This window comes from Geobacillus sp. C56-T2 (assembly GCF_007829715.1).
Taxonomy (GTDB): domain Bacteria; phylum Bacillota; class Bacilli; order Bacillales; family Anoxybacillaceae; genus Geobacillus; species Geobacillus icigianus.
The window spans coordinates 2,535,651-2,650,993 of the sequence record NZ_VJWB01000001.1 but is presented as its reverse complement, the minus strand read 5'-3'; the positions used below and the strand labels follow the sequence as shown (position 1 = coordinate 2,650,993).

Genomic DNA, 115,343 nt, shown 5'->3' with positions numbered 1-115,343 from the left:
GGCAGTGATTGTTTTTGTGCTCACTCCATTGATGTAAAAAAGGCTAATGCAGCTGATCAACGTGGATGCAATCAATGTTAAGATGATCGGATCAGCTTTTGGAATCAGCATAATCAGGATAGTGAGTATGAGCATGCCAAAGTTGAAGAATATGGCCAAGAAAGATCGTGCCCCTTTTTTCCCGCCAACAAGGACCATCAGAATGAATAAAATGGTTCCTAACCAGAACAATGTATTCATGCTCTTGCCCTCTTTCTCTTAATGAAAAAAATAGTCGTGTATAACCCTATTGGGATTGTCATTACGATTCCAATCCCCCCAGCTAAAGCTCTAGCCAATTCCAGCGAAAGGTTCATCGAAAGGGTGAACATGAAGGGGGAGGCATTTTTTAAATACAAAATAAGCATAGGGATGGAGCCGCTTATATAGGCAAAAAACAAAATATTTGTCATCGTTCCCATAATATCCTTCCCGATCTCCATTCCCGAAGCTTTCAGTGCTTTGATCGATATGTTGTTATTCTTTTCATACAATCCAAAGATGGAAGAGGACATTGTAATTGCCACATCCATTACAGCTCCTAAAGATCCGATAAATACTCCGGCCATAAACACGACTTTATAAGGACGAGTTACAAATTGCATTTCCTCATATCGAAGGCCTTGTTCTGACGTGAATTGCATGACAAGATAAGTGATCAACAGCGACATAAACGTTCCCAGTAAGGTGGCAACAATAGCGGCATATGTTTTTTCATTAAACCCGTTAACGAGCAACAAAGAAATGGTAGTAAACAAAATGATACTAATGCCGCATATGATTAAGAGACTGATGCCGGATGTATGGAGATAAACATCCAATGCATAGGATAACAAAATGGAGTTGACGGCTAAACTTATAATCGACAACAATCCTTGCTTTTTCCCGATGAGAAGCAAAGTCAAGATGAAAACCCATGCCGCCATCAATACGTATTTGTCACGCTTTACACCTTGGATCGTTCCAGTTAAATGTGCGTTTTCGTTTCTATTTGCATCAATTGAAACAAACAATTCATCTCCAACACGATATTGTTGATCATAAGCTTTCGATGAGGAATACTGGTTGGTTAAGTGAATAAGCTGTCCTTTTTGGTCGCCATTTTTCAATTGAGCAATGATGCGTTGGGTGAATAGACGATCTTCATTTTCATGCATATCAGTTACTTTCGTTGTATCTGTCAGTTCTGTTTTGATCACTTTGGCAATGGGACGATCATAGAAGGGATGATTGTAGTGAACAAAAAGAACGGAGGCGGCCAAACAAATTCCGATGAGCGCGTACAACAAAATTTGTTTGTGAGACATTTTTTTTAATTTGTCTTTCCATACCATTCGCAAAAACCCCCAAATGTAGGAATGAATTCAGCCGGCTTTTGTATGATTGGCCATGAATTGAGTAAAAAGTTTGTTAAAAGGAATTATTGCGGTAGGCAATGGCAGCTTTCCCTCGCAGGGGCTCAAACGAACCATTACAGTAATATCAATGGCCTTAGAATAACAAGGAAGTTTTCAAGGAGTCAAGGCAAGTTCTCTTCCCGTCCGCAAAACGTGTTCTCTAGAAGGCCGGTGAAAAATCGCTGTCACACACGAATCGGCGGCATTTTCATTCAGAAAAGAAACTTGATTTTACAAGGTTTCTCTAATTGAGAAACGGATGGAATCAGTAGTATTTTGCACGAAATCACCAACCTTCTAGAAGGCCGGTGAAAAAGTACACGCCAAGGCAGGGATGTAGGGGGCTTATGTCGAAAAAGGAAGAAGAATCTTTGAATGGAGCGTGAGCAGATCATGAAAGCCCCCAAACATCCTTCGACTCAGCCTCGTCTGTTTCAAGTCATCGACATGGAGGAACTGGTTCCCCCACATCATATCCTGCGCCAAATCAACGAAGCAGTTGACTTTTCCGTCATTCACGATTGGGTGGCTCCCCTGTACACGGAAAAAACGGGTCGTCCGGCGGCGGATCCGGAACGGCTGCTTCGCCTGATGCTGCTATCGTATTTGTTCGACCACTCCGAGCGGGAGTTGTATGAGATCCTCCCCATGCATGCCGGATACTTGTGGTTTTGCGGTCTCGACTTTGAATCCGTGCTCCATCCGGATCCTCATCACCCCACACTGCCGGATCGAACGACGCTCGTCAAAACACGGAAGCGCTGGCGCCAACACGGAATCTTTGATCGGCTGATGACCTACGTGGTGGATCAGTGCATCGCGGCAGGGCTGGTCTCGCCGGATGTGCATGCGGCGGCCGATGGCACTCAAGTGCGGGCGAATGCTTCGATCCACAGCTTGCGGGAAGTCAAGCTCGCTCCGGTGGAACCGTTGGAGGACTACCTCGCCCGCACCGCCCGGGAAGATGAACAGGCCGAGTCCCCGGAGGCGGACCGGGATCCCGATGACGACCCGCCTTCTCCGTCTCCCCCATCAGGGGAACGCGTCCATGCCGGAGAACGAGGAAACTTCCGTGGAACTACGTTTTCCAACCAAACCCATCGAAGCGTGACGGATCCGGATGCCCGGTTGTACAAGAAAGGCAAAGGACAGGAAGCGTATCCTCGGTATCTGGTGCACGACGTCATCGACGTCCAGTCGCGCGTGATTTTGTCCAGACGAGCCAGCCTCGCCACCGGAACGGCGGAGCGGGAGACGAGTTTGGAGCAGCTGGCTTCCATTCGGTTTCGCCACCCGTCGATCACGATTCGAACCTTGTCCGCAGACAAAGCGTATGGCACCACGGAGTATTTGAAAGAGCTCTTCGTCCAAGGCATCACGCCGCTCGTGTCGCTGCGCCGCAAGGAGATGGAAGAAATTCCAACCTGGAAGCGCCGGGCGAAGGATCCCGCTCAGGAAGCACAACGCCAGGCGAAAGTCCGGGAAGTTCAGATTCGCAACCAAGCGAGGCTCATTCAGCAACAGGGCGGTTATCGATCCATTCAAGCCCTTCGCACGCGTTGTGAGCATGTGTTTGCCGAAGGGAAGGAATGTCATGGGCTGGACCGGGCCCGAAGCCGAGGCCTTTACGCCATGGAAGAACAGGCGCTGTTGACCGCCGTCGTGCAAAATCTGAAGCGATTGTGCCGGTTTCGAAAAAAACGAGGGGAGACCGGCTCTTTGGCGTGCGCAAAAATGGAAGTTGGAGCAGGAAGTCCTGCTCGTCCTCCCGTCCTTTGGCGCCAAATGGCGGGGAGAATGGTCTCCAAAATTCGACATGAGGGAAGTCTATGCCCCATTAATTCACCGGCCTTCTAGAAGGGGAGTGAAAATCAATGCCTCTTACAAATGGCAGTTTTGGCGAGGACACGATGATGCGAAAAAACGATTGATTTTTCCTTTTATCCTTGTTACGTTAATAGTGGTAATGGTTCAATAATTGAACTAAATGGACAAATCGAGTGGGCTAATTGAGCGGGCTGACAGATGGTTCAACTCGTGAAGGATCGGAGGTGAGCAGATGGTAGAAAGAAACATTGACGAGTGGATCGACCGTTATTTGTCCGTCTCGTTTCTCGTGATGAAGCGCGGGTCGGCGCTTGTCAAAGACAGTCTTTGCGAAGAGATGACGCACGACCAATATTATTTGCTTCGCTACATTCGCCGGCGGGGGACGTGCACGTCGACGGAGCTGGCGGCGATGTTCGGCGTAAACAAAAGCGCGGTGACGGCGATGACGAACCGCCTCGTCGACAAAGGCTGGCTGCGCCGCGAGCGTGACGGGAACGACCGCCGCGTCATCGTCTTATCGCTGACAGAACAAGGGGAAGCATGGATTGCGGAAATGGACCGAAACGTCTATCGGCTCGTGGAAGAAGTGATCGCCCGCTTCCCGGAAGAAGAAATTGAAACGTTCATCCGCACGTATGAGAAACTGGCCCGCGTGCTGCAGGAGGTGGAAGAAGCGAAATGAGAGCGATCATCAAAGGGAAATGGTTTGTGCTCGCAGGCTGGATCATCATCGCGGCGGTGCTTATGATGACCGCACCGAACATGGGCGAGCTCGTTCGGGAGAAAGGGCAGCTGAGCGTGCCGGACGGCTATTCGTCGTCATTGGCGGCGAAATGGATCAAAGAAGCGAACGAACAGGAAAGCAAAGAACATGAGCGCTCCGCCGTGCTCGTTTTTTATCAGAAAGACGGATTGACGGCACAAGACAAACGGGAAATCGAACAGGCGGTTCAAGCGCTGGAAAAGAAAAAAAGCGAGCTGCATATTACCGAAATCGTTTCGCCGCTGTCCAATAAGGAGCTGGAAAAAAAGCTGGTGTCCAAAGACGGGACAACGATGCTCATTTCGATCAGCATCGACCCAGCTGGGCGGACGGCGAAACAGTTGACGGACGCGCTCTATCAGGCTGTGGACGGCGTCAAGGTCGAGCATTATTTTACCGGCGGGTGGATGATCGATGAAGATGTGGTGACCAGCTCGCTTGAAGGCGTGAAGAAGACGGAAGGAATTACCGTTGTCTTTATTTTGATCGTGCTGTTGGCCGTATTCCGTTCGCCGGTCGCGTCGTTGATTCCGTTGTTGACGGTCGGAGCGACGTACGTCGTTTCTCAGTCGATCGTCGCGTTTTTGGTCGATGAGGTCAACTTTCCGCTATCGACGTTTACGCAGACATTTTTGGTGGCCGTGTTGTTCGGAATCGGAACGGATTACTGCATTTTGCTTTTAAGCCGGTTTAAGGAAGAACTAGTGAAACACGGTGACCGCACGGAAGCGGTCATCGCCACGTACCGGACGGCGGGAAAAACGGTGTTGGCGAGCGGATTGGCGGTGATGATCGGGTTTGCGGCGATCGGACTGTCGACATTTCAGTTGTACCAATCGGCAGCAGCCGTCGCCGTCGGGGTGGCGGTGCTGCTTGTGGCGCTTGTGACGCTCGTGCCGTTTTTCATGGCAGTGCTTGGCGAGAAGCTGTTTTGGCCGGTTCGCGGAAAGCTTGAGCACGGACAAAGCCGGCTTTGGCTGGCGGCTGGACGGTTTGCATTCGCCCGTCCGCTGCTCGCGCTCGCCATCGTCGCAGCGGTAACGGTGCCGGTGCTCGTGACGTACGATGGCAAACTGTCGTTTGATTCAATGGAAGAAATCGGCGACCATTATCGCTCGGTTAAAGCGTTTGACATTATTGCCGACCACTTCAATCCGGGGGATGCGATGCCGACGCAAATCGTGGTAAAAGGCAAGCAGCCGCTCGATTCTGAAGAAGGGTTGGCGCTCATCGAAAAAATCAGCCGCGAGGTTGAGAACGTCGACGGCGTGGCAAGCGTCCGCTCGGCAACGCGCCCGACCGGCGAGCCGATCAAAGAGCTGTTTGTCACCGAGCAGGCCAAACAACTGAAAGACGGCCTTGGCGCCGGCAAAGACGGCATCGAAAAAATCGGTGCTGGGCTTGAAACGGCAAGCGATCAGCTCTCCGCTTCCGCGCCGCAGCTGAAGCAAGCGTCATCCGGCATCGGCCAGCTCGTCTCGGGAACGGAGCAGTTAAAAAACGGCATCGTCAAGCTGCAAAACGGCCTTCGTCAAATCGAACGAGGCGTACGCCAAGGAGCGATGGGCGCCGGCGAGCTGAAAAACGGTTTGGCGACCTTGCGCGACAATGCGAAAAAACTGCAAGACGGTGCCACGCAGCTACTTAGCGGCTACAACCAAGCCGAACAAGGCTTGGCGACGATCAGCAGCCAATACCGGCAAATCGAAACGGGCCTCAAGGCGGTCGCCGATCAGCTCGCCGCCGTGCAAACGCTGCTTGCGCAAGTCGAGCAGTCGCATCCGGAGCTCGGCCAAGACGCGCAATATCAACAAGCGAAAATGACCGTCGCCGCCTTGGCCGCCCGGACGAACGACATGGCCAACGGCTTGGCGCAGTTGAACGGGGTGCTTGACCAAACGCGCACCGGCCTAGCGAAAGCGAATGAGTCGTTTGCCCAACTGGCGACCGGGCAAGCCGCGATTAACAGCGGTTTGGATCGAATCATCGCCGGGCTTGGCGAGCTTGAAGCCGGCTTGACGAAAGCGGCCGATGGCCAACAACAAGCCGTTGATCAACTGCCGCGCTTCGCGTCCGGCCTCGAGCAAGTCAACGGCGGCCAGCGGCAGCTGCTTGAGCACTTCTCGGCCCTTGGCGGCCAGCTCGGCCAGCTTGTCAACGGCTTGGACCAAAGCGCGTCCGGTTTGCAGAAGGTGGCTAGCGGTCTGGGAACGGCGGAAACGTATTTGGCCGATTTGTCATCGGCGCCGGCGAAGGACATGGCTGGCTGGCATATGCCGAAAGCGGCGCTTGAAAGCAAAGAATTTGCGCAGGCGAAAGACGCGTATATGTCGAAAGACCGGCGCATTGTCACGTTCGATGTCATTTTAGATGAAAATCCGTATTCCATATCGGCGCTCGGCCGCATCGATGACATTCGCGCCGCTGCCGAACGGGCGGTGAAAGAAGCAAAACTGGACGGGGTGCGCATCGCCGTCGGCGGCGTCACAAGCACGTATGCCGATTTGCGAGCGATTTCGAACGCCGACTATCGGCATACAGCGGTGCTTATGCTTATTGGCATCGCCATCGTGTTGGCGGTGCTGCTCCGTTCGCTCATTATGCCGCTGTATTTGATGCTGTCGCTTGTATTAACCTATTACACGTCGATGGCCGTCACCGAACTGATTTTCGTCAACGGCCTCGGCTATGCCGGCTTGAACTGGGCGGTGTCGTTTTTCGCCTTCGTCCTGCTTATGGCGCTCGGCATCGACTACAGCATCTTCCTGATGGACCGGTTCAACGAATACCGTGACCGGCCGGTGAGAGAAGCGATGCTGTCGGCGATGGGACATATGGGGACGGTCATCATCTCGGCTGCCGTCATTTTGGGCGGGACGTTTGCTGCGATGTATCCGTCCGGCGTTCTGTCGCTCTTGCAAATCGCGACGATTGTATTGACAGGGCTTTTGCTTTACGCTCTTGTCGTTCTGCCGCTGTTTGTCCCGGTCATGGTCCGCACGTTCGGCCGCGCCAACTGGTGGCCGTTTGGGCAGCCGGTGAGCGAGGCGGATGGGCTTGAACAGCAGAAAATTAGTTAAAATGACCGGCTGCTGCCGCTCCCAAATGATTCGGGGAGCGGCTTTCTTTTTTCGCGGGCGGAACAGCAGCGGTTTTTCCTCGCCGTGAGCGAACGAGCGAAACGGCACGGTTTTTCGATTGGATACAGGATGCGGTGAAACGGCATGTTCCTTGCCATCGCTGCGCTCTTAGGCATGGTTTGCGCCATCATAGTGACATTTCCGTTTCATAAGCATATTTTTTTCGTTTTCGCTCAATGTAAAGTATGATGAGAAGCAGAGAACATTCCAGACTGGAAAGGAGGAAGGCGGGCATGACGAAACGAGTGCTCATGGTCGTCACGAACCATACGACGATCACCGACGATCACAAAACTGGGCTTTGGCTTGAAGAGTTTGCCGTGCCGTATTTGGTGTTTAAAGAAAAAGGGTATGACGTGAAAGTGGCGAGCATCAAAGGCGGCGACGTGCCGTTGGATCCGCGCAGCATCAATGAGAAAGACCCGTCTTGGGCCGAGGCGGAAGCGGCGCTGAAAAACACGGCACGTTTAAGCAAAGATGACGCGAACGGATTTGACGCCATTTTTCTCCCCGGGGGACACGGGACGATGTTTGATTTCCCGGACAACGAAACGCTGCAATACGTGTTGCAGCAATTCGCCGAAGACGGCCGGATCATCGCCGCTGTCTGCCATGGGCCGTCAGGGTTGGTGAACGCGACATACAAAGACGGGACGCCGATCGTGAAAGGGAAAACGGTCACGTCGTTTACCGATGAGGAAGAACGCGAGGTCGAACTTGATGTGCATATGCCGTTTTTGCTTGAGTCGACCTTGCGCCTGCGCGGGGCGAATTTCGTCCGCGGCGAGAAATGGACCGATTTCTCGGTGCGCGACGGCAACTTGATCACCGGGCAAAACCCGCAATCGAGCCGGAGCACGGCGGAAAAAGTCGTCGCGGCGCTCGAAGAACGGGCATGAGGAAGCGAATGACAGACAGTTGAACGAGCAAGGACGGCCGTCCATGGAAAGCCACTGCCTCTCTTTATGTGCCGCATCCGGTCGTTGGTCATCGGTCACCTAGCGGAAAAGGCTGTCCGAAACAACCGGTTCGCCGGATTGGATCGGACAGCCTTTTTCGCTGGTTGCGTGCTGAAAATACTTGCAAAAACGAAGACACGCGGGAAAGAGGGAAAACCGCGTCGTTCAGTCGCGGCGGGCCGGCCGTTGCAGCGACGCTAACGTTTCCCATGGGCGCGGATCGAAACGATTACCGGCGCTTGGCGATGGCAAGCGCCTTTTTTGTGTTGGCGAAATGAAGCTTGGCGCACGTCTCGAGCATCTCTTCTCCTCGCAGGCGGATGATTCGGGCCGCGGCTTCATCGACGACAGCACCGGCCCCTTTCGGAAGCGGGAGGCCGATGGTGCGGGATAATCGCGCCATCTCTTCTAAAAACACATAGCGGGCGATGATCGAAGCCGCGGCGACTGATACGTGCACGCTTTCCGCTTTCGGCAGGCAATGCACCCGCTCGCGGACGATGCGCGTTTCATCCGCGAGGTAGCGGAAATACGAGTCGCGTTCTAAAAATTGGTCGATGATGATCGCTTCCGGTTCGATCGGCGCGATGACGTCAACGAGTTTCGCGAGCGTCCGGTTGTGAAGGAGCGCCTTCATTTTCGTCTGCGGCATGCCCGTTTGCTGCCAGCGGTTGTATTCGGCGTTGTCGAGCACGGTGACGGCATGCGGCGTTGTTTTCATAATGGCGGGGGCGATCCGTTTGATCGCCTCGTCGCTCAGCTGCTTCGAATCTTTGACGCCAAGCGCCGCGATGTTGGCGATATGCGGCCGATCAACGTAGGCGGCGGCGACGACGATCGGGCCGAAATAGTCCCCGGTGCCGACTTCATCCGAACCGATGGCCGAAAGCTTCGCGAGCCTATGTTCCGATGGGGGCGAGGTGCTCTCTCTCTCCTGTCGTTTGGCTAGGTCAGCTCCTTGCTTCCCCATCCATTTCGCCGCTTCTTGTTCCGCCGCTTTCCCTTGAAACAGCACTTTCCCCGAGCGGTAGGCGGTGATCGCGACATCTGCGCGCTTGACGGCGAACAACGCTCCGGGCGGAAGCCGGTCGGACAAGGCGTCTTGGTAGTGGGCGCGCAAGGCGGCAAGCAGCTGTTGGTCGGCTTGAATCACATAGTTTGACAACGTTCGCTCTCTCCTTTATCCTCTTCTGGGTCCCTTTGTGTCGCATCTTTCCATTATACCAGCGTTCGTGATATGATAAACAGTAGGATTTGGCGAAATGGGGGAGAAAGCTTGACAGAACAGCCAAAAACGCGGGTGAGCGTCCGTATTTACGGTCAAAACTACACGATCGTCGGCACGGAAAGTCCGGCCCATATCCGGCTTGTGGCGGCGCTCGTTGACGATAAAATGCAAGAGTTCAGTGAGAAACATCCGATGCTTGATGTGCCGAAACTGGCCGTGTTGACAGCTGTCAACATCGCCAGCGAATATTTGAAGCTGAAGGAAGAGTATCAGCGACTTGTCGAAAAGATGAACATGGAAAAGGGCGGGAAGCCGGATGATTGATGTCATCGTGCTGTTTGTCCTGTTGCTCGGAGCGATGATTGGCTTAAAGCGCGGCTTTATTCTCCAATTCATTCATATGGCCGGGTTTTTCATCGCTTTTTTCGTCGCCTACCGCTATTATGAGCGATTTGTGCCGACCTTGCGCCTTTGGATTCCGTATCCGACGTTTGGCGACCCGGAGACGGTGAAGCTGTTGTTTCAGAGCGCGCATTTGGATGATGCGTATTATCGGGCGATTTCTTTTGCACTTTTATTTTTTGTGGTGAAAATTGTTCTTCAGATCATCGGCTCGATGCTCGATTTCGTCGCTCAGCTGCCGCTGTTGCGCAGCGTCAACCGCTTGGCCGGGGCGGCGCTCGGATTTGCGGAAGTGTATTTGCTTGTCTTTTTGCTTTTGTATATCGGCGCGCTTGTGCCGATTGACAGCGTCCAAGAGCAGCTGCAGCGTTCGCTCATGGCAACCGCGATTGTGAAACATACGCCGGTGTTGTCGGAGATGCTTGACCATTGGTGGATTCATGGCGGCGTCTGATCGAGCGCGGCCGCGGTGTTTTGGGAAAGGGAGGGACGGGGATGAGCGTCCATAAAAAAGAGGTCATCCGTCTGCTCGAAACGATCGCATTGTATATGGAGATTAAAGGGGAAAACCCGTTTAAGGTGACGGCGTTTCGCAAAGCGGCGAACGCCTTGGAAACGGACGAGCGAAGCCTGACGGAAATCGGCGATTTCACCGCCATTCCCGGCATCGGCAAAAGCACGGCGGCGATCATCACCGAGTTTGTCGAAACCGGTTCATCGTCGGTGCTCGAAGAATTGAAGCGCGATATTCCGGAAACGCTGCTCGCCTTGCTTACAATCCCGGGGCTTGGCGGTAAAAAAATCGCCAAGCTGCATCAAGAGTTGGGTATTGTCGATATGGGCGGATTGAAGGAAGCGTGCCTAGCGGGAAAAGTGCGGGCGCTTCCCGGTTTCGGCGCGAAAACAGAGGAAAAGCTGCTGATGGCCATCGAAGAGGCGGGCAAGCGCCCCGAGCGGCTGCCGCTTGCCCGGGTGTTGCCGATTTCGGCCGATATCGAGCGCCGGCTTGCCGAAATGGATGGGGTGATCCGTTTTTCACGGGCCGGCAGTTTGCGGCGCTGGAACGAAACGGTGAAAGATTTGGACTATGTCATTGCCACCGCCCGCCCAATGGAGGTGCGCGAGGCGCTGCTTCGGCTGCCGCACATCCGTGAGGTGATCGCCGCTGGGGAGACGAAAGTGTCGCTTCTGTTTCAGTATGAGGATGAGATCGCCGCGGACTTTCGGCTGGTCAGCGAAGCGCAATTTGCGACCGCGCTTCACCATTTCACCGGATCGAAGGACCATAATGTGCGGATGCGCCAGCTCGCCAAAGAACGCGGGGAAAAAATCAGCGAATACGGCGTCGAAGACCAAGCGACAGGCAAGGTGGAAACGTTCCCGAGTGAAGCGGCGTTTTACGCCCATTTTGGGCTGCCGTATATTCCGCCTGAACTGCGTGAAGACGGCACGGAGGTGGAGCGGTTTTCCGCTGATTGGCCGCTTGTGCGCCTTGAAGACGTGCAAGGCGATTTGCATATGCATTCGGCATGGAGCGACGGCGCGTGTTCGCTCGAGGAGCTGGCCGAGGCGTGCCGCCGCCGCGGCTACCGGTATATCGCCATTACCGACCATTCGCGCTATTTGAAAGTCGCCAACGGCTTGACGCCGGAGCGGCTGCGGCGCCAGCGCGAGGAAATTGAGCGGCTGAACGCGCGCTATTCGGATTTGACGATTTTGGCCGGCGTCGAAATGGATATTTTGCCGGATGGAACGCTCGATTATGATGATGATGTGCTCGAGGAGCTTGATTTTGTCATCGCCGCCATTCATTCCGGGTTCAAACAGCCGCGCGAGACGATCATGAAGCGGTTGGAAGCGGCGCTTTTCCACCCGTATGTCGATGTCATCGCTCACCCGACCGGCAGGCTGATCGGCCAGCGCGCCGGCTATGATGTCGATATCGAGCGGCTGATCGAGCTGGCGGCGGAAACAAAGACGATCCTTGAGCTGAACGCCAATCCAAACCGGCTTGATTTGTCGGCGGCTTACGTGAAAAAAGCGGAGGAAGCAGGGGCGTACATCGCTATCAGCACGGATGCCCACCATTTGGACATGCTTGACGATATGGCGGTCGGGGTGGCAACGGCCCGGAAAGGCTGGATCAAGAAAGACACGGTCGTCAACACATGGCCGCTTGAGAAGCTGCAACAGTTTTTGCGCGCCAAACGAAAGAAATGAATCAGCTGGGGGTTAGATACGTGCAACAAAAAGTGCTTCACACCCTAGAATTCGATAAAGTGAAAGCGCAGTTGGCCGAGCATGCGTCCTCGCCGCTCGGTTTGGAAAAAATCGATGCGCTCATACCGTCATCTGACTGGAAGGAAGTGTCCGCTTGGCTCGAGGAAACGGATGAAGCCGCGGTGGTCTTGCGGCTGGCCGGCTATGCGCCGCTCGATGGGGTGGTCGACGTTCGTCCGCATTTGAAGCGGGCGGCGATCGGAGGCACGCTCAGCCCACAAGAGCTGCTGGAAGTGGCGGCGACAGCGGCCGCAAGCCGGCAAATGAAGCGGCTGATCACCGATCTGCAAGAGGAGCACGGCGGCCTGGAGCGCTTGGCTTCGTATGCCGCTGAGCTTGCCGAAGCGCCGGAACTCGAGCATGACGTTCGCCGCTCGATCGACGATCATGGCGAAGTATTGGATGCGGCGAGCGACCGCCTGCGCTCGCTGCGCGGGCAAATTCGGTCAGCGGAAGCGCGCATCCGTGAGAAACTCGAGAGCATCATCCGCTCGCCAGCGGCGCAAAAACAGCTGTCGGACGCCATTGTTACGATCCGCAACGACCGGTACGTCATCCCGGTGAAACAAGAGTATCGGAGCGCTTACGGCGGCATCGTCCATGACCAGTCGGCGTCCGGGGCGACGTTGTTTATCGAGCCGCAGGCGGTTGTCGAGTTAAACAACGCGCTGCGCGAGGCGCGGATGAAAGAAAAGCAGGAAATCGAGCGCATTTTGCGCGAACTTTCGGCCAAAGTCGCCGCACAGGCCGAGCCGCTTGCGCGGGCGGTCGAAGCGCTCGCGGCGCTTGATTTTGCGTTCGCCAAGGCGAAGTACGCCCGCCGCATTCAGGCGACCAAACCAGCCGTCAACAACCGCGGCTACCTTCGCTTTTTGCAGGCGCGCCATCCGCTGCTTGATCAAGAGAAGGCGGTGCCAAACGACATTGAGCTGGGCGGCGATTATACGACGATCGTCATCACCGGACCGAACACCGGCGGGAAGACGGTGACGTTAAAAACGATCGGTTTGTTGACAGTCATGGCGCAAGCGGGGCTGTTCATCCCGGCGGCCGACGGATCGGAAGCGGCGGTGTTCCGTTCGGTTTTCGCTGATATTGGCGATGAGCAGTCGATTGAACAAAGCTTGAGCACGTTCTCGTCCCATATGGTCAATATTGTCGACATTTTGCGCCATGTCGATGGCGAAAGCCTCGTGTTGTTTGACGAGCTTGGGGCGGGCACCGACCCGCAGGAAGGAGCGGCGCTGGCGATCGCCATTTTGGATGAAGTGCACGGCCGCGGGGCGCGGACGGTGGCGACGACGCATTATCCCGAGTTGAAAGCGTACGGCTACAACCGCGCCGGCGTGGTCAACGCGAGCGTCGAATTTGACACCGAAACGCTCCGCCCGACGTATAAACTGTTGATCGGCATTCCCGGACGCAGCAACGCCTTTGACATTTCACGCCGCTTAGGGTTGGATGAGCGGGTGATCGAGCGGGCGAAAGCCCAAGTGAGCGCGGAAAGCCATAGCGTGGAAAGCATGATCGCCTCGCTGGAGAGAAGCAAAAAGCAAGCCGAGGAAGACGAAGCGCGGGCGCGCGCGGCGCTTAAGGAAGCCGAGCGGATGCGCGCCGAGTGGGAGCAAACGCTCGCGGCGCTGGAAGAGGAAAAAGAAGAGCGGCTTGCGGAAGCGGCGAAGCAGGCAACTGACATCATCCGCGCCGCCGAGCGTGAGGCCGAGCGGATCATCCACGAACTGCGCCGCTTGCAAAAAGAAAAGCGGGCGGAAGTAAACGAGCAGGAGCTCGCCGCGGCGAAACAGCGGCTCGCTGCTGCGGTGCCAAAAGTGGAGAAGCGGAAAAAGGCGAAAAAGGCCGTCTCACGCCGTGTGTTCCAGCCGGGCGATGAAGTGAGAGTCACGAGCCTCAACCAAAAAGGTTATTTGATCGAAAAAGTGTCGGACGACGAATGGCAAGTGCAGCTTGGCATTTTGAAAATGAAAATTCATGAGCGCGATTTGGAGTATATCGGCAGCGCGCCGGCGAACGAAGTGACACCGATCGCGACGGTGAAAGGCAAGGACGCCCATGTGAGCCTCGAGCTTGACTTGCGCGGCGAACGGTACGAAGACGCTCTCATTCGGCTTGAGAAATACTTGGATGATGCCGTGCTCGCCGGCTACCCGCGCGTGTCGATCATCCACGGCAAAGGGACGGGCGCTCTCCGGCAAGGAGTGCAGCAGTTTTTAAAACAGCACCGAGCGGTGAAACACTTCCGGTTCGGAGAGGCGAATGAAGGCGGCACCGGAGTGACGATCGTGGAACTGAAATGATGGGGGCGATGGCAATGGCGTCGTTTTGGGAGCACGACATGGTGAAAACGGCGGCCAATTTCAGCGTCGCCGTGTTGTGCCTCGTCATCTTTTTAGCGGTGTTTGAATTGGTCACGAAATATAAAAATTGGGAAGAAATCCGCAAAGGCAATGTGGCGGTGGCGATGGCGACGGGCGGAAAAATCTTTGGCATCGCCAACATTTTTCGCTATGCCCTTGAGCGCCACGAATCGCTGTTGTCGATGATCGGCTGGGGAATGTATGGGTTTTTGCTTTTGCTGGCTGCGTATTTTATTTACGAGTTTTTGACGCCAAAGTTTAACATCGATGAGGAGATCGCCAATGACAATCGGGCGGTTGGCCTGATTTCGATGATCATTTCGATCGGGTTGTCGTTTGTGATCGGCGAAGGCATTCAGTAAAGGGGAACGACGCGATGGAGGAAGCCGTGAAAGGACTGTTGATTGCGGTCGGGCTGCTGCTGGTCGCCGGCATTGTATATATGGCGGTCCGCAACCGCTCGATCGATGTGTTGGCGAAAATGTTGTTTGTCGTTTGCGCTTGTTTTTTGCTGATGGGATTGGCGTATTGGTTTTGGTGACACCGGATTTGATTCCGGTGTTCTTTTTTTGGCTCTTCACCAAAAGTTGTCCTTGACTTTTTCATCACGCACCTGACTTATGCAACCAAGAAAGAACAGGAAACCAATCATGTTTTGCATGCACTTGTTCAGAGAAGTGTATCGTCTGTTAAGTCCATGTTGTGGTGATGAGTCTCTTTTTTTTGATGAAAAATTACGAATCGAACGATAAAATAGAAATAAGGGGGGATGATGATGGAAAAACGATGGCTTGCGCATTATCCGCCGGAAATCCCGCACACATTGGAATATCCGGCGAAAACGCTTCCGGATTATTTGCGCGAGACCGCAGAACAGTTTGGTGATTGCAGGGCGATCGATTTTTTAGGAAAGGCGATGACGTTCCGCGAATTGTGGAAACGCGTTCAAGCGTTTGCCCATTCGCTGCAGTCGCTCGGGGTGAAAAAAGGGGATCGCGTCGCCATCATGTTACCAAACTGCCCGCAGGCGGTCATCAGCTACTACGGAGCGCTCTTGGCGGGGGGCATCGTCGTGCAGACGAATCCGCTTTACACCGAGCATGAGCTCGAGTACCAGCTGAACGACAGCGGCGCTTCTGTGCTCGTGACGCTCGACTTGCTTTATCCAAAGGCGGAAGCGCTGCGAGGGAAAACGCCGGTGAAGCACTGGATCGTCACGAAGATACAAGACTATTTGCCGACGGTCAAAAAATGGCTGTATCCGCTCGTGCAACGGAAACAGAAGATGCCGTCCGTTCAGATTGAGGAGAACGATGCGGTTCATTGGTTCCGTTCGCTTGTCGGGCAGAACGAGGGAGCGCCGTTTCCAGTTGCCATCGATCCTCAGGAAGACATCGCTTTGTTGCAATACACCGGGGGAACGACGGGACGCCCGAAAGCGGCGATGCTCACACATCGCAACTTGATTGCCAATACGCTGATGTGCGCCCATTGGGTGTACAAATGTGAAAAAGGAAAAGAGACTGTGCTTGGCGTGCTGCCGTTTTTCCACGTATACGGCATGACGACGGTCATGAATTTGTCCGTGATGATGGCAAGCAAAATGGTGTTGCTCCCGCGCTTTGACGTGAAACAAACGCTGAAAACGATCGAGCGCACCCGGCCGACGATGTTTCCAGGCGCGCCGACGATGTATATCGCGCTGCTGAATGATCCGGATTTGCCGAAGTATGACTTGTCTTCCATCAATGTGTGCATCAGCGGCTCGGCTCCATTGCCGGTCGAGGTGCAGGAGCAGTTTGAGCGGGCGACCGGTGGGAAGCTTATTGAAGGCTACGGTCTCACGGAAGCCTCGCCTGTCACCCACAGCAACTTCCTTTGGGACGGGGAGCGGGTGAAAGGAAGCATCGGCGTTCCTTGGCCGGATACCGAAGCGAAAATCATTTCCTTGGAAACGGGCGAGGAAGTGCCGCCGGGAGAGATTGGCGAGCTGGTCGTGCGCGGGCCACAAGTGATGAAAGGCTATTGGAATCAGCCGGAAGAAACCGCGCAAGTGCTGCGCGATGGGTGGCTGTATACGGGCGACATCGGCTATATGGATGAGCGCGGTTATTTTTACATCGTCGACCGGAAAAAAGACATCATCATCGCAAGCGGCTACAACATTTACCCGCGCGAAGTCGAAGAGGTACTGTATGAACATCCGAAAGTGCAGGAAGCGGCGGTGATCGGTGTGCCTGATCCGTACCGGGGCGAGACGGTGAAAGCGTTTGTCGTCTTCAAAGCGGGAGAGACGTGCAGCGAACAAGAACTTGATGCGTTTATGCGCGAGCGGCTCGCCGCTTACAAAGTGCCGCGTTTGTATGAGTTCCGCAGCGAGCTGCCGAAAACAGCGGTCGGGAAAATTTTGCGCCGGGCGCTCGTGGAAGAAGAGAAAAAGAAGCTTGACAAATCGTCAGAACGATCCGTAAAATAAAAACATGAATGATCATTCATTCATTTGATGACTGGCGATCAAGAAAAGGAGAATCTAGGGTTGCGCAGAGAAAAACCGAAATTTAAACAGATCATTGATGCGGCCGTCGTCGTCATCGCCGAGCACGGCTACCATCAGGCGCAAGTGTCGAAAATCGCCAAGCAGGCCGGTGTCGCCGACGGCACGATCTATCTGTATTTTAAAAACAAAGAAGACATCTTAATTTCACTTTTCCAGGAAAAGATGGGGGCGTTCATCGAGAAAATCGAACAGGAGACAGAAGGAATTTCAAGTCCGTTAGAGAAATTGTATGTATTGGTGAAGACCCACTTTTCCGCTCTTGCCGCCGATCCGCACATGGCGGTCGTGACGCAGCTTGAGCTGCGGCAGTCAAACAAAGAGCTGCGCCATCGCATCAACGAGGTGCTGAAAGGCTATTTGCGGCTCATTGATCGAATCATCGTCGAAGGAATGGAAAAAGGGGAATTTCGCCGCGACTTGGACGTCCGTCTCACCCGGCAAATGATTTTCGGCACCCTTGACGAGACGGTGACGACGTGGGTGATGAACGAACAAAAATACGATTTGGCGGCGCTCGCCGACCCGGTATATGAGCTGCTCATCAAAGGGTGCGCTGCCGGGCGCTGACGGAGACGCAGAAAGGGGAGAGGCTTCATGGACTCGTTTCGTTTGACGAAAGAGGGGTTCGTTGCGGTCGTGACGTTTTCGCGTCCGCCGGCGAACGCCCTTTCATCCGCTGTCTTGAAAGAGCTTTCAGCCTTGCTCGATGAACTCGAGACCGACCAAGAGGTCAGGGTCGTCCTGTTGCATGGCGAGGGGCGGTTTTTCTCGGCTGGCGCCGACATTAAAGAGTTTACGGCGATCGCTTCCGCCGAGCAGGCGTCGGCGTTGTCTCGCGACGGCCAGCTGGTGATGGAGCGGATCGAACGCTTCCCGAAACCGGTGATCGCGGCGATTCATGGGGCGGCGTTAGGCGGGGGACTGGAGCTGGCGATGAGCTGCCATATTCGCCTTGTCGCCGAAAACGCCAAGCTCGGTTTGCCGGAGCTGCAGCTCGGACTCATTCCCGGATTTGCCGGCACACAGCGGCTCGTGCGCTTCGTTGGCTTCGGCAAGGCAACGGAAATGATGTGGACGAGCGAGCCGATCACCGGGAGCGAAGCGGTCGAATGGGGGCTGGCCAACAAGGCGGTGCCGGAAGAGCGGCTTCTTGACGAGGCAAAAGCGTTGGCAAAAAAGATCGCCGAAAAAAGCCCGATTTCCGTCCGCGCGGTCATTGAATTGCTCAACGCCGCGAAGGAAAAGCCGTTCGCTGAAGCGGTGCGCGATGAGGCGGAATGGTTTGGCCGCGTGTTTGTATCCGAGGATGCGAAAGAAGGCGTGCAGGCGTTTTTGGAAAAACGGCCGCCCGTCTTTCAAGGTAAATAATCGCCATCGATGTCTGAATGTTGGAAACTGAAACAATGTTGGATCAAACTGAGGAGGGAAAACGACATGAACATTTTTGTCCTCATGAAACGCACCTTTGACACAGAGGAAAAAATCTCGATCGCTAACGGCAAGATCAATGAGGAAGGCGCTGAGTTCATCATCAACCCGTACGATGAGTACGCCATCGAAGAGGCCATTCAAGTGCGCGACCAACACGGCGGAGAAGTAACGGTTGTCACGGTCGGCAATGAAGAGGCGGAAAAAGAGCTGCGCACGGCGCTCGCCATGGGCTGCGATAAAGCGGTGCTCATCAACATTGACGATGATGTGGAGGAACAAGACCAACACACGGTCGCGAAAGTGCTTGCCGAATATTTGAAGGACAAAAACCCCGACCTTATTTTGGCCGGCAACGTCGCCATTGACGGCGGTTCGGGGCAAGTCGGGCCGCGCGTCGCGGAATTGCTCGGCATTCCGTATGTAACGACGATTACAAAGTTGGAGATTGCCGACGGCGGCAAAGTGACCGTTGTGCGTGACGTCGAAGGGGATGAGGAAATCATCGAAACGTCGCTGCCGCTCCTTGTCACGGCGCAACAAGGGCTGAACGAACCGCGCTATCCGTCGCTGCCGGGGATTATGAAGGCGAAGAAAAAGCCGCTTGACGAGCTGGAGCTTGATGATTTGGATCTTGACGAAGACGACGTCGAAGCGAAAACGAAAACGATCGAAGTGTTCTTGCCGCCGAAGCGCGAGGCAGGGAAAATTTTGCAAGGTGAACTGGCCGACCAAGTAAAAGAGCTTGTCCACTTGCTTCGTTCCGAAGCAAAAGTCGTGTAAGAACGGCCGGATGGTTCCTAGCGGCGAAGCGCGAGGCGAGGAGAAATTTTGTCAAGCGCAATCGCCGATCAAGGGAAGGAACTCGTTCAGCTGCTCCGTTCTGAAGCGAAAGCGGTATAAGCGAGAACTGCTGCCGGCGTTTGGCTGAAAAACAACGGGGAATCAAAGAATAGGGGGACTGAAAGAATGGCACGCAAAGTGTTGACATTGGCGGAAGTACGCGACGGATCGCTGCGGAACGTTTCGTTTGAAGCGATCGCAGCAGCCAAAACGATCGCCGAAGGTGGGGAAGTCGTCTCGGTGCTCATCGGCGATCAAGTCGCAGCGCATGCGAACGAACTCATTTACCGCGGTGCGGATCGCGTCGTTGTCGTTGAGCATCCGAATTTGAAATTTTATACATCCGACGGGTATTCGCAGGCAGTAAAAGCCGTGATTGACAAAGAACAGCCGGAAGGCATCGTCTTCGGCCATACGGCGCTCGGCAAAGACTTATCGCCGAAATTGGCCATCAAGCTCGACGCCGGCCTCGTTTCCGACGTCATTGCGGTCGAAGAAGCGGGCGGCAACATTGTGTTTACGCGCCCGATCTACTCCGGCAAAGCGTTTGAAAAGAAAATCGTCACAAGCGGCATCATTTTTGCGACGGTGCGCCCGAACAACATCGCGCCGCTCGAGCGCGATGAGTCGCGCACAGGCAGCGTGGAAACGCTCGCCGTTGAGATCAAAGACTTACGCGCGATCGTCAAAGAAGTCGTCCGCAAAACGGCGGAAGGCGTCGACTTGACGGAAGCGAAAGTGATCGTCGCCGGCGGCCGCGGGGTGAAAAGCGCTGAAGGCTTCCAGCCGCTCAAAGAGCTGGCCGAAGTGCTGGGCGGCGCGGTTGGCGCATCGCGCGGAGCGTGCGATGCCGGCTATTGCGACTATTCGCTGCAGATCGGGCAAACAGGGAAAGTCGTCACGCCGGATCTGTACATCGCTTGCGGCATTTCCGGAGCCATCCAACACTTGGCGGGCATGTCGAACTCAAAAGTGATCGTGGCGATTAACAAAGACCCGGAAGCGAACATTTTCAAAGTCGCCGATTACGGCATTGTCGGCGATTTGTTCGAAGTCGTTCCGCTTCTCACGGAAGAATTCAAAAAACTGAAAGTGCATTCGTAATCGCTGAAACGGGTGGCGCGCGCCGCCCGTTTTTCTTGGATAAATTCCGGTGCGGAGCGAATATTAGAAACGAAAGCAAAACATTCGCACCGCTGTCGATTTCCATGGTATACTTTGCTTGCAGCATTTTCGAACAGGGAGGGAAATCCGCATGGCCATTGTCAATGCGACAGATCAAACGTTCGCCGTCGAAACGAAAGACGGCGTCACGCTCGTCGACTTCTGGGCGCCATGGTGCGGTCCGTGCCGCATGATCGCCCCGGTGCTTGAGGAGCTCGACCAAGAAATGGGCGACAAAGTGAAAATCGTCAAAGTCAATGTCGACGAAAATCAAGAAACAGCCGCAAAATTCGGCGTCATGAGCATTCCGACGCTGCTTGTGTTCAAAAACGGCGAGCTCGTCGATAAAGCGATCGGCTATCAACCGAAAGAGGCATTAGCAGAGCTTGTTGGCCAATATGTCTAAATCTAGGAAAGAGGGTGTCCCAAAGGCGTTCGTATAATGTTCGCTTTTGGGACGTTTTTTTTGAAAAAATCGGTATCGTTCAAAACCTGTCAATGGTCTGAAAGATAACCATTTGGAAACGGAGCGAGCAGCATTGTTTTAGCATCAGCGGAAAAGATAACATATTTATTGAACAATCTATTGACATTGAAAATCATTGTCTATTATAATCTTTATTGTCAATGATAATCATTATCAAAATAATAGTAGGGGGATAAACAATGTCTTGGAAATGGAAATGGATGGCCGTATTCGCCGTAGCGGCGTTGGCGCTCGGAGCATGCGGCCAAAGTGAACAGACGGCGGGGACAGAAAAAGAAAACAAAACAGCCGCCGAGAAACAAGAAAAGTCGAACACGGAGACGAAAGCAGAGGAGGAAAACGAACAGGCGGAAGTGGATTACGCCGGTGCGTTCAGCGCAGCGTTGGCCGAGCTTGAGAAAGCGAAGCAAGGCGGGGCGGTTGACTTCGGCAAGGTGGAGAGCATCTACAAAGAAACGCTGCAGCCGCTTGTGCAAAAACGTGACGCCGAATTCGAGGATGCGGTCGACGACCATATTACCACCGCCCTAGCCGCCGGCAAGGACGGGTCGCTTCAGCCGTTGGTCGTCAAGCAAATTTTTGACAAGTTGATGCAAAAAACGTTTTACACGACGATCAAACACGAGTTTATCGAGGCTGAGGAGCATTGGGCTGATAAAGAAAAAGTGAAAGAAGAAATCGAGGAAGCAAAAACGTTTTATGCGATTTTGCAGCCGACCGTGGAAAAACGCGATGCGGCGTATGGAACGAAGCTCGCTGACGCCATCAACGGCGCATTTGCGCAAATGGAGCAAGCCGTCCAAAACGATGATGTGCTCTCATTTGCCCTCGGCAAGCAAGTGGTGGACAAAACGTTGATGAAAACATTCTACTTAGCGAGCGGAGCGCTGCCACACGGCTATGCGGCGAAGGCGGCTGCGGCCAAGGAAAACGTTGAGGAAGCCAAAGTGAAGCAGGCGGAAGGCTGGGCGTTTTACCAGTCCGTCTACCCGTACATGAAACGGCATGCGGCCGAGGAAGCCGATTTTATTTTGAAACAGTTCGATTTGCAGACGGACGTCAAAACGCTCGACCCGAAAGCGGTAAACCACGCGTTCGTGCGCGGCTGGGCGAAAGTGGCGCTTCACGAATATGAAGAAAGCAAAGAAAATTGGGGGCAGGACAAATCGGTGATTACCGCTTTGGAAGGCGCGCTCTTTATTCACATGATCGAGCAGGATATCAAAACGCTGCTCGGCGACAAGGCGTACGCTGATTTGAACGATCAAGCGACACGCTACTTAGAAGCGGCGAAGGCGAAAAACAAGGCGGAGGCCGACAAATGGCTGCCTCCAATCGAGGCTGCGCTTCAGCAAGTGATCCAGAAAGCGAACTGAACGATCAGCAAGCTTCGGTTTTCTCCTGTTTCCCAAACGCGAACAAACTGATCGGCAAGGGTGTCCGGCGCGGCGCCCTTTTTTTGCACGCGTCCATCCGGGGCGAAGGCCGCGCTGGTTAAACTGCTGATTCACCGCGCCAAAGGTGAAATGGTTTTGAGGATGGTGTCATGGCGAATGGGGAAACGCTCAAGCCAAGGCGGGAAATGAAAACATTTGGTTTTTGCCGGTTCGCCACGACGTTCCCCGGCAGTTTATGGTAAGATGCTAGTGGACAATGGAAGATGATGAGGTGAAGGCGATGAAAGTAGTGGTGACCGGGGGTGCAGGGTTTATTGGCAGCCATTTGGCCGCTCGTCTGCATGAACAAGGTTATGAAGTGGCGGCGATCGATTGTTTTCATCCGTACTATCCTGCTGAACGGAAGGAGCGGCAGTTTCACGCGCTCACCGGCGGCCGGGTGCCGCTAGCTCGCTTCGACTTGCTTGATGGGGAAGCGACGAAGCGCTGGTTCAGCCAGTTTCGTCCCGATGTCGTCTTTCATTTGGCGGCGCTGCCGGGCGTGCCGTATTCGTTGGCGCATCCGCTTGCTTACATCGATTATGACATTAAGGCGACGGTGAACGTTTTGACGGCGGCGGGAGAGGCGGGGGCGGGCCATGTGTTGTTCGCCTCGTCGTCATCGGTGTACGGCGACCGCGGCAATGTCCCGCTCAAGGAAGAAATGGCGGACGGCCGCGTCGTCTCGCCGTATGCAGCCGCGAAATACGGGGCGGAGTCGTTTTGTCACGCGTACGCGCATTTGTACGGATACCGAATGACAATGTTCCGCTATTTTACGGTGTATGGCCCGTGGGGGCGGCCTGATATGGCGATCGGCACGTTTTTGCGCCGGTTGTTGGCAGGCGAAGAGATTGTCGTATATGGACAAGGGACGGCGCGCGATTATACGTACATCGATGATATCGTCGCCGGCATGATCGCGGCGCTTCAGCGCGGCGGCGGACGAAGCGAAGTGTTCAACTTGGGGGCGGGGGCGCCCGTTACGATGGAGCAGCTGCTCGCTGAGCTGCGGAAGCATTTTCCCGATCTGAAAATCGTGCAGGCGCCGGAGCGGAAAGGGGATGTGAAAGCGACGTGGGCCGACATTACGAAGGCGAAGCAGGCGTTTGGCTATGAGCCAAACGTACCGTTTGCCGAAGGGTTGGCGCGGACGGTGGCGTGGGCGCGCGAACATGAACGGTAAGCGGGCGGCCCGTTTGGCGCGCACCATGGTTGGCGCGGCGCTCATCGTGCTGTTCGCCTGGCTGACGCATCGCTATTTTGACAGCCGCCTCTTGCTTGCCCCTCTCGTTGAACTGGCTCGCCAGCCCGTTCGCTTCGCCGCTGTGCTGGTTGTGTATGGCGCTTCGTTTTGGCTGCGGGCGTGGGCGTGGAAGCAATATGTCGGGAAGCCGCTTCGGCTGTCGGTCTATGGGCGCGCCGTGCTCCTCAGTTTGTTTGTCAATCATGTCGCCCCGGTGAAAATCGGCGATGCCGCCCGTGTCGCCGGGCTGGCTCGCCAGCCCGGCGTTTCGCTCGGCGAGGCGGTGGAATCGGTGGCGGTGATGCGGTTCCTTGATATGGCGATGCTGGGCGGATGGACGGTCATTGGGACGTATGCGTATTACCATCACATTCCCCGGGTTCCGCTCTTGGCAGCGGCCGTTGCCGCCGCGGTCGCGCTGACCGCGGTCGTGCTTCGCCGCCCGCTCCGCCTCGAGCGGTTATGGCGGCGCTGGCGGACGGCGTTTCAAGGCCGCCGCGGAGTGGCGATCGTCGCGGCGGTGGCGGCGAGCTGGCTGTGCGAGGCGGCGGTCATTGGCGCGGTCGCTGAGACGGTGGGCCTTTCGCTTTCCTTTTGGCAGGCGGTATGGGTCAACAGCGCGACCGTTTCCGGCCAAATCGTCCAAGTGGCTCCCGGCGGGCTCGGAACGTATGAGGCGGTGATGGCGTTTGCGCTGACGACGTTGGGGGCCTCAGGAGAACGCGCCTATGCGGCGGCCGTCGTCACCCATGCGGTGAAATTTCTATTTTCCTACGCGGCTGGGGCCGTTGTGCTCGCGTTTTGGCGGTCCGACTGGCAGGTGGTGCAGGGCGTGTGGAAAAAGGGAAGGGAGAAGCGATGAAAGAAGCATCACGATTCGAAAAAATTGCGGCGCGCTGCTGGAATTTGTTGAATGAAGGCAAGCCGTTCACGCCGATTTTCGCTGTCGGGGTGATGGTCATCAGTCATGCCGCTGACCTCATTCATGGGCACGCTTTGGCTTGGCTGCTCGGCTTGGCGGCGGCGCTGCCGCTGTTTATGGTCTACTACGTTTACGATTATCCGCTGTTTTTGCGCAATTATTTATGGATTCCGTATATCGTCTTTCTCATCGTGTGGTCGTTTGCCGATGTGGCCTTATTGCTGCTTTCGGCCGGTCTCTATTTTTTCTTTACCGTCTTTTTTTGGGGGACGCTGTATTACCATTTGCGTATCGGCACGTCATGGTGGAATTTCACCCGCTTTTGGAAACTGGTGCTGAAAAACAGCGATTCGACGAGCGGCAACGCCCAAGAGCAGCTGCCGAAATTGTTCCTTTTGCTGTCGGTGTGGGAATATGCGGCGTCTGAGGCGGAGCGCGGTGCCGATTGGCTGCCGCTGTGCGGGCCGTTTTGGCTGTTTGCCGCTGCGGTGTGGCTGTTTTCATCGATTTTGCACCGTCATTTGTTTGACTGGCAGCCGGAGATCATTCCGACTTACACGAGCAACGTGCCGAGTCCCACCGCGCCGGTCAGTGACAAAGTGTACGTCATCGTGATTGACGGGATGCGCAAAGACCGGTTTGAAGCGGCGAACGCCCCGTTTTTGAAACGGCTGCGCGCGCAAGGAACGGAATTTGCGCAAATGGAAACCGTTTATCCGGCGCGCACCGTCGTCTGCTTCACCTCGATGCTGACGGGGACGTATCCGTTTGAGCACGGCATTCGGTCCAATATGGTATGGAAGCTTGGGGCGAAAGTGGAGACGATTTTCGATTCGCTTCGGAAAATCGGAAAAACAGGACGCTTGCTCGGCATCGCCCATTTGGTCGATTCGTTCGGCGACGATGTCGAAACGGTGACGGCCGTCATGCCGAACGACCTGGCCGATCGTTATATTATCGAGCGGGCGAAGCGCATCGTCGAGGAACAAAACCCGGACTTGCTCGTCGTGCAATTGATCGCCACCGATCAGACCGGCCATAGCCGCGGAGTCTTGTATGATGAGTATATCGAAAAAATTGAAGAAGCGGACGCCTTGATCGCTGAGTTTGTCAGCTGGCTTGCGGAACGGGGCGAGCTCGAGCGCGCGACATTGATCGTCTGCGCCGACCATGGCCAAGCGGATGGCATCGGCGGCCACGGCCACCTCGATGAAGGGGAGCGGTATGTGCCGTTTTTTCTATACGGTCCGGCGATTGAGCGAGGAAAACGAATCGATGAGAAAAAAAGCCTCGTTTCGCTGGCGCCGACGATCGCCTATTTGCTTGGCGCGCCGTATCCGAGCCATAGCCGCGGCCCGGTGTTAATTGAGGCGATTCGAAAGGAGGAGCGCGATGAAGAAGCAGCGCGTCATCGTCTTTTTGCCGGCGCACAATGAAGAAAAAGCGATTGGCGACGTCATCCGCCGCATTCCGCGTCATTTTCATCCCGATATAGAGGTCATCGTCTTGGTCATGGATGATGGATCGACGGACCGAACGGCCGAAGTAGCGAAAGAAGCGGGGGCCGATATCATTTGCCGCCTGCCGGAAAACCGCGGCCTCGGTGCGGCGGTGCGGCGGGGGCTTGAAGAGTGTGTCCGTCTCGGCGCCGATATCGGCGTGATGATCGACGCGGACAACGAATATCCGCCGGAACAAATCCCCGACCTGTTGGCGCCGATTGTTGCCGGCGAGGCCGATTATACGATCGGCTCGCGCTTCCTTGGCACGATTCGCGGCATGAAATGGCATCGCCGCCTCGGGAATTATTTGTTCACTTGGCTGCAGTCGCTGCTGCTCGGACAGCGGCTCTATGACGGACAGTCGGGGATGCGCGCCTTTTCGCGCCAGGCGATGGAGGAGGCGGAAATCATCCACGATTACAACTATGCCCAAGTGCTGACGCTCAACTTGGTGCGCAAAGGATTTCGCTTGCAAGAAGTGCCGATCCGCTATCAAGTGCGGACGACGGGCCGTTCGTTCATTAAGTTCACCGCCTATATGACCGCGGTCATCCCGGCCATATGGAAGGAAATGCGCCGCCCGGTCGCCAAAGTCGCCGTCGACCGCGAGGCGCACGATCGCTCCCCGGAGCGGGCCCGGCATTGTTCATAAGAGGAATTCCCTTAGCTGTAAATCGTATTGACGGAGATTATGATAATCATTATCATTAAAATTGACAGAAGGGAGAGGAAAAAATGAGAATGTTCCGCCTCTTTTTTTACATAGCAATGATTGTTATGATCCATCTCATTCCGATAAAAGCGCTTGCCTACTCCTACGGAAATCCGAATGAAGAAGCGATCGCCGAAGTTTACAAGCAGATGAAGGAAAAGCTGAATGAGGAGCCGCCGAATTTTGCCGCGGCTAAAGAAATTTTTGAAACGGTAAAAGAAGAAATCGACATGCATATGGGGCCCGAGCCGGCAAAAGCGGTGCTTGAAGCCCTCGAAGCCAAAGACCGTCAAGCGGTGACTGAAAATATGGAAAAAATTTTAGTGCTCAATATCGCCCGCCGCTTAGAAAATATTGAGAAAAACTTTGACCAGTATGATACGAGCAAGCGGCTGTTGGCGAAGGCGTTTGCGACGTATGAGGCGCTGTCGCCGATCATTCAAGGAAAAGACGCGGCGCTTGACAAAAAGCTGCGCACCGAGTTTGACAACGCATTGCAGTCGCTTGGCAACCCGGGACTGTTCGGCGTCGGTGAGAAAAAATCGAACTTCAATGCGTTTAAACAAAGCAAAGAGACGATTTTAACGGCGTTGCAGAAGCAATTCGGTTTGAAAAGCTTAGAAGTTGGCCATTTTTCGGAAAGCGCTACGGAAAAACCGGATGAAGTGAGAAAAAAGGAATGGACCGACTTGTCGGAATTGAAAAACTGGATTCCTCTCATTGTCATCGTTGCGATCATCATTGGCGCTGTTTGGATTTACGTACGACGGCGGAAACGGACTTAGTCTACTTGTGAAGGGGAGGCGGGGGGCATGGAAGTTCAAGCGCTGCTCATTACGTTTCGTGAAACGCTCGAGGCATTGCTTATTATCGGGATTATTACATCGTATTTGAAGCGGGTGAACCATCGCGAGTATACGAAATACGTATGGCTTGGCGCCGCCTTGGCGGTGGCTGCCAGCGTCGGTGTCGCTATTTTGTTTCAAGTCGTGTTGACCGGCTTCGCTGCGATGGCAAGTGAAATCTACTTGAAAATCGGGATTATGCTCGTCTCGACGCTGCTGTTGACGCAAATGGTATTTTGGATGGCTGAACATAGCCAAGACATAAAAAAAAGCGTCGAAGGGAAACTGGATCAGTTCATCACCGCCGGCAATATCGTTGGCATGGTCATCCACTCGTTTTTAGTCGTCTTGCGCGAGGGGGTGGAAACCGTCTTTTTCTTCGCCGCCATCACGCACGGCAACATCGGCGCGGCGCTGCAAGGCTGGGGAGCGGTAACAGGCATGGCCATCGCCGCGTTGGTCAGCTACTTCTTCTTTAAGGGGACGATGCGCATCCCGCTCAAGACATTCTTTAAAGTGACCGGCGCTTTTATCGTCCTCATCGCCGCTGGCCTGCTCGTGCAAGCCATTTCCATGATGCAAGACATCGGTCTGATCGGCAGTGTCATGCCGCACGTGTACGATTTGACTTGGTTGCTTCCGGAACACCCGATCGATTATGAACATTATTTGCGCGACCATGGTGTGGCCCCCATCTTCTCTGGTGAAGTCGGCGTCTTTTTCAAGGCGCTGTTCGGCTACTCGTCGATGCCGTCGCTTGAGGAAATGATCGCCTATATCGGCTACTTTGTCGTCATTTACTTGCTCGTGACGAGCCGCCAAGGCCAAAAGAACAGCAAACAGCACCCGTCGGCCGCGGCGCCTCAAGAAAAGACGAAAGGCATTCTGTAAAGGTACAAGGCGCTGCGCCTTGTATTTTTTCTTTGGAGGGAAGCTCGTGAAACGAATGTTGCCCGACCGGCTTTGGATTTGTTTCAGTATCGGACTGGCCGCCGTTTTGGCCGGCGCCGGGCTGTATTGGGCCAGCCCGTATGCGGCCACATGGGATGAAGTCGATTTTGCGCTGGCGCTTCAGCGCTATGACTTGTTGGCCATGCAGCCGCATTTTCCCGGCTATCCGTATTTCATTTTAGGCGGCATGGCCGTTCACGCGGTCGTCGCCAATCCGGCTAAGGCGCTTTCCGTGTTGAATGTTCTTGTTCTCTTGTCCGCCGTTTTTCCGCTCGTTTGGCTGCTGCGCCGGCAGATGGCGCTGCCGGCGGCGCTGCTCGCCGCTTTGGCCGTGCTCTCTTCAAGCTATGCGCTCCTTGCCGCCGCCCGGCCGATGTCCGACGGTGCGGCGCTCGGCGTGCTCTGGTGGTACATGTGGGCGGTGGAGTGGGCGCACCGACAGACGACATGGAAGGGGCAGCTGTTGCCGGCCGCCTTGTTCAGCGTGCTGATGGGAGTGCGCCTGTCGTATGCCCCATTCGGTGCCGCGCTGTTGTTCCTTTGGTATGAGGACTGGAACACGCACCGCCGCTTGGGCCGGGTGGCGGCTTCCGTTTTGGCAGCCGCGTTGTTTCAGTTGATTTGGGTGGCGGCGGTGGCGCGCACGGAAGGCGGCCTTTTCCCGTTTTTCAAGCTCGGCTGGGCGTTTGTCCACGGCCATTTCAGCGAGTGGGGCGGAACGGCGGCGGTGAGCCCGCTTCCGTTTTCCGAGCGGGTGCGCCGCTTTTTGCTCGATAACTTTCTTTGGACCGGCATCGGCTGCCAAAACGCTTGGCTGCTCGCCGCCTATGCGGCAATCGGCGCCATCGCCTGGCGCGCCGGGCGGTTTCGACCGCCGCGCGCGCTCGTCGTTTCCGCCTTGCTGTACGCCGTTTGGGCGCTATTGGCGCAAAACATTGAAAAGCCGCGCCACCTTCTTCCGTTGATTCATTTTGCCCTGTTGTATGTGTGGGGCCGCTTGTTGGCCGCGCCGCGGAGAAGGGGATTAGCGCTGGCGGCCGCGGTCGTGCTGTTGCAGGCGGCCGTCGGCATCGGGCAGCTGCGCGAGCAAGTGGCGACGCCGCCGGCTGTATACCAGTTGGCGGACGAGTTGCGTGACAAACGGCAACCGTTTGTGGTATATACGTGGGAAGAAACGCGCGTGTTCGACTATTTGCGCGTGCCGTTTCCGCATCAAAAGGTGCTCCATTTTTCCTTCTTTTTGCAAGACAAAGAAAACTATCGCCATGCTACAATTTATATGACCAATCATGTTGTTGACGGGTTTCGCGCCCAAGGCGTCGATGTTTCCCGCCATGTGCGCCAAGTGAAAACGTATCGTTCCAGTCCGCTTGCCGATCCGGTGTACGGAACGATTACGCTGTACGAATGGATGGAGCAGTGAGGTGGTGGCCATGAACGAGCGGCTGAAAGAAAAACTGGCGGTGCTGCCGGAGCAGCCGGGCTGCTATTTAATGAAAGACAAATACGGAACGGTCATTTACGTCGGCAAGGCGAAGTCGCTGAAAGCGCGCGTCCGCTCGTATTTTACTGGGACGCACGACGGCAAAACGCAGCGGCTCGTCGAGGACATCGCCGATTTTGAATACATCGTCACCTCGTCAAACGCCGAGGCGCTCATTTTGGAAATGAACTTGATCAAAAAGCATGATCCGAAATACAACGTCATGCTGAAAGATGATAAAAGCTATCCGTTTATTAAAATTACCGCGGAAACACATCCGCGCCTCTTGATCACCCGTAAAGTGAAAAAAGACGGCGGCAAATATTTCGGCCCGTACCCGAACGTGCAGGCGGCGAACGAGACGAAAAAGCTGCTCGATCGTTTGTATCCGCTCCGCAAATGTTCGACGCTCCCTGCGCGCCCGTGTTTGTATTACCATATGGGGCAATGTCTCGCCCCGTGCGTCCATCCGGTGTCAGACGAGCAAAACAAGGCGATCGTCGAGCGAATCGTCCGCTTTTTAAACGGCGGCCATGAAGAAGTGAAGCTGGAGCTGAGCCAGAAAATGCACGAGGCGGCGGAGGCGCTCGAGTTTGAGCGGGCGAAAGAATACCGCGACCAAATCGCGGCGATTGAGATGACGATGGAAAAGCAAAAAATGATGTTCAATGATTTCATTGACCGCGATGTGTTCGGCTATGCCTATGACAAAGGCTGGATGTGCGTGCAAGTGTTTTTCCTCCGCCAAGGGAAGCTGATCGAGCGCGATGTGTCGATCTTTCCGCTCTATCAGGATCCGGATGAGGAGATGCTGACGTTTTTAGGCCAGTTTTACGCGAAGGCGCACCATTTGAAGCCAAAGGAAGTCGTCTTGCCGGCCGACATCGACGGCGAACTCGCCCGCGAGCTGCTTGGCGTCCATGTCGTCCAGCCGAAAAAAGGAAAGAAAAAAGAGCTTGTCGAGCTGGCAAGCAAAAACGCGGCCATTGCGCTGAAAGAAAAATTTTATTTCATCGAGCGGGACGAAGAACGGACGATCAAAGCCATCGAGCGTCTCGGCGAGCGGCTCGGCATTCCGGCGCCGCGCCGCATCGAGGCGTTCGATAACTCAAACATCTACGGGGCCGATCCGGTCTCGGCGCTCGTTGTCTTCCTGGACGGCAAACCGGCGAAAAAAGAGTACCGAAAATATAAGGTGAAAACGGTCGCGGGGCCGAACGACTACGAGTCGATGCGCGAAGTCGTGCGCCGCCGCTATACGCGCGTGCTGAAAGAGGGGCTGCCGCTTCCCGATTTGATCATTATCGACGGCGGCAAAGGCCATTTGTCGGCGGTGCGCGATGTGCTCGAAAACGAGCTCGGGCTCGATGTGCCGCTCGCCGGGCTGGCGAAGGACGACAAACATCGCACATCGGAGCTTTGGGCCGGCGACCCGCCAGCTGTTGTGCCGCTTGACCGGCAAAGCCAAGAGTTTTATTTGCTGCAGCGCATTCAAGATGAAGTGCACCGGTTTGCGATCACCTTCCACCGAAAGACGCGGCAGAAGACGATGTTCCATTCGGTGCTCGATGACATCCCCGGTGTCGGCGCCAAACGGAAAAAAGCGTTATTAAACTATTTTGGCTCGGTGAAAAAGATGAAAGAAGCGTCGATTGAAGAGTTGCAGCAGGCGAACATTCCGCGGGCGGTGGCGGAGAAAATTTACGAGAAGCTGCATGAATAGCCGAAAACGTTTGAAGGGGAAGACGAGTGAAGCGGGGAGAAACGGGAATAGACGAAAAGGGAATGACCCAAAAGGCGATCTTCCCTTAGGAAAAACACATCATATAGTGTGCAGGGAGCGGTTAGTGCCTATATATAGCGATAAGAGAGGGTGTCCCAGTCGTTTTGGGACACCCTCTTTTTGCCTTTATTCGTCCCCCTTCGCTTGCGCTTCTTGTTCATCGATTCGCTGCTTTCGGTCCCATTTGACGAAAATGCGCGCCTTGCCGTCCCGTTTTGGCGGCAATTCGATCGCTTCGGTGACCAATCGCGTTTGCCGCTCGATCTGCTGGGCGAGAAATCCGGCTTCGAGCTGGCACGCGCAGCGCTCATAAACGGAAAAGCGGGCGGCGATGATGGCGCCGGACAGCTCGACGGACAGACCATCGTTTTGTTCTTTGACGATCGATAGTGTTCCCCACCCAGCCCGTTCAAAAAACGTTTTGACATCATCGAGCGTGTCGAGCGGGTAGCGCCGCGCCAGCTGTTTGCCGGCCCAATACAGCAGCGAGTCGACGTCCTTGCCAAGCAGCTCAGGAAGAAGCGCATGGCGGAGCAGCTCAGCGCCAAACGCGGAATCGGAAATCGATCCAAATGTTTCATACAGCTTCTCTAATGACGGCAGTTTCATTGCAGCCCCCTCTTTCTATCCATTTCCCCATTATAGCGGAATTGCCGCCGATGTGCATCATCTTTCCGGGAGAGCGCAACTATGAGAATGTTTGAACATTTTGTGGCGGTGTTTTCTTGACGCTCGTACGTTGTGGGAGTACAATGAATGTGACAAAGCGAATGAGGGAATGGAAGCTGTTTCCGTTTCCGCGCTGCGAGCGAGAAGGGCATATTTTTCATCAACTGAAGGGGGTTTCCATATGGCAGGGAATCGGGAGTTTTACTACCGCCGGCTCCATTCGTTGCTCGGGGTCATTCCCGTTGGCGTCTTTTTAGTGCAGCACTTGGTCGTCAACCATTTTGCAACGCGTGGGCCGGAAGCGTTTAACCGGGCGGCGGCGTTTATGGAAAACTTGCCGTTCCGTTATTTTCTTGAAATTTTCGTCATTTTCCTTCCGCTGCTGTTCCATTCGGTATACGGCATTTACATCGCGTTTACGGCCAAGTTCAATACGAGCCAGTACGGCTATTTCCGCAACTGGATGTTCATGCTTCAGCGGATCACCGGCATCATTACATTGATTTTTGTCGTCTGGCATGTGTATGAAACGCGCGTACAAGCCGCGTTTGGCGCCGAAGTGAATTACGAGATGATGGCGAATATTGTCGATAATCCGTTCATGCTTTGGTTTTATATTATCGGAATTTTATCAACCGTGTTTCATTTCGCCAACGGCTTATGGTCGTTCTGCGTCAGCTGGGGTTTGACGGTCTCCCCTCGTTCGCAGCAAGTGTTCACGTACATTACGATGCTCATTTTTGTCGCCCTTTCGATTGTCGGCATTCGCGCCATTTTGGCGTTCGCGTAAAACGCGTAAAAACAGCTTGGCTGGATGGGAAAAGCGGATTTGACGCGGACATTTTCGTTAGGAATCGCTGCGTGGGCTCGTGACAGATCGCGCCCTCGCCGTTCGCCGAACGATCGCTTGGTCGATGGCGGGACGGCAAGGCCAAACGCGCGGCATAGAAGCAGAAGCAGCAATCTATTAGGGAGTGAGTAGCTATGAAAAAAGGGAAAATCATCGTTGTCGGCGGCGGATTGGCCGGTTTGATGGCCACGATTAAAATCGCCGAAGCAGGGGTGCCTGTCGAGTTGTTTTCGCTCGTTCCGGTGAAGCGTTCTCACTCCGTCTGTGCCCAAGGCGGCATTAACGGAGCGGTCAACACAAAAGGGGAAGGCGACTCGCCGTGGGAGCATTTTGACGATACCGTCTACGGCGGTGACTTTTTGGCCAACCAACCTCCGGTCAAAGCGATGTGCGAGGCGGCGCCGGGGATCATTTACATGCTCGACCGGATGGGCGTCATGTTCAACCGGACGCCGGAAGGATTGCTAGATTTCCGCCGCTTTGGGGGAACACAGCATCACCGCACCGCTTACGCCGGCGCGACGACCGGCCAGCAAATTTTGTACGCGCTTGATGAGCAAGTGCGCCGTCATGAAGTGGCCGGGCTTGTCACGAAGTACGAGCACTGGGAGTTTTTAGGCGTCGTTTTGGATGAGGAGCAAATTTGCCGCGGCATCGTCGCTCAAGACTTGCGATCGATGGAAATTAAAGCGTTTCCTGCCGATGCTGTCATTTTGGCGACCGGCGGCCCGGGGATCATTTTCGGGAAATCGACGAACTCGGTCATCAACACCGGTTCCGCGGCCTCGATCGCCTATCAGCAAGGCGTTTACTACGCGAACGGCGAGTTTATTCAAATCCATCCGACCGCCATTCCAGGCGATGATAAGCTTCGCCTCATGAGCGAATCGGCGCGCGGGGAAGGCGGCCGCGTCTGGACGTACAAGGACGGCAAACCGTGGTATTTTCTTGAAGAAAAATACCCGGCTTACGGAAACTTGGTGCCGCGTGACATCGCTGCCCGGGAAATTTTCCATGTGTGCGTCGACTTGAAGCTCGGCATCAACGGCGAGAACATGGTGTATTTGGATTTGTCGCACAAGGACCCGAAAGAGCTGGATATTAAGCTCGGCGGCATTATCGAAATTTACGAGAAGTTCATGGGTGAAGACCCGCGCAAAGTGCCGATGAAAGTGTTCCCGGCCGTTCACTATTCGATGGGCGGCTTATGGGTCGATTATGATCAAATGACGAACATCAAAGGGCTGTTTGCCGCCGGCGAGTGCGACTACTCCATTCACGGCGCCAACCGCCTCGGGGCGAACTCGCTCTTATCGGCCATCTACGGCGGAATGGTCGCCGGTCCGAACGCGGTTCGCTACATCCGCGGCCTTGAGAAATCGGCGGATGCCATGCCGTCGACGCTGTACGACAGCTATGTGAAACGGGAGCAAGAAAAGTGGGAAGCCATTTTGGCGATGGACGGCACGGAAAACGCCTACGTGCTGCATAAAGAGCTCGGCGAGTGGATGACGGCGAACGTGACGATCGTCCGCTACAACGACCGGCTGCTGAAGACGGATGAGAAAATTCAAGAGCTGATGGAGCGTTACAAAAACATCAGCGTCACCGACACGTCAAGATGGAGCAACCAAGGGGCGACGTTTATCCGTCAGCTGTACAACATGCTGCAGCTCGCCCGCGTCATTACGCTTGGCGCTTACCACCGGAACGAAAGCCGCGGCGCGCATTACAAACCGGAGTTTCCGGAGCGCAATGACGAAGAGTGGCTGAAAACGACGATGGCTCGCTACACGCCAGACGGTCCGGCGTTCCACTACGAAGATGTCGACGTCTCGTTGATTAAACCGCGCAAGCGCGACTATAGCAAAAAGAAAGAGGAAGTGAAGTAAGATGAGCGAGAACAAAACAGTTCGATTCATCATCACGCGCCAAGATCGTCCGGATTCCGCGCCGTATGAAGAAGAATTCGTCATTCCGTACCGCCCGAACATGAACGTCATTTCCGCGCTCATGGAAATTCGGCGCAACCCGGTCAACGCCAAAGGGGAAAAAACGACGCCGGTCGCCTGGGAAATGAACTGTTTGGAAGAGGTGTGCGGAGCCTGTTCGATGGTGATTAACGGCAAGCCGCGCCAAGCGTGCGCCGCGCTCGTTGACAAGCTCGAGCAGCCGATCCGCCTCGAGCCGATGCGCACGTTTCCGGTCATTCGCGATTTGGTCATCGACCGGAGCCGGATGTTTGACGCCTTAAAACGGGTCAAAGCGTGGATTCCGATCGACGGAACGTATGACCTTGGCCCGGGGCCGCGCATGCCGGAGCGGAAGCGGCAATGGGCGTACGAGCTGTCGAAATGCATGACGTGCGGCGTCTGCCTCGAAGCGTGCCCGAACGTCAACAGCAAGTCGAACTTTATCGGCCCGGCCCCACTGTCGCAAGTGCGGCTGTTTAACGCCCATCCGACCGGGGCGATGCATAAGGCGGAGCGATTGCGGGCGATCATGGGCGACGGCGGGCTGGCGAACTGCGGCAACTCGCAAAACTGCGTGCAGTCGTGCCCGAAAGGCATTCCGCTGACCACGTCGATCGCCGCCTTAAACCGGGACACAACGATTCAAATGTTCCGCGACTTCTTTGGCAGCGACGAAGTCTAACCGCACGACATCCCCTTCTTGTTTGGTAGGAAGGGGATGTCGTATTTTTTTCCTATTTTTCTATTAGATAAACAAATTTTCGTCACCGCCGTTCTTGTTCTCACATACGATATGGCGAGGAAATACCCATCCGGCAGTTCGGGCCCATTGAGAGCAAGGAGGGTTACCAGCGTTGAAGGACAAATCGTTTCAAGCGAAGCCGCTCTTGACAAAAAGAGAAAAAGAAGTGTTTGAATTGCTCGTGCAAGACAAGACGACCAAGGAAATCGCCCAAGAGCTGTTTATCAGCGAGAAAACGGTTCGCAACCATATTTCGAACGCGATGCAAAAGCTTGGGGTCAAGGGGCGCTCACAAGCGGTCATCGAATTGCTTCGAATGGGCGAACTTGAATTATAAACGATGCCGGCTTTCCATGACGGACAGCCGGCTGTTATGTTCGATTGCGGCCGGACGAGGCTCGATGCCAAGCCGGCCTTTCTGTGCGGCGATGGCCGCATTTTTCTATTTGCTTCTATGATGCCGTGGTGTAAAATAAAAAACAAAGGAGAGCCGTTGGCGCAAGCCGCCGTTTGGGGCTGGGCCGCGAAAATGATCAAGGGGAGATTGTATGCCGTCAGCGATGAATGAAAAAACGGTTGCCGAGTTGGAGAAATTGCTTCGCTATATCGCCGCCAATTTAAAGCAGCGCGGCCGCGAAATTTTAACGAACTACCCGATTACCCCACCGCAGTTTGTCGCCCTCCAGTGGCTGCTTGAAGAAGGGGACTTGACGGTTGGCGAGTTATCGAACAAAATGTATTTGGCGTGCAGCACGACGACGGATTTGATTGATCGCATGGAGCGAAACGGCCTTGTCGCCCGGGTTCGCGATGAACACGACCGCCGCGTCGTCCGCATTCATCTGTTGGAAAAAGGAGAGCGGATCATCGAAGAGGTGATTGAAAAACGCCAGCGCGATTTGGCGCGAGTGCTAGAACGTTTTTCAGACGACGAAATAACTATGTTTGAACACTGTTTGCGCAAATTGCATCAAGAAATGACGAAAGAATGAGGCGATCACTTGGAACGAGCAATTGGTGTCATCGATTCAGGAGTCGGCGGCTTGACGGTCGCCAAAGAAATTATGCGGCAGCTGCCAAAAGAGCAAATTATCTATCTTGGCGATACCGCCCGTTGTCCGTACGGACCGCGCCCGGTGGAAGACATCCGGCGGTTTACGTGGCAAATGATCGATTACTTGCAGCAATATCCGTTGAAAATGCTGGTTATCGCCTGCAACACGGCGACGGCGGTCGCGCTTGACGAAGTGCGGATGAAGCTTGATATCCCGGTGCTTGGCGTCGTTCATCCCGGAGCCCGCGCCGCTTTGAAGGCGACCAAAAGCGGGCATATCGGCGTGATCGGCACGGTCGCCACCATTCGCAGCCGGGCGTACGAGACGGCGCTTCAGTCGATCAACCCGCGCGTCCACGTCGAGAGTTTGGCCTGTCCAAAGTTTGTTCCGCTTGTCGAAAGCGGCGATTTTGAAGGGGAGGAGGCGATGGCAATCGTCGCTAAATCGCTTGCTCCGCTCCGCCCGCTGCCGATGGATGTGCTCATTTTAGGATGCACTCATTATCCGTTGCTTGCTCCGCTCATTCGCGCGTATATGGGGAAAAAGGTAAAGCTTATCTGCTCGGGCGGCGAAACGGCCCGCGAGGTGAGCGCGCTTTTGCACCATAGCCATCTCCTCTATACCGGCGAGCGTGAACCGGAGCATTTGTTTTTCACGACGGGGTCGAAAGAGCTGTTCGAAAAAATTTCCGGCAAATGGTTTGGAAAACCGATCGGCACTGTCGAGGCGATCCGGCTTTAGCGAAGAAAAATCCTTCAGCGTGTTGCGCTGGAGGATTTTTTTATTCTATTTTGCCAAACGGCTCGTATACATAGTAGTACAAACTACGAGTAGGAGGGAACGTCAATGAAACGGACGACTCACATATGGGCGGCGCCGATGCTTGCTTCCGTGTTATTGCTCGGCGGCTGCGGGTTGTTCGGCAAGGATGGGGCGGTGAAGGAAATCGATCCGCCGCAAAACACAAGCTATGTCAAAGACGGCCAGGCGCTGCAAGAAGCGGGCAAAACCAAGTCCAACGAACAAGCGAAAGCAACGGAGACGGTGAAGCGAGAGCTGTATCTCATTGACAAAAACGGCTTCGTTGTGCCGCAAACGGTCGAGCTGCCGAAAACGCAGGCTGTCGCCAAGCAGGTGCTTGAATACTTGGTTGAAGACGGTCCGGTCTCGCAAGTGCTGCCAAACGGCTTTCGCGCGGTCATTCCGGCCGGCACCACCGTGCTTGGGACAAAATTAGAGAAAGATGGAACATTGATCGCCGACTTTTCGCCGGAATTCAAAAACTATAAACCGGAAGATGAAAAGCGGATTTTGCAAGCCATTACGTGGACGTTGACGCAATTCGACAACATTAAGCGCGTCAAAATTCGCATCAACGGGTATGACCAAGAAGTGATGCCGGTCAATAAAACGCCGATCCAAGGCGGTGTGAGCCGGGCCGATGGCATCAATATCCAAGCCAACGGCGTGCCGGATATTACAAACACGCATCCCGTCACCGTTTATTTTGTCGCCCAACAAGGGGACAACACGTACTACGTGCCGGTGACGAGACGCGTATCGAATCGGGAAAAAGACGACATTGCCGCCGCTGTCAACGAGCTCATTCAAGGACCGGACGAAGGGAGCGGACTGGTCGGCGTCTTCCAGCCGGACGCCAAGTTAGTTGACGCTCCGAAGTATGAAGACGGCAAAGTGACGCTTAACTTTAACGAGGCGATTTATGGAAGCAACAAGAAAAACGTCATTTCCGATGTCGTCTTGAATTCGCTCGTGTTATCACTCACCGAGCAAAAAGGGATCGAAAGCGTCGCCATTACGGTCAACGGCAAGGCGAATCTCGTCACCGAAGACGGCAAACCGCTGACCAAGCCGGTGGCTCGGCCGCAAACCGTCAATACGGCTGCCTTTTAGTCGCGCTGGAGCGGCAGGTTGGAAAGGAATGGGCGATTATGGTATAACAAAGAGGGGGAACGGATTCCGCCTCTTTCTTTTTTTGCCGGAAAAACGTTGCGGCTTGGCGCCGCCATGGAACGGAAAAAGGAGGTCGCGCCGATGAGAATCGATGGACGAAGCAGCCGTGAGCTGCGGCCGGTGCATATACATCCACACTATTTGAAACACGCCGAAGGGTCTGTGCTGATCGAAGTGGGCGATACGAAAGTCATTTGTACGGCGACGCTGGAGGAAAAGGTGCCGCCGTTCATGCGCGGCGGCGGAAAAGGATGGATTACGGCCGAATATGGCATGCTGCCGCGGGCGACGGAACAGCGGAACGCGAGGGAAGCGAGCAAAGGGAAAGTGGCGGGGCGGACGATGGAAATTCAGCGCCTGATCGGCCGGGCGCTCCGCTCCGTCGTCGATTTGCAACAGCTCGGCGAGCGAACCGTCTGGATCGATTGCGACGTCATTCAGGCGGACGGCGGAACGCGGACCGCGTCGATTACCGGCGCCTACGTCGCGCTTGTGTTGGCGTTGGCCCGGCTGGTCGAAGACGGGAAGATGGAATCGCTTCCTGTTCGCGATTTTCTTGCGGCGACGTCCGTGGGCATTGATCCCGAACTTGGGGTCATTCTTGACTTGAATTACAGCGAGGATGCCCGCGCGAAAGTCGATATGAACGTCGTGATGACGGGAGCTGGCCAATTTGTCGAAATTCAAGGCACGGGAGAGGAAGCGGCGTTTTCGCGCGCCGAGCTCGATGAACTGCTGGAAACGGCGCAGGCCGGCATCGAACGGCTGATCGCCGTTCAGCGGCAGGCGTTGGGCGAGTGGGCGGCACGCGTCGGGGAGAAACGAATAACGGAACAGGAGGGGGCGGAATGACCGAAATCGTCATCGCCACGAAAAATGCCGGTAAAGTACGGGAGTTTGCCGCCTTGTTCGAAAAGCGGGGCATCGAAGTGAAATCGCTCCTTGATTTCCCTGATGTTCCCGATGTCGAAGAAACGGGAAGCACGTTTGCTGAGAACGCCAAAATCAAGGCGGAAGCGGCCGCGGATCGCTTGCAGCGGCCGGTGATCGCCGACGATTCGGGACTGGCGGTCGATGCGCTCGGCGGTCGGCCGGGCGTCTATTCGGCCCGCTACGCGGGGGAAGAGAAAAACGACGCTCGCAATATCGCCAAATTGCTCAGTGAACTCGAAGGGGTGCCGATGGAAAAGCGCACCGCCCGCTTTCATTGCGCGCTCGCCGTCGCGATCCCCGGGCGGCCGACCGCTGTTGTTGAGGCGACGTGCGACGGCTATATCACCGAGGCGCCGCGCGGGGAAGGCGGCTTTGGCTACGATCCGGTGTTTTACGTGCCTGAACGGGGGAAAACAATGGCGGAACTCGCGCCGGAAGAAAAAAACGTGATTAGCCACCGGGCGAAAGCGCTGGCCAAGCTGGAAGAGCAGTGGGACGACATTATCGGGGAGAAGGGGGGAAGCGAATGAAGGCGATCATTGTCAGTGACAGTCATGGACTGACGGACGAACTGGCGCAAATCGCCGCCCGCCATCGCCATGAAGCGGATTTGTTCATCCATTGCGGCGATTCCGAACTAGCGGCCGAAGCGGAAGAAATTGCCCCATTTGCCGTCGTGCGCGGCAATTGCGACTGGGCAGCGTTTCCGAATGAGCGCATGGTGGAGGCGGCCGGCATCCGTTTTTTGATCACCCACGGCCATTTATACGGCGTGAAAACATCGTTGTCGCGCTTAAGCGATCGGGCCGAGGAAGCAGGGGCGGACGTCATCTGCTTCGGGCATTCGCATCTCGCCGGGGTGGAGAAGATGGGCGGCCGCCTGTTCATCAATCCCGGCAGCATTGCGCTGCCGCGGGGAAGAACGGAAAAGACATATGCGGTGCTTTCGATCGACGGTGGACGGGCTCACGTGCAGTTTTATGATGTCAGCGGGCGGCCGATCGCGGAAATGGAACGAACCGTTTCGCTTGAACGGACATGACGCGACCGCTATTCGAAAAATGTCGTTTGAAGAAGCTTTGCGAACAGACGTGACGGAGCTGTCTAGTCTGCTTTTCACCGCTATTTTCGCAAGCGGTTAAAGCCGGCCGCCCGCTCCTTCGTCGCTATTTTTCCAAGTGGTTAAAGCCGTCTGGTCTGCTTTTCGCCGCTATTTTTGCAGGCGCTGAAAGCCGTCTGTTTCGTTCATGACCGGCTTTTTTGCGGCGTAAGCAGAGCGGGGTTTTTCGAAACACACGGAGCTTGCAAGATCGCGCGTTTCCATTGGGAGGTTTCGCAACACGGGATGAGGAGCGGCGCTGAACACAACGCCGTTCCGCGGGGAAAGAGAGGTTCGAGTGGCGGACCTCTCTTTTTTTTGCACGCCGAGCGCGGTTGGGCAGTGAAGGAGAAAAAATTTTTTTAATCGACAAACCCTTGATTCTATCACAATGTAAGCGCATACAAATAGTTTGACCAATCAAAATTTTCAAAAAACGTTATTGACGGCCGCGAGGTTTGGCATTATTATAATTTTCAAACAAGGGAAACGACACCATAGGACGATCGGACCGTTGCGAGCGAACGGCGGACTGATCAAGGAAGAGGGGAACCGAAGTGGGAGAACAATGGATCTTTTTAAACGGCGAATTTGTCACAAAAGAAAACGCCAAAATTTCGGTCTATGATCATGGGTTTTTGTACGGCGACGGGGTGTTTGAAGGCATCCGCGTCTACAGCGGCAACGTCTTTCGCCTCGAAGAGCATATCGATCGGCTGTACCATTCGGCGAAATCGATTTTGCTTGACATTCCATATACAAAGGACGAAATGATTGGCCACGTGCTCGAAACGATCCGCCGCAACGGCTATCAAGATGCGTACATTCGCTTAGTCGTCTCGCGTGGGGTCGGCGACTTAGGCTTGGATCCGTACAAGTGCAAAACGCCGCAAGTCGTCATTATCGTCGAGCCGCTCGCGCTCTTCCCGAAGCATTTATATGAAACGGGAATCGAAGTGGTGACGGTGGCAACGCGCCGCAACCGCTCCGATGTGCTGAGCCCGAAAGTCAAATCGCTCAACTATTTAAACAACGTGCTAGTCAAAATTGAGGCTCATCTGGCGAATGTGAGCGAAGCGCTCATTTTAAACGATCAAGGCTATGTCGCCGAAGGTTCGGGGGACAACGTATTCATCATCAAAAACGGCGTCATTTATACGCCGCCTGGGTATGTTGGGGCGCTTGAAGGCATCACGCGCCAAGCGATCATCGAAATCGCCGCGGATCTCGGCTATACGGTGAAAGAGGAGCCGTTTACCCGCCATGATGTGTATGTCGCGGATGAAGTGTTTTTAACCGGAACGGCGGCCGAAGTCATTTCCGTCATTAAAGTCGACGGCCGGACGATCGGCGATGGCACGCCGGGGCCGCACACCAAGCGGCTGCTGGAAGAATTCCGCCGCCGCGTTGTTGTCGAAGGAATTAAAGTGTATCCGACCAACGCCAACGTCGGCTGAGATGACAATTGCATAGGAAAAAGCGTTGACGAGGACAAGTAATCAGCGGGGTCAACATCCACAGAGAGCCGGGGGAGCTGGGAACCGGTGATGTTGCCGCTTGATGAACTCACCTCTGAGCGCCAGCCTGAACGCCGGACGGTGAGTAGGGCTGGACGAGTGGAGACGCGCGCTTCACTCGTTACCAAAATGAGCGGCCGGTTTTGACTGGCCGCTCCTGAGGCGGCCATCATGGCCGTGAAGAAGGGTGGTACCGCGGAAAGGAAACCTTTTCGCCCCTTTGGCTGGCTGAAGTCAGCCTTGGTGGGTGAAAAGGTTTTTTCTTATGGAGGACAAACGATGGGGGGAGGAACGAGAATGACAAGAATGAACGTCGAGGAACAGGAAAAAGCGAAGACGAAAATGAAGCTGAACGGGTCATTGATGTTGATTGAGGCGCTGAAAGCGGAGGGAGTCGAAGTCATTTTCGGCTATCCGGGCGGGGCGGTGCTCCCGCTCTATGATGAGCTGTATAAGGCCGGCGTGTTTCACGTGTTGACCCGTCATGAACAAGGGGCGATTCATGCGGCGGAAGGATACGCGCGCATTTCTGGGAAACCGGGGGTCGTCATCGCCACTTCCGGACCGGGGGCGACCAACCTTGTCACCGGACTGACCGACGCGATGATGGATTCGTTGCCGCTCGTCGTCTTTACCGGGCAAGTGGCGACGAGCGTCATCGGCTCGGACGCGTTTCAAGAGGCGGACGTTGTCGGCATCACGATGCCAATCACCAAGCACAACTACCAAGTGCGCGACATCAGCGAGCTGCCTAGGATCATCAAAGAGGCGTTTCACATTGCGACGACCGGGCGGCCGGGACCGGTGCTGATCGATATCCCGAAGGACATTACGATCGCGGAAGGGGAGTTTGATTATGATCAAGACGTTCATTTGCCTGGCTACCAGCCGACGACACAGCCGAACCATTGGCAAATTCGCCGGCTCGTCGAGGCGGTCAGCCAATCAAAGCGGCCGGTCATTTTAGCCGGCGCCGGCGTCTTGCACGCCAACGCGGCCGATGAGCTGCGTCAGTATGCAGAACAGCAGCGGATTCCGGTCGTTCATACGCTTCTTGGCCTTGGCGGCTTCCCGGCCGATCATCCGCTTTTCCTCGGCATGGCCGGCATGCATGGGACGTATACGGCGAATATGGCGCTGTACGAATGCGATTTGCTCATCAACATCGGCGCCCGCTTCGATGACCGCGTTACCGGTAATTTAAAGGATTTTGCGCCAAAGGCGACAGTCGCCCATATTGATATCGACCCGGCGGAGATCGGCAAAAACGTGCCGACGAAAATTCCGATCGTCAGCGATGCGAAAGCCGCCTTGCAAGAGCTGATCGCCCAGCAAGGCAAGCCGGCGGACACGGCGGCGTGGCTTGCCCAGCTTGATGAATGGAAGCGGCGCTTTCCGCTTTATTACGAACCGGAAGCCGGGACGATCAAACCGCAAAAACTGATTGAGATGATCTATGAAATGACAAACGGCGAGGCGATCGTGACAACAGACGTCGGCCAGCATCAAATGTGGGCGGCCCAATATTACAAATTCAACCGGCCGCATCGGTGGGTGACGTCCGGGGGGCTCGGCACGATGGGGTTCGGCCTTCCGGCGGCGATCGGCGCCCAGCTTGCCGACCGGAGCGCCACGGTCGTGTCGATCGTCGGCGACGGCGGCTTCCAAATGACGTTCCAAGAGCTGTCGGTCATTCAAGAGTTGCAGCTGCCGATCAAAATCGTCATCGTCAACAACCAGGCGCTCGGCATGGTGCGGCAATGGCAGGAGCTGTTTTATGACAAACGGTACTCCCATTCGCTCATTCCGAACCAGCCGGATTTCGTCAAGCTTGCTGAAGCGTACGGCATGCTGGGGCTGCGGGCGAAGACCGAGGCGGAAGCGGCCGACGTGTTAAAACAGGCGTTTGCCATCAACGGTCCGGTGCTGCTTGACTTCCATGTCCGCGCCGACGAGAACGTCTATCCGATGGTCGCGCCCGGCAAAGGGCTTCATCAAATGGTGGGGGTGAAAGCATGCGAAGAATCATCACAATGACCGTCAACAATCGCCCCGGCGTCTTAAACCGCATCACCGGGCTATTTACGAAGCGGCATTATAACATCGAGAGCATCACGGTCGGCCATACGGAAATCGAGGGGATTTCGCGGATGACATTTGTCGTCAATGTCGACGACGAACGGACCGCGGAACAAATCATCAAGCAGCTGAACAAGCAGATCGACGTGTTGAAAGTCAACGACATCACCGACCAAGCGATCGTCGCCCGCGAGCTGGCGCTCATTAAAGTGTCGGCTCCGCCTTCGGTCCGCCAAGAAATTTACACGCTCATCGAGCCGTTTCGCGCCTCGATCGTCGACGTCAGCAAAGACAGCCTCGTCATTCAAGTGACCGGCGAGCCGGATAAAGTCGAGGCGTTGATTGAACTGCTGCGCCCCTATGGCATCAAAGAAGTGGCGCGCACGGGAACGACCGCGTTCACCCGCGGGGCGCAAAAAACGGCGGCGCATCAGAAAACGGCGTTCATTATTTAAATCTTGTTCGCCAACGCCAGCGCTTGTTCTTTCAACGCGCAGCCAAAAACGGTGTTCATGATTTAACAGCTATCATAAAAAACCGTGCGGATCGCTTCACGGAACCGCCAAACCAGCGGCGGTCAAGCGTAGGGAGTCAAACTACAAAACAAAGGAGAGGGTAATCATGGCAAAAGTCTACTATAACGGAGATGCAAACGAACAATACCTGCAAGGGAAAACAGTCGCGATCATCGGTTATGGCTCGCAAGGCCACGCGCATGCGCAAAACTTGCGCGACAGCGGCGTCCGCGTCATCGTCGGACTGCGGAAAGGAAAATCATGGGAGCAGGCAGAGCAAGACGGATTTGAGGTGTATTCAGTCCGCGAAGCGGCGAAACAGGCGGATCTCGTCATGGTGCTGCTGCCGGATGAGAAGCAACCGGCCGTGTACAAAGAGGAAATTGAGCCGGCGCTCGAGCCGGGCAACGCGCTTGTCTTCGCGCACGGCTTTAACATCCATTTCAGCCAAATCGTCCCGCCGAATCATGTTGACGTCTTCTTGGTTGCGCCGAAAGGCCCAGGCCATCTCGTGCGGCGCACGTATGCCGAAGGAGCGGGCGTGCCGGCGCTCATCGCCGTCTATCAAGATGTGACCGGACACGCCAAAGAAACGGCGCTCGCCTACGCGAAAGCGATTGGCGCCGCTCGGGCGGGAGTGCTGGAGACGACGTTCAAAGAAGAAACGGAAACGGACTTGTTCGGGGAACAGGCGGTGCTTTGCGGCGGGCTGACCGCGCTCATTAAAGCGGGGTTTGAGACGCTTGTGGAAGCCGGGTATCAACCGGAAGTCGCGTATTTTGAATGTTTGCACGAAATGAAGCTGATCGTTGACCTCTTGTATGAGGGTGGGCTGTCGTGGATGCGGTATTCGATTTCCGATACGGCGCAATGGGGGGATTTCATCACGGGACCGCGCATTATTAATGATGCGGTGAAAGCGGAAATGAAAAAAGTGCTCGATGACATTCAAACCGGCAAATTCGCGAAGAGCTGGATTTTGGAAAACCAAGCGAACCGTCCGGAGTTCAACGCCATCAACCGGCGCGAAAACGAGCATTTGATCGAAATCGTCGGACGCGAACTGCGAAGCATGATGCCGTTTGTGAAAGCAAAACAAGTGGAGGCGGTGGGGTCAGGTGCGAAACATTAAGTTTTTTGACACCACATTGCGTGACGGGGAACAATCGGCTGGCGTGAATTTAAATTTGCAAGAAAAATTGGAAATTGCCCGCCAGCTTGAACGGCTGCGGGTGGACATCATCGAGGCGGGCTTTCCCGCCTCATCGAAAGGCGATTTTGCGGCGGTCAAACAAATCGCGGAAACGGTGAGAACATGCTCGGTCACCGGGCTGTCGCGCTCGGTCCGAAGCGACATCGATGCGGCGTGGGAGGCGTTAAAAGGCGGCGCCGAACCGCGGCTCCATCTATTCATCGCCACCTCGCCGATCCATATGGTGCATAAATTGCGGATGACGCCGGAACAAGTGATCGAGGCGGCGGTGGAAGCGGTGAAATACGCCAAACGCTTTTTCCCGATCGTCCAATGGTCGGCGGAAGACGCGTGCCGAAGCGAACGGCCGTTTTTAGCGAAAATCGTCGCCGAGGTCATTAAAGCGGGCGCCTCGGTCATCAACATTCCCGATACGGTCGGCTATATTACGCCGAAAGAATACGGGGAGATTTTCCTCTATTTACAAAACAATGTTCCGAATATTGAAAAAGTGTCGCTCTCCGCTCATTGCCACGATGACTTGGGCATGGCGGTCGTGAATTCGTTGGCGGCCATTGAACACGGGGCGACGCAAGTCGAGTGTACGATCAACGGCATCGGCGAACGGGCCGGCAATGCGGCGCTCGAGGAAATTGCCGTCGCTCTTCACATCCGCAAAGACTACTATCAGGTGGAAACGCGCCTCAACTTGCAGGAAATTAAGCGCACAAGCAATCTTGTCAGCAAGCTGACCGGCGTGGTCGTTCCGCCGAACAAAGCGGTCGTCGGCAAAAACGCGTTTGCGCATGAATCGGGCATCCATCAAGACGGCGTCTTAAAAGAAAAAACGACGTACGAAATCATTTCGCCGGAGCTCGTCGGCGTGCCGTCGAACTCGATGGTGCTCGGCAAACATTCCGGCCGCCATGCGCTCCGCAACCGCGTCGAGGAGCTCGGCTACACGTTGTCCGAAGAGGAAATCAATCAGTTGTTTGTTCGCTTTAAAGAGCTCGCTGACAAAAAGAAAGACATTACCGATGACGATTTGGTCGCCCTCATTTTCGAGGAAAAGTTCGACCACTTCAATGAATTTTATCAATTGTCTTCCATTCAAGTGCAATACGGAACGAATCAGATTCCGACAGCGGTCGTTGTGCTGAAAGACGGGAAAGGAAACGAAATCCAAGAGGCGGCGACCGGCGCCGGCAGCGTCGAGGCGCTGTACAACACGTTGGAGCGCTGTTTCCAAACGGCGGTGACGCTGCTAGATTACCGGATCGAATCGGTTGGCGGCGGCCGCGACGCGTTGGCGCAAGTGTTCGTCAAAGTGCGCGTCAACGACGTGGAAACAAGCGGGCGCGGCACCGCGCAAGACGTGCTGGAAGCTTCGGCGAAAGCGTACATTCACGCGATGAACCGCGCGGTGATGATCGAAGCGATGCGAGGAGAAAACGAGAAAGTCGCCACGACGTGAAACAGGAGGGGTTCATAATGGGAAACTATCGGATTGCCGTCTTGCCGGGCGATGGCATCGGCCAAGAAGTGACGGCCGGGGCGGTTGAAGTGTTGAAAGCGGTCGGAGTTCGCTTTGGCCATGAATTTACGTTCGAATATGGATGGATCGGCGGAGCGGCGATCGATGAAGCAGGGACGCCGCTCCCTGAGGAGACGCTTCGCCTTTGCCGGGAAAGCGACGCGGTGCTGCTTGGGGCGGTCGGCGGTCCGAAATGGGATGGCAACCCTCCGCATCTGCGCCCGGAAAAAGGATTGCTCGCCATTCGCAAGCAGCTCGACTTGTATGCCAACTTGCGGCCGGTCGTTTGTTATGATTGCTTGGCTTCCGCTTCGCCGTTAAAACCCGACCTCGTCCAAGGAGTCGATTTCGTCATCGTTCGCGAGCTGACCGGCGGCATCTACTTCGGCCAACCGAGCGGCCGCGTCGTCGAAAACGGCGAAGAAAAAGCGGTTGACACGCTCTTATATAAAAAGGAAGAGATCGAACGGATCGTGCGCATGGCGTTTACGCTAGCGCGCGGCCGGAAGAAAAAAGTGACGTCGGTCGACAAGGCGAACGTCCTGTCCTCAAGCCGGTTATGGCGGGAAGTGGCCGAGGAGGTGGCCAAACAATTCCCGGACGTTGAGCTTGAGCATATGTTGGTCGACAATGCGGCGATGCAGATCATCCGCGCGCCGAAGCAGTTTGATGTGATCGTCACGGAAAACATGTTTGGCGATATTTTAAGCGACGAGGCTTCGATGCTGTCCGGTTCGCTCGGCATGTTGCCGTCCGCCAGCTTATCCGCTTCCGGGCCGAGCTTGTATGAACCGGTGCACGGTTCAGCGCCGGATATCGCTGGCATGAACAAAGCCAATCCGATCGCCGCGATTTTGTCCGCTGCGATGATGCTGCGCTTGTCGTTCGGGCTGGCCATCGAGGCGGAAGCGATCGAACAGGCGGTCCATCAGGCGCTCGAGGCGGGCTTGCGCACCGCCGACTTGGCGCCAAGCGGCGGCCGTGTCGTAGCGACAGACGAAATGGTCGAGGAGATCAAAACAGCGGTACTCGACTATACCGCGATCGCGCAAATTATGACCGTTTACGCCTAAGACGTGCGAGGTGAAAGCCAATGAAGCCGAAAACGATCATTGATAAAATTTGGGAAGCCCACGTCGTCTATCGTGAGGAAGGCAAACCGGATTTATTGTACATTGATTTGCATTTAGTCCATGAAGTGACCTCGCCGCAAGCGTTTGAAGGGTTGCGGCAAAAAGGGCGGACGGTGCGGCGGCCGGACTTGACGTTTGCGACGATGGACCATAACGTGCCGACCGTGAATCGATTTGTGATCACCGACGAAGTGGCGCGCAACCAAATTGCCGCCTTGGAGCGCAACTGCCGCGAATTCGGGATTCCGCTCGCCGATTTGCACAGCGAAGAACAAGGGATCGTTCACGTCATCGGCCCCGAGCTCGGCTTGACTCAGCCGGGAAAAACGATCGTCTGCGGCGACAGCCACACCTCGACGCATGGGGCGTTTGGCGCCTTGGCGTTTGGCATCGGCACGAGCGAAGTCGAACACGTGCTGGCGACGCAAACGCTTTGGCAGCATAAGCCGAAAACGCTGCAAATCCGCATCAACGGTCGCCTTGGCAAAGGGGTGACGGCGAAAGACGTCATTTTGGCCATCATCGGCCGCTATGGCGTCGGCGTCGGCACCGGCTATATTATCGAATTCACCGGCGAAGCGATCCGACGCATGTCGATGGAGGAGCGGATGACGATTTGCAACATGTCGATCGAAGCCGGGGCCCGGGCTGGACTCATCAGCCCGGATGAAACGACGTTTGCCTATTTGCGCGGGCGCAAATATGCGCCAAAAGGCGAGGAGTTTGACAAGGCCGTGGAGCGATGGCGGGCGCTGGCCACCGATGAAGGGGCGGAATACGACCGAACGATTGACATCGATGCCTCGACGATCGCCCCGATGGTGACGTGGGGCACGAACCCGGCGATGAGCACAGCGGTCGACGGTGTCGTGCCGCATCCCGAGCAGTTTGAAAGCCAAACAGAGCAAAACGCGGTGCGGCGGGCGCTGGAGTATATGGGGCTCAAACCGGGCACGCCGATTACGGATATTCCGGTGCAGCACGTCTTCATCGGTTCATGTACGAACTCGCGCCTTAGCGATTTGCGTGCGGCGGCGAGCATCGTCAAAGGCAAAAAAGTAGCCCCAGGCGTACGGGCGCTCGTGGTGCCCGGATCGCAGCAAGTAAAAAAACAAGCTGAAGCGGAAGGGTTGGCGCAAATTTTCCTTGACGCCGGTTTTGAATGGCGCGACTCCGGCTGCAGCGCCTGTTTGGGCATGAACCCGGACATCATCCCGGAAGGCGAACATTGCGCGTCCACGTCAAACCGCAACTTTGAAGGGCGGCAAGGAAAAGGAGCGCGCACGCATCTCGTCAGCCCGGCGATGGCCGCTGCCGCCGCCATCTACGGACATTTTGTCGATGTGCGCCAGCTAGAGGCCGAACCGGTCCGATGACCGTTCGCTGGCGGGGAGCGAACGAGGGACGATGGCCGACGGCTCGGTTGGGGGTGACTTGACAGTTGGTCCGCCGCCCTGGTGTTCGCTCGTCCTTCGCCGCCAAAGAGGCGGCGGTTGAACGCGAACATGAGCGGATAGGACCGATCTCGCTGTCTTGCCGGGAAACCGGCGCGCGCCATCTGCTGAAAGCGAACGTCAGCGGACGAGACCGATAGGGACGAACAGGAGGGAAGAAGCGATGAAGCCGTTTACGATCCACCGCGGAAAATTGGCCGGCATCGACCGGGCGAACATCGACACGGACCAAATCATTCCAAAACAATTTTTAAAACGAATTGAGCGCACCGGATTTGGCCAGTTTTTATTTTACGACTGGCGCTATTTGAGCGACGGCACGCCCAATCCAGCGTTTGAGCTCAACCGGCCGGAAAACGCGGGGGCGACGATTCTTGTGGCCGGGGAAAACTTCGGCTGCGGCTCGTCGCGCGAACATGCCCCGTGGGCGCTGCAAGACTACGGATTTCGCGTCATCATTGCCCCATCGTTTGCCGATATTTTTTACAACAATTGCTTGAAAAACGGATTGCTGCCGATCCGCCTCGCTCCGGAAGATGTTCGCTACTTGTTGAAACAAAGCGAGCGCGCTGATTACGAATTGACCGTGTCGCTTGAGGAGCAGCGAGTGGTTGACGACGAAGGGTTTGCGCGCTCGTTTGCCATCGATCCGTACCGAAAACAGCTGCTTCTAAAAGGGTGGGACGAAATTGACTTAACGTTTCTGTATGAGTCGTATATTGCCGCTTACGAAGAAACGCACCATCCGCGGCCATGAGCGCCTAGCGCCCAACTCGGCGGGAACCGCTCCCACCGGGTTGGGCGTTTTTCCCGTTGTTCGTCATGCCGCTCGCTTTGCCATCAGCCTCCGCGGCGGCAGCTGCGCTTGTGCCGCCGCGGGAAACTTGCTACACTGATAGTAAATGTCAGTGAGGAGCGGGCGAAGATGGACAAACCGAAAGGAAAAATCATTTTGTTTCCACAGACGAAAGAACGGCTCGTGGAAAAGGCGTTTGCCGCCCTGGAGGCCAAGCGGTACAACGAGGCGCTCCGCTTTTTGCGCGCTGCCGAAGAGCTTGGCGATGCGAGCGTTCCTGTTCGGCTCGCCTTGGCGGTTTGTTGCTATGAGCTCGGGGAGTACGATGAGGCGCAATGGCGCTTGGCTGCGTTGCTTGATGAACAGCCGGGCAACAGTGAGCTGCTGCAAATGTATGTGGCGGTTTTGCTGCAGACGAACCGATACCGCGAGGCGGAGGACGCGATCCGCACCGCCTTGCGCCGCTTTCCGCTTTCCGCACCGGTGCGCGAACAGCTTCACCACCTGCTTCGGTTTAGCGAAAAAATGAACGCTCGTGCGCTTCCGTCCGCAGAATGGAAACAGGTGACACGGCTGCTCGAGTCCGGCGACATTGCCGAACAGCTGCACATCATCAAGCAGCTGGAAAAAGAAGATATCACCCCGGTTCTTCCGCTGCTCAAGCAATATTTGGGCGCGGCCGAGAAAAGCCCGATGGCCAAAACGATGCTCCTTCGCTTGTTGACAGAAAAGCGAATTCATGAACCGGTGACAGTGGAAAAATTAGGCCGCCGCCTGGAGGTCGTTCCCGCCGCATTGGACGAACAGACGGAGACGGCGTTCGCGTCCGCGCTGCTCAGCCGGCTTGAACAACAGCTCGCTCCGGAAAGTCCGAGCTTGTATGAGACAGCGGCGGAAATTTGGCTTCGCTACGCGTACATCCTCTATCCGTTTCCTCCGGAGCCGGAAGACGCCGACCTGTGGCTCGCCGCCCTTCATTTTCTGGCGCGCCGGTTTCAAGGCTTTGATGCCGATGCGGCGGCGTTGGCCGCTCGCTATGGCGTCGAAGCGGAAGAAATGGCGAAGCTTTGCAGACAACTGCACGAAATAGAGAAACTTTCCTTTCTGTAACGGTCGGTTCAATGTTGAAACATGGCGTTCGTATGTTATAATATAATGGCTGTGCTATGTATCTGTTTTCGCATAACAAGGCTACATACGGTGACAACATAAGAGGATAATGGGCAACCGAATTGCACCATGATCCCAAGCAACGATTTGAGGTGGAGGGAACAGTATGTCTGTCAAATGGGAAAAGCTTGAAGGCCATGAAGGGGTGCTGACCGTCGAGGTCGATGCCGAGCAAGTAAACAAAGGCTTAGACGCCGCGTTTAAAAAAGTGGTGAAAAATATTACGCTTCCGGGCTTCCGCAAAGGAAAAGTGCCGCGCGTTCTGTTCGAAAAGCGGTTTGGCGTCGAGGCGCTTTACCAAGACGCGCTCGACATTTTGCTTCCGGAAGCGTATGCGAAAGCGGTCGAAGAAGCGGGCATTGAACCGGTATCCTTGCCGGAAATCGACATCGAGCAAATGGAAAAAGGCAAAAGTTTGATTTTTAAAGCGAAAGTGACCGTCAAACCGGAAGTGAAGCTCGGTCAATACAAAGGGCTTGAAATCGAAACCATCGATGCAACGGTCACGGATGAAGATGTCGACAATGAGCTGAAACGTCTGCAAGAAAACTATGCCGAACTGGTCGTCAAAGAAGATGGGACCGTGGAAAACGGCGATACAGTTGTGATCGACTTTGAAGGATTTGTCGATGGCGAGCCGTTTGAAGGCGGCAAGGCGGAAAACTATTCCTTAGAAATCGGCTCAGGCACGTTCATTCCTGGATTTGAAGAGCAGCTCATCGGCATGAAAGCAGGCGAGGAAAAAGAAATTCAAGTGACGTTCCCGGAAGAGTATCATGCGGAACAGCTGGCCGGCAAACCGGCGACGTTCAAAGTGAACGTGCACGAAGTGAAAGCGAAACAGCTGCCGGCGTTGGATGATGAGTTCGCTAAAGACGTCGATGACGAAGTGGAAACGCTCGACGAACTGAAGGCGAAAATCCGCGCCCGGCTCGAAGAAGCGAAAAAGAATGAAGCGGAAACCGCGCTGCGCAACGCGGTCGTCGAAAAAGCGGCGGCCAATGCCGAAATCGATGTTCCCGAAGTCATGATCAAAAACGAAACGGACCGAATGCTTCGCGAATTTGATCAGCGCCTGCAAATGCAAGGGCTGAACTTGCAGCTGTATTATCAATTCTCCGGCCAAGACGAGGCGGCGCTGCGGGAACAAATGAAAGAAGACGCTGAAAAACGGGTGCGCGCGGCGCTGACGCTTGAGGCGATCGCCAAGGCGGAAAACATCGACGTGACCGACGAAGAGGTGAACGAGGAGCTCAACAAAATGGCGGAAGCGTACAACTTAAGCGTTGACAAGTTAAAAGAGCTGCTCGGTAGTCTCGATGGCGTCAAAGAAGACTTAAAATGGCGGAAAACGGTCGATTTTCTTGTGGAGCACAGCAAGGTTGCGGCATAATAATAGTGGTAAGCAAAGAACAAGGCGCGAGACGTTCGTGCCTTGTTCTTTATCTCCTGCATAGCGTCTGAATGGCAATTTTCAAACTTTTCTAACGGATTGCAGTTTTTTCATTCGCTTTTTCGCAAACACTTATGGTAAAATAGCGGATACATACGCTTTGGACATCAAAGAGCAGCGGAAATAGATACATACGCAGGCGCGATTTCGTTAGCAAGGGGTGAATCACATGTTTAAATTTAATGATGAAAAAGGGCAGTTAAAATGCTCGTTTTGCGGCAAAACGCAAGACCAAGTGCGCAAGCTGGTCGCCGGTCCGGGCGTTTACATTTGCGATGAGTGCATCGAGCTATGCACGGAAATCGTCGAAGAGGAGCTCGGCAACGAGGAAGAATTTGAGTTTAAAGATGTGCCAAAACCGCTGGAAATCCGGGAAATTTTAGATGAATACGTCATCGGGCAAGACGAAGCGAAAAAATCGCTCGCCGTCGCCGTCTACAACCATTACAAACGCATCAATTCCGGCAGCAAAATCGACGATGTCGAGCTGTCGAAAAGCAACATTTTGATGATCGGGCCGACCGGGAGCGGGAAAACGCTGTTGGCACAAACGTTGGCGCGCATTTTGAACGTGCCGTTTGCCATCGCTGACGCGACGTCGCTCACGGAAGCGGGCTACGTTGGCGAGGACGTCGAAAACATTTTGTTAAAACTCATCCAAGCGGCTGACTACGACGTCGAACGGGCCGAAAAAGGCATTATTTACATCGACGAAATCGATAAAATCGCCCGCAAATCAGAAAACCCTTCCATCACTCGCGACGTTTCGGGCGAAGGGGTGCAGCAGGCGCTGTTGAAAATTTTAGAAGGCACGATCGCCAGCGTTCCGCCGCAGGGCGGCCGGAAACATCCGCATCAAGAGTTCATCCAAATCGACACGACGAACATTTTGTTCATTTGCGGCGGAGCGTTTGACGGCATCGAGCCGATCATCAAGCGCCGCCTCGGCAAAAAAGTGATCGGGTTTGGCGCGGAAATGAACCAGGCTGACGTCGATGAGAAAAACTTGTTGTCGAAAGTGCTGCCGGAAGACTTGCTCAAGTTTGGGCTCATTCCGGAGTTCATCGGCCGCCTGCCGGTCATTACGACGCTCGAGCCGCTCGATGAACAAGCGCTGATTGACATTTTGACGAAACCGAAAAACGCCATTGTCAAGCAATACCAAAAAATGCTGGAACTTGATGGCGTAGAGCTCGAGTTTGAGGAAGCGGCGCTCCGCGAAATCGCGAAAAAAGCGATTGAGCGGAAAACGGGGGCGCGCGGTCTGCGCTCGATCATCGAAGGGATTATGCTCGATGTGATGTTTGAGTTGCCGTCGCGCGAAGACGTGCAAAAATGCATCATCACCGTTGACACGGTGCGCGGCACGAAACCGCCGACGCTCATCCGCCATGACGGCACCGTCATCGAGCAAGAACGAAAAACATCCGCTTGATGGAGAAACCGCCTTTTTCCGGCGGTTTCTTTTTTTGCCCCCATGCCCTGGGCGCCGGCCGGCGCTTTTTTGTTTATTCCCGTCCGTTCCCGGAGATACTATCATACGACATACTATTAGAGGCAGGAGGATATCGGGGCATGGACTGGACGAACATCGTGCTTCTTATTCAGCTGTTTTTCGGGGTCATCATCGGCCTTTATTTTTGGAATTTGCTCAAAGGACAGCGTGTGCAAAAAGTTTCGATTGACAAAGAGTCGCGCAAAGAGATGGAACAGCTCCGCAAGCTGCGTTCGATTTCGCTCACCGAGCCGCTGGCAGAAAAAGTGCGGCCGAAACGTTTTGATGACATCGTCGGCCAAGAAGATGGCATCAAGGCGTTAAAGGCGGCTTTATGCGGGCCAAACCCGCAGCATGTCATCATTTACGGTCCCCCTGGCGTCGGCAAGACAGCGGCGGCTCGTCTTGTGCTTGAGGAAGCGAAAAAAAATCCGCTCTCCCCGTTTAAGAAAAATGCGGTGTTCGTGGAGCTTGACGCGACGACGGCGCGCTTTGACGAGCGCGGCATCGCTGACCCGCTCATCGGCTCGGTGCACGACCCGATCTATCAAGGGGCCGGGGCGATGGGGCAAGCCGGCATCCCCCAGCCAAAGCAAGGGGCGGTGACGAACGCCCACGGCGGCGTATTGTTCATCGACGAGATCGGCGAGCTTCATCCGATTCAAATGAACAAGCTACTCAAAGTGCTGGAAGACCGGAAAGTGTTTTTTGAGAGCGCCTATTACAGCAAAGAAAATCCGCAAATCCCAAGCCACATTCACGACATTTTTCAAAATGGGCTGCCGGCCGACTTCCGCCTCGTCGGGGCGACGACGCGCACGCCGAACGAAATTCCTCCGGCCATTCGCTCCCGCTGTTTGGAAGTGTTTTTCCGCGAACTCGATCAAGACGAGATCGCTCTGATCGCGAAAAAAGCGGCAGAAAAAATTCGCTTGAACGTGTCGGAAAGCGGCATTCGTCTTTTAGCCGCCTACGCCCGCAACGGCCGGGAAGCCGTCAACATGATGCAAATTGCCGCCGGGCTAGCGATCACCGAGAACCGCGACCACATTGTAGACAAAGACATTGAATGGGTGATCCAAGCGAGCCAAATGGCGCCGCGCTACGAAAAGAAAATTGCGTCCGCTCCGGCCGTCGGTGTGGTGAACGGCTTGGCGGTGTATGGCCCAAACACCGGCGCGCTTCTCGAGATTGAAGTGACCGCCTTGCCGGCAAAAGGAAAAGGATCGGTCAACGTCACCGGCATTGTCGAGGAAGAAAGCATCGGCAGCGCGGAAAAATCGGTGCGCCGCAAAAGTATGGCGCGCGGTTCGGCGGAAAACGTGATCACCGTGCTGCGGGCGATGGGCGTGCCGGCGGATCGTTACGACATTCACGTCAATTTTCCGGGCGGCGTGCCGGTTGACGGCCCTTCGGCCGGATTGGCGATCGCCGTTGGTATATATTCTGCCATTTACCAATTGCCGGTCGATCATACCGTCGCCATGACCGGAGAAATCAGCATTCGCGGCTTTGTGAAGCCGGTGGGCGGCGTCTTTGCCAAAGTGAAAGCGGCGAAACAGGCAGGAGCGAAGAAAGTGATCATTCCCCTAGAAAACCGGCAATCGTTGTTAGCGGAAATCGACGGCATCCACCTCATTGCCGTTCGCCGCTTGGAGGAAGCGCTCGTCCACGTTTTCGGCGAAGAGGCGCTGCGCCGCGGACCGGCGTTGCTGCCGGCGGCGCTCGACCGATCCGAGAAAAAGCTCGTTTGATGTCGCGAGGCGAAGGAAACGGACCGCGGGCGCGAAGGAAAGCGGGCCAGCGGCGGAAGGCCTGCTTCGCTCTTTCCTCCTGCCCGGCTTCGGCGCGAGCGGATCGCGGCCGAAGTCGGCTTTTCTTTGCCGGCAAAACGTTCATCAAATTTTACAAACCCGGTGTATATAGCTGACCTCGAAAACAAACCGAAGGAGCAAAACGTTCATCAAATTTTACAAACCCGGCCGTCGTACTATACAATAAACGAATAGAAGTGAGATGTGGAGGTGTTCGGCGTGAACGGAAAGAAAAAGGAGGCGGCCATCCCGCTTTTGCCGTTGCGGGGGTTGCTTGTGTTTCCGACGATGGTTCTTCATCTGGACGTTGGGCGCGAGAAGTCGGTGAAAGCGCTCGAGCAAGCGATGGTCGAAGACCATATGATTTTGCTGGCGTCGCAAAAAGACGTGGCCGTCGACGAACCGGACATGGATGATTTATATAAAATGGGGACGATCGCCCGCGTCAAGCAGCTGTTGAAACTGCCGAACGGCACGTTTCGCGTGCTTGTCGAAGGCGTCGCCCGGGCGCTGATCACTGAGGTGGTGAGCGAAGAGCCGTACTTTTCCGTCAAAGTCGAAAAGTTTGCCGATCGGGCGGCGAAAGATTTGGAGGATGAGGCGCTCAAACGGACGATGCTCGAGTATTTTGAGCAATACATAAACTTGTCCAAGCGGCTGTCGGTCGACATTTACGCCTCGATCGCCGACATCGATGAACCGGGGCGGATGGCCGATATCATCGCTTCGCATTTGCCGCTGAAACTGGAGGAAAAACAGCGCATTTTGGAAACGATCGATGTCAAAGAGCGCCTCAATCGAATCATTCAAATTTTACACAATGAAAAAGAAGTGCTTCAGCTTGAGAAAAAAATCAGCGCCCGCGTCAAACAATCGATGGAGCGGACACAAAAAGAATATTATTTGCGCGAACAAATGAAGGCGATTCAAAAAGAGCTCGGGGAAAAAGAAGGGAAGACAGGCGAGGTCGAGGAGCTGAAAGAAAAAATCGAGGCGGCCGGCATGCCGGAGCATGTGAAAGAAACCGCGCTCAAAGAGCTGGACCGCTACGAAAAAATTCCGACGACTTCGGCAGAGAGCGCGGTCATCCGCAACTATCTCGACTGGCTCATCGCCTTGCCGTGGTCGAAAGAGACCGAAGACATTCATGACATCAAACGAGCCGAGGCCATCTTGCATGAAGAGCACTACGGGCTCGAGCAAGTGAAAGAGCGGGTGCTCGAATTTTTATCGGTCAAACAGCTCACCCAGTCGCTCAAAGGCCCGATCCTTTGCCTCGCCGGGCCGCCGGGGGTCGGGAAAACATCGCTCGCCCGTTCGATCGCCAAAGCGCTCGGCCGCCGTTTTGTGCGCGTTTCGCTTGGCGGCGTCCGCGACGAATCGGAAATTCGCGGCCATCGCCGCACCTACGTCGGGGCGATGCCGGGCCGCATCATTCAAGGAATGAAAAAAGCCGGCACGATCAATCCGGTCTTTTTGCTTGATGAAATCGACAAAATGTCAAGCGATTTTCGCGGTGATCCGTCAGCCGCCATGTTGGAAGTGCTTGATCCGGAGCAAAACCATACGTTCAGCGATCATTACATTGAAGAACCGTACGATCTATCGAAAGTCATGTTTATCGCCACCGCCAACCATTTGGCCACCATTCCGCAGCCGCTGTTGGACCGGATGGAAGTCATCCACATTCCTGGTTATACGGAAGTGGAAAAGCTGCACATCGCCAAGCGGCATTTGTTGCCGAAGCAGCTCGCTGCGCACGGCTTGAAAAAGGCGGCGCTCCAAATTCGTGACGAGGCCATGCTGACGATCATTCGTCATTACACGCGCGAAGCCGGCGTGCGGGAGCTGGAGCGGCAGCTGGCCGCCATTTGCCGGAAAGCGGCCCGTCTGATCGTTTCCGGGGCGAAAAAGCGGGTTGTGATCACGGAAACCAATATCGAGGAGTTTTTAGGGAAACGGAAATACCGCTACGGCCAGGCCGAAGCGAAAGACCAAGTCGGCGTGGCGACCGGGCTCGCCTACACGGCGTTTGGTGGCGATACGCTCGCGATCGAAGTGTCGCTGGCCAAAGGAAGCGGCAAGCTCGTGTTAACCGGGAAGCTCGGCGATGTGATGAAAGAGTCGGCGCAGGCGGCGTTCAGCTATGTGCGTTCGCGCGCCGAGGAGCTCGGCATTGATCCGACGTTTCACGAAACGCACGATATCCATATCCATGTTCCGGAAGGCGCGGTGCCAAAAGACGGCCCGTCCGCCGGCATCACGATCGCGACGGCGCTCATTTCTGCCTTGACCGGCAAACCGGTGAACCGCTTCGTCGGCATGACCGGGGAAATTACGCTGCGCGGCCGCGTGCTTCCGATCGGCGGCCTGAAAGAGAAAACGTTAAGCGCCCATCGCGCCGGGCTGAAAACGGTCATTTTGCCGAAGGACAATGAAAAAGATTTAGCCGATATTCCCGACACCGTGAAGCGCGATCTCCATTTTGTGCTCGTCTCTCATCTTGATGAAGTGCTGCCGCACGCATTGGTGGGATGGAAGCCATGAACGTCACGAAAGCGGAACTCATCATCAGCGCGGTCAGACCGGAGCAATATCCGGACGGCGGGCGGCCGGAAGTGGCGCTCGCCGGCCGCTCAAACGTCGGCAAATCGTCGTTTATCAACAAAATGATCAACCGGAAAAACTTGGCGCGAACGTCCTCCAAGCCGGGAAAAACGCAAACGTTGAACTTTTACTTGATTAATGACTCGTTTTATTTTGTCGATGTCCCTGGCTACGGCTTTGCCCGCGTCTCGAAGCAGGAGCGGCAAAAATGGGGGAAAATGATGGAGACGTACTTTACGAAGCGCAAGGAGCTCCGGGCCGCCGTCCTTCTTGTCGATTTGCGCCATCCGCCGACGAAAGACGATATCATGATGTACGAGTTTTTGAAGCATTACGGGATCCCGGTGATCGTCGTCGCGACGAAAGCGGATAAAGTGCCGCGCGGCAAACAGCAAAAACACGCGAACATCGCGCGCGAGACGTTGCGGATGGCTGACGGCGACCCGCTTCTTTTGTTTTCCGCCGAGACCGGCCAAGGGAAAGAGGAGGCGTGGGCGGCGCTTTTGCCGTTTGTTTCCGGTTAGGCCTCGCCGCCCCGCTATTTTCGCCTTGCCCACAACAAATACACGCCGACGGCGACCAGCCCGAGCGGCCAAAACGATAAGAAGGAAGACAAGCCGGCTTGGACAAGGGAAAACAGCGGCTGGCCGCGCCCGGAAAACGTCGCTATGGCGAAAAGAAGCAAAAACAGCGCGCCGAAGCCAGCCCCGCTTTTTTGTTTGCGGCCGCTGGCGAAAAAAGCGATGGCCATGATCAAAAAAAAGACGTTGACGCCGCGGGGCCACGATGGAAACGCGGCGGCGAGCATTAATTCGAGGCCGAAGCCTAGTAACAGGAAACCGGGAAAAATAAACTGATGCTCGCGCGCCGAATACGCTTGGCCGAGCAACGATGCGCCGCAAATGGCAAGCAATGCTGGCCAGCCTTGAAACAACCGCAACACTGGCACCTCGAGCTGCCCGGCGAGAAAATACAGCCCGAGGCCGATGAACAAGATGCCGGAAAATGCTGTTTTGTTTTTCATCGCTGCGCCCCCGTTTCTTCTTTTTTGCACCTGCTGAGAGCAGAAGAACTGTTTACAGTTTAGCATAGCTTGGCCGCCATGTTCACAATTTTTGCGAAAGCGGTCGATTCCATTATGGATCAAATCCGCTAGCTTGGCTACCATGTTCACAATTTTTTCAAACGGAACGATGGACAGTTGTGGTATAATGATGAAAGGAACGCATCTGTAAGGGGAGATGGCATCGTGCAAATTTTGGCTGTTAGCGTCAACTACAAGACCGCCCCTGTAGAAATTCGCGAAACGTTGGCGTTTAGCGAGGCAGAGCTCGGCGAAGCGATGGCGCAGCTCGCCAACCAAAAGAGCGTGCTTGAAAACGTCATCGTTTCGACGTGCAACCGGACGGAAATTTACGCGGTCGTTGATCAACTGCATACCGGCCGCTACTATATAAAATCGTTTTTAGCCGACTGGTTCGACATCGAAGTGGCGGCGATCGCCCCGTATTTGCGCACGTTGGAAGGGGAAGCGGCGATCCGGCATTTATTTCGCGTCGCCGCCGGACTCGATTCGATGGTGCTTGGGGAGACGCAAATTTTAGGACAAGTGAAGACGAGCTATTTGCTGGCTCAAGAGCGGGGCACGACCGGAACGATTTTCAACCACTTGTTTAAGCAGGCGGTGACGTTTGCCAAACGCGCTCATTCGGAAACCGGCATCGGCGCCCATGCTGTGTCGGTTAGCTATGCGGCGGTCGAGCTGGCCAAGAAAATTTTTGGCCGCCTTGCCCATCAGCATGTGCTCATTATCGGCGCTGGCAAAATGGGGACGTTGGCGGCGCAAAACTTGCACGGCAGCGGCGTCGGCAAAGTGACGGTCGTCAATCGGACGTTGGAAAAAGCGAAGCAGCTCGCCGAACAATTGGCCGGCGAGGCGAAGCCGCTCGGCGAACTGTCGTGTGCGCTCCTTGAAGCCGATATTGTCATCAGCTCCACAGGGGCCAAAGGCTATCTGTTGACCAAAGAGATGATGGCGCCGCTCGAGAAAATGCGCAAAGGCCGGCCGCTCTTGATGATCGACATCGCCGTGCCTCGCGATTTGGATCCGGCATTGGCCGAGCTTGAGACGGTCTTTTTGTACGACATCGACGATTTGCAAGACGTCGTCGCGGCGAACGTGGCGGAGCGGCAGAAAGCGGCCGCCCGCATCGAAACGATGATCGAAGCGGAACTCGCGGCGTTTGGCCAATGGATGCAAACGCTTGGCGTCGTGCCCGTGATTGCCGCTTTGCGCGAGAAAGCGCTCGCCATTCAGGCAGAAACGATGAAAAGTTTAGAGCGGAAGCTGCCGCATTTGTCGGAGCGCGACTGGAAAGTGTTGAACAAGCATACGAAAAGCATCGTCAATCAGTTGTTGCGCGACCCGATTTTGCAGGCGAAGGAACTCGCCGCTGGACCGAACGCCGACGAAGCGCTCCAGCTGTTTGCGAAAATTTTTAACATCGAGGACATGGTGAACGCCGAGCGTCATCACATGCAGCAGGCGAACGCCGAACGGCGCGATGAGCAGGATGCCGATGCGGCCCGCGCCGCCCGTCCGTCATGGCAGCTGTAAGGTGGGATTCATCGTGCCGCTTGTCTATGAATTGTCCATTTTGCTTTATATTGTATCGATTCTTCTATACTTCATCGATTTTTTGCAGCAAAACCGGAAGGCGAACGAAACCGCCTTCTGGTTGCTTTCTGTTGTATGGTTTTTGCAAACCTTGACGTTTGCCTTCCGCATCATCGAGACGAAGCGCTTTCCGATTTTGACGATGTCGGAAGGTCTTTATTTTTACGCTTGGCTGCTCATCACGCTGTCGCTCGTCATCAATCGGCTGCTGCGCGTTGATTTTATCGTGTTCTTTACCAATGTGCTCGCGTTTTTCATTTTGGCTATCCATACGTTTGCGCCGTCCTCGCAGTCGCCCGCGGTGGTGGAGCGGCTCGTTTCCGAACTACTGATCATTCATATTACGCTCGCTCTTGGAGCTTACGCGGCGTTTACGTTGTCGTTTCTGTTTTCCGTGCTGTATATGCTGCAATACAGCTTGTTGAAAAAGAAAAAGTGGGGGGCGCGGCTTTGGCGGATGGCCGATTTGTCCCGGCTCGATTTTTGGTCGTATGTTTTAAACTTGCTCGGTTTGCCTATGTTGTTATTAGGATTGATCCTTGGCGTCATTTGGGCGTATATCCAAATCGACCATTTTCATTGGTATGACGCGAAGGTGCTCGGCTCGTTTGTCGTTCTGCTCGTTTATGCCATCTATTTTTACAAACGAGTGGTTCGGCAGATGCAAGGCAAGACGATCGCGCTATGGAACATCGGCTCGTTTTTGTTTTTGCTCGTTAACTTTTTCTTGTTTGGCAGTTTGTCAAAATTTCATTTTTGGTACTCATGATTGAGGAGGAACGAGATGCGGAACATTGTCGTTGGCTCGCGGCGCAGCAAGCTGGCGTTGACCCAGACGAATTGGGTCATCAACGAATTGAAGCGGCTCGGGGCGCCGTTTACGTTCGAGGTGAAAGAAATCGTCACGAAAGGGGACCGCGTGCTCGATGTCACCCTTTCCAAAGTGGGCGGCAAGGGGCTGTTTGTGAAAGAGATCGAGCATGAGTTGCTCGTTGGCGGCATTGATATGGCCGTCCACAGCATGAAAGATATGCCGGCGGTGCTGCCGGATCGGTTGGTCATCGGGGCGGTGCCGCGCCGCGAAGACGCGCGCGATGTGCTCGTCAGCAAAGGAAAGCGGACGTTGGCGGAGCTGCCGGCCGGAGCGGTGATCGGCACGAGCAGTCTGCGCCGTTCCGCTCAGCTGCTCGCCTACCGCCCGGATGTGACGATCAAATGGATTCGCGGCAACATCGATACGAGATTGGCGAAGCTTGAGAACGAAGATTACGATGCGATCGTGTTAGCGGCCGCCGGTTTGGCGCGCATGGGCTGGAGCGCTGAGGTCATCAGCGACTATTTGCCGCTCGATGTATGCGTGCCGGCGGTCGGTCAAGGGGCGCTTGCCGTCGAGTGCCGCGCCGATGATCGCGAGCTGCGCGAGTGGTTGAGCCGTCTGAACGATGAAGAGACGGAGCGGGCGGTCAGGGCGGAACGCGCCTTTTTGCAGCAGATGGAAGGGGGCTGTCAAGTACCGATTGCCGGCTATGCCGAAACGGATGGCGGCATGGTGCGCCTGACCGCCTTGGTCGCCGCCCCGGACGGCAAAGAAGTGTATAAAGAAATTGTCGCCGGCGCCGATCCGGAAGCGGTCGGCCGGCAGGCGGCCGATCTGTTGAGCCGCCAAGGGGCGAAGGAGCTGATCGAACGGGTGAAAAAGGGGCTGGAAGGCTGATGGGCGCGCTTGTCGGCAAGACCGTGCTGGTGACGCGCGCGAAGGACCAGGCGGCGCCGTTTTCCGCGAAGCTGCGGGAAGCCGGCGCCATCCCGGTCGAGATTCCGCTCATTGCCATCCGTGAGGCGGCGAGGCCGGATGCGCTGGCGGCGCTGGCCACGCGGCTTGGGGACTATGACTGGCTTGTGTTTACGAGCGCGAATGCGGTCCGCTGCTTTTTTTCCTATGTTTCGCCGTTGCAGCCGCTGCCGAACGTCGCCGCCGTCGGCCGGAAAACGGCGGCGGCGCTCGCGGAGTACGGGGTGGCGCCGGCGCTCGTGCCGGATGATTTCACCGCCGAGCGGCTCGCCGTGTTGCTCGCTGGACGCCTGCGCCCTGGAGCGCGGGTGCTGTTTGTCAAGGGGGATTTGGCGCGTCCTGTGCTGCCGGCCATGCTGCGGGAAGCCGGCGCGATCGTCGAGGAGTTGACGGTGTATGAGACGGTGCTAGATGCGAGCGGACGAGAGCGGCTCTTGTCGCTGCTTCGCGCGCGCAAGGTCGATGTCGTGACATTGATGAGTCCATCAGCGGTCACCAGCCTCGTCCGCCTGCTCGGCCGCGAAGCCGCCCTCCTTCTTTCCGGCACGGCCGTCGCCTGCATCGGGCCGGTGACGAAAGACGCGGCGGAGCGGCAAGGAATCGCCGTCCAGATTTGTCCCACTGATTACACGGCCGATGGTATAATCAGAGCGATGGAACAATATTTTTCCATGGAGGGGACGCGCATGACATTACCGTTTGACCGCCATCGCCGTCTGCGGCAAACAGCCGCCATTCGGGCGATGGTGCGGGAGACGCATCTTCATGTTGATGATTTCATCTACCCACTGTTTGTCGTGGAAGGGAGCGGCATTCGCCGCGAAGTGTCGTCGATGCCGGGGGTGTACCATTTATCGCTCGATCGTCTGCCAGAAGAAATCGATGACATCGCCAAGCTTGGCATTCGGGCGGTGATGGTGTTTGGCGTGCCCAATGAAAAAGACGAGGTCGGTTCGCAGGCGTACTGTGAAACCGGAATCGTTCAGCGGGCGATTCGCCAAATCAAAGCGCAGCATCCGGAAATGGTCGTGATCGCCGATACGTGTTTGTGCGAGTATACGAGCCACGGCCATTGCGGCGTCGTGGAAAACGATCAAGTGCTGAACGACCCGTCGCTTGAGCTGCTCGCCAAGACGGCGGTCAGCCAAGCGCAGGCGGGCGCTGATATCATCGCCCCGTCGAACATGATGGACGGATTTGTCGCCGCCATTCGCCGCGGGCTTGACGAAGCCGGGTTTGTGAACGTGCCGATCATGTCGTACGCGATCAAATACGCGTCGGCGTTTTACGGCCCGTTCCGCGAAGCCGCGGACAGCGCGCCGCAATTCGGGGACCGGAAAACGTACCAAATGGATCCGGCCAACCGCCTCGAGGCGTTTCGGGAAGCGGAGTCGGATGTCAAAGAAGGCGCTGATTTCTTGATGGTGAAGCCGGCGCTCGCCTACATGGACATCATCCGCGACATTAAAAACCGGTTCCCGCTGCCGCTTGTCGCCTATAATGTGAGCGGCGAATATTCGATGATCAAAGCGGCGGCGCAAAACGGCTGGATTGACGAAAAGGCGGTCGTGATGGAAATGCTGACTGGAATGAAGCGGGCGGGCGCTGATCTGATCATTACGTATTTTGCGAAAGATGTAGCCCGTTGGCTTGCCGAATAGAAAGGGGGCGGAATCGTGCGCAGCTATGATCGTTCAAAAGCGGCTTATGAAGAAGCGGTGCGGCTGATGCCGGGCGGAGTGAACAGCCCGGTGCGCGCCTTCAAGTCGGTTGGGATGACGCCGATTTTTATGGCGCGCGGCCAAGGCTCGAAAATTTACGATATTGACGGCAATGAATATATCGATTATGTGCTGTCGTGGGGTCCGCTCATTTTAGGACATGCCCATCCGCACGTCGTTGAGGCGTTGAAGCGGGTGGCGGAGCAAGGAACGAGCTTCGGCGCCCCGACGCTGCTTGAAAATGAGCTCGCCAAGCTCGTCATCGAGCGGGTGCCGTCCGTCGAGGTCGTGCGCATGGTCAACTCCGGCACCGAGGCGACGATGAGCGCTTTGCGTTTGGCGCGCGGCTATACGAAACGCAACAAAATCCTTAAATTTGAGGGCAGCTATCATGGCCATGGCGATTCGCTGCTCATTAAAGCCGGCTCCGGCGTGGCGACGCTCGGCTTGCCGGACAGCCCGGGCGTGCCGGAGGCGGTCGCCCAGCATACGATCACGGTGCCGTACAACGATTTGGACAGCGTCCGCTATGCGTTTAGGCGGTTTGGCGAAGACATTGCGGCGGTGATCGTCGAGCCGGTCGCCGGCAACATGGGAGTCGTGCCGCCCGTTCCCGGCTTTTTGGAAGGGCTGCGCGAGGTGACGAAACAATACGGCGCTTTGTTGATTTTCGATGAGGTCATGACCGGGTTCCGCGTCGACTATCATTGCGCGCAAGGATATTACGGCGTGGAGCCGGATTTGACGTGCCTTGGCAAAGTGATCGGCGGCGGCCTGCCGGTCGGAGCGTACGGCGGCAAAGCGGAGATCATGGAGTTTGTCGCCCCGAGCGGGCCGGTCTATCAAGCGGGCACGCTGTCCGGCAACCCGCTCGCCATGACGGCCGGTTACGAAACGCTTCGGCAATTGACGCCGGAAGTGTACGAAGAGCTTGGTCGCAAGGCGGCTCGCCTTGCCGACGGTCTTCATCAGGCGGCGGAAAAGTACGGCATTCCGCACACGATCAACCGCGCTGGATCGATGATTGGCTTTTTCTTCACCAACGAGCCGGTGGTCAACTACGAGATAGCGAAAACGTCCGACTTGGAGCTGTTTGCCGCCTATTATCGGGAAATGGCGAACGAAGGCGTTTTCTTGCCGCCGTCGCAATTTGAAGGGCTGTTTTTGTCGACGGCGCATAGCGATGAAGACATTGAATATACGATCGCCGCTGCCGAACGGGTGTTTACCCGCCTGCGCGGCTGAGCGAAACGAGGGTGTCCCAAAAGCGGGATACCCTCTTTCGTTGCTGCATAGACGTGCTGGCTGCTTCTGCCGTGATCGGTGGTGCCGATTTTAAAGGCAGACAACCTGTTGGGTCAGCCCGATTTTTTTATCATACTGTCCTTTTTTCGCTCATACAATGGATACTGTCATAGAAACCATTTGGCGAAGGGACGGAAGGAGGAGGCCCGGTTGGAGCAGTCGTATTTGCGTTTTTCGCTCGAAGAATCGGTCTGGTTTCAAAGCGGACAGGAAGTCGCTGAGTTTTTGTCCATTTCTCTCGATCCGGTCATTTCCGTTGAGGAGTATGATCAATATATCACGATTCGCGGCGCGCTTGAGTTAAGCGGGGAGTTCCGCTCAGCGCAGCCGAAACTAGCTGCTGCCGAGGAAGAGGACGCGTTTGATTTGGCGAGCTATCGGTTCATTCAGCACATCGCGGTGCGCGACGACGGCATCAGCGAACTGTCGCACCGATTCCCTATTGATATCACGATTCCGAAAAACCGGATTCGCTCGCTTGATGACGTGTACGTGACGGTCGAATCGTTTGACTATGAGTTGGGCGACAATGGCCGGTTGGTGGTGACCGCCGATATTTCCATCAGCGGCATCAGCGACGCGCCGCTCGCTTCCGAGTTGCCGGCTGATGAGGAAGAAGAGCCGCTGTTTGCCCCGTTTGAATCAGTGGCACGCAAAGAGGCAGCCGACGATGAAGCGTTTACATCGGAGAACCAACCCGCTAGTGAGGCGGGCGAACAGCCTGTCGCCGCAGTCAGTGAAGCGCCGCCTTCCACCGTTGAGCCAGCGGCTGTGCGTCATGAAGAAACGCTGTCTGATGAAACAGAGGATGTAAAAGAGCCGTTTTTGCCGCTTGAGACGGAAACGAAAGCCGTCAACGCGGAAGGGGAAGAGAAGATTGATTCCGTGTTGCCGCCAACGGAGGCGAAAGTATCGATCGGGGCCGCTAAAAAAGCGGTGAGTGAAGAGGACGAGGAAGAACAACAAGCGGAAGTGAAAAGCGAAAACGCCCTTTATTTGACGAAGCTGTTTGCCAAAAGTGAAGCGGAAGAGTTTACAACCGTCAAAATTTGCATCGTCCAGCAAGGGGATTCGTTGGACAAGATTGCGGAACGATATGAGGTGACCGTTTCTCAGCTTTTGCGCGCCAACGATTTGGAAAGCCCGGATGACGTCCACGAAGGGCAGCTGCTCTATATTCCGGCCATGGCGGGAAGCCGTTCGTTCTCATGAACAGGGCGCTTTCCGCTTCTTTTGCCGTCAAGGGGGCATCACGATGGATGGACGGTTTGCCAGCCAGCGCGCTCTGCTTGCCCAATATGGGGTGACGCCGGAGCGCATCGAACAGCGGGGCAAAGTAGCGAAAGTGTACACGACAAACGGCGTTTTCGCTTTAAAGGCGCTCCATGACGAACGGGAGGCGGCAGCGGTTTGGCAGTCGCTTCGCTACTATGGCCGCCGTTGTCCGCCGGTGTACGGGACGCGCCAACAGTCACTGTTTGCGGTCGATGGAGGCCGCCTTTATTATTTGCAGGCTTGGCATGACCAAGGGGCGAAAGCGGACGACGAGGTTGTCCGCTCTTTCTTTCGCGGGTTGGCCGAGCTGCACCGCGCCACCATCCGCACGGTGGCGGTAAAAGAGGAAGAAATCGAAGCGTACCGCCAGCAAAAAAAGAACGAATGGCAACGAGCGCGAGCTTTATGGGAAGAGCGAGTCGAAACGTATGAATCGGCGTGGTACATGTCGCCGTTTCAGCTCCAATGCTGCACCTATTTTCATGAAGTGATGCGCGCGTATTCGTTCGCCGAGGAGCAGTTGGCTGCGTGGGAGGAGGCGCTCAAGGAAACGAAGCAATGGCGGACGGCTTGGGTGCACGGAAAAGCGCGCCTCTCCCACTACGTGGCGCCGTATTGGATCAGCTGGGAGCGGGCGCATTGGAATTCGCCAGTATACGATTTGATCGCCGCGTTTCGCGCTCATGTTCAAACGTTTCCGCCGCTTGCACGGGCGTGGCTTGATGGCATCGATGAATATGAAAAAGCGTTGCCACTATCCGCCGGGGAACGGGCGTTTTTATACGGCCACTTGGCCGAGCCGCGTAGGTTTGTCCGCTGTTTGGAGCGATATGAAGCCACCCGGCGGACGGAACGGAACGAGCGGGCCTACGTCGCCGCCTTGCAGCGCTGTTATTTTGCCTTTAAAAACATGGAAGCGGTCGTCATGCATCTTGTCCAGCGCGATGCCGCACGGCAACAAAAAGAGATGAGTGACGCCGAAGCGCCGATCGATGAACAAGGTCAAGACTAAATCCATCCTCCAACGGAAAACGATCCGGAAACGCCTATGGCCATGGAAGCCGAAAACGTTGGTGAAAAACCGCTCGTTGCCTTGAGCGATGATAAGTTGAATGTTTGTTTTACATCCGATTCTCCTAAATCCATTCCAAACGGAACGCGACAGCCGCCAACACAAGAATGGCCAATAAAAGCACGTCAAACGTTGTCGGCAGCAAAATGGTGCGGATCGCCTGAAAAACGGCGAGCGGAATGATCACTTGGGCGCAGATGGCGCGCACTTGCCGCAGCCACGGCGGCCATGAGTACGGATTGAAACGCCGCATCGGTCGTCCCTCCTTCTCCGGTTTACTATACAATATGAGACGGGTGAACGTTTGTCACCAAATGGCTTTCTGTCGAATAAATCAATAAAAACTTGGCAAAGATGATGGACAATGGTAGTATAATAATCGAACGATGACGACAAAAGCGAAGACGGGGAGGAGTACAGCGGCCCGCGCCTGCAGAGAGGGAAATCAGAAAGCTGCGAGATTTCCTAGGATGGCGGCTGCTGGAAGGTCGCCCTTGAGCTGCTTCGTTGAAAGGCGCTGCTGCCGAGTAGAGGAAGCCGGTTGATTGCCGTTATGCCAATGAAGCGCTTAAGCCCTAGAGGGCGGTGGTTGAAAGACGCCGTTTCCAAAGTCGGGGAACGTTGCGGCCGCTTCGGATGGAACATCGCCCGGTGCTTGAACGACACGGTTTTGCCATCCTCTAGGCTTAAGAAAAAAGGTGGTACCGCGAAAGCAGCTCCTTTCGTCCTTTTCGGATGAAAGGGGCTTTTTTGCTTGCCGTCGGCGCGGCATTGCCAAGCAGGAAAGCCGCCGTCGGCCGTATTGTCCATCATGTCGAAGGAGGGAATGATTATGGCACAACATGAAGTGTCAATGCCGCCCAAATACGACCATCGCGCCGTTGAGGCGGGGCGTTATGAATGGTGGCTGAAAGGCAAGTTTTTTGAAGCGACCGGCGATCCGGACAAACAACCGTTTACGATCGTCATTCCGCCGCCGAACGTCACCGGCAAACTGCATTTAGGGCATGCGTGGGATACGACGCTGCAAGACATCATTACCCGCATGAAGCGGATGCAAGGCTATGACGTTCTTTGGCTTCCAGGGATGGATCACGCCGGCATCGCCACCCAGGCGAAAGTGGAAGAGAAGCTGCGCCAGCAAGGATTGTCGCGCTACGATTTAGGCCGGGAGAAATTTTTGGAAGAAACGTGGAAGTGGAAAGAAGAGTACGCCGGCCATATTCGCAGCCAATGGGCGAAGTTAGGGCTTGGCCTCGATTACACGCGCGAGCGGTTTACGCTGGATGAAGGGCTCTCCAAAGCGGTGCGCGAAGTGTTCGTCTCGCTTTACCGGAAAGGGCTCATTTACCGCGGCGAGTACATCATCAACTGGGACCCGGTGACGAAAACGGCGTTGTCGGACATTGAGGTGGTTTATAAAGAAGTAAAAGGCGCGCTCTATCATTTGCGCTATCCGCTCGCTGACGGCTCGGGCTACATTGAAGTGGCGACGACCCGTCCGGAAACGATGCTCGGCGACACGGCCGTTGCTGTGCACCCTGATGATGAGCGATACAAGCACTTGATCGGCAAAATGGTGAAATTGCCGATCGTCGGCCGCGAAATTCCGATCATCGCCGATGAGTACGTCGATATGGAATTCGGCTCCGGGGCGGTGAAAATTACGCCGGCACACGACCCGAACGATTTTGAAATCGGCAACCGCCACAACTTGCCGCGCATTCTCGTCATGAACGAAGACGGCACGATGAATGAAAACGCCATGCAATACCAAGGGCTTGACCGGTTCGAGTGCCGGAAGCAAATCGTCCGCGACTTGCAAGAGCAAGGCGTCCTCTTTAAAATTGAGGAGCACGTCCACTCGGTCGGCCATAGCGAACGGAGCGGAGCGGTCGTTGAGCCGTATTTGTCGACGCAATGGTTCGTCAAAATGAAGCCGCTGGCCGAAGCCGCCATCAAGCTGCAGCAAACCGACGGCAAAGTGCAGTTCGTGCCGGAGCGGTTTGAAAAAACGTATTTGCACTGGCTGGAAAACATCCGCGACTGGTGCATTTCGCGCCAGCTTTGGTGGGGGCACCGGATTCCGGCGTGGTATCATAAAGAAACGGGCGACATTTACGTTGACCATGAGCCGCCGAAAGACATTGAAAACTGGGAGCAAGACCCCGACGTGCTTGATACATGGTTCAGCTCGGCGCTTTGGCCGTTCTCGACAATGGGCTGGCCCGATACCGACTCGCCGGACTACAAGCGCTATTACCCGACCGATGTGCTAGTCACCGGCTATGACATCATTTTCTTCTGGGTATCGCGCATGATTTTCCAAGGGCTTGAGTTCACCGGAAAGCGGCCGTTTAAAGACGTGTTGATCCACGGTCTTGTCCGCGACGCCCAAGGACGGAAAATGAGCAAGTCGCTCGGCAACGGCGTTGATCCGATGGATGTGATCGACCAGTATGGCGCCGATGCGCTCCGCTATTTCTTGGCGACCGGCAGCTCGCCGGGCCAAGATTTGCGCTTCAGCACGGAAAAAGTCGAAGCGACGTGGAATTTTGCTAACAAAATTTGGAACGCCTCGCGCTTTGCCTTGATGAACATGGGCGGCATGACGTACGAGGAGCTGGATTTGAGCGGCGAAAAAACGGTCGCCGACCATTGGATTTTAACGCGCTTAAACGAAACGATCGACACGGTGACGAAGCTCGCCGACAAATACGAGTTTGGCGAAGTCGGACGCACGCTGTACAACTTTATTTGGGACGACTTGTGCGACTGGTACATCGAAATGGCAAAGCTGCCGCTGTACGGCGATGACGAGGCGGCGAAAAAGACGACGCGTTCGGTGTTGGCGTATGTGCTTGACAACACGATGCGCCTGCTTCACCCGTTCATGCCGTTCATTACCGAGGAAATTTGGCAAAACTTGCCGCATGAAGGGGAATCGATCACCGTTGCTCCGTGGCCGCAAGTGCGTCCCGAACTGTCGAACGAAGAAGCGGCTGAAGAAATGCGGATGCTTGTGGACATCATCCGCGCGGTCCGAAACATCCGCGCTGAAGTGAACACACCGCCGAGCAAACCGATTGCGCTCTATATTAAGACAAAAGACGAGCACGTGCGGGCCGCGCTTTTGAAAAACCGCGCTTATTTGGAACGGTTCTGCAATCCGAGCGAGCTGGTCATCGACACCGATGTCCCGGCGCCGGAAAAAGCGATGACCGCTGTCGTCACCGGAGCGGAGCTTATTTTGCCGCTTGAAGGGCTGATCAATATTGAAGAAGAAATCAAGCGGCTTGAAAAAGAGCTTGACAAGTGGAACAAAGAAGTCGAGCGCGTCGAAAAGAAACTGGCCAACGAAGGCTTTTTGGCGAAAGCGCCGGCCCATGTCGTCGAAGAAGAGCGACGCAAGCGGCAAGACTACATCGAAAAACGCGAAGCGGTGAAAGCGCGCCTCGCTGAGCTGAAACGGTAGACAAACGATCTTGCGGTTGATTATGATGAAGACGAATCCGCCATCATGCGGGTTCGTCTTTTTCGCTGGTGGAAGCTGCTTGGCCCATCGCCAGCCTTTCGATCTTGATCTTCTCAAGGGAGGAATCATGAATATGATCCGCACATATGAGGAAGCCGTCGCTTGGATTCACGGGCGGCTGCGGCTTGGCATGAAGCCGGGGCTAAAACGGATGGAATGGATGATGGAAAAGCTCGGCCACCCGGAACGCCGCGTCCGCGCCGTCCATATCGGCGGAACGAACGGAAAAGGGTCGACGGTCGCTTATTTGCGCTCGATTTTGCAAGCGGCGGGGTATTCGGTCGGGACGTTCACTTCGCCGTATGTCGAGCAGTTTAACGAACGGATCAGCGTCAACGGCGAACCGATCGGCGATGACGAAATCGTGGAGCTAGTGCGAGTCATTCAGCCGCTCGCGGACGAACTTGAACGGACGGAACTTGGCGGACCGACCGAGTTTGAAGTGATCACCGCCATGATGCTCTATTACTTCGGCAAACAACACATTCAAGATATTGTGCTCATTGAAGTCGGGCTCGGCGGCCGGCTCGATTCGACGAACGTCATTTATCCGCTCGTTTCCGTCATCACGAACGTCAGCTATGACCATATGAACATTTTAGGCGATACGCTCGGACAAATTGCCGCCGAGAAAGCGGGAATCATCAAATCCGGGGTGCCGCTCGTGACAGCCGTCAACGAGCCTGAGGCGTGGGAAGTGATCGCCAAGACGGCCGCGGAGCGGAAAGCGAAAACATATCGGCTCGGCGTTGATTTTACCGTCTCCGATCAGCAAACGACCGCGGAAGGGGAGCAGTTTTCGCTTGTCACGCCGTTTTCGGCATACCGCGATGTGCGCATTCACATGCCCGGCGCCCATCAAGTCGAAAACGCGGCGGTGGCGGTGATGGCGGCCGAACTATTGCGGCTTGGCTATTCGTTTTTGATCGACCCGGAGCATATCGTCGCTGGGCTGGCGGCAGCTGCTTGGCCCGGCCGCTTTGAGCGGGTGAGCGACAAACCGCTCGTCATTGTCGACGGCGCCCATAACGAAGCCGGCATTCGCGCACTCGTTGACACGGTGCGTGCGCATTACCCGGACAAACGCGTCCACGTCTTGTTTGCCGCGTTGGCGGACAAGCCGCTTGAGCGGATGATTCAACGGCTTGATGAGCTCGCGGACACAATCACGTTTACGACGTTCGATTTTCCGCGCGCCGCTCAAGCAGAAGCATTAGCCGCTCTCTCTTCCCACCCGCAGAAGGCGGCCGTAAATGATTGGGCCGGCTGGATTCGCGCCCAGCAAGAACAGATGGGAGATGACGAACTGCTGCTTGTCACCGGTTCGCTCTACTTTATTTCAGACGTAAAAAAGCGATTCCGATAAGAAAATTTTTCTATCGACAATGGTTGAACGATGATATAATAGAAATATAGGAAAATTGTCGCGAAACGGGGAGAGGAGCATGGGGAAAAGGGGGATTTTGCGCGCGCTTTTTGCGCTCGGATGGGCGTTTTGGCTTATGTTTGTCGTAGGCGGGAAGGAGGCACCGGTGCAAGCGGCAACGCTTCCCTCGCTCCAATGGCAGTTCACTTCCTCGCAGCCCGAGTATGCCAAACCGCCCGGCGGCGATGCCCAAGGCCGGCTCGATGTGACGCTCATTCCGCAAGGAGCGGTGTCAGGAGTGATTCGCCCGCCGATCGATGTCGTCTTTGTCATGGACGTATCCGGTTCCATGACCTTAACCAAGCTGCAAAGCGCCAAATCCGCTTTGCAAACAGCGGTCAGCTACTTTAAGGAGAATTACAATGTCAATGACCGCTTCGCTTTCATTCCATTTTCCGATGGCGTGCGTTTTGACAGCCTCGTTCCGTTTGACGCCAATGCGAACGTCATCCATCAGCTTGACGCGATTTTGCGGGAAGGCAACAGCCTGACGGCCAATGGCGGAACGAACTATTCAGCCGCTTTGTCGCTCGCCCGGTCGTATTTTAATGACCCGGCGCGGAAAAAGTACATCATTTTCTTGACCGATGGAATGCCGACGGTGCTGAATACGACGAGCACGATCACCTATAAGGAGATCAAAAGAACGCTTTCCGGCTGGAAGTACGGGGACAGGGTGACCGCTTCGATCCCGGTGACGTACACCTTGTATAGCAACGGAAGAGATGCAAGCATTCAGTTTGTCGATCGTAACGGATATAAGCGGTTGTTTCTTAACAATGGCGCCGATTATGTAAACGGCTGGCTGTTTTCTTTGGACAATGACTATCCGTTTACGTATTCGGCGTTGGAAGACAACATTCGCGATGATGCGGTCAATATAGCGAAAGACCTTGGCAAAAACAACATCACTCTCTATTCGATTGGCTTCGGCAGTGATGGCGATGTCGATATGGACTATTTGCGGACGCTTTCGATGATGACTGGAGGGGAAGCGCGGCAAGGGACGCCGCAAAACTTGAACGCTTTGTTCCAGCAGTTTTCCCAGCTGGCCAACACTCCCGCGCTCACTGGCACGGTCCGCATTCCGCTTTCGTCGTTCGGCGGCAACGTTTCGATTGCCGAGAACGGACAAGTGCGGCTCGACGAAAGCAAACAAAACGCCTATATTTCTTTTTCCATTCCGTATTCATCAGGACAAGGGACGCCAAATCCTATCACCGTGTCCATTCCGGTGGCGTTCAAGGCAACAGGGACGTACACGTTTCAAGCGGAATTAACGTATCGGGACGTCTACGGTCAGCTCCAGCCGGCGACAACAAAAACGGTAACGGTCACCGTCAAGGCGGAAGCCCCGCCATGGTTTGATGGAACGGTCAAGCTGCAGGGGCTGACGAAACCGATCGACCAACTCGTTAAGCAAGGGGCAACGGACGGCGATGACAACCGCTTCCGTGTTGCTTATTCATTGGCGTTGAAAGGATATGTCGGCAATGTCTCTGGGACGATCAGCAATGTCCGTATCATTCAAGAGCTTCCGGACGGAATCTCGGTCATCCCTGATGGAAAAGTAGCAACGTTTGTCAATAACGGAAAGCGTTACGCGCAGTGGTCGTTCGGCGGGCAAACCTTTGACTACAGCCAGCTGAACAAGCTGACGCTGACCGCGCAATGGGTCATGCAAGCCGACTACGCCATGAGCGGCACCCAATTGCCGCCGGCGCTCGTAACGTTCACCGACAGCCGCTACGGCGAACGGATTTCGACGCTCACGCCGCCGTCGGAACGAATTGGAATGAAAGTGCGTTTGGATGATTTTCCGAATGTTTATTACGAAGGGGATGAAAGCGGGCTGATCACCAAATGGCAAGGGGTCGACATCGTGGGAAGAACGAAGCATCCTAACTCCTATGGACTGTTGCAGCTGCCGGTCAAAGCGCTGCAATACGATCCGAGCGATGACGGGGTGCTACTTGTCACCTATCGCAACGGCCAGACGGTGCCCGTGTATATTAAGCCGCATCTAGCCGTCACGACGTCCGCCGGCGCTGTGGCAAACGGAGCGACAGCGTACGAAGCGCCGACGGTCAAGTTGACCGGACCCGTGGCCGGCGAAGGGGTGTCGTATCGCTATCAGATCGTTCGAAATGGGGTCTCGGCCGCTTGGGCAGCGCTCCCTTCACCGTATGAAATCGCCATTTCGAACGATGGGGCGTATACGGTCACTGTCCAGTCGTCGGGAGGGTTGACGAGGGGAACAGGATTGGCGAGCGCGTCGTTTACGTATACGAAGCGGATCAAGGAATTGAAACTCGGCTCTTATCAAGCAACAATGAATGTCGGTGACGTGCAAACGATTCCGGTGACGATCGTGCCGAGCGATGCGACGAACAAAACGTTAGTATGGTCGTCGAGCGATCCGGCGGTGGCTGTTGTGCAAAATGGAATAGTAACGGCGCTCAAGCCGGGAACGGTGGCCATCACGGTGCGCTCTACAGATGGAGGAAATGCATCAGCGACGGCATCGATTCAGGTCGTCGATCCGTATGTCGCCCTCGAAGGGATGGCATTTCAGACGCCCATTTACATGAATCGCGGCGTGCGGCTTGACGTGACGTCACTGCTTCGCTTTATCCCAGAAAATGCCACAGATAAGGCGCTTCGTTCTGTTATTTCGTCGGATCAGCGATTTGTCAAGATCGTTCAGGAAAACGGAAAATGGTATTTGCAAGCCGTTGATGTTGGGTATGCAGAGATCACGGCGACCGCGAAGGTGAAGGCAGCGGATGGACGGGATATTGAAGCGAAGGCCCTCGTTATCGTCCGCCCGCCTACAGGCAATAACGGCGACAACGGCGGCAACAGCGGCGGACGATGGTAACGACAAAAAGCGGCCCAACCAAAGATGAGATCCGCGTTTTAAAAAAAAGAAGGCCCTCGAAAAGTCGGGTGAACGACTTTTCGAGCCGGCCTCTTTTTGTTACATAATCCATTCATAGATGGGATTGCGTGAGAAGCCCCACTTCAAGCAGCCCGCAACGATGGGAAGCGAAGGGGAGTTCACCGGACTTCCAAGCGATCGACGACAAGTGATAAACGATTGACAAACGGGAGCCCCGTCCCTTGCTCAACGAGCACTTCCGGGCGATAGCGGACGACTAGCCGCGATAATGCCACATCGGGATTAGGAACGAAACCGGAAGGCTCCCCATTGCTTCCCTCGACCCGGCCGCGGAACGCATTGACCACCAATCCATAAATGTCTGTATCGGGGGCGGGGTCGCCGTTTCCACGGGCGAACAGCCCTCCGTCGATATATAAGTACGAGCCGACGGCGTAAATGGTAGCGCTGCTGTCGGTGTAAAAATATCCTTTCAGGTTTGCTTCCCCTCTCGGGTTATCAAATTCATTGATGCGGGCCAAATCGAGCTTTCCTTTCGACAACAGCACGACCCCTTTGCCGTTGTCCGCCCGCTCGATGCGGCTTTGATAAATCTTCGTTTTTCCCGTCACATAAACGCTGGCATCGAGTTTGACGTTACCAGTGATCGTCAAGTCGCCGAAAACGATAAAGTTTCCGTGTATGTTGATAAAATCGTTTTGCGGACCATTGAGATTCAGAGGGCCATTGACAATCAGCCATTGGTTGACCCCTTTGTCTGTTCGAATGTCCACATCCCCGATCAGGTTGATGTCCCCATTAACGTAAAGCGGTTTGTCTTTCTTTTGCTTGATGATTTCAAGCGGATCGTTTCCGTTCAATTCGTTGAACCTGTCTTTCAGATTGTTGGCTAATTGGCGCAGCGCTTCGGTTTTGTCCGCGGCTTCTTGAACAGCTTCCACTTTCGCAATATATTCGGGCGATGATGGTGAGAAGCCGGCTGCCTGCAACAGTTTATCGGCGACGGTCAGCTCAAAATCGACGTCCACAAAGTCTTCGTTGCTTGGCTGGAAGGACGGGGGCGGTTCCGTTGTTCCCCCCGGCCAGGACGACTCCCATTGATTCGTCATTTGAAAGCGGGTTTGCGTTTCGTCTACTTTCCAGCAGCTCTTCGTTTGCCCGCACGCTTGGAAAGCCCCGTTTAAATACCAAACCGAAGAGTTGGAGAACCGCGGCATTCCGCTGTCATAGGTTTCGATTTTCAGTTCGTTCGTTCGGCTGACGTACGTTGTGGCGTTGCTGGCATACCCGGTTTCGCCGGCGTAAACATCACCTTTTTCGATGTAGACACCCCCGTTTAATACGACAGCGCGGTTGGAGCCGAGCGCGTATTTTAAAAAGCTCGGCGTGTTGGTGACAAAAACGCGCCGGACGACGGTCCGGGTTCGGTGTCCGTCATCGAACGATTTCTCTAATCTCAAGACGCGCAGAAACACTTGTTGCTTGTCGATTTGATACTGGTCGCTCTCATCTTTCACCATCACTCCGTAGCGTTCCAGCAAGCGTCCGGTCATCGTGTTTTTCCCGGGATTGGAGCGGTCAAGGCCGAGAAAATGATCCCATTCATTTGGCGAAAAAATGTGATGGCTCGTAAAAAAATTCGGATCGGACAATTCCGCTTTCAAATCGGCGACCGCCTCGTTCACTTCCGTTTTGGCCTTGTGGAGCGACTGCACATCATCAACGCGCACCGTCGCGAATCGGGCGTGTTGAAGGGAGACGGCGATGATCGTCAAGCCGAGCAAAAAAAAGACGGTGACGACCAAAAGGGTCGTAAGTAAACTGTAGCCTTGTTCAGTCCGGCGCATGCTTCGCCCTCCTAAAATCCGAATTCGGTTTTGACGGTGAACGGTTGAACCGGAAAGGCGGCGCTTTCCCCATCCCGCACCGTAAAGGTCATCGTCAGCACCCCGCTTCGGCAAATGTTTTTTTGCCAGCGCGCGCAGCGAAACGAAAAAAACGACGTATCGTCCAGCCGAAAAGCCGGAGAGGTGACCGCCGCGCCATCGATCATCAGCTTGCCGTCTTTGATCGCCACCGACTGATAGGTTGGCTGTTCAGTTTCTGCGCGCGAGACGAGCCCGACTTGGTTGTTTGTTTGGAATTGTTCGTTTCTGATGAACCGCAGTTCGCGCAGCGTTTGGTTTTCTTGGCTTCGCTCGGCTTCAAGGCCGTCGGGCGCGAACGCGTACAGGGCATTCATGAGACGGGCGGCCACATAATCGGCTTCGCTGCGCAATTCGTTTTCGATGCCGATATGCTGGTAGGCGCGGACACCGCCAAGAAAGACCGCATACACGGCGCCGACGATGAGCATCGAAATCGTTATCGCCGCCAGCACTTCAACAAGCGTCATCCCCTTTTCACCGTCAGCGAATCGTTTCATCGGCAATGGCTCCTTCCACCCATGTGATGTCACGGTTTCGTTCTCCGAAGCGAACGAGCGTGTACAACTTAGCCATATATTGGCCGGCTTGTGAAGATAGAACGGCGGTTCGTTCGCTTTGCACGTCCGCTTGAAGCTGTTCCGGCAAAGAGCGAAACTCTGGGGAGGCGAGAAACGCGTCCCACCCTTCGCGGTCGGCGCGGACGATATATACGGTGACGGCGTACGGGACGTCATTGACGGTCGGAGCGAGCTGCACGGCGCAGGCTTGCTGCGGATCGAGCGTTCCTTGCTGCGAGCCGGGGAAAAACAAAGATCGCACATCGTTGTTGCTGCAGCTTGTCTTTTCTAGCTTGATAAACCCTCTCGTTTGTGTTTGCAAGTAAGTTTGCAACGAAGCAAAGTTCGTATTTTTTTCGAAATAGTTCGCCGCCCCGCGCGCCAAATTGATGGCGACCGTTCGCCGTTCATTGTCGGCTGTATAGGTCATGGCGTTGGTGAAAAACGAAAACAGACCGATCACCACCGCCGACAGCAAGGCGATCGACAACAACGTCTCAACGAGGGTGAATCCAGTGGAACATCGGCAAACGAATCGGTTCTGATCCACCATGATCGCAACCTTTCTTTCTATATAAAACCTTCTTTCAAAATATGTAACTTTATTATACAATAAGTAAGAGTCGAATGTTGCAGATTTTTGCCTAAAAAGAGGCCTTTTGTCATAGAAATGGAGGGGCGCGATGAAAGAGGCGCTGATGTATGCTGGTGCTTTTGTCGTGGCATTATTGTTGATTTGGCTGCTTCCGCTTGGGTTTAGTCGTTTGGGCGGACTGATGGCGGTCGCTGTCGCGCTGGTCGCCGCCCTTATGGCCGATATCGCGAGTTCCGTCATTCCGCTTTGGCAGACGGCCGCGTTGGTTCTCGTGCTGTTGGCCGCGGCTTCGCTTTTGCTTGACCGCCGTTTGGGAGCGATTCTCTACCGGCGCAATGACTTTCGGGAAACAAGCTTTCCAGGCGAAAAGGACAAAGAGGCGAACGGGCACGGTGGTTCGCCCGCCGGTTCCGTTTTCTCGGCCGCTCCGCTGGCGGCGGCCCACTTGCACCAACCGCGACTTTCCGCCGAACCGGACGGATTGCCTCCCCAACTAGAGAAGAGGAAAACGGAGGAAGCTCCGTCTTCTCCCATCGATTCGTTTGCGGAAGCGGCGGAGGAAGGAGAACCGTTCCTTGAGCCGCTTAAGGCCGTTGAGCCATCGAGCGGGGAAGCAGCGCCGGCTTCTCCCGCTGATGAGCCGTTGGAACAAGCGATGATATTGCGCCGGGAAGAGGGCGAAGCCGCCTTCGAACCGCTGCGGCCTGCCGAGGAGACGAGGCCGTTTTCGCGAGCGGATGGGTGGATAGAGGCGGCCGACGAAGCCGCGCCGCTGTCCGAGTTCGCGGCTTCGGGCGTTGAGTCCGTTGAACTGCTGCGGCCTGCCGAGGAGACGAGGCCGTTTTCGCGAGCGGATGGGTGGATGGGGGCGGCCGACGAAGCCGTGCCGCTGTCCGAGTTCGCGGCTTCGGGCGTTGAGCCCGTCGAACTGCTGCGGCCTGCCGAGGAGACGACGGCGTTTTCGCGAGCGGATAGGTGGATAGAGGCGGCCGATGAAGCTGCGCCGCTGTCCGAGTTCGCGGCTTCAGGCGTTGAGTCCGTCGAATCGCTGCGGCCTGCCGAGGAGACGGCGGCGTTTTCGCGAGCGGATGGGTGGATAGAGGCGGCCGAAGAGGCCGTGCCGCTGTCCGAGTTCGCGGCTTCGGGCGTTGAGTCCGTTGAACCGCTGCGTCGCGTTGCCGATTGGCTTGACGAATGGCCGGGCGCGGTGACGCCGGAGCTTGAGGCCGCGGTGCTTCGGAAGCAGGAAAATGATCCTCAAGAAGCTCTTCTTTTGAAAGTGGATATCGACGGCTGGGGAGAGGAGGTCGGCCCGGATTTCGAAGAAGCTCGATTCGATTCGATGGCGTTGCTAGGTGATGTTCGCCATGACGGCGAAGAGCATCGGAAAGCAGGAGCGGCTGGCGGCGACGATGGCGCTACGGATGACCTTCTAGAGATCGGGGAGCAAGACGCGGACTGCGCCGCTGGGGGAGCGGGTGCGCTCGCTGGCGGAAGCGCTGCGGTGCCGCTCGCTGCTGAAGCGGCCGCTGTCAGCGAGCATTCAGCCGCTGAGCCGTCTCCGCCAGCGACGATGGCCGGCGACGATCGTTCCGCTGAAGAAGAACGACCGGCTTTGACGGCCCTGCCGCGAATGGTTTCCGAAAAAGCGCAACTGGCAGCGGCTGAGTTGAGGCTGAGCCGCACCCGGTTGACGAGCGAGGCGTATGAGCGGTGTCTGCACCAATGCCTGCAGGCTCCCCTCACTGACCGCGACTATTACGTATTCGCCCGCTTGTTGTTGGAACATTATGTGCTCGAGCGCCGGGCTGAGCCGCTAGCTGCTTGGCTCGATCAACTCGAGCGGCGCTTTTCGCCTTACCCGGCCATTGCCGCAGAACTAAGGCTCTGGCGGGAAACGGCTGCAACATTAGGAAGATCGTTGAGGTGAAGAAAATGAAAGCGAGTGCGCAAATCATCGGTTTGCCGATCATCAGCATCGCTGATGGGACACAAATCGGCACCGTGAAAAACTTTGTCATCAATCCGGATAAAGGTTCTGTCGACTTTTTGACGGTCGAGCAGGAAGACGTGCAAGTGAGCTTAAAAGCGATCCCGTTCAAAAAAATCGTCGGGATCGGAGAGTTTGCCGTCACGGTGGCCAGCGGCCATGATGTGATCGATTTATCGGAAATTCCGATCGCCAATCAGTTGGTCAACAAACAAATCCGCATCAAACAGACAAAAGCGATTACGCGCAAGGGGCAACTTCTTGGCGAGGTGCAAGAGTTTTTCCTAAACGAGGAAACCGGAGAGATTATCGGCGTGTCCGTTCGTCTGGAAAGCGGCGAAGCGGTGCTGCCGTCCGCCCAAGTGCTCACGTACGGAAAAGAGATGCTGATCGTCGCTGACGATGCGCAGACAGCGCTCCTTTCTGATGCGGCGCAGCTCATCGGGCCGGATGACGGCGAAAGCGGGACGGAGGAGAGCGACATTTCCGAACAAATGCAGGCCATGACAGAGACGGCCGAAAACGTGGAAGCGTTGGAATCGCTCCGCGAAAAACAAGTGGCGTTTCTTTCGGGAAAACGGCTGACCAAAGACATTTATGACATGAACGGCGAACTTTTATTCCAAGCGGGCACCGTGCTTCGCGAAGAGGACGTGCGCAAAGCGCAGGAAGCCGGCCCTAGCGTCATTGTCGACGTCTCGATGAACATTGAAGCCGAATGAAAAAGGGGGAGCTCGGGGTGAGAGCGGCTTCCATAGGGAAATTGTTTCTCGTGATGGCGGTCTGCACGGTCTATTTTCTTTCATTTGTCCGTTTAGGCGTTTTGGCTTATGAATCGTTCGGCCCCGGCCAAGACCGCTATCGCCCGGGAACGTCGGTCGGTCCGATTTCGCTCGCCGGGATGACGCCGGCGGAAGCCCGGCGGGCGGTGGCCGATCGCGTGAGCGACAGGCGGGCGACGGCTTCGATTCCGCTCCGCTATCAAGAAAAACAGGCGGAACTGTCGGCCGATCTCTTCACTTTTCGCTTGGCGGAAAGCATTCAAAACATTGTCAACGGGCGCTCTGTCCCGCTGCTTGCGCTGGCCGATATGAGCGCTTGCCTCGAGGTTATCGGCCGCCTTCTGCCGCCGGCGGTGCGAGACGCCTTGGATGTTCAGGCGCTGGAGAAAGATTTGGAAGCGGCGGCTTCCCAGCTGTCAGCGCCCAGCCAGCCGCTTGATTTGACCCGCTATCTCCCGGCTTCTGGAAAAGGGAAAACGGTGGTGAGCGAAGCGGCCGTTCCGATCTATGATGAAAGCCTTTCCCGCTTTCTTGCGCCGGAGCGCCGGCTTGTCGTCCGCGCCAATCAGCTCGTGTCGCTGCGCACCATGATCGAACAAGCGGGCGGCGGATTGTCCGACCGCGCCGTGGAGGCGTTGGCATCGGCCGTGTATCGCGCCGTCCTTTCCACCAATTTTGTGCTGATGGAAAGATATGCAGGGAGCACGCTTCCGGACGGCATCGCCCCGGGATTTGAAGCCAAGGTTGACCGCCAGCGCGATTTGCAATGGTTGAATCCAAATACGGTGGATTATACGCTCATTCTTCGTTATGACGGCCGTCAGGTGAAAGCGCTCATTCATGGCTGGCCGTTCGCCTACCAGTATATCGTGCGCACGAGCCAACCGGAATCGATCGCACCGCGCAAAATCATCCAGTATGATTCGCGGCTGGCTCCGGAGCAGTCCGTAGTCAAACAGACCGGGCGCCCAGGGTTGCTAGTAAAAGTGGAGCGCGAGGTGCGTGACGGCGCCAAACTTGTCCGCCGGGAAACGGTGAGCGAAGACTTTTATCCGCCGGCCTACACGATTGAAGTTCGGGGGCTGAAAGTTCCGGAATCATCCGTCTCCGCGCCGGAAGAGAAAGAACAGACGCCAGCGGAAGATGGTTCTGGAAACCAAAACAAGGATGAAGGAAGCGACCAAGAGCAGCCGCCGTCAGAAAGCGAGCAACGGACGGACGGCGGCGACCAAGTGGATGAAGGTCCGTCAACCGATACGAAACAAAGCGGGGAAAGCGGGGGAAGCTGATGAACAAAAAACGCGAGCGAAAACGTCTCGGCGACTTGTTGGTGGAAGCGGGGTTAATTACGGAAGAACAGCTGGCGGAAGCGCTGCGGGAAAAAGCGCCAAAACAAAAGCTCGGCGATGCGCTGCTGCAGCGCGGCTATATCACCGAACAACAGCTCATCGAGGCGCTCGAGTTCCAGCTTGGCATTCCCCACGTCAGCTTGTACCGCTATCCGATTGACCCGAAAGCCACCAACCTAGTGCCGAAAGAGCTGGCCCGCCGCCATCTCATCATGCCCCTCAAAGTGGAAGACGATCGCTTGTTAGTGGCGATGGCCGATCCGCTCGATTTTTTTGCCATAGATGATCTGCGCTTGTCAACCGGCTTTCAAATCGAAACCGCGATCGCATCGAAGGACGACATTTTGCGTGCGATCAATAAGTACTATGACATGGACGAGTCGTTTGATGACCTGCTTCCGGCTCCGCCGACCGAGGGGCGCGATGATGGGAAGGCGGCTGAAGACGATTCCCCGATCGTTCGCCTAGTGAACCAAATTTTGCAGCTTGCCGTCGAGCAGCGGGCAAGCGATATTCACATTGACCCGCAGGAGACAAAAGTGCTCATCCGCTATCGGATCGACGGCCTTCTCCGCACCGAGCGGGCGCTGCCGAAGCATATGCAAAGCATGCTGACGGCGAGGATTAAAATTTTGGCCCACATGGATATTACCGAACACCGCGTCCCTCAAGACGGGCGGATCAAAATGAACATCGATTTCCATCCTGTTGATCTGCGGGTATCGACGCTGCCGACCGTGTACGGGGAAAAAATCGTCATGCGCGTTCTTGACTTGGGCGCGGCGCTGAACGATATCGATAAGCTCGGGTTCAACGCCGTCAATTTGGACCGTTTCATCCGCCTCATCGAGCGGCCCAACGGCATCATTTTGATTACGGGCCCGACCGGCTCGGGAAAATCGTCGACGCTGTATGCGGCGCTCAATTATTTAAACAGCGAGCAGGTCAACATTATTACGATTGAAGATCCGGTCGAGTATCAAATTGAAGGCATCAATCAAATTCAAGTCAATCCGAACGTCGGTTTGACGTTCGCCCAAGGGCTTCGTTCAATTTTGCGCCAAGACCCGAACATCATCATGGTCGGCGAGATTCGCGACCGCGAAACCGCCGAAGTGGCGATTCGCGCCTCGCTCACCGGTCATTTGGTGCTGAGCACCCTTCATACGAACGATGCGTTAAGCACGATCACCCGGTTGATCGATATGGGAATTGAGCCGTTTTTAGTCGCGACCTCGCTCGCCGGAGTCGTAGCTCAGCGCTTAGTGCGCCGCGTCTGCCGCGATTGCCAAGAAGTGTATGAGCCGACGAAGCGGGAACGGGACATTTTCGCCCGCCGCGGCATCGACGTTCAGCAGCTGGTCCGCGGCCGCGGCTGCCCGACTTGTAACATGACCGGCTACCGCGGCCGGCTCGCTGTTCACGAGCTGTTGGTCATTACCGATGAAATGCGCCGCATCATTTTAAACAATGAACCGTTCTCGAGACTGCGGGAGCTCGCTATCCAAAACAAAATGATTTTTCTGCTCGATGACGGGCTGCTGAAAGTGAAGCAAGGATTGACGACGCTTGAGGAAGTGCTCAAAGTGGCGATTTTGCATTGATGGGTGAGAGCAATGAAAGAAAAATTGGATGCGTTGTTGCGCGCGGCGTTTGAGTACCGGGCGTCCGACGTGCATTTGACCGTCGGAGCGCCGCCGATTTTTCGCCTGAACGGCGAGCTGAGGCTCTACGGCCAAGAGCGGCTGCGCCCTGAGGAAACGGAAGGAATGGCGCGCGCCGTCATCCCTGAAGCGCTTTGGCAGCAGTTCCAACAAACCGGGGAGCTTGATTTTTCCTATGGGATTGCCGGCGTGTCCCGGTTCCGCTTGAACGTGTTTAAACAGCGGTCCTGTGTTTCCTTGGCCGTCCGCCTCATCCCGATGCGCATCCCGACGTTGGAGGAGCTTGGCATGCCAAGCGTGCTGAAGCGCATCGCGGAAAAACCGCACGGGCTTGTGCTCGTCACCGGGCCGACCGGCAGCGGCAAGTCGACGACGTTGGCCGCTATGATCGATTATATAAACAAAACGATGTCGAAGCATATTATTACGCTGGAAGATCCGATCGAATATTTACATAAACACGGGAAATCGATCATTGATCAACGCGAGGTCGGATTTGACACCGGCAGCTTTGCTTCCGGGCTGCGCGCCGCGCTTCGCCAAGACCCGGACGTCATTTTAGTCGGGGAGATGCGCGACTTGGAGACGATTCAAACCGCCATTACGGCCGCGGAAACGGGGCATTTGGTGTTGGGTACGCTCCATACAGCCAGCGCCCCGGCGGCGATCGAGCGGATGATTGACGTTTTTCCCTCGGCTCAGCAGGCGCAAATCCGCTTGCAGCTCGCCTCGGTGCTTGTCGCCATTATGGCCCAGCGCCTGTTTCCGAACCGAAGCCGAACCGGACGGACGGCGGCGCTTGAAATTTTGCTGAACAATGCGGCGGTCGCCAATCTCATCCGCAACGAGAAGGAACACCAAATCATCAACATTATGCAGACGAGCCGCAGCGTGGGCATGCAGACGATGGAAATGAGCGTCAAGGAACTGGTTGCGGCCGGGCGGGTTGATGCGGCGGCAGCTGAAGCGTACTTGGCGGGGGAGCGTGAGAAAGATGGCGCAATTTAAGTACGAAGGGCGGGACCAGCAAGGAAGGAAAAAGTCGGGAGTGATCGCGGCCGCTTCCCGGCGCGAAGCCGCGCTCAAATTGCGGGAGAAAGGGGTTCGCCCGACGGTCATCGCCGAGGTGCCGCCGACGGTATGGAACAAGGAAATTTCCATCGGCCGCCCGGTCAAACTGCAGCATTTCGTCGTGTTTTTGCGCCAATTCGCCACCTTGGTGCGCGCCGGAGTGACGATCGTCGATTCGATTCGCATTTTATCGGAGCAAACGGAAAGCAAGGCGCTGGCGCGCGCGCTGCTCGACATGGAGCAGCATCTCCGGGAGGGAAATCCGCTGTCCGCGGCGGCGGCGAAGCATCCCCGCATTTTTCCGCCGCTGTTTGTCAATATGGCGCGGGCGGGCGAAGCGAGCGGGACGCTTGACGAAACGCTCGACCGGTTGGCCGACCATTTTGAAAAAGTGCATCGGACGAGGCAAAAAATCGTTTCCGCCCTCGCCTATCCGGTGGCCGTCGCCATCATCGCCACGGCGGTCGTCATTTTTTTGCTCGTCTCGGTCGTGCCGACGTTTGTTGACATGTTTGCTAATTTCCATGCCGAACTGCCGGCGATCACGAAGTTTGTGCTGAAAGCGAGCGCTTTTATGCAGCGCTATTGGTGGTTGGCGGCGCTGGGAGGGATCGGCGTTGGCGCGGCGTTCGCCGCTTTGCGCCGGCAAAAGCGAACGAAATATTACTTGGATTATGTGGCCATGCGCCTTCCGATTTTTGGGAAGCTCCTGCAAAAAGCGGCGCTCGCCCGCATGACGCGCACGCTCAGCTCGCTTGTCTCCAGCTCGGTGCCGATTTTAGAGGCGCTTGCCATCTCTGGGCGCGTCGTCGAAAACGAAGTGATCGCCGCCGTGCTCGATGAGGCGCGCGCCGCCCTTGAGCGCGGCCGATCGCTCGCCGAGCCGCTCCGCCGCCATTGGGCGTTTCCACCGCTTGTCGCGCAAATGATCGCCATCGGCGAACAAACCGGTTCGCTCGATGCTATGCTTGGCAAAGTCGCTGATTTTTACGAAGCGGAAGTCGACGCCGGCACCGACCGCCTGAAATCGCTCATCGAACCGCTGATGATCGTCCTGCTCGCCGGCGTCGTCGGAACGATCGTCACGTCGATCATCGTTCCAATGTACGATATCTTTAATCACATTCAATAAGAATTCTTATAAGAAGATCTTCCTATTTTTTGTAACGTATTGTAGAATAATAGAGAAATCGCTCTAACAATTTAGTAAAGGGAGAGGAAAGCCATGTGGAAACGTCTTCTCAAAAATGAGCGCGGCTTGACGCTCATCGAACTGCTCGCCGTCATCGTCATTTTAGGGATCGTCGCGGCGATCGCGATTCCAGCGATCGGAGGATTGATCAACAAATCGAAAGATGATGCTAAAGTTGCTGAGGGAATTCAAATTATAAACGCCGCAAAGCTTTATATGACAGCTAACAATCCGAGCCAATTTCCGGTTACTTTAACCAAAAACCAATTAGATCCATATTTGGATAATGTTAAGGATGGGGATAATGACTATGAGGTTGAGGTCAATAATGATGGAGGGAATGGAAAGTACTCTTATGTCTTAAAAAATCATGATGCTAACAATGTATTAAATGATGAAGAACTTTCAGAGGAAGAATTGCAAAATAAAAGAAGCAATGGTTCAACAGATAATACAAATAATGGCGAGGAAAGTTAATGAAGAGTAAGTATTTGGGGCTCTTGTAATGACAGACAGTGTTCGGTTATATATTTATATCGCTTTAATAGGACTGCTCCTCGCCTCCTTCTTCAACGTCGTCGGGTTGCGGGTGCCGGTCGGGGAGTCGATCGTCCGGCCGCGGTCGCGTTGTCCGGCGTGCGGGCGGACGCTGTCGGCGAGGGAGCTCATTCCGGTTGTGTCGTACGTTGTGCAGCGCGGGCGCTGCAACGGGTGCGGGGGGCGCATCTCCCCGCTTTACCCGCTGATGGAAGTAGCGACGGCCGCGCTGTTTACGGCCGCCCCGCTGTGGGTCGGCTGGGGCGGGCGGTTGATCGTGGCGTGGACGTTGATCAGCTTGCTGGCCATCATTGTCGTTTCGGATCTTCGCTACATGCTCATTCCCGACCGCGTGCTGGCGGTGTTTGCCGCTTTGTTTGCCGGGGAGCGGCTGTTGATCCCGTTTTTGCCGTGGGTCGATATGCTTCTTGGCGCGGCGGTCGGCTTTTTCCTTTTGTGGCTGATCGCCGTGCTGTCTAACGGCGGAATGGGGGGCGGAGATGTGAAACTGTTTGCGGTGCTAGGGTTGGTGCTCGGGTGGAAAATGGTGGTGCTTGCCTTTTTCTTGGCGACATGCTACGGCACGGTGATGGGGCTTGTCGGCATGGCGTTCGGCCGGGTGCGGCGCGGCGTGCCGATGCCGTTTGCGCCGGCGATCGCGCTCGGCGCCTTGACGGCGTTTTTCTTTGGCGAGTCGATCGTGCGCGCGTACGTGAGGCTGATCATGTAAAGGACGGTAAGAAAGGAAGCGGACGAACGATGGCGTTATGGCGGAGAACTGCGAAACAGGCGAACATCGTGCTGAAAGATCACGTGATCCGGTATGTGGAAGCGAAACACGGTCCGTCTCCTGAAGCGAAGCGATGGGGAGAGCGGGCGCTCCCTCCCGGCATCATCCGCGATGGGAAAATTGTCGATGGCGAAGCGTTGGCGATGATTTTGGATGAGTGCGTAGAGGAATGGAAATTGGACGGGCGGCGCATTCGCTTTGTCGTTCCCGATCCGTTCGTTTTGATTCGCACCCTTCCGCTTCCGCCCCGATTGCCCGAAGAGGAGATCCGCAGCTATTTGTTTATGGAGCTCGGGGAATCGATTCCGCTTCCGTTTGCGGATCCGGTGTTTGATTACTTGATCATGGATCGGACCGAAGAAGCGCTGAACGTGTTATTGTTTGCCGCTCCGGAAGAAGCGGTGATGGAATACGCGGCCGTCTTGGAAGACGTCGATTTGCGTCCGGTCGCGGCCGATGTGTCGCCGCTTTGCGCCTATCGCCCGTTTTATCACGTTGGACAAGCGGCCGCCTCTGACCATATTTTGCTTGTCCAGTTCGATGAATCGTCTGTCAATTTCAGCGTCTTTCACCGCCATTTGCCGCTGTTTATGCGCCACTTGCCGCTCGAAGCGTCCCAAGGGGAGTCAGCGCCTGGGCTTGTCGACCCGTTCATTGATGTGTATAAGGAAATGGAACGGATGATGAACTTTTATTCGTTTTCCATTCAGCAAGGCGAGCAGTCGATCACCCGTCTGTTTCTTGCCGGCGACCATCCGCGGCTTGACGATGTGTTCGCCGCGTTGGTGGAGCAGGTCGACGTCCCGGTGGAGCGGCTTCGTCCTTCGCTCGACCCGCTGCCGGACCGTTTTCATCTTGCCTGGGGATTGGCGCTGAAAGAAGGAAGGATCCACGATGATCGCTGAAATCAATTTATTGCCCCAAAGAGAAACGAAACAGCCGGTTCGTCTCGTTTTGCTCATCGGTTTGCTGCTTGTTTTCGCTGTCGCCGCGCTCTTCTATTGGTTCATCGAGCGGGCCGATCAGCGGCAGGCGGCGCTGGAGGCGGAGCTGAAGCGGATCAAGGCGGAGCAGGCGGTCCTCGAGGCGAAGCGTCAACAGGAAAGCGAAGCGCAAGAGCGTCAAGAGCTGGCGAAGGCGGTGAAGTGGGCGGAGCGCTATCCGTTGAAATCGGTGCCGTTGCTGCGGGCGCTCACGAAGCAGCTTCCGGAGCGGGGATTTGTCATGAACGTGGCGTATGCGGGGCAGACGAGCATGACGATGACGGTGCAGTTTGACACGCCGGAAGAGGCGGCGTATTACTTGAACCGCCTGCAGGCGCTTCCGCTCGTGCAAAGCGCCAAGCTCGCCAGCGTCACCGTCAGCGGCGAACAAGAGGAGCAGCGAGAACAACAGGTCGTCCCGAGATATATAGCCCAGTATGAACTGCAGCTTCGCCAAGCCGGCAAGGAGGGGAAACGATGATCAGCCGCTTGAACCGATGGCCGCTTCTTGCCGCCGGACTCGTTTTGGCGGTGGCGCTGCTGTCAGCAATAGGGTATGTGTGGCTCATCATGCCGCGGCACGCCGAGTTGGAGCAGTTGGAAATAACAGTAAAAAGTGAAAAACAGGTGCTCACCGCCCTCGAAAAAGCGGTGGCTCCTTCGCCGGGGCAAACGGCGGAACGGATCGCCGCGCTGCAAAAAAAGGTTCCTGTCCATCCGTTGACTGACCAGCTGCTGCTTTTGTTTCAAAAAGCCGAATATCTCGCGGACAGCCGGCTGGTGAGCGTGCAATTTTCCGATGAAGACACAGCCGCTTCGCAGCCAAACGGTAACGGAACGAGCGAAGGAAACGAAGGAAAGCAATCGGTTTCCCCGCCGAGCGGCATCCAGTCCATCACCGCCCAGCTGACGGTGCAATCGCCTTCCTATTACCAGCTCGAACGGTTTTTAGAAGTGCTTGAGAATGCCGACCGCATTTTGGCGGTGGAAGGGCTGACGCTCACCGGTCCGCCGGAGCTGACGTCTACGAGCGATCAGATCGAGCCGTTGACCTATTCGGTGACGATTCGCGCGTTTTATGCGCCAAAGCTTGAGAAATGGAAAAAGCTCGCTCCGATTTATGATGTTCCGCCGCCAAGCGGCAAGGACAATCCGCTGGCCGAAGTCGCCCCAGCGACGCGCCCATAGTTCGGCCGATCGTCCATGGAGGGAATGCCGATGCTCATTCGGATGAAGCGGGGGATGACGCTGATCGAATTGTTGGCCGTGCTCGTCATTGTCGGCATTATGGCGACGATCGTTGCCGTTGCTGTGCTGACGGTGATCGAAAAGGCGCGCGAACGGGCGTTTGTGTCTGATGCGTACAGTTTGTACGAGGCGGCGCGGCTGTATGTCGGGGCGGAAAAGGTCGAGTTTTTGCCGGCGCGCTCCTCTGCTGTGCTATCTTACCGGGAACTGGTGGAACACGATTTGCTGGAACCGATCAAAGACCCGTTCACCGGCCGTATGCTGGCGCCGGAGGCGAACCCGTCGTACGTGTTGGTGATGAAGCGCGACGACGGCGGCATCGATTACGCCGTTTGCTTGAAAGGCGAGACGAAGCAGCTTTGCACGTATGAGGGCCGCGAGCAGCCGATTCCTGTCGAAGCGTTGGCAACGGAAGCGATTCGCGGCCGATGATGTCGGAAAATGAAGAGCAGAAGCAGGGACAAGACGACAAATGTCTTGTTCTTTTTTTTTCCGCTTATGGTAAGATAGGCGAAAGAAACCGACGTGCGAAGAGGGACGGTGAAATGATGGACAAGCAGCGCCAAAGTATTACGGTGAACATTAACGGACAGCCGCGGCCGTTTACCGTCGAGCGTCAGGCAGAAGAACCCCCCCCACAGCCGCAGCGTCACCAGTCGGAACAGAGGCCAATGACAGAATCGCTCGAGGCTCGACGTCGCGTTCACGGACCGGCTGCCGGTGGACAAGCTAAGGAAGAAAACGATCGATGGGATGGCCCGGTGATCGGTTCTGCTTTCCCTGCCGACAGGCTGGAGGCGGCCGCCCTTGAAGCCGATGAAGCGGTTCGCCCTGTTTCTGAGCTGCTTCCATCCAAAAAGGCGACTCGCCCGAGACGGCGGACGCCGTCATTTCTCAAGCCATTGCTCATCGCGGCGGCGCTTGCCGCTTTCGTTGGGATCGCTTTCGGCATGATAGTGCTGCGCATGATTCCGAAAGACAAACCAGAGCCGTCACCCGCCGCTAGGGCGATGGTGGAGCTGACGGCACCCGAACGAGCAACAGGCGCCGCAGGGGGAGACAGTGCGCCGTTTTCCATCGCGGTCATGCAAGCGGGCGTTTATTCAAACGTCGCGGCCGCCAAACGGGCGGCGGAACCGATCCGAGCGGCGGGCGCGCCGGCTGTTGTGGTCGGGCAAAAACCGGCCGCTATTTATATCGCCGTCGGCGCCGATAAGGAAACGTTGCGGGCGATCAACAACAACTATCGCGAAGCGGTGTCGAGCACGTACGTCAAAGAACTGGTGTTTTCTGCGGATGCAAACGCGCGCCGTTTAGAGGTTGTCCAAAAGGGGGAGGCTCTGTACAAACAGATGGCGTTAGTCTCCGCCGCTTTGCTTAGCGGCCGGAATGTCAGCGAGGATGATTGGCAGGCGTTGCAAACTGCGTATGATGCGTTCGAAAAAAGCAAAATGGATGACGGCAAAACAGCCACGGACTATATCGAAGCGCTGAAACAGGCGTATGTCGCTCTTGCCGCGTACAAAGAGCAACGCGATGAAGCGCTGTTGGTCAAGGCTCAGCAACAGTTGCTCGAGGCGCTTGCCGCTTATATCGAATGGGTGCCGCTAGGGAGCTAGAGGCCCCGTTTTTTTCTGTGGCTGTACCGAAAAAATACCGTCCGGTGCAACTATCGAATTTCTCCTCTCCATGTCCCGTCTTTATCACCTGACAACGAGAAGGCTGGTGAAAAACCGCTGTCACACACCAATCATCGCATTTTCATTCAGAAAAGAAAGGCTGTTTCTAAGAGGTTTCTCTAATTGAGAAATAGGTGAAGAAGCAGTAGTATTTTGCACGAAATCACCGGCCTCCTAGAGAGAACATTGCCTTTTCCAGCAAAATTTGCTACGATACAAGTGAATCTTCCGAACCGAAACGAAGAAAGGAGAGTGCCCCATGCCCCCTCGGTTCGTACTTGCCTCCCGCTCCCCGCGCCGCAGGCAACTCCTCGAGCTGGCCGGCTGGCCGTTTGACGTCCAAGAAAGCCATGCTGATGAGACGATCCCTCCCGGAACGCCCCCTGACGAAGCCGTTCAACTTCTTGCTCGCCGAAAAGCGGAAGCGGTGTGGAAGACCGCGCCTAGGGCGTATGTGCTCGGCGCTGATACGCTCGTTGTGTGTGACGGCTGTTTTTTAGGAAAGCCGCGCACGGCCGAAGAAGCGTTTCATATGCTGCGCCTTTTGTCTGGAAAGACGCATGACGTATGGACCGGCGTCGCCATCGCCATCCCGGGCGGGGACATAGTCTCGTTTGCCGAAAAAACGGCGGTGACATTTTGGGAGCTGGAGGACGAGGACATCGCCGCCTACATTGCGACTGGAGAGCCGATGGACAAGGCGGGGGCGTATGGCATCCAAGGCCGCGCCGCCCTGTTTGTCAAACGAATCGAAGGCGATTATTTGACCGTCGTGGGCTTGCCGTTGTCGCGCACGGTCCGGGAACTGCGCCGGCTCGGCTGGCCGCCTTCCGAGGTGTAAACGGCCAGCCGCGCTGCGGTCGGCTGCTCGGCGGCCTATGGTGGACAACGCGCGTCACAGCAAGGGAGTGGCCGCCTTCGTGGATCCATGACGGACAAAACGCGTCACGAAAAGGGCGCCTTCGTGGGCCGATGGCGGACAACGCGCGCCACGAAAAGCTTCTCCCCGCTCGTCGGGGAGCTTGACTATCATTAAAAAGGGGAGATACGATGGCATGGATGATCCGCGATGTGCCGAAAGCCAGTCGCCCGCGCGAACGGCTGCTGTCTTTCGGACCGGAAAGCTTATCCGATCATGAACTGTTAGCGATTTTGCTGCGCACAGGAACGAAGGACGAATCGGTCGTGCAGCTCGCCCAGCGCCTCCTGCGCCATTTCGAAGGGTTGCGTTTGCTCAAAGACGCGACAGCTGAAGAAATGACCAACATCAAAGGGATTGGCCCGACGAAAGCGGCGCAAATTTTGGCGGCGTTGGAGCTCGGGCGCCGCATCCATCAGCCCGGATACGCTGAACGTTATGTCATCCGCTGCCCGGAAGATGGAGCGAAGTATGTGATGGAAGACATGCGTTTTTTATCGCAGGAACATTTTGTTGCTATTTACCTCAACACGAAAAACCAAGTCATCTACCGCAAAACGGTGTTCATCGGCAGTTTAAACGCCTCCATCGTCCATCCGCGCGAAGTGTTTAAAGAGGCGATCAAGCGTTCCGCCGCCTCGGTCATTTGCGTGCACAACCATCCTTCCGGCGATCCGACGCCAAGCCGCGAAGACATCGATGTCACGAAACGGCTCGCGGAGTGCGGCCGCATCATCGGCATCGAGCTCCTCGATCATCTCATCATCGGCGATCAAAAATTCATCAGTTTAAAAGAAAAAGGATATGTCTAGCGGTTCTCATTTTTTGTCGAATCAGGTATAATATCAACTATGAGTTTTTCCCGAATCGGTTCGGGCGGTGTTGTACAAGTTATAAATGACTGACATCCGACCCATTTTTTTAATAGAAGGATGCATTTCGTTTCGGAAAGGAAGATCGACGATATGTTTGGAATTGGAACGAAAGACCTTGGGATTGATTTAGGAACAGCGAACACGCTTGTTTATGTTAAAGGAAAAGGCATTGTTCTGCGCGAGCCGTCGGTTGTCGCCATCCAGCGCGACACGAAGCAAATCGTCGCCGTCGGCAATGAGGCGAAAAACATGATCGGGCGCACGCCGGGCAACATCGTGGCGCTCCGGCCGATGAAAGACGGCGTCATCGCCGATTATGAGACGACGGCGACGATGATGAAATACTATATTCGCAAAGCGATCAAAACGAAAGGGCTGTTCGCAAGCAAGCCTTATGTCATGGTATGTGTGCCGTACGGCATTACCGCGGTGGAAGAGCGGGCGGTCATCGATGCGACCCGCCAAGCGGGAGCGCGCGATGCGTATACGATTGAAGAGCCGTTCGCCGCGGCCATCGGCGCCAACTTGCCGGTGTGGGAGCCAACCGGCAGCATGGTGGTCGATATCGGCGGCGGAACGACCGAAGTGGCGGTCATTTCGCTCGGCGGCATCGTGACGAGCCAGTCGATCCGCATCGCCGGCGATGAAATGGATGAGGCGATCATTCAGTACATTCGCAAAACGTACAATTTGATGATCGGCGAGCGGACAGCCGAAGCGATTAAAATGGAAATCGGTTCCGCTGGAAATCCGGAAGGCATTGGCAAAATGGAAATTCGCGGCCGCGACTTATTGACCGGGCTGCCGAAAACGATTGAGATCAGCGCCGAAGAAGTCGCCGAAGCGCTGCGCGACACCGTGTATGCGATCGTTGACTCGGTGAAAAACACGCTCGAAAAAACGCCGCCGGAGCTGGCCGCTGACATTATGGACCGCGGCATCGTGCTGACGGGCGGCGGGGCTTTGTTGCGCAATTTGGACAAAGTCATCAGCAAGGAAACGGACATGCCGGTCATTGTGGCCGAAAATCCGCTCGATTGCGTAGCGATCGGCACCGGCAAGGCGCTTGACCACATCGACTTGTTTAAAAACAAGGCGAGAGACCATCGCTGACGGCAAGAAGGTGCTCATCTATGCCACAGTTTTTCGGAAATAAGCGCCTCGTTTTTTTGCTTGTCAGCATCGTCATCCTCGTCATGTTGATCGGCTTTTCGCTGCGCAGCCGTGAGCAGCTGACATGGCCGGAACAATTCGTCAAAGACGCGGTTGGCTTTGTCCAGCTTCTGTTCGGGAAGCCTGCACAGCTTGTGGCGGGCTTCCTTGAAAATGTCAACGATCTTCGCCATACATACGAGGAAAACGAGTTGCTGAAAGCGAGACTGGAGGAATATGCAGCGCTGGAGACGGAAGTCGCGGCGCTGCGCCAGGAAAACGAGCGGCTGCGCGCCTTGCTTGATAAAAAAGAAAGCTTGCGCGACTTTGTTCCGATTCAGGCGACGGTGATCGGACGCAATCCGGACCGGTGGCGAGAGACGATCATCGTGAACAAAGGGGCGCAGCACGGGGTGAAAAAAGATATGGCGGTCATTACCCCGGCCGGACTCGTCGGCAAGGTGCAGCACGCCTCGCAGTTTACCTCAACCGTGCAGCTGTTAAGCGCGCTTGACCAAAACAACCGTATTTCCGCCTATGTCCAAGGCGAAGAAAACGTGTTTGGCTTGATCGAAGGTTATGATGAGAAACGGCGCGAGCTGCTGCTTGGCGAAATTCCGATCGACGTCAAAGTGGAAAAAAAACAAAAAGTGTTGACGTCCGGACTCGGCGGCGTGTTTCCCAAAGGGCTGCCGATCGGCGAAGTAACGGAAATCAAACCAGGCCAGTACGGCTTGACGAAAATCGTCTATGTCAAACCGTTTGCCAATTTGTATGACATTGATGATGTCATCATTGTCAAGCGGACGATCGATGCGGCACTGCAAGAAGAGGAGGAAGCAAAATGAACAAGTGGCGGCTCCCTTTCCTTGCGGTGTTCTGTTTTGTCAGTGAAAGTATCGCCGTTGATGTCTGGCCGAAAGGGGACTGGTACATCCACTATTTTTTTGTTCCTCGGTTTTTTCTTATTTTCCTTTTGCTTACCGCGATGCATTTCGGCGGGACGCGGGCGATGGGATACGGGTTCATCTTCGGGTTTTTGTATGACTGCGTTTATACGGAGCTGCTCGGCGTTTACGCGTTTGCCTATACGCTCCTTGCGTATTTGGCGGGCAAAGCAACGAAATGGCTTCAACATAACTGGCTCGTGTCGTTTTTGCTGTCGCTGCTCGCCATCGCGCTGCTTGACAGCTATGTGTACGGCATTCAGCTGCTGATCGGGCGGACGGACTGGCCGTTTGCTGTGTTCTGGGAGCGCCGTCTATGGCCGACGCTGTTGTTGAACACCGCCTTTCTGCTCATCGGTTTGCCCGTGTTGGAACGGTGGCTGGCCAAAATTCGCCGGCTGGAGCAAGGGGAATAAAAAGAGGAAAAACGGTCCGGCTTGTAGAATTATTCGTTGGGGTGAACGTTGTGGCAAAACAGAAGCAGCAGTACGTGACGATGAAAGGAACGAAAGATGGGCTGACGCTGCATCTGGACGACCGCTGCTCGTACGAGGATTTATTGAAAGAAATCGAGGAGCGGCTCGTCAACCAAGCCGGCGGTATCGCGTCCAACAGCCCGCTTGTCTCCGTTCATCTGAACATGGGGAATCGCTATTTGACGCCTGAGCAGGAGGAGGAGGTGCGCGCGCTCATTCGCCGTTCCAAAAATTTGGTCGTCGAGTCGATCGAAAGCAATGTCGTGTCAAAAGCGGAAGCGAAGGAATGGCTGCGGAAGGCGGAGATTGTGACCGTTTCGCGCATCGTCCGCTCCGGGCAAGTGCTCCACGTTGAGGGGGATTTGCTGCTGATCGGTGACGTGAACCCTGGCGGAACGGTCATCGCCGGGGGCAATATTTTCATTCTCGGCGCCTTGCGCGGCATCGCCCACGCCGGCTATGGCGGAAACAAGGAGGCGGTCATCGCCGCTTCCGTGATGAAGCCGATGCAGCTTGGCATCGGCGATGTCATGAATCGGGCTCCCGATTATAAAACGGACGAAAGAAACGAAATGGAATGCGCTTATATCAATGAACAAAATCAAATTGTTGTCGACCGCCTGCAGCTGCTCATGCATTTGCGGCCGAATTTGACGCGCTTAGAAAGGAGAGTATGACCGTGGGAGAAGCGATCGTCATCACTTCCGGAAAGGGCGGCGTCGGCAAGACGACGACGACCGCGAATCTTGGGACGGCTCTTGCCATTCTCGGCAAGCGAGTGTGTCTGGTGGACACCGATATCGGGCTGCGCAATCTCGATGTCGTGCTTGGGCTTGAGAACCGCATCATTTATGACCTCGTCGACGTCGTCGAAGGACGCTGCACAGTGCAAAAAGCGCTAGTGAAGGACAAGCGGTTCGATAACCACTTGTATTTGCTGCCGGCGGCACAAACGAGCGACAAATCAGCGGTCACCCCTGAGCAGATGAAGGAGCTCGTTGAACAGCTCAAGCAGGAGTACGACTATGTGCTGATCGACTGCCCGGCCGGCATTGAACAAGGCTACCGCAACGCTGTCGCCGGCGCCGATGAGGCGATCGTCGTTACGACGCCGGAAGTGTCGGCGGTCCGCGATGCCGACCGCATCATCGGCCTGCTCGAAGCTGAGGAGCATGTCAAACCGCCGCGCCTTATCATCAACCGCATTCGCAGCCATATGGTCAAAAACGGCGATATGCTCGATGTCGATGAAATCGTCATGCATCTGTCGATCGAACTGCTCGGCATTATCGCCGACGATGAAAACGTGATCAAGGCGTCCAACCGCGGCGAGCCGATCGTCCTTGACCCGAACAGCAAAGCATCGATCGCCTACCGCAACATCGCCCGCCGCATTCTCGGCGAGTCGGTGCCGCTGCCGCCGCTGGAGGAAGAAGAGAAAGGACTGTTTTCCAAGATTCGCAAAATATTTAGCCTGAAATAGGGGAAACACCGGGCAATTCCAACGGGAGTTTGCCCTTTTTCTTTTGCCTCGCGGCGGAGCGGGCCGCCTTCGGTTTCGTTCAACCAAAATGCTTGTTCATATTCCAACAGGTTGTCTCATACATTTAGTACAAACGCCGTGAGAAAGGTGGAGGGGGGACGTATGGACCGACGCGTTCGGGAAATGAAAAAGCGGATCGAGAGGCGGCGGAAAGAACGCCAGTATGGGGCGAGGGGGCGAAAGGAGCCGGAGTGGGGCATAGCCGATGAGGAGCGGTACGGGCTGCCGGTCGTGACGTATGATCGCTACTCGTTTGAATCCGGGGGGCGGCCGGTGTTTCAGAAAGAGCGGTTTTTGTTGAAAACGCTCATCGCCGCCTCACTCGTGCTCGTGACGGCGATTTTGTTCAAGCATCCGTCCGCTGCGCTGGAGCCGGCGCGCCAGTTTGTCACGCGGACGATGGAGAAGGAATTTCAGTTTGCCGTTGTTTCGTCGTGGTATGAAAAGACGTTTGGCGAGCCGCTCGCCTTTTTTGCGCCGAAACAGGAAACGAAGACGAAGGCGCCGCTCTCGTACGCCGTTCCGGCGTCCGGCCGCGTGCTTGAGAGCTTCGCGAAAAATGGTCAAGGAGTGATGATCGAAACGGAGCGGCAGGCGAAAGTCGAAGCGATGAAAGAGGGGATTGTGACCTTTGCCGGCGTGAAAGAATCGACCGGAAAAACGGTCATTATTCAGCACGCCGATGGCAGTGAGACATGGTATGGGCATTTGGGCGCCATTGCCGTCAAATTGTACGATTTCGTGGAAACGGGACAGGAGGTCGGCACAGCCGGGGCAAGCAAGACCGATGGACAGAAAGGGCTGTTTTACTTTGCCATTAAGCAAGGGGATCAATTTATTGATCCGATCCAGGTGATTTCCTTTGAATAAGTATATCGAGCTGCTTGGCAAGCTGCACGTTCATCCGCTTTTCTGGCTGATCGCCGGCATGGCGGTGTTGACCGCTCATTTTAAGCAGCTTTGTCTTCTATTTTTCATCGTTCTCGTTCATGAGCTTGGCCATGCGGCGGCGGCGGTGTTTTTCTCGTGGCGGGTGAAGCGGATTTTGCTGCTGCCGTTCGGCGGGGTGGCGGAAGTGGAAGAACACGGGAACCGGCCGTTCCGCGAAGAGTGGATCGTCACGCTCGCCGGCCCGGCTCAGCATCTGTGGCTCATAGCGGCGGCGTTTTTTTTATGGAAGGCCGGCTGGATAGCCGATGAAGGATGGGAGTTGTTTTTCCGCTACAATCTGGCCGTGCTTGGCCTGAACTTGCTGCCGATTTGGCCGCTCGATGGCGGAAAGTTGTTGTTTTTGCTGTTGGCTTACTTCCGTCCGTTCAGCGCCGCCCATCGCCACATGGTGGCCGTCTCCGCTGTCTTGTTGGCCGTTTTTGCCGTTCTGCTGTTCGTCGTTGCGCCCCGCCAGCTTGATTTGTGGACCATCGCCGCCTTTTTGGCGCATGCCATCTGGCAGGAGCAAAAGCAGCATCCTTACGTCGTCATGCGTTTTTTGCTGGAGCGATATTATGGAAAAAAAGGCGACTACGCAAGGCTGCGGACGATCACGGCTCCTGCCGATGAGCGCATTTCGCACGTGTTGCACCGCTTTTATCGCGGCCAAAAGCACGCCATCGTCGTCGTCCGCAACGGCCGTGAGCGGACGACGCTGGATGAGAATGAGCTGCTGCACGCGTTTTTCTCCGAAAAACAGACCGATGCCCCGCTTGGCGCTCTCATTTATTCATAGCCGAAGCCGCCTGCTAGCTAGGGCGAAAAAGATCACGGTTGACGGACAGCGGTTTCTGTGCTACCATAAATAACGTTGTAGACATTTTGCCCCATCGTCAACGGGCAAAAGAGGGCGGCTGTCGCAAAAAGACGCACCCGCACTACAACCGCTCAGCGCGGGTCGTGAAGCGTTCCGGCACGGAACCGCCTTGACGCTGGCGAGTCTGAGTCGATGAAGGAGGTGCGAGGCATGTACGCAATCATTGAAACTGGCGGCAAACAATTGAAAGTCGAAGAAGGCCAAGAAGTTTACATCGAAAAATTGGATGCGAATGAAGGCGATACGGTGACGTTTGACAAAGTGCTGTTCATCGGCGGGGAAACGGTGAAAATCGGCAACCCGACGGTCGAAGGCGCAACGGTCACAGCGAAAGTGCAAAAGCACGGCCGACAAAAGAAAATCATCGTCTTCAAATATAAAGCGAAAAAGAACTATCGCCGCAAACAAGGCCACCGTCAGCCGTACACGAAAGTCGTCATCGAGAAAATCAACGCGTAACATGATTCGCGTCACGATTGAACGGGAAGCGGACGGCCGCATTCGCGCGTTCACGATGGACGGGCACGCCGAGTTTGCCGAACGCGGCCAAGATATCGTTTGCGCTGGCGCTTCGGCGGTTTCGTTCGGCACGATCAACGCCATCGAGGCGCTTGTTGGCGTAAGCCCGCACGTTTCCCTCGGCCAAGACGGCGGCTATCTTCGCTGTGAGCTTCCGAAGCTGGAAGAAGCAGCGGCGGCAGAAAAAGTGCAGTTATTGTTGGAAGCGATGGTCGTCTCGCTAAAGACGATCGAACGCGACTACGGGAAATTCATCCGCGTGACATCCATCTAGCAGGAGGTGACTGCCATGCTGCGACTCGATTTGCAATTTTTTGCCTCGAAAAAAGGGGTCGGTTCGACGAAAAACGGCCGCGACTCGATCGCGAAACGCCTTGGCGCCAAGCGCGCTGACGGCCAATTCGTCACAGGCGGCTCGATTTTGTACCGCCAGCGCGGAACAAAAGTCCATCCGGGCTTGAACGTCGGCCGCGGCGGTGATGATACGCTGTACGCCAAAATCGACGGCATCGTCCGCTTCGAGCGGCTCGGCCGCGACCGCAAACGCGTCAGCGTCTATCCGGTCAGCCAAGAAGCGTAAGCAAGGCGAAAAAACTCTAACCGTTCGGTTAGGGTTTTTTCTTTTTGAAGCGAAAAAGCGCTCCCGCTCGATGTCAAAAAATGTTATAGTAAAAATACCGAGGTTTATCACCACAACGTGTACTTGACAAATGAAACTTCTTTTCGTGTCACCATGTATGAAAATGGTCGGTTTACTGTTTTTTCTTTACAGAAGGAAGTATGGCATGTTTGGAAACAGTCAAGTACAGCTCTTAGTAAAGAGCCAGTACCGATTCCTTTGCGGGGAGAGCTGGAACTTCGCGCCGGCTAAGGAGCGCGGGATAGATAGGGGAGCGTCGGATGGAGAAGCGATGGACTGTCATTGAAGTGTTGCGCCACGCCCGGCATGACTGGCTGAACAAAATTCAGCTCATTCAAGGGCATTTGGCGCTCAATAAGGTAGAGAGGGTCAAAGAAATCATTGAGGGCATTGTCGTTGAGATGCAGCAAGAGGCGCGGCTGACGAATTTGAAGGCCGAGCGCTTCGCGGAGCTGATCATGACGTACAATTGGGAGCCGCGCCCCGTTTCGCTCGAGTATGAGATTACGGGCGGCGAAGCCGATTTGTCGCCGTATGACGAGCGGTTGAGCGAATGGTGCGAGGCGTTTTTGCGCTTGCTTGAAGCCCAGGCTGATGCGGAAACGGAAAACCATGTATGCGTGTCGGTGGACTTGTCTGACGGGCGGACGGCTTTGTTTGTTGATTACCGCGGTACATGGCGGGACGGCGAAGCGATTCGCGCTTGGCTGGAACGTTGCGAGCCGGCGCCGCCGCTGCGGCTTGTGGCGTTTGCCATTGAGCCGGGGGAACTGACCGTGGAGCTGGAACTGATGTCGAGCTGGTGACATTTGAAAAGGGCGGCTGCATCGCGCTGCGAAAGTGGCTCGGGCGCGGCTATTGACAGCATGAAGCGGACGTTGTATACAATAATACATATTAGGGATACGCAAATGTTTGCGATGATGGAAGCGAAGCGGAGGAACAACGATGTTTGTCGATCAGGTGAAAATTTATGTGAAAGGCGGGGACGGCGGCAACGGCATGGTCGCGTTCCGCCGGGAAAAATACGTCCCGAAAGGCGGGCCGGCTGGCGGGGACGGCGGCAAAGGCGGCGATGTCGTATTGGTCGTTGATGAAGGGCTGCGCACGCTGATGGACTTCCGCTACCAGCGCCATTTTAAAGCGCCGCGCGGTGAGAACGGCATGTCGAAAAATCAGCACGGGAAAAATGCCGAAGACTTGCTCGTCAAAGTGCCGCCCGGCACGGTCGTCATCGACGCCGATACGAACGAAGTGCTCGCCGATTTGACCGAAGCGGGGCAGCGGTTTGTCGTGGCCAAAGGCGGGCGCGGCGGACGCGGCAACACCCGGTTTGCCACCGCCGCCAACCCGGCGCCGGAAATCGCGGAAAACGGCGAACCGGGCGAGGAGCGGAACGTCATTTTGGAGTTGAAACTGCTGGCCGATGTCGGGCTTGTCGGGTTTCCAAGCGTCGGCAAATCGACGCTGCTGTCGGTCGTCTCCGCGGCTCGGCCGAAAATCGCCGAGTATCATTTTACGACGCTCGCCCCGAATTTGGGCGTCGTCGAAACGGAAGACGGCCGCAGCTTTGTCATGGCCGATCTGCCCGGCTTAATCGAAGGCGCTCATCAAGGGGTCGGCTTAGGGCATCAGTTTTTGCGCCATATCGAGCGGACGCGCGTCATCGTTCACGTCATCGACATGGCGGCGGTCGAAGGGCGCGACCCGTACGATGACTACCTCGTCATCAATGAGGAGCTCAGGCAATACAACTTGCGCTTGACCGAGCGGCCGCAAATCGTCGCCGCCAACAAAATGGACATGCCGAACGCTGAAGAAAACTTGCGCCGTTTCAGAGAAAAAGTCGGCGCGGCGGTGCCGGTGTTTCCGATTTCTGCGGCGACAAGGCAAGGGGTGCGCGAGCTGCTGTTTGCCATCGCCGACTTGCTGGAGGCAACGCCGGAATTTCCGCTGCATGAAACGAACGAGCCGGCCGTGCAGCGGGTCGTGTATAAATATGAAAAGGAAGAGGCGCCGTTTGTCATCACTCGTGACAGCGATGGGGCGTTTCGTTTGTCGGGCGAGAAAATCGAAAAGCTGTTTAAGATGACCGATTTTTCCCGCGAAGAATCGGTGCGCCGCTTCGCCCGTCAACTGCGGACCATGGGTGTCGATGACGCGCTGCGCGAGCGCGGGGCGAAAGACGGAGACACCGTCCGCTTGCTCGATTATGAGTTCGAGTTCGTCGACGACTGGGATGAACGGTAAAAGCGGGGGAACGTGCGGTGGAGAAAAAGTTTTATTTAGTGCGCGAAGACGTTCTGCCGGAAGCGATGAAAAAAGTCGTGCAAGCCAAACAGCTGCTCGAGCGAAAAAAAGCCGCCTCGGTCGCCGAGGCGGCGCAGCTTGTGAACATCAGCCGCGGCGTCTTTTATAAATACCGCGACGCCATTTTTCCGTTTCAAGCCGTGACGAAAGAAAACATTGTCACCTTGTTCTTTCATTTGGAAGATCGCTCTGGAACGCTTTCCCAATTGCTTGGCGTCGTAGCGGCTGCCGGTTGCAACGTGCTGACGATCCACCAGACGATCCCGCTGCAAGGGCGGGCGAACGTGACGCTCTCCGTCAGCACGAACGAGATGAACGAGGAGATCGATGAGCTCCTAGCGAAATTGCGGCAGCTTGAATTTGTCGAAAAAGTAGAAATTGTCGGTTCGGGAGTGTATTAAGGCAAAGGGAGAGGCAAATGGAGATGAAAATTGGCTATTTAGGACCGAAAGCGACATTTACGGAAGCGGCGGCGGCCGCGCTTTTTCCGTCATCGCCGCGGGCGCCGTATGATACGATTCCTGACTGCATCGACGCCGCGGCAGCCGGAGAAATTGAAGCGGCCGTTGTGCCGCTGGAAAATGCGTTGGAAGGGTCGGTCAATTTAACGCTCGACTATTTAATTCATGAACAGCCGTTGCCGATTATCGGCGAGGTCGTCGTGCCGATCGAGCAGCATTTGCTCGTTCACCCGTATTACGCTCCGCATTGGCGCGAAGTGAAAGAAGTGTATTCCCATCCGCACGCCATGGCGCAATGCCGCAAGTTTTTGCATACGGTGCTCAAAGAGGCGAAGCACGTGCACGTTACCTCGACGAGCGCGGCGGCGAGATGGGTGAGCGAGCACCCGTACTTGCCGGCGGCGGCGATCGCCAACCGGCTGGCGGCGGATGAATACGGTCTTGTCATCGCCCAAGAAAACATTCATGATTACGATTCCAATCATACGCGCTTTATCGTTGTCAGCCGGCGCAATGAACCGCTTTCGCTCCGGTCGCCGCTTTACGCCGGCGACAAGACGACCATCGTCGTCATGCTCCCGAAAGACCAGCCCGGCGCCCTTCATCAAGTATTGTCGGCGTTCGCTTGGCGGCGGCTCAATTTGACGAAAATCGAATCGCGCCCGGCGAAAACCGGGCTTGGCAACTATTTTTTTATCATTGACATCGATGCGCCGAAGGATGACGTTCTCATCCCGGGAGCGATGGCGGAAATCGAAGCGCTCGGTTGCACCGTGCAGCTGTTGGGCAGCTATCCGTATTACTTCGTTGGATAAAGGAGCAAAAGGGTGTCCTTGTTCGCGATGGGGACACCCGTTTTGTCGCTTTATGCTTCAATGAGAAAGCCAGCCTGTTTTAAGGCGCGGCAGGCGGCATCAAGCTTTTCCGTCGCATCGGCTTCGATCGTATGCAAATGCGTTCCATCGGTCAGTTGGAGCAAATAAGCCGATTTGGTCGCGTTGATTTTGGCGATGAATTGATCGACCTCGAAGCGGTTGCTGACCATGATGGACGCCGTCAAATCGCCGTACACCGGATGCTCGATTTTGACGTCCTTGACAGTCACTCCGCAATCGACAAGGAGGTATAGCTCTTCTTTCGTCTGTTCTGGCGTATGGAAGCAGGCGATCGTTCTCGTATACGTTTTGGCCGGCGCCGCCGGCTTTAAATACAAATAGCCTTGACTTGTGGCGATAATCGGCTCATTGCGCGCTTTAAGCAAGGAAATGTCTTGAACGATCACCTGGCGGCTGACGTTGGTTTTGGCCGCCAATTCCGCCCCGGTGAGCGGCGCCTCGCTTTCTTTCAGCCATTGCAAAATAAGTTGGCGCCGCGCTTCCCCGAAAACTTTCTTCTCCTCTTTCATCCATGGTTCGCCCCCTTTCCTGCTGAGATTAGCCGTTCCAAAACGGAAACGAAGCGGTCAATGTCCGCTTCCGTCGTGGCGGTGCCGAAGGAAACGCGAATGAACTGCCTTGCTTCTTCCGGTGTTTTTCCGACGGCTATCATCGTCCGCGATGGCGCTTGCAATCCTACTTGGCAGGCGCTGCCGGTCGAAATGGCAATCCCGGCGCGATTGCATTCCAACATGACAAACTGGCCTTCCAAGCCGTTGACCGATAACCCGACGATATGGGCGAGCCGAGCGTCACGATGGCCTTCGACGGCCACCGGCAGCCGTTTGGCGGCGATGGCGTCCAGAAGGCGGTTCCGCAGCTGTTCGAAACGGAGTTGCTCGCTTTCCATCCGCTCATAAAGGCGTTTCGCCGCTGTCAGGAACGCGGCGATGCCCGGCACATTGACCGTTCCCGGACGAAACCCTGATTCGTGCGTCGCCCCTGGGAAGACGGGCTTCCAGTGGCGGCGCGGGTCGATGTAGACAGCGCCGACGCCTTTGGGGCCGTACACTTTATGCGCGGAAACCGAGAGGCTGTCGATCGCCATCGCTTTGACATCTAGCTGTATTTTAGCAAAAGTTTGCACACAGTCGCTATGAAAAAGGACGCCGCGCGCCCGCAGGAGACGGCCGATGTCGGCGAGCGGCTGGATCGTGCCGATTTCCGAGTTGGCGTGCTGGATGGAAGCGAGGATGGTCTCTGGCGTCACGGCCCGCTCCAAATCGGTGAGGCGAATGCGCCCATAGCGGTCCACTGGCAAGTACGTCACCTTGTATCCTTCCGCTTCCAATTGCTTGAATAAATGGTGCAGCGAGGCGTGTTCGATCTCGGTCGTAATCAAATGGGTTCCCTTCCGGCGGTGGGCGGCGATGAGCGAACGGACGGCCAGCACGTTCGCTTCCGTCCCGCCGCTAGTAAAGTACACCCCTTCCGCCTCGCCGTTGATCATAAGGGCGAGCTCGCGCCGGCATAACGTGAGCAGCTTCCGTGCGGTAGTGCCGATATCGTGGAGGCTGCTTTCATTGCCAAAATAAACGGTTGCCGCTTCCGCATAAGCGGCGACGGCTTCCTTGCACATCGGCGTCGTTGCGGCATAATCCAAATAAATCATCGTTCTCCCGCCTTTTCTTTTTTGAACAAATATCTTGCCATTAGTTTAAATATGTGTAAATATAGATGTCAAGACAGTTAAAAAGAAAGGGGGCTGCAAGGTGAAAGAAGCCGGCATAATCATTGTTGGCAGCGGATTGGCGGCTTTAACCGCAGCCTACGGTTTACAACGGCAAAGAAATGTGACCATTTTCACAAAAAAAGGGCTGACCGACAGCAATTCATGGCGGGCGCAAGGGGGAGTGGCGGCGGCGCTGGCGGAAGCGGATGACTGGCACGCCCATCTCCGCGATACGATGGCGGCTGGCCGCTTCCATAATGATGAACGCATCGTCGAGCTCCTTGTCCGCGAGGGGCCGCAGCGGCTGCAAGCTTGGATCAGCGCCGGGCTGGAGTTTGACCGCGATGAATCTGGCCGGCTTTGTTTCGGTCTAGAGGGCGGGCATAGCCGCCGCCGCATTTTGCATGCCGGCGGCGATCGAACCGGGCGGGCGCTCGTGGAGTTTTTGCGGCGGCAAGTGGACGCGCGGATCGCGGAAGGTGAACAAGTCATTGACTTGGTGATCGAAAACGGCCGCTGCGTCGGCGTGAAAACAAAGCGAAGCGACGGTGTCGTTTCGGCTTGGGCGGCGGAAGCGGTCATTGTGGCGACCGGCGGCTGCGCCGGGTTGTACGCGTTGACGTCGAACGCTCCGACCGCGGTCGGGGACGGCATCGCGATGGCGTATCGGGCCGGCGCCGCGGTCGCGGACATGGAGTTCGTCCAGTTTCATCCGACGATGCTGGCGGTCGATGGAAAAACGGTCGGGCTCATTTCTGAAGCGGTGCGCGGCGAAGGAGCGGTGCTGGAAACGGAAGATGGGCGCCGGCTGATGGAGGGCGTTCATCCGCTTGGCGATTTAGCCCCGCGCGATGTCGTCGCCCGCGCCATTGCGGCCGAGCTCGATCGGGGCGGCCGCGTGGTGCTGAACATTGCTGCCGTTTCCAATTTCCGCCGCCGCTTTCCGACGATTGCCGCGCTGTGCGATGCGCATGGCGTCCGCCTTGAAGACGGCCGTCTGCCGGTCGTTCCGGGCGCCCATTTTTTGATGGGCGGTATCGTGGTCAATGAGTGGGGACAGACGACGGTTCCGGGCTTGTACGCTGTTGGGGAAGCCGCCTGCACCGGCGTGCATGGCGCCAACCGCCTAGCGAGCAACTCGCTGTTGGAAGCGATCGTCTTTGGCAATCGGGTGGCGCAGGCCATCCGGCGCGGCATCGGCTGGCCTGAAGCGATGCGCCAAGCGGTGCGGCGGCCCGACCGCCGGCGTCCGTTTGCCCCGTCGCTACCGGAGCGGACGCGCCTTTGCGAGCGGCTGTCGACAGAGGTTGGCATCGTTCGCGATGGCGAGCGGCTGCGCGCCGCCGTAGGCTGGTTGGAACAGTTTTCGTTGTCCGATTGGTTAGATGGCGACATCGAACCGTTGACGGCCGAGCAGATTGAAACAGGGTATATGCTGCTTGCCGGCTGGCTTGTGGCCTCATCCGCGCTGCGCCGCCCGGAAAGCCGCGGCAGCCATTACCGGAGCGATGTGCCGTACGAAGACCGTGCTTGGCAGGGGCGGCGCCTCGTGCGGACCCGTGAGGAATGGGCGTGGCAAGCGGCCGGACGGTAGGCGAAAAAAGACAACGAAGGAAGGATGAACGATGAACCGATTGAAACTTGAACAGCTGCTGCGGCACTTTTTTCTTGAGGATATGGGCGATGGCGATTTGACGAGCGATCTTCTCTTTCCAGCCCATGAACGGGCCGCCGGCGTGTTTACAGCGAAAGCGGCCGGCGTTTTGGCCGGGGTTGACATCATTTCTGCCGGTTATCGGCTGCTCGATCCGCAAATTGACGTATCGGTGATCAAAAGAGACGGTGAACGGGTTTCCGCCGGCGAACCGATCGCCTCCGTTTCTGGACCGGTGCGGTCGCTGTTATCCGGGGAGCGGGTCATTTTAAATCTGCTCCAGCGTCTAAGCGGCATCGCGACAGTGACGCGGCAGGCGGTCGATCGCCTCGGGGATAGCCGCACCCGCATTTGTGACACAAGAAAAACAACGCCGGGGCTGCGCATGCTGGAAAAATACGCGGTCACTTGCGGCGGTGGCTACAACCACCGCTTCGGCTTGTATGACGGCGTGATGATTAAAGACAATCATATCGCGTTTTATGGGTCGATTGCCGCCGCGGTGAAAACGGTGCGGGAGCGGCTTGGCCATATGGTGAAAATCGAAGTGGAAACGGAGACGGAAGCGGAAGTGCTTGAGGCGGTCGCGGCGGGGGCGGATGTGATCATGTTTGACAATCGAACGCCTGAGGAAGTGAAAGCGTTTGTTCCGCTCGTGCCAAAGCCGATCGTCACCGAAGCGTCCGGCGGCATTACACTCGCCAACGTCGCGGCGTATGGCGCAACCGGAGTCGATTATATTTCCCTCGGTTTTTTGACCCACTCCGCCGCGGCGCTCGATATTAGTTTTTCTTTGCAATAATGGGGGGAGAATGGATGAACGTACTTGAACAGTTGAAACGTATGGATGAAATGCCGGAAAAATATAAAATGATGGAAAAGGATGAGCTGGAAGCGCGCGCTCGCGCCGTCAAAGAACGACTTGGTCGGCGCTTGTTCATTCCGGGCCATCATTATCAAAAAGATGAAGTGATTCAATTCGCCGATGCCACCGGTGATTCGCTTCAGCTTGCAAGGCTCGCGGCGAAAAACAGCAAGGCCGATTACATCGTGTTTTGCGGCGTCCATTTCATGGCGGAAACGGCCGATATGTTAACGAGCGCGGCGCAGGCGGTCATTTTGCCGGATTTGCGCGCCGGCTGTTCCATGGCCGACATGGCCGATCTGTTTCAAGTCGAGCGGGCTTGGGCGGCGCTAAACGAGCGCTTGGGCGAAACGATCGTTCCGCTTGTATACGTCAACTCGACGGCGGCCATTAAAGCGTTTGTCGGCCGGCATGGCGGGGCGACCGTCACCTCATCGAACGCCAAACGCATGATGGAGTGGGCGTTTTCCCAAAAAGAGAGGGTTTTCTTTTTGCCTGATCAACATTTGGGAAGAAATACGGCGTATGCGCTCGGAATCGGTCTGGATGAGATGGCGGTCTGGGACCCGCACGAAGAGACGCTGCAATGCACCGGCGCGCTTGAGCGCGTGAAGGTCATTCTTTGGAAAGGGCATTGCTCTGTTCATGAAAATTTCACGGTCGAGCAAATCGCGTTCATTCGCCGCACGAAGCCGGACATGAAAATCATCGTTCACCCGGAGTGCCGCTTTGAAGTCGTTCAGCAGGCCGATGATGCCGGCTCCACGAAATACATTATTGACACGATCCGGAACGCTCCACCCGGAAGCCAATGGGCGATCGGCACGGAAATGAACTTGGTCAACCGGTTGAAACAAGAGCATCCGGACAAGGAAATCGTTTCCCTCAACCCCTATATGTGCCCATGTTTGACGATGAACCGCATCGACTTGCCGCATTTCGTGTGGGCGCTCGAATCGCTCGAACAAGGAACGATCGTCAACCGGATCACCGTTCCTGAACATGTCGCTTTTGAGGCGAAAACAGCGCTGCAGCGGATGCTGGCGCTTGCCTAGAAGGTCGGTGAAACTAGAAGGTCGGTGAAAAACGGTTGTTTCTTTTGAGCAATGAGGGATCGTTTGAAAGGTGATCCTGATGCGACAAGGCTTTTCTATTTAAGAAACGGTCTTGATCAGCGGCTTGCCCCCTTAAATCACCGGTCTCCTAGAAGGCTAGTGATTTCGTGCAAAATATGCTGATTCGATCTCTTTTCAATTAGAGAAACCTTGGGAGATTTTCACGATAAGGTAACAGAAACAGCTGGTACGTTTATAGCAACGGGAGGGGCCCAGTCCGTTTGCGACGACGTACGAGGCATGGGGCGCGAAAATCAGCAAGAAAGAGGTACCCGTCCGATTGCGACGAAGCATCTTTCACTTTCCCTAGCTGAACGGGAGCTTTTCCGTTCGGCTAGGGATTTTTTTATCATAAATCGTTCATTCCGCTCATACATTGTGTTGAAAGACACTAGCCGGAAACAAGCAATGGTTCGAGCGAGCACCGACAGTCTCGGTTTAGGAGGGGAACGGAGTGAAAATCCATATTGTTCAGAAGGGAGACACCCTTTGGAAAATCGCTCAAAAATATGGAGTCGATTTTGAACAATTGAAAAAAATAAATGGCCACCTAAGCGATCCGAATCTCATCATGCCTGGCATGAAAATCAAAGTGCCAACGGCCGGCGTTCCGGTCAAAAAAGGGGCGAAGACGACGGCGCCGCCCAAAAAAATCGAGGTGAAAGAACACCCGTACACCGAAGCGAAACCGTTTGTTTCCATTGACCTTGAAGCGGAATTCGGCTCGGCTCCCAACGCCGCTATTGGAGAAGCGCCAGCCGCCAATCAAACGCCGGCCGCAGCGAACCCGACAAACAACATGTCAGTGGCGCCGAAACCGGCCAATGAAATGCCGCCTGCACCAAAAGCGGCAAACGAAACGCCAGCTCCAGCGAAAGCGGCGAACAACATGCCGGCTGCGCCAAAAATGGCGAACGAACTGCCGACCGCCCCGAAAGCAGCGAACAACATGCCGACCGCCCCGGTTGACAAAGCAAAACAGGCGGTCAACGAAGCGAACGCCGGAGCGAAAACAGGATCCGGCATGCCGATCGGCCAAGCACCGAATGCGAAGGCAAATCAAGCGGCGGCCGCTCCCGTTAATGAGCTCCCTAACGTTCCGGTGAACGAAGCGCCCGCGGCCGTCAACGAAGCGCCGGCGCCGAAGCAAGCGGACAAAGCGGCCAATCCCGCCGCGGTGGAACCGGTCGAGGAGAAAAAAGAAACAGCGAAAGCCGAGGCAAAGGCCTCTGCGCCTCCGCTCGTGCACACCATTCCTCCGGTGACGCCGCCGCCTCCTCTTTCGTTTGCCCAGTCTTGGGCTGCGGCGCCGCCGCTCCCGCCGAAGCCGAGCAACATTTTGCCGGACGTCATGAAAGAGGAGAACGGCGAAAGCCCGAACGAATGGAAGGCGGAAGAAAGCGATGAGGCGCCGCCGCTGCCCCATCTTCCTAACGCTCCGTTCGTTCCGCCGACGTTTGGAGCGAATCAAGGATACGTGCCGACGGTTCCGGTCTGGCCGGGAGCGGGATATTATGCCCCGCCGCTGCCGACAGCGCCGCCTATTCCATATTCATCGCTGGCCGCTGCCGACAGCCCGGAAAGCAGTTCGGCGCCGTTTCCTGGAATTCAAGAAAGCAGCGATGAATCGGCAGCTCTGCCGCCGGTCGGGCACGGTGCCCCTCCATTCCCCTCGCCGATCGGCGCCGGTTACGTTCATCCTGCCTCGATGGCGCCCGTTTATGGCGCACCGGCAACGTACGCGCCGCCGTCCGGCTATCCGCCATTGGGCTATATGCCCATTTATGCGCCGGCGCCGTATTACGGAGGATACATTCCGTCCGCTCCGTATGGGTATGCGCTGCCGCCAACTGCGCCTGTGCTTCAGTGGCCTGGAGGTGGTTACCCGGCCAACCCACCTGGATCGGCGCCGCCGTTTTGGCCTGCGGAGGCTGGCCCGCGTTTGTTTGGCGAGCCGCCGGATGAGGAGAGCGAACATGGCGATAACGAATAACGGAATGGAAAGAGACGCTGCCCGCCGTCTCTTTTTTCTTCTTGAGCGCCGCTTCCGTCTTGACATTCAGCAGGCGGTGGCATTGAAACCGCACGTGATCGCCATCGCCGCCCGGCAAGGGACGTGGGTGGCCAAAGCGTATCGTTCGTTTGCGGCCGCTTGGCGGCAAGCATGGCTGCTTTCGGCTTTGCGGCGCGCCGGGTTTTTGGCCGCTCCCGCTCTCGCGCCGATCGGCTGCGGAGGCGTGGTGGAAGCGGGCGGGAGCTATTGGCTGCTGATGGAGTACGTAAAGGACGGGCGCCCGCTTTCGCTCGCCGATGGACGCGCTGCCGCCGCCGGCCTCTCTCTTTTGCGGCACTACCATGCGGCGACTGCGCTCATTGTTCGGACGGAGCGAGCGGCCGGCGCACTGCCGCGCCTGCATCTGTATGAAAAATGGCGCCGCCGCTATGATGAGTTTTGCCGCCACTTGCCGCTCATTGAAACCATCATGGAAAAGGAAGACATTTTGTTTGTGCGGCGCTGGGCGCGCGATTGTTTGGCAACGTGCGCCGAGCATGCCGCCGAGTTGGCGGCGGAGCCGGTGGCGATCATTCACGGCGATGTCGCTCCGCATAATTTTTTGTGTTCTGCCGGCCATTTATGGCTCATTGACTATGATGCCGCCGCTATGGCTTCGCCCGGGCTGGATTATTGGCAATATGCCAACCGCTTGTTGCCGCACATCGGCTGGTCGTACTCAGCGCTCGCTCGTTTCGCTCCGCTCCGCCACTGGCTGGAAAAGCGCTGGTTTTTGCATGCCCTCCTTTTCCCGGCTGACATCTTTCGGGAGTGGCGGCCGGCCGTCGAACGCCGCCGCCGCTTGGCGATCGACAGGGAAAAGCGGGAGCGGTTTGTCCGCCGCCTGTGCGCTATGCTAGAATAAAACATGTGGAATGAAATCGATGGAAAAGGGGTCGAAGGTGAATGCAAGAAACGATTGACAAGCTTGTGCAATGGCTGCGGGAACAAGTCGCAGCGGCCGGTCTGAACGGGGCGGTTGTCGGCATCAGCGGCGGCATTGACTCGGCGGTCGTCGCCCATTTGATTCGGCGAGCCTTTCCGGACGATTCGCTCGGCTTGATCATGCCGTGCAAAAGCCATCCAAAAGACATGGAAGATGCGCTGAAAGTGGTGGAAAGCTGCGGAATTCGCCATTTGGTCATCGATTTGACCGAGGCGCATAAGGCGCTGTTCGGCGCCGTGGAAGCCGAACTGAAAGCCCGCGGGGAGTGGAATGAGGAGAAAGCGCGCCTCGGCGATGCGAACACGAGGGCGCGCCTGCGCATGACGACGTTGTACGCGGTTGCCAACAACTACGGTTATCTTGTCGTCGGCACGGACAACGCCGCCGAATGGCATACCGGCTACTTCACGAAATACGGGGATGGCGGGGTCGATTTAGTGCCGCTCATTCATTTCACCAAAGGCGAAGTGCGGGAAATGGCTCGCGTGCTCGGCGTTCCCGAAGAAATCATCACAAAAGCACCGAGCGCCGGATTATGGGAAGGACAGACGGACGAAA

105 protein-coding genes, 1 pseudogene and 3 other annotated features (2 of these 109 cut by a window edge) are annotated in these 115,343 nt (G+C 55.8%); of the genes and pseudogenes, 95 read left to right on the top strand and 11 right to left on the bottom strand.

What is annotated here, in order from left to right:
- A protein-coding gene (locus GC56T2_RS13210) for a YibE/F family protein (protein ID WP_144975807.1) crosses the window boundary here: on the bottom strand, positions 1–240 show its 5' portion. 522 nt of this gene lie to the left of the window's left edge; the window shows 240 of its 762 coding nt (coding positions 1–240); its start codon is at positions 238–240; the stop codon falls past the left edge of the window.
- Complete coding sequence (locus tag GC56T2_RS13205; protein ID WP_144975805.1) at positions 237–1,373, bottom strand: YibE/F family protein; 1,137 nt, start codon at positions 1,371–1,373, stop codon at positions 237–239. Before GC56T2_RS13205 ends, GC56T2_RS13210 begins: the two co-directional genes overlap by 4 nt.
- Before the next feature lie 438 nt (positions 1,374–1,811).
- Between GC56T2_RS13205 and GC56T2_RS13200 the strand changes: the two genes are divergently transcribed.
- The 4 genes from GC56T2_RS13200 to GC56T2_RS13185 all read left to right on the top strand — a co-directional run bounded on the left by GC56T2_RS13200 (position 1,812) and on the right by GC56T2_RS13185 (position 8,068).
- Entirely contained in the window at positions 1,812–3,293 is a 1,482-nt protein-coding gene (locus GC56T2_RS13200; RefSeq protein ID WP_144972437.1) for a transposase, read from the top strand.
- A 202-nt stretch (positions 3,294–3,495) separates the two neighbouring features.
- A complete protein-coding gene (locus tag GC56T2_RS13195; RefSeq protein WP_144975803.1) occupies positions 3,496–3,948 on the top strand; it encodes a MarR family winged helix-turn-helix transcriptional regulator in 453 nt (150 codons plus the stop codon).
- On the top strand, positions 3,945–7,109 hold the full coding sequence (locus GC56T2_RS13190; RefSeq protein ID WP_144975800.1) for an MMPL family transporter: 3,165 nt from the start codon (positions 3,945–3,947) through the stop codon (positions 7,107–7,109). The genes GC56T2_RS13195 and GC56T2_RS13190 overlap by 4 nt, the downstream gene beginning before the upstream one ends.
- 293 nt (positions 7,110–7,402) lie before the next feature.
- Complete coding sequence (locus GC56T2_RS13185; protein WP_031407790.1) at positions 7,403–8,068, top strand: type 1 glutamine amidotransferase domain-containing protein; 666 nt, start codon at positions 7,403–7,405, stop codon at positions 8,066–8,068.
- A 289-nt stretch (positions 8,069–8,357) separates the two neighbouring features.
- Here GC56T2_RS13185 and rnhC read toward each other — a convergent pair whose 3' ends face one another.
- A complete protein-coding gene (gene rnhC / locus GC56T2_RS13180) occupies positions 8,358–9,293 on the bottom strand; it encodes a ribonuclease HIII (RefSeq protein WP_144975798.1) in 936 nt (311 codons plus the stop codon).
- Positions 9,294–9,404: 111 nt separating this feature from the next.
- On the opposite strand from rnhC, the gene zapA reads away from it, so the two are divergent.
- The 21 genes from zapA (at position 9,405) to uvrC (ending at position 31,712) form a co-directional block, all read left to right on the top strand.
- Positions 9,405–9,680, top strand: a complete 276-nt coding sequence (gene zapA / locus GC56T2_RS13175; protein WP_033020359.1) for a cell division protein ZapA — start codon at positions 9,405–9,407, stop codon at positions 9,678–9,680.
- Positions 9,673–10,212 carry a CvpA family protein gene (locus GC56T2_RS13170; protein ID WP_144975796.1) on the top strand — a complete coding sequence of 180 codons (540 nt, stop codon included), beginning with the start codon at positions 9,673–9,675 and terminating at the stop codon, positions 10,210–10,212. The genes zapA and GC56T2_RS13170 overlap by 8 nt, the downstream gene beginning before the upstream one ends.
- Positions 10,213–10,253: 41 nt before the next feature.
- The gene (gene polX / locus GC56T2_RS13165) at positions 10,254–11,978 is read left to right on the top strand and encodes a DNA polymerase/3'-5' exonuclease PolX (RefSeq protein WP_144975794.1); all 1,725 of its coding nucleotides are present in this window, start codon (positions 10,254–10,256) and stop codon (positions 11,976–11,978) included.
- A gap of 20 nt (positions 11,979–11,998) precedes the next feature.
- Entirely contained in the window at positions 11,999–14,353 is a 2,355-nt protein-coding gene (locus tag GC56T2_RS13160) for an endonuclease MutS2 (protein WP_370454547.1), read from the top strand.
- A 14-nt stretch (positions 14,354–14,367) separates the two neighbouring features.
- Positions 14,368–14,775 carry a DUF350 domain-containing protein gene (locus tag GC56T2_RS13155; protein WP_144975790.1) on the top strand — a complete coding sequence of 136 codons (408 nt, stop codon included), beginning with the start codon at positions 14,368–14,370 and terminating at the stop codon, positions 14,773–14,775.
- Between the two features lie 14 nt (positions 14,776–14,789).
- Entirely contained in the window at positions 14,790–14,954 is a 165-nt protein-coding gene (locus tag GC56T2_RS17850; RefSeq protein WP_172706121.1) for a hypothetical protein, read from the top strand.
- A gap of 234 nt (positions 14,955–15,188) precedes the next feature.
- A complete protein-coding gene (locus GC56T2_RS13150; protein ID WP_144975788.1) occupies positions 15,189–16,889 on the top strand; it encodes a long-chain-fatty-acid--CoA ligase in 1,701 nt (566 codons plus the stop codon).
- Positions 16,890–16,949: 60 nt separating this feature from the next.
- Entirely contained in the window at positions 16,950–17,537 is a 588-nt protein-coding gene (locus GC56T2_RS13145) for a fatty acid metabolism transcriptional regulator FadR (protein ID WP_144975786.1), read from the top strand.
- Between the two features lie 27 nt (positions 17,538–17,564).
- Entirely contained in the window at positions 17,565–18,338 is a 774-nt protein-coding gene (locus GC56T2_RS13140; protein WP_144975783.1) for an enoyl-CoA hydratase, read from the top strand.
- Positions 18,339–18,404: 66 nt separating this feature from the next.
- The gene (locus tag GC56T2_RS13135) at positions 18,405–19,181 is read left to right on the top strand and encodes an electron transfer flavoprotein subunit beta/FixA family protein (RefSeq protein WP_033020346.1); all 777 of its coding nucleotides are present in this window, start codon (positions 18,405–18,407) and stop codon (positions 19,179–19,181) included.
- Between the two features lie 186 nt (positions 19,182–19,367).
- Entirely contained in the window at positions 19,368–20,345 is a 978-nt protein-coding gene (locus tag GC56T2_RS13130) for an electron transfer flavoprotein subunit alpha/FixB family protein (RefSeq protein WP_144975781.1), read from the top strand.
- Positions 20,346–20,496: 151 nt separating this feature from the next.
- Entirely contained in the window at positions 20,497–20,811 is a 315-nt protein-coding gene (gene trxA / locus GC56T2_RS13125; protein ID WP_144975778.1) for a thioredoxin, read from the top strand.
- A 260-nt stretch (positions 20,812–21,071) separates the two neighbouring features.
- Positions 21,072–22,268: a hypothetical protein gene (locus GC56T2_RS13120; protein ID WP_144975776.1), complete on the top strand. Its 1,197-nt coding sequence runs from the start codon at positions 21,072–21,074 to the stop codon at positions 22,266–22,268.
- Between the two features lie 301 nt (positions 22,269–22,569).
- Positions 22,570–23,514: an NAD-dependent epimerase/dehydratase family protein gene (locus GC56T2_RS13115; protein WP_033020334.1), complete on the top strand. Its 945-nt coding sequence runs from the start codon at positions 22,570–22,572 to the stop codon at positions 23,512–23,514.
- Positions 23,504–24,436: a lysylphosphatidylglycerol synthase transmembrane domain-containing protein gene (locus tag GC56T2_RS13110; protein WP_144975774.1), complete on the top strand. Its 933-nt coding sequence runs from the start codon at positions 23,504–23,506 to the stop codon at positions 24,434–24,436. Before GC56T2_RS13115 ends, GC56T2_RS13110 begins: the two co-directional genes overlap by 11 nt.
- Positions 24,433–25,932 carry an alkaline phosphatase family protein gene (locus GC56T2_RS13105; protein WP_144977348.1) on the top strand — a complete coding sequence of 500 codons (1,500 nt, stop codon included), beginning with the start codon at positions 24,433–24,435 and terminating at the stop codon, positions 25,930–25,932. The genes GC56T2_RS13110 and GC56T2_RS13105 overlap by 4 nt, the downstream gene beginning before the upstream one ends.
- Positions 25,889–26,650, top strand: a complete 762-nt coding sequence (locus GC56T2_RS13100; RefSeq protein ID WP_144975772.1) for a glycosyltransferase family 2 protein — start codon at positions 25,889–25,891, stop codon at positions 26,648–26,650. The genes GC56T2_RS13105 and GC56T2_RS13100 overlap by 44 nt, the downstream gene beginning before the upstream one ends.
- Before the next feature lie 83 nt (positions 26,651–26,733).
- Positions 26,734–27,495 (top strand): hypothetical protein, encoded by a 762-nt coding sequence (locus GC56T2_RS13095; protein ID WP_144975770.1) that lies wholly within the window; start codon positions 26,734–26,736, stop codon positions 27,493–27,495.
- Between the two features lie 27 nt (positions 27,496–27,522).
- Entirely contained in the window at positions 27,523–28,446 is a 924-nt protein-coding gene (locus GC56T2_RS13090) for an FTR1 family iron permease (RefSeq protein ID WP_144975768.1), read from the top strand.
- 55 nt (positions 28,447–28,501) lie between these two features.
- On the top strand, positions 28,502–29,929 hold the full coding sequence (locus tag GC56T2_RS13085) for a nucleoporin-interacting protein (protein ID WP_144977345.1): 1,428 nt from the start codon (positions 28,502–28,504) through the stop codon (positions 29,927–29,929).
- Positions 29,930–29,939: 10 nt separating this feature from the next.
- Entirely contained in the window at positions 29,940–31,712 is a 1,773-nt protein-coding gene (gene uvrC, locus GC56T2_RS13080; RefSeq protein WP_144975765.1) for an excinuclease ABC subunit UvrC, read from the top strand.
- A 186-nt stretch (positions 31,713–31,898) separates the two neighbouring features.
- On the opposite strand, the gene GC56T2_RS13075 is transcribed toward uvrC, so the two are convergent.
- Positions 31,899–32,381 (bottom strand): YslB family protein, encoded by a 483-nt coding sequence (locus GC56T2_RS13075; protein WP_144975762.1) that lies wholly within the window; start codon positions 32,379–32,381, stop codon positions 31,899–31,901.
- Positions 32,382–32,622: 241 nt separating this feature from the next.
- Here GC56T2_RS13075 and GC56T2_RS13070 point away from each other — a divergent pair, with 241 nt between their 5' ends.
- The 24 genes from GC56T2_RS13070 (at position 32,623) to yihA (ending at position 60,350) form a co-directional block, all read left to right on the top strand.
- Complete coding sequence (locus tag GC56T2_RS13070) at positions 32,623–33,231, top strand: succinate dehydrogenase cytochrome b558 subunit (RefSeq protein WP_144975760.1); 609 nt, start codon at positions 32,623–32,625, stop codon at positions 33,229–33,231.
- A gap of 194 nt (positions 33,232–33,425) precedes the next feature.
- Positions 33,426–35,183, top strand: a complete 1,758-nt coding sequence (sdhA, locus tag GC56T2_RS13065) for a succinate dehydrogenase flavoprotein subunit (RefSeq protein WP_144975757.1) — start codon at positions 33,426–33,428, stop codon at positions 35,181–35,183.
- A 1-nt stretch (position 35,184) separates the two neighbouring features.
- A complete protein-coding gene (gene sdhB / locus GC56T2_RS13060) occupies positions 35,185–35,946 on the top strand; it encodes a succinate dehydrogenase iron-sulfur subunit (protein ID WP_144975755.1) in 762 nt (253 codons plus the stop codon).
- 172 nt (positions 35,947–36,118) lie between these two features.
- A complete protein-coding gene (locus tag GC56T2_RS13055) occupies positions 36,119–36,343 on the top strand; it encodes a helix-turn-helix domain-containing protein (RefSeq protein ID WP_033020318.1) in 225 nt (74 codons plus the stop codon).
- A 211-nt stretch (positions 36,344–36,554) separates the two neighbouring features.
- Positions 36,555–36,998 (top strand): MarR family winged helix-turn-helix transcriptional regulator, encoded by a 444-nt coding sequence (locus GC56T2_RS13050; RefSeq protein ID WP_033020316.1) that lies wholly within the window; start codon positions 36,555–36,557, stop codon positions 36,996–36,998.
- A 9-nt stretch (positions 36,999–37,007) separates the two neighbouring features.
- On the top strand, positions 37,008–37,802 hold the full coding sequence (gene racE, locus GC56T2_RS13045; RefSeq protein WP_144975753.1) for a glutamate racemase: 795 nt from the start codon (positions 37,008–37,010) through the stop codon (positions 37,800–37,802).
- A gap of 105 nt (positions 37,803–37,907) precedes the next feature.
- The gene (locus GC56T2_RS13040) at positions 37,908–38,975 is read left to right on the top strand and encodes a GerMN domain-containing protein (protein ID WP_144975751.1); all 1,068 of its coding nucleotides are present in this window, start codon (positions 37,908–37,910) and stop codon (positions 38,973–38,975) included.
- A 141-nt stretch (positions 38,976–39,116) separates the two neighbouring features.
- Positions 39,117–39,887: a ribonuclease PH gene (gene rph, locus GC56T2_RS13035; protein WP_144975749.1), complete on the top strand. Its 771-nt coding sequence runs from the start codon at positions 39,117–39,119 to the stop codon at positions 39,885–39,887.
- Positions 39,884–40,498 (top strand): XTP/dITP diphosphatase, encoded by a 615-nt coding sequence (locus GC56T2_RS13030; protein WP_144975747.1) that lies wholly within the window; start codon positions 39,884–39,886, stop codon positions 40,496–40,498. The genes rph and GC56T2_RS13030 overlap by 4 nt, the downstream gene beginning before the upstream one ends.
- Positions 40,495–41,010 (top strand): metallophosphoesterase family protein, encoded by a 516-nt coding sequence (locus GC56T2_RS13025; RefSeq protein ID WP_033020309.1) that lies wholly within the window; start codon positions 40,495–40,497, stop codon positions 41,008–41,010. The genes GC56T2_RS13030 and GC56T2_RS13025 overlap by 4 nt, the downstream gene beginning before the upstream one ends.
- Positions 41,011–41,624: 614 nt before the next feature.
- Positions 41,625–42,524: a branched-chain-amino-acid transaminase gene (gene ilvE / locus GC56T2_RS13020; RefSeq protein WP_144975745.1), complete on the top strand. Its 900-nt coding sequence runs from the start codon at positions 41,625–41,627 to the stop codon at positions 42,522–42,524.
- Between the two features lie 16 nt (positions 42,525–42,540).
- Positions 42,541–42,807, top strand: a binding site (T-box leader).
- A 74-nt stretch (positions 42,808–42,881) separates the two neighbouring features.
- The gene (ilvB, locus tag GC56T2_RS13010; RefSeq protein WP_144977342.1) at positions 42,882–44,621 is read left to right on the top strand and encodes an acetolactate synthase large subunit; all 1,740 of its coding nucleotides are present in this window, start codon (positions 42,882–42,884) and stop codon (positions 44,619–44,621) included.
- The gene (gene ilvN / locus GC56T2_RS13005) at positions 44,600–45,118 is read left to right on the top strand and encodes an acetolactate synthase small subunit (protein WP_033020304.1); all 519 of its coding nucleotides are present in this window, start codon (positions 44,600–44,602) and stop codon (positions 45,116–45,118) included. Before ilvB ends, ilvN begins: the two co-directional genes overlap by 22 nt.
- Before the next feature lie 166 nt (positions 45,119–45,284).
- The gene (ilvC, locus tag GC56T2_RS13000) at positions 45,285–46,310 is read left to right on the top strand and encodes a ketol-acid reductoisomerase (protein ID WP_144975743.1); all 1,026 of its coding nucleotides are present in this window, start codon (positions 45,285–45,287) and stop codon (positions 46,308–46,310) included.
- Entirely contained in the window at positions 46,297–47,844 is a 1,548-nt protein-coding gene (locus tag GC56T2_RS12995; protein WP_144975741.1) for a 2-isopropylmalate synthase, read from the top strand. The genes ilvC and GC56T2_RS12995 overlap by 14 nt, the downstream gene beginning before the upstream one ends.
- A gap of 17 nt (positions 47,845–47,861) precedes the next feature.
- A complete protein-coding gene (leuB, locus tag GC56T2_RS12990; RefSeq protein WP_144975739.1) occupies positions 47,862–48,977 on the top strand; it encodes a 3-isopropylmalate dehydrogenase in 1,116 nt (371 codons plus the stop codon).
- 20 nt (positions 48,978–48,997) lie between these two features.
- The gene (gene leuC, locus GC56T2_RS12985) at positions 48,998–50,413 is read left to right on the top strand and encodes a 3-isopropylmalate dehydratase large subunit (RefSeq protein ID WP_144975737.1); all 1,416 of its coding nucleotides are present in this window, start codon (positions 48,998–49,000) and stop codon (positions 50,411–50,413) included.
- 241 nt (positions 50,414–50,654) lie between these two features.
- Positions 50,655–51,248 carry a 3-isopropylmalate dehydratase small subunit gene (gene leuD / locus GC56T2_RS12980; protein WP_144975735.1) on the top strand — a complete coding sequence of 198 codons (594 nt, stop codon included), beginning with the start codon at positions 50,655–50,657 and terminating at the stop codon, positions 51,246–51,248.
- 168 nt (positions 51,249–51,416) lie between these two features.
- Entirely contained in the window at positions 51,417–52,397 is a 981-nt protein-coding gene (locus tag GC56T2_RS12975; protein WP_144975733.1) for a tetratricopeptide repeat protein, read from the top strand.
- Positions 52,398–52,563: 166 nt separating this feature from the next.
- The gene (gene tig, locus GC56T2_RS12970; RefSeq protein ID WP_033844248.1) at positions 52,564–53,850 is read left to right on the top strand and encodes a trigger factor; all 1,287 of its coding nucleotides are present in this window, start codon (positions 52,564–52,566) and stop codon (positions 53,848–53,850) included.
- A 229-nt stretch (positions 53,851–54,079) separates the two neighbouring features.
- Positions 54,080–55,345 (top strand): ATP-dependent protease ATP-binding subunit ClpX, encoded by a 1,266-nt coding sequence (gene clpX, locus GC56T2_RS12965; protein ID WP_033844247.1) that lies wholly within the window; start codon positions 54,080–54,082, stop codon positions 55,343–55,345.
- A 140-nt stretch (positions 55,346–55,485) separates the two neighbouring features.
- Positions 55,486–57,159 carry an ATP-dependent protease LonB gene (gene lonB / locus GC56T2_RS12960; RefSeq protein WP_144975731.1) on the top strand — a complete coding sequence of 558 codons (1,674 nt, stop codon included), beginning with the start codon at positions 55,486–55,488 and terminating at the stop codon, positions 57,157–57,159.
- Between the two features lie 279 nt (positions 57,160–57,438).
- A complete protein-coding gene (lon, locus tag GC56T2_RS12955; protein WP_144975729.1) occupies positions 57,439–59,766 on the top strand; it encodes an endopeptidase La in 2,328 nt (775 codons plus the stop codon).
- On the top strand, positions 59,763–60,350 hold the full coding sequence (yihA, locus tag GC56T2_RS12950) for a ribosome biogenesis GTP-binding protein YihA/YsxC (RefSeq protein ID WP_144975727.1): 588 nt from the start codon (positions 59,763–59,765) through the stop codon (positions 60,348–60,350). The genes lon and yihA overlap by 4 nt, the downstream gene beginning before the upstream one ends.
- A gap of 14 nt (positions 60,351–60,364) precedes the next feature.
- Here yihA and GC56T2_RS12945 read toward each other — a convergent pair whose 3' ends face one another.
- Positions 60,365–60,850 (bottom strand): LiaI-LiaF-like domain-containing protein, encoded by a 486-nt coding sequence (locus tag GC56T2_RS12945; protein WP_144975725.1) that lies wholly within the window; start codon positions 60,848–60,850, stop codon positions 60,365–60,367.
- A gap of 225 nt (positions 60,851–61,075) precedes the next feature.
- Between GC56T2_RS12945 and hemA the strand changes: the two genes are divergently transcribed.
- The 8 genes and pseudogenes from hemA to ysxE all read left to right on the top strand — a co-directional run bounded on the left by hemA (position 61,076) and on the right by ysxE (position 69,608).
- The gene (gene hemA, locus GC56T2_RS12940) at positions 61,076–62,443 is read left to right on the top strand and encodes a glutamyl-tRNA reductase (RefSeq protein ID WP_144975723.1); all 1,368 of its coding nucleotides are present in this window, start codon (positions 61,076–61,078) and stop codon (positions 62,441–62,443) included.
- A 10-nt stretch (positions 62,444–62,453) separates the two neighbouring features.
- On the top strand, positions 62,454–63,272 hold the full coding sequence (gene ccsA / locus GC56T2_RS12935; protein WP_255516149.1) for a cytochrome c biogenesis protein CcsA: 819 nt from the start codon (positions 62,454–62,456) through the stop codon (positions 63,270–63,272).
- Between the two features lie 15 nt (positions 63,273–63,287).
- Positions 63,288–64,217 (top strand): hydroxymethylbilane synthase, encoded by a 930-nt coding sequence (gene hemC / locus GC56T2_RS12930; protein WP_144975719.1) that lies wholly within the window; start codon positions 63,288–63,290, stop codon positions 64,215–64,217.
- A pseudogene (locus GC56T2_RS18180) lies at positions 64,217–64,930 on the top strand (uroporphyrinogen-III synthase); the annotation flags it as partial. The gene hemC and the pseudogene GC56T2_RS18180, both read left to right, overlap by 1 nt.
- Positions 64,931–64,981: 51 nt before the next feature.
- On the top strand, positions 64,982–65,956 hold the full coding sequence (gene hemB / locus GC56T2_RS18175) for a porphobilinogen synthase (protein ID WP_172418793.1): 975 nt from the start codon (positions 64,982–64,984) through the stop codon (positions 65,954–65,956).
- 15 nt (positions 65,957–65,971) lie between these two features.
- The gene (hemL, locus tag GC56T2_RS12920; protein ID WP_144975715.1) at positions 65,972–67,261 is read left to right on the top strand and encodes a glutamate-1-semialdehyde 2,1-aminomutase; all 1,290 of its coding nucleotides are present in this window, start codon (positions 65,972–65,974) and stop codon (positions 67,259–67,261) included.
- Positions 67,262–67,471: 210 nt separating this feature from the next.
- Complete coding sequence (gene spoVID / locus GC56T2_RS12915) at positions 67,472–68,533, top strand: stage VI sporulation protein D (protein ID WP_144975713.1); 1,062 nt, start codon at positions 67,472–67,474, stop codon at positions 68,531–68,533.
- A gap of 43 nt (positions 68,534–68,576) precedes the next feature.
- Complete coding sequence (gene ysxE, locus GC56T2_RS12910; protein ID WP_144975711.1) at positions 68,577–69,608, top strand: spore coat protein YsxE; 1,032 nt, start codon at positions 68,577–68,579, stop codon at positions 69,606–69,608.
- A gap of 124 nt (positions 69,609–69,732) precedes the next feature.
- On the opposite strand, the gene GC56T2_RS12905 is transcribed toward ysxE, so the two are convergent.
- On the bottom strand, positions 69,733–69,921 hold the full coding sequence (locus tag GC56T2_RS12905; protein ID WP_033844238.1) for a hypothetical protein: 189 nt from the start codon (positions 69,919–69,921) through the stop codon (positions 69,733–69,735).
- Positions 69,922–70,060: 139 nt separating this feature from the next.
- Positions 70,061–70,401 (top strand) — a binding site (T-box leader).
- A 99-nt stretch (positions 70,402–70,500) separates the two neighbouring features.
- On the opposite strand from GC56T2_RS12905, the gene GC56T2_RS12900 reads away from it, so the two are divergent.
- The 3 genes from GC56T2_RS12900 (at position 70,501) to GC56T2_RS12890 (ending at position 77,510) form a co-directional block, all read left to right on the top strand.
- A complete protein-coding gene (locus tag GC56T2_RS12900; protein ID WP_144975709.1) occupies positions 70,501–73,143 on the top strand; it encodes a valine--tRNA ligase in 2,643 nt (880 codons plus the stop codon).
- A gap of 133 nt (positions 73,144–73,276) precedes the next feature.
- A complete protein-coding gene (locus tag GC56T2_RS12895; protein WP_144975707.1) occupies positions 73,277–74,569 on the top strand; it encodes a bifunctional folylpolyglutamate synthase/dihydrofolate synthase in 1,293 nt (430 codons plus the stop codon).
- Between the two features lie 79 nt (positions 74,570–74,648).
- The gene (locus GC56T2_RS12890) at positions 74,649–77,510 is read left to right on the top strand and encodes a VWA domain-containing protein (RefSeq protein ID WP_144975705.1); all 2,862 of its coding nucleotides are present in this window, start codon (positions 74,649–74,651) and stop codon (positions 77,508–77,510) included.
- Positions 77,511–77,689: 179 nt separating this feature from the next.
- Here GC56T2_RS12890 and GC56T2_RS12885 read toward each other — a convergent pair whose 3' ends face one another.
- From GC56T2_RS12885 to GC56T2_RS12875, 3 genes are read right to left on the bottom strand one after another with little or no spacing between them, the layout of a single operon-like run.
- Positions 77,690–79,378 (bottom strand): hypothetical protein, encoded by a 1,689-nt coding sequence (locus GC56T2_RS12885; RefSeq protein ID WP_144975703.1) that lies wholly within the window; start codon positions 79,376–79,378, stop codon positions 77,690–77,692.
- 11 nt (positions 79,379–79,389) lie between these two features.
- On the bottom strand, positions 79,390–79,956 hold the full coding sequence (locus GC56T2_RS12880; RefSeq protein ID WP_144975701.1) for a PulJ/GspJ family protein: 567 nt from the start codon (positions 79,954–79,956) through the stop codon (positions 79,390–79,392).
- Positions 79,940–80,569, bottom strand: a complete 630-nt coding sequence (locus tag GC56T2_RS12875) for a type IV pilus modification PilV family protein (RefSeq protein ID WP_144975699.1) — start codon at positions 80,567–80,569, stop codon at positions 79,940–79,942. The genes GC56T2_RS12880 and GC56T2_RS12875 overlap by 17 nt, the downstream gene beginning before the upstream one ends.
- Positions 80,570–80,699: 130 nt before the next feature.
- On the opposite strand from GC56T2_RS12875, the gene GC56T2_RS12870 reads away from it, so the two are divergent.
- The 29 genes from GC56T2_RS12870 to pheA all read left to right on the top strand — a co-directional run bounded on the left by GC56T2_RS12870 (position 80,700) and on the right by pheA (position 106,360).
- Positions 80,700–82,541, top strand: a complete 1,842-nt coding sequence (locus tag GC56T2_RS12870) for a hypothetical protein (protein WP_144975697.1) — start codon at positions 80,700–80,702, stop codon at positions 82,539–82,541.
- 5 nt (positions 82,542–82,546) lie between these two features.
- The gene (locus GC56T2_RS12865; RefSeq protein ID WP_144977338.1) at positions 82,547–83,323 is read left to right on the top strand and encodes a PRC-barrel domain-containing protein; all 777 of its coding nucleotides are present in this window, start codon (positions 82,547–82,549) and stop codon (positions 83,321–83,323) included.
- A gap of 17 nt (positions 83,324–83,340) precedes the next feature.
- Positions 83,341–84,672, top strand: a complete 1,332-nt coding sequence (locus tag GC56T2_RS12860; protein WP_255516086.1) for a G5 domain-containing protein — start codon at positions 83,341–83,343, stop codon at positions 84,670–84,672.
- The gene (locus tag GC56T2_RS12855) at positions 84,672–86,336 is read left to right on the top strand and encodes a GspE/PulE family protein (RefSeq protein ID WP_033844230.1); all 1,665 of its coding nucleotides are present in this window, start codon (positions 84,672–84,674) and stop codon (positions 86,334–86,336) included. The genes GC56T2_RS12860 and GC56T2_RS12855 overlap by 1 nt, the downstream gene beginning before the upstream one ends.
- Positions 86,337–86,348: 12 nt before the next feature.
- Positions 86,349–87,404, top strand: a complete 1,056-nt coding sequence (locus GC56T2_RS12850) for a type IV pilus twitching motility protein PilT (RefSeq protein ID WP_144975695.1) — start codon at positions 86,349–86,351, stop codon at positions 87,402–87,404.
- Positions 87,391–88,599: a type II secretion system F family protein gene (locus tag GC56T2_RS12845; protein WP_144975693.1), complete on the top strand. Its 1,209-nt coding sequence runs from the start codon at positions 87,391–87,393 to the stop codon at positions 88,597–88,599. The genes GC56T2_RS12850 and GC56T2_RS12845 overlap by 14 nt, the downstream gene beginning before the upstream one ends.
- A 93-nt stretch (positions 88,600–88,692) precedes the next feature.
- Positions 88,693–89,136, top strand: coding sequence for a type II secretion system protein (locus GC56T2_RS12840; protein ID WP_144975691.1), 444 nt, complete (start codon positions 88,693–88,695; stop codon positions 89,134–89,136).
- Between the two features lie 28 nt (positions 89,137–89,164).
- On the top strand, positions 89,165–89,926 hold the full coding sequence (locus GC56T2_RS12835; protein ID WP_144975689.1) for a prepilin peptidase: 762 nt from the start codon (positions 89,165–89,167) through the stop codon (positions 89,924–89,926).
- A gap of 29 nt (positions 89,927–89,955) precedes the next feature.
- The gene (gene pilM / locus GC56T2_RS12830; RefSeq protein ID WP_144975687.1) at positions 89,956–90,891 is read left to right on the top strand and encodes a type IV pilus biogenesis protein PilM; all 936 of its coding nucleotides are present in this window, start codon (positions 89,956–89,958) and stop codon (positions 90,889–90,891) included.
- Positions 90,881–91,450: a PilN domain-containing protein gene (locus GC56T2_RS12825; protein WP_033844224.1), complete on the top strand. Its 570-nt coding sequence runs from the start codon at positions 90,881–90,883 to the stop codon at positions 91,448–91,450. Before pilM ends, GC56T2_RS12825 begins: the two co-directional genes overlap by 11 nt.
- Positions 91,447–92,157, top strand: a complete 711-nt coding sequence (locus tag GC56T2_RS12820) for a pilus assembly protein PilO (RefSeq protein ID WP_144975685.1) — start codon at positions 91,447–91,449, stop codon at positions 92,155–92,157. Before GC56T2_RS12825 ends, GC56T2_RS12820 begins: the two co-directional genes overlap by 4 nt.
- 30 nt (positions 92,158–92,187) lie before the next feature.
- Positions 92,188–92,649, top strand: coding sequence for a type II secretion system protein (locus GC56T2_RS12815; protein WP_144975684.1), 462 nt, complete (start codon positions 92,188–92,190; stop codon positions 92,647–92,649).
- Between the two features lie 113 nt (positions 92,650–92,762).
- On the top strand, positions 92,763–93,836 hold the full coding sequence (locus GC56T2_RS12810; protein ID WP_255516085.1) for a stage II sporulation protein D: 1,074 nt from the start codon (positions 92,763–92,765) through the stop codon (positions 93,834–93,836).
- Positions 93,837–94,155: 319 nt separating this feature from the next.
- On the top strand, positions 94,156–94,737 hold the full coding sequence (locus GC56T2_RS12805; protein ID WP_144975683.1) for a Maf family protein: 582 nt from the start codon (positions 94,156–94,158) through the stop codon (positions 94,735–94,737).
- Positions 94,738–94,946: 209 nt separating this feature from the next.
- Positions 94,947–95,627, top strand: coding sequence for a RadC family protein (gene radC, locus GC56T2_RS12800; RefSeq protein WP_033020260.1), 681 nt, complete (start codon positions 94,947–94,949; stop codon positions 95,625–95,627).
- A 153-nt stretch (positions 95,628–95,780) separates the two neighbouring features.
- Positions 95,781–96,803 (top strand): rod shape-determining protein, encoded by a 1,023-nt coding sequence (locus GC56T2_RS12795; protein WP_033020258.1) that lies wholly within the window; start codon positions 95,781–95,783, stop codon positions 96,801–96,803.
- A gap of 20 nt (positions 96,804–96,823) precedes the next feature.
- Positions 96,824–97,690: a rod shape-determining protein MreC gene (gene mreC, locus GC56T2_RS12790; RefSeq protein WP_144975682.1), complete on the top strand. Its 867-nt coding sequence runs from the start codon at positions 96,824–96,826 to the stop codon at positions 97,688–97,690.
- A complete protein-coding gene (gene mreD / locus GC56T2_RS12785) occupies positions 97,687–98,205 on the top strand; it encodes a rod shape-determining protein MreD (protein ID WP_144975681.1) in 519 nt (172 codons plus the stop codon). The genes mreC and mreD overlap by 4 nt, the downstream gene beginning before the upstream one ends.
- 80 nt (positions 98,206–98,285) lie before the next feature.
- Positions 98,286–98,942 carry a septum site-determining protein MinC gene (minC, locus tag GC56T2_RS12780; protein ID WP_305040731.1) on the top strand — a complete coding sequence of 219 codons (657 nt, stop codon included), beginning with the start codon at positions 98,286–98,288 and terminating at the stop codon, positions 98,940–98,942.
- Between the two features lie 2 nt (positions 98,943–98,944).
- Complete coding sequence (gene minD / locus GC56T2_RS12775) at positions 98,945–99,748, top strand: septum site-determining protein MinD (protein ID WP_033020252.1); 804 nt, start codon at positions 98,945–98,947, stop codon at positions 99,746–99,748.
- Positions 99,749–99,910: 162 nt separating this feature from the next.
- A complete protein-coding gene (locus GC56T2_RS12770; protein WP_144975679.1) occupies positions 99,911–100,678 on the top strand; it encodes a M23 family metallopeptidase in 768 nt (255 codons plus the stop codon).
- Positions 100,671–101,534: a M50 family metallopeptidase gene (locus GC56T2_RS12765; protein WP_033020250.1), complete on the top strand. Its 864-nt coding sequence runs from the start codon at positions 100,671–100,673 to the stop codon at positions 101,532–101,534. Before GC56T2_RS12770 ends, GC56T2_RS12765 begins: the two co-directional genes overlap by 8 nt.
- Positions 101,535–101,670: 136 nt before the next feature.
- Positions 101,671–101,751, top strand: a sequence feature (ribosomal protein L21 leader region).
- Between the two features lie 14 nt (positions 101,752–101,765).
- Positions 101,766–102,074: a 50S ribosomal protein L21 gene (gene rplU, locus GC56T2_RS12760; RefSeq protein ID WP_033020249.1), complete on the top strand. Its 309-nt coding sequence runs from the start codon at positions 101,766–101,768 to the stop codon at positions 102,072–102,074.
- A 1-nt stretch (position 102,075) separates the two neighbouring features.
- Positions 102,076–102,408, top strand: coding sequence for a ribosomal-processing cysteine protease Prp (locus GC56T2_RS12755; protein WP_033020248.1), 333 nt, complete (start codon positions 102,076–102,078; stop codon positions 102,406–102,408).
- A 15-nt stretch (positions 102,409–102,423) separates the two neighbouring features.
- On the top strand, positions 102,424–102,714 hold the full coding sequence (gene rpmA / locus GC56T2_RS12750; RefSeq protein ID WP_008881065.1) for a 50S ribosomal protein L27: 291 nt from the start codon (positions 102,424–102,426) through the stop codon (positions 102,712–102,714).
- A gap of 320 nt (positions 102,715–103,034) precedes the next feature.
- A complete protein-coding gene (locus GC56T2_RS12745) occupies positions 103,035–103,580 on the top strand; it encodes a sporulation initiation phosphotransferase B (RefSeq protein WP_033020246.1) in 546 nt (181 codons plus the stop codon).
- Positions 103,581–103,722: 142 nt separating this feature from the next.
- A complete protein-coding gene (gene obgE / locus GC56T2_RS12740) occupies positions 103,723–105,024 on the top strand; it encodes a GTPase ObgE (RefSeq protein WP_144975678.1) in 1,302 nt (433 codons plus the stop codon).
- Between the two features lie 17 nt (positions 105,025–105,041).
- Entirely contained in the window at positions 105,042–105,485 is a 444-nt protein-coding gene (locus GC56T2_RS12735) for an ACT domain-containing protein (protein ID WP_033020242.1), read from the top strand.
- Positions 105,486–105,508: 23 nt separating this feature from the next.
- Positions 105,509–106,360, top strand: coding sequence for a prephenate dehydratase (gene pheA, locus GC56T2_RS12730; protein ID WP_144977329.1), 852 nt, complete (start codon positions 105,509–105,511; stop codon positions 106,358–106,360).
- 50 nt (positions 106,361–106,410) lie between these two features.
- Here pheA and GC56T2_RS12725 read toward each other — a convergent pair whose 3' ends face one another.
- Both GC56T2_RS12725 and GC56T2_RS12720 read right to left on the bottom strand, forming a co-directional pair.
- Positions 106,411–106,950 carry a transcription repressor NadR gene (locus GC56T2_RS12725; RefSeq protein ID WP_144975677.1) on the bottom strand — a complete coding sequence of 180 codons (540 nt, stop codon included), beginning with the start codon at positions 106,948–106,950 and terminating at the stop codon, positions 106,411–106,413.
- Positions 106,947–108,092, bottom strand: coding sequence for an IscS subfamily cysteine desulfurase (locus GC56T2_RS12720; RefSeq protein ID WP_144975675.1), 1,146 nt, complete (start codon positions 108,090–108,092; stop codon positions 106,947–106,949). Before GC56T2_RS12720 ends, GC56T2_RS12725 begins: the two co-directional genes overlap by 4 nt.
- A gap of 100 nt (positions 108,093–108,192) precedes the next feature.
- Between GC56T2_RS12720 and nadB the strand changes: the two genes are divergently transcribed.
- The 6 genes from nadB to nadE form a co-directional block, all read left to right on the top strand.
- Positions 108,193–109,746 carry an L-aspartate oxidase gene (gene nadB / locus GC56T2_RS12715; RefSeq protein ID WP_144975673.1) on the top strand — a complete coding sequence of 518 codons (1,554 nt, stop codon included), beginning with the start codon at positions 108,193–108,195 and terminating at the stop codon, positions 109,744–109,746.
- A 31-nt stretch (positions 109,747–109,777) separates the two neighbouring features.
- The gene (gene nadC, locus GC56T2_RS12710; protein ID WP_144975671.1) at positions 109,778–110,608 is read left to right on the top strand and encodes a carboxylating nicotinate-nucleotide diphosphorylase; all 831 of its coding nucleotides are present in this window, start codon (positions 109,778–109,780) and stop codon (positions 110,606–110,608) included.
- A gap of 14 nt (positions 110,609–110,622) precedes the next feature.
- Entirely contained in the window at positions 110,623–111,726 is a 1,104-nt protein-coding gene (gene nadA, locus GC56T2_RS12705; RefSeq protein WP_144975669.1) for a quinolinate synthase NadA, read from the top strand.
- A gap of 514 nt (positions 111,727–112,240) precedes the next feature.
- Complete coding sequence (gene safA / locus GC56T2_RS12700; RefSeq protein WP_144975667.1) at positions 112,241–113,779, top strand: SafA/ExsA family spore coat assembly protein; 1,539 nt, start codon at positions 112,241–112,243, stop codon at positions 113,777–113,779.
- Positions 113,763–114,704 carry a protein kinase family protein gene (locus GC56T2_RS12695; protein ID WP_144975665.1) on the top strand — a complete coding sequence of 314 codons (942 nt, stop codon included), beginning with the start codon at positions 113,763–113,765 and terminating at the stop codon, positions 114,702–114,704. Before safA ends, GC56T2_RS12695 begins: the two co-directional genes overlap by 17 nt.
- Before the next feature lie 41 nt (positions 114,705–114,745).
- Positions 114,746–115,343, top strand: partial view of an NAD(+) synthase gene (gene nadE, locus GC56T2_RS12690; RefSeq protein WP_144975663.1) — the 5' portion only. 143 nt of this gene lie beyond the right edge of the window; 598 of the gene's 741 nt are visible here — the first part of the coding sequence; the start codon lies at positions 114,746–114,748; the stop codon falls past the right edge of the window.

Bases quoted from the DNA above. Each gene is read 5' to 3' on its own strand.
- GC56T2_RS13205 (WP_144975805.1), bottom strand. From the start codon at position 1,373: ATGGTATGGAAAGACAAATTAAAAAAAATGTCTCACAAACAAATTTTG.
- GC56T2_RS13200 (WP_144972437.1), top strand. From the start codon at position 1,812: ATGGAGCGTGAGCAGATCATGAAAGCCCCCAAACATCCTTCGACTCAG.
- GC56T2_RS13195 (WP_144975803.1), top strand. From the start codon at position 3,496: ATGGTAGAAAGAAACATTGACGAGTGGATCGACCGTTATTTGTCCGTC.
- GC56T2_RS13190 (WP_144975800.1), top strand. From the start codon at position 3,945: ATGAGAGCGATCATCAAAGGGAAATGGTTTGTGCTCGCAGGCTGGATC.
- GC56T2_RS13185 (WP_031407790.1), top strand. From the start codon at position 7,403: ATGACGAAACGAGTGCTCATGGTCGTCACGAACCATACGACGATCACC.
- GC56T2_RS13170 (WP_144975796.1), top strand. From the start codon at position 9,673: ATGATTGATGTCATCGTGCTGTTTGTCCTGTTGCTCGGAGCGATGATT.
- polX (WP_144975794.1), top strand. From the start codon at position 10,254: ATGAGCGTCCATAAAAAAGAGGTCATCCGTCTGCTCGAAACGATCGCA.
- GC56T2_RS13155 (WP_144975790.1), top strand. From the start codon at position 14,368: ATGGCGTCGTTTTGGGAGCACGACATGGTGAAAACGGCGGCCAATTTC.
- GC56T2_RS17850 (WP_172706121.1), top strand. From the start codon at position 14,790: ATGGAGGAAGCCGTGAAAGGACTGTTGATTGCGGTCGGGCTGCTGCTG.
- GC56T2_RS13150 (WP_144975788.1), top strand. From the start codon at position 15,189: ATGGAAAAACGATGGCTTGCGCATTATCCGCCGGAAATCCCGCACACA.
- GC56T2_RS13140 (WP_144975783.1), top strand. From the start codon at position 17,565: ATGGACTCGTTTCGTTTGACGAAAGAGGGGTTCGTTGCGGTCGTGACG.
- GC56T2_RS13135 (WP_033020346.1), top strand. From the start codon at position 18,405: ATGAACATTTTTGTCCTCATGAAACGCACCTTTGACACAGAGGAAAAA.
- GC56T2_RS13130 (WP_144975781.1), top strand. From the start codon at position 19,368: ATGGCACGCAAAGTGTTGACATTGGCGGAAGTACGCGACGGATCGCTG.
- trxA (WP_144975778.1), top strand. From the start codon at position 20,497: ATGGCCATTGTCAATGCGACAGATCAAACGTTCGCCGTCGAAACGAAA.
- GC56T2_RS13120 (WP_144975776.1), top strand. From the start codon at position 21,072: ATGTCTTGGAAATGGAAATGGATGGCCGTATTCGCCGTAGCGGCGTTG.
- GC56T2_RS13115 (WP_033020334.1), top strand. From the start codon at position 22,570: ATGAAAGTAGTGGTGACCGGGGGTGCAGGGTTTATTGGCAGCCATTTG.
- GC56T2_RS13110 (WP_144975774.1), top strand. From the start codon at position 23,504: ATGAACGGTAAGCGGGCGGCCCGTTTGGCGCGCACCATGGTTGGCGCG.
- GC56T2_RS13105 (WP_144977348.1), top strand. From the start codon at position 24,433: ATGAAAGAAGCATCACGATTCGAAAAAATTGCGGCGCGCTGCTGGAAT.
- GC56T2_RS13100 (WP_144975772.1), top strand. From the start codon at position 25,889: ATGAAGAAGCAGCGCGTCATCGTCTTTTTGCCGGCGCACAATGAAGAA.
- GC56T2_RS13095 (WP_144975770.1), top strand. From the start codon at position 26,734: ATGAGAATGTTCCGCCTCTTTTTTTACATAGCAATGATTGTTATGATC.
- GC56T2_RS13090 (WP_144975768.1), top strand. From the start codon at position 27,523: ATGGAAGTTCAAGCGCTGCTCATTACGTTTCGTGAAACGCTCGAGGCA.
- GC56T2_RS13085 (WP_144977345.1), top strand. From the start codon at position 28,502: ATGTTGCCCGACCGGCTTTGGATTTGTTTCAGTATCGGACTGGCCGCC.
- uvrC (WP_144975765.1), top strand. From the start codon at position 29,940: ATGAACGAGCGGCTGAAAGAAAAACTGGCGGTGCTGCCGGAGCAGCCG.
- GC56T2_RS13075 (WP_144975762.1), bottom strand. From the start codon at position 32,381: ATGAAACTGCCGTCATTAGAGAAGCTGTATGAAACATTTGGATCGATT.
- GC56T2_RS13070 (WP_144975760.1), top strand. From the start codon at position 32,623: ATGGCAGGGAATCGGGAGTTTTACTACCGCCGGCTCCATTCGTTGCTC.
- sdhA (WP_144975757.1), top strand. From the start codon at position 33,426: ATGAAAAAAGGGAAAATCATCGTTGTCGGCGGCGGATTGGCCGGTTTG.
- sdhB (WP_144975755.1), top strand. From the start codon at position 35,185: ATGAGCGAGAACAAAACAGTTCGATTCATCATCACGCGCCAAGATCGT.
- GC56T2_RS13050 (WP_033020316.1), top strand. From the start codon at position 36,555: ATGCCGTCAGCGATGAATGAAAAAACGGTTGCCGAGTTGGAGAAATTG.
- GC56T2_RS13040 (WP_144975751.1), top strand. From the start codon at position 37,908: ATGAAACGGACGACTCACATATGGGCGGCGCCGATGCTTGCTTCCGTG.
- rph (WP_144975749.1), top strand. From the start codon at position 39,117: ATGAGAATCGATGGACGAAGCAGCCGTGAGCTGCGGCCGGTGCATATA.
- GC56T2_RS13030 (WP_144975747.1), top strand. From the start codon at position 39,884: ATGACCGAAATCGTCATCGCCACGAAAAATGCCGGTAAAGTACGGGAG.
- GC56T2_RS13025 (WP_033020309.1), top strand. From the start codon at position 40,495: ATGAAGGCGATCATTGTCAGTGACAGTCATGGACTGACGGACGAACTG.
- ilvB (WP_144977342.1), top strand. From the start codon at position 42,882: ATGACAAGAATGAACGTCGAGGAACAGGAAAAAGCGAAGACGAAAATG.
- ilvN (WP_033020304.1), top strand. From the start codon at position 44,600: ATGCGAAGAATCATCACAATGACCGTCAACAATCGCCCCGGCGTCTTA.
- ilvC (WP_144975743.1), top strand. From the start codon at position 45,285: ATGGCAAAAGTCTACTATAACGGAGATGCAAACGAACAATACCTGCAA.
- leuB (WP_144975739.1), top strand. From the start codon at position 47,862: ATGGGAAACTATCGGATTGCCGTCTTGCCGGGCGATGGCATCGGCCAA.
- leuC (WP_144975737.1), top strand. From the start codon at position 48,998: ATGAAGCCGAAAACGATCATTGATAAAATTTGGGAAGCCCACGTCGTC.
- leuD (WP_144975735.1), top strand. From the start codon at position 50,655: ATGAAGCCGTTTACGATCCACCGCGGAAAATTGGCCGGCATCGACCGG.
- GC56T2_RS12975 (WP_144975733.1), top strand. From the start codon at position 51,417: ATGGACAAACCGAAAGGAAAAATCATTTTGTTTCCACAGACGAAAGAA.
- tig (WP_033844248.1), top strand. From the start codon at position 52,564: ATGTCTGTCAAATGGGAAAAGCTTGAAGGCCATGAAGGGGTGCTGACC.
- clpX (WP_033844247.1), top strand. From the start codon at position 54,080: ATGTTTAAATTTAATGATGAAAAAGGGCAGTTAAAATGCTCGTTTTGC.
- lonB (WP_144975731.1), top strand. From the start codon at position 55,486: ATGGACTGGACGAACATCGTGCTTCTTATTCAGCTGTTTTTCGGGGTC.
- yihA (WP_144975727.1), top strand. From the start codon at position 59,763: ATGAACGTCACGAAAGCGGAACTCATCATCAGCGCGGTCAGACCGGAG.
- GC56T2_RS12945 (WP_144975725.1), bottom strand. From the start codon at position 60,850: ATGAAAAACAAAACAGCATTTTCCGGCATCTTGTTCATCGGCCTCGGG.
- hemC (WP_144975719.1), top strand. From the start codon at position 63,288: ATGCGGAACATTGTCGTTGGCTCGCGGCGCAGCAAGCTGGCGTTGACC.
- hemB (WP_172418793.1), top strand. From the start codon at position 64,982: ATGACATTACCGTTTGACCGCCATCGCCGTCTGCGGCAAACAGCCGCC.
- ysxE (WP_144975711.1), top strand. From the start codon at position 68,577: ATGGATGGACGGTTTGCCAGCCAGCGCGCTCTGCTTGCCCAATATGGG.
- GC56T2_RS12905 (WP_033844238.1), bottom strand. From the start codon at position 69,921: ATGCGGCGTTTCAATCCGTACTCATGGCCGCCGTGGCTGCGGCAAGTG.
- GC56T2_RS12900 (WP_144975709.1), top strand. From the start codon at position 70,501: ATGGCACAACATGAAGTGTCAATGCCGCCCAAATACGACCATCGCGCC.
- GC56T2_RS12895 (WP_144975707.1), top strand. From the start codon at position 73,277: ATGATCCGCACATATGAGGAAGCCGTCGCTTGGATTCACGGGCGGCTG.
- GC56T2_RS12890 (WP_144975705.1), top strand. From the start codon at position 74,649: ATGGGGAAAAGGGGGATTTTGCGCGCGCTTTTTGCGCTCGGATGGGCG.
- GC56T2_RS12885 (WP_144975703.1), bottom strand. From the start codon at position 79,378: ATGCGCCGGACTGAACAAGGCTACAGTTTACTTACGACCCTTTTGGTC.
- GC56T2_RS12880 (WP_144975701.1), bottom strand. From the start codon at position 79,956: ATGAAACGATTCGCTGACGGTGAAAAGGGGATGACGCTTGTTGAAGTG.
- GC56T2_RS12875 (WP_144975699.1), bottom strand. From the start codon at position 80,569: ATGGTGGATCAGAACCGATTCGTTTGCCGATGTTCCACTGGATTCACC.
- GC56T2_RS12870 (WP_144975697.1), top strand. From the start codon at position 80,700: ATGAAAGAGGCGCTGATGTATGCTGGTGCTTTTGTCGTGGCATTATTG.
- GC56T2_RS12865 (WP_144977338.1), top strand. From the start codon at position 82,547: ATGAAAGCGAGTGCGCAAATCATCGGTTTGCCGATCATCAGCATCGCT.
- GC56T2_RS12855 (WP_033844230.1), top strand. From the start codon at position 84,672: ATGAACAAAAAACGCGAGCGAAAACGTCTCGGCGACTTGTTGGTGGAA.
- GC56T2_RS12850 (WP_144975695.1), top strand. From the start codon at position 86,349: ATGAAAGAAAAATTGGATGCGTTGTTGCGCGCGGCGTTTGAGTACCGG.
- GC56T2_RS12845 (WP_144975693.1), top strand. From the start codon at position 87,391: ATGGCGCAATTTAAGTACGAAGGGCGGGACCAGCAAGGAAGGAAAAAG.
- GC56T2_RS12840 (WP_144975691.1), top strand. From the start codon at position 88,693: ATGTGGAAACGTCTTCTCAAAAATGAGCGCGGCTTGACGCTCATCGAA.
- GC56T2_RS12835 (WP_144975689.1), top strand. From the start codon at position 89,165: ATGACAGACAGTGTTCGGTTATATATTTATATCGCTTTAATAGGACTG.
- pilM (WP_144975687.1), top strand. From the start codon at position 89,956: ATGGCGTTATGGCGGAGAACTGCGAAACAGGCGAACATCGTGCTGAAA.
- GC56T2_RS12825 (WP_033844224.1), top strand. From the start codon at position 90,881: ATGATCGCTGAAATCAATTTATTGCCCCAAAGAGAAACGAAACAGCCG.
- GC56T2_RS12820 (WP_144975685.1), top strand. From the start codon at position 91,447: ATGATCAGCCGCTTGAACCGATGGCCGCTTCTTGCCGCCGGACTCGTT.
- GC56T2_RS12815 (WP_144975684.1), top strand. From the start codon at position 92,188: ATGCTCATTCGGATGAAGCGGGGGATGACGCTGATCGAATTGTTGGCC.
- GC56T2_RS12810 (WP_255516085.1), top strand. From the start codon at position 92,763: ATGATGGACAAGCAGCGCCAAAGTATTACGGTGAACATTAACGGACAG.
- GC56T2_RS12805 (WP_144975683.1), top strand. From the start codon at position 94,156: ATGCCCCCTCGGTTCGTACTTGCCTCCCGCTCCCCGCGCCGCAGGCAA.
- radC (WP_033020260.1), top strand. From the start codon at position 94,947: ATGGCATGGATGATCCGCGATGTGCCGAAAGCCAGTCGCCCGCGCGAA.
- GC56T2_RS12795 (WP_033020258.1), top strand. From the start codon at position 95,781: ATGTTTGGAATTGGAACGAAAGACCTTGGGATTGATTTAGGAACAGCG.
- mreC (WP_144975682.1), top strand. From the start codon at position 96,824: ATGCCACAGTTTTTCGGAAATAAGCGCCTCGTTTTTTTGCTTGTCAGC.
- mreD (WP_144975681.1), top strand. From the start codon at position 97,687: ATGAACAAGTGGCGGCTCCCTTTCCTTGCGGTGTTCTGTTTTGTCAGT.
- minC (WP_305040731.1), top strand. From the start codon at position 98,286: ATGAAAGGAACGAAAGATGGGCTGACGCTGCATCTGGACGACCGCTGC.
- GC56T2_RS12770 (WP_144975679.1), top strand. From the start codon at position 99,911: ATGGACCGACGCGTTCGGGAAATGAAAAAGCGGATCGAGAGGCGGCGG.
- rplU (WP_033020249.1), top strand. From the start codon at position 101,766: ATGTACGCAATCATTGAAACTGGCGGCAAACAATTGAAAGTCGAAGAA.
- GC56T2_RS12755 (WP_033020248.1), top strand. From the start codon at position 102,076: ATGATTCGCGTCACGATTGAACGGGAAGCGGACGGCCGCATTCGCGCG.
- rpmA (WP_008881065.1), top strand. From the start codon at position 102,424: ATGCTGCGACTCGATTTGCAATTTTTTGCCTCGAAAAAAGGGGTCGGT.
- GC56T2_RS12745 (WP_033020246.1), top strand. From the start codon at position 103,035: ATGGAGAAGCGATGGACTGTCATTGAAGTGTTGCGCCACGCCCGGCAT.
- obgE (WP_144975678.1), top strand. From the start codon at position 103,723: ATGTTTGTCGATCAGGTGAAAATTTATGTGAAAGGCGGGGACGGCGGC.
- pheA (WP_144977329.1), top strand. From the start codon at position 105,509: ATGAAAATTGGCTATTTAGGACCGAAAGCGACATTTACGGAAGCGGCG.
- GC56T2_RS12725 (WP_144975677.1), bottom strand. From the start codon at position 106,950: ATGAAAGAGGAGAAGAAAGTTTTCGGGGAAGCGCGGCGCCAACTTATT.
- GC56T2_RS12720 (WP_144975675.1), bottom strand. From the start codon at position 108,092: ATGATTTATTTGGATTATGCCGCAACGACGCCGATGTGCAAGGAAGCC.
- nadC (WP_144975671.1), top strand. From the start codon at position 109,778: ATGAACCGATTGAAACTTGAACAGCTGCTGCGGCACTTTTTTCTTGAG.
- nadA (WP_144975669.1), top strand. From the start codon at position 110,623: ATGAACGTACTTGAACAGTTGAAACGTATGGATGAAATGCCGGAAAAA.
- GC56T2_RS12695 (WP_144975665.1), top strand. From the start codon at position 113,763: ATGGCGATAACGAATAACGGAATGGAAAGAGACGCTGCCCGCCGTCTC.